90 protein-coding genes and 1 tRNA gene (2 of these 91 only partly in view) are annotated in these 115,343 nt (G+C 55.7%); 61 read left to right on the forward strand and 30 right to left on the reverse strand.

The window, feature by feature from the left end; genetic code table 11:
- The 3 genes from ASU33_RS01675 to rsmG form a co-directional block, all read left to right on the forward strand.
- Window positions 1-693: the 3' portion of a glycosyltransferase gene (locus ASU33_RS01675; RefSeq protein WP_059067495.1), read on the forward strand. The gene continues 447 nt to the left of window position 1, outside the view; the window shows 693 of its 1,140 coding nt (coding positions 448-1,140); its start codon lies beyond the left edge, outside the window; the stop codon is at window positions 691-693.
- Complete coding sequence (locus ASU33_RS01680) at window positions 684-1,307, forward strand: RNA polymerase sigma factor (protein WP_059067497.1); 624 nt, start codon at window positions 684-686, stop codon at window positions 1,305-1,307. Before ASU33_RS01675 ends, ASU33_RS01680 begins: the two co-directional genes overlap by 10 nt.
- Before the next feature lie 197 nt (window positions 1,308-1,504).
- Window positions 1,505-2,164, forward strand: a complete 660-nt coding sequence (gene rsmG, locus ASU33_RS01685) for a 16S rRNA (guanine(527)-N(7))-methyltransferase RsmG (protein WP_059067498.1) — start codon at window positions 1,505-1,507, stop codon at window positions 2,162-2,164.
- A 47-nt stretch (window positions 2,165-2,211) separates the two neighbouring features.
- Here rsmG and ASU33_RS01690 read toward each other — a convergent pair whose 3' ends face one another.
- Window positions 2,212-3,195, reverse strand: a complete 984-nt coding sequence (locus ASU33_RS01690) for a YheT family hydrolase (protein ID WP_059067501.1) — start codon at window positions 3,193-3,195, stop codon at window positions 2,212-2,214.
- 306 nt (window positions 3,196-3,501) lie between these two features.
- Here ASU33_RS01690 and ASU33_RS20910 point away from each other — a divergent pair, with 306 nt between their 5' ends.
- Window positions 3,502-4,242: a DUF4142 domain-containing protein gene (locus ASU33_RS20910; protein WP_160328111.1), complete on the forward strand. Its 741-nt coding sequence runs from the start codon at window positions 3,502-3,504 to the stop codon at window positions 4,240-4,242.
- Window positions 4,243-4,626: 384 nt separating this feature from the next.
- On the forward strand, window positions 4,627-4,884 hold the full coding sequence (gene rpsT, locus ASU33_RS01705; protein WP_059067507.1) for a 30S ribosomal protein S20: 258 nt from the start codon (window positions 4,627-4,629) through the stop codon (window positions 4,882-4,884).
- Window positions 4,885-5,076: 192 nt separating this feature from the next.
- On the opposite strand, the gene pyk is transcribed toward rpsT, so the two are convergent.
- A complete protein-coding gene (gene pyk, locus ASU33_RS01710) occupies window positions 5,077-6,522 on the reverse strand; it encodes a pyruvate kinase (RefSeq protein WP_059067509.1) in 1,446 nt (481 codons plus the stop codon).
- A gap of 230 nt (window positions 6,523-6,752) precedes the next feature.
- On the reverse strand, window positions 6,753-7,181 hold the full coding sequence (locus tag ASU33_RS01715; protein WP_059067511.1) for an IPExxxVDY family protein: 429 nt from the start codon (window positions 7,179-7,181) through the stop codon (window positions 6,753-6,755).
- A 150-nt stretch (window positions 7,182-7,331) separates the two neighbouring features.
- On the opposite strand from ASU33_RS01715, the gene ASU33_RS01720 reads away from it, so the two are divergent.
- The 6 genes from ASU33_RS01720 (at window position 7,332) to ASU33_RS01745 (ending at window position 14,046) form a co-directional block, all read left to right on the forward strand.
- A complete protein-coding gene (locus ASU33_RS01720; protein ID WP_059067513.1) occupies window positions 7,332-7,568 on the forward strand; it encodes an acyl carrier protein in 237 nt (78 codons plus the stop codon).
- Between the two features lie 95 nt (window positions 7,569-7,663).
- On the forward strand, window positions 7,664-8,917 hold the full coding sequence (fabF, locus tag ASU33_RS01725; protein WP_059067515.1) for a beta-ketoacyl-ACP synthase II: 1,254 nt from the start codon (window positions 7,664-7,666) through the stop codon (window positions 8,915-8,917).
- An 8-nt stretch (window positions 8,918-8,925) separates the two neighbouring features.
- Window positions 8,926-9,678: a ribonuclease III gene (gene rnc, locus ASU33_RS01730; RefSeq protein ID WP_059067517.1), complete on the forward strand. Its 753-nt coding sequence runs from the start codon at window positions 8,926-8,928 to the stop codon at window positions 9,676-9,678.
- 289 nt (window positions 9,679-9,967) lie between these two features.
- A complete protein-coding gene (gene nadE, locus ASU33_RS01735; protein WP_059067519.1) occupies window positions 9,968-11,947 on the forward strand; it encodes an NAD(+) synthase in 1,980 nt (659 codons plus the stop codon).
- A gap of 199 nt (window positions 11,948-12,146) precedes the next feature.
- The gene (gene lgt, locus ASU33_RS01740) at window positions 12,147-13,028 is read left to right on the forward strand and encodes a prolipoprotein diacylglyceryl transferase (RefSeq protein ID WP_078062782.1); all 882 of its coding nucleotides are present in this window, start codon (window positions 12,147-12,149) and stop codon (window positions 13,026-13,028) included.
- A 64-nt stretch (window positions 13,029-13,092) separates the two neighbouring features.
- A complete protein-coding gene (locus ASU33_RS01745) occupies window positions 13,093-14,046 on the forward strand; it encodes an alpha/beta hydrolase (RefSeq protein ID WP_059067521.1) in 954 nt (317 codons plus the stop codon).
- 36 nt (window positions 14,047-14,082) lie between these two features.
- On the opposite strand, the gene fbaA is transcribed toward ASU33_RS01745, so the two are convergent.
- The 3 genes from fbaA to yidD form a co-directional block, all read right to left on the reverse strand.
- Window positions 14,083-15,168 carry a class II fructose-bisphosphate aldolase gene (fbaA, locus tag ASU33_RS01750; RefSeq protein ID WP_059067523.1) on the reverse strand — a complete coding sequence of 362 codons (1,086 nt, stop codon included), beginning with the start codon at window positions 15,166-15,168 and terminating at the stop codon, window positions 14,083-14,085.
- Between the two features lie 150 nt (window positions 15,169-15,318).
- Window positions 15,319-16,224 carry an SdiA-regulated/phytase-like domain-containing protein gene (locus tag ASU33_RS01755; protein WP_149866990.1) on the reverse strand — a complete coding sequence of 302 codons (906 nt, stop codon included), beginning with the start codon at window positions 16,222-16,224 and terminating at the stop codon, window positions 15,319-15,321.
- A 119-nt stretch (window positions 16,225-16,343) separates the two neighbouring features.
- On the reverse strand, window positions 16,344-16,571 hold the full coding sequence (yidD, locus tag ASU33_RS01760) for a membrane protein insertion efficiency factor YidD (RefSeq protein ID WP_078062783.1): 228 nt from the start codon (window positions 16,569-16,571) through the stop codon (window positions 16,344-16,346).
- A 135-nt stretch (window positions 16,572-16,706) separates the two neighbouring features.
- Between yidD and ASU33_RS01765 the strand changes: the two genes are divergently transcribed.
- The 3 genes from ASU33_RS01765 to ASU33_RS01775 all read left to right on the forward strand — a co-directional run bounded on the left by ASU33_RS01765 (window position 16,707) and on the right by ASU33_RS01775 (window position 22,109).
- Complete coding sequence (locus ASU33_RS01765) at window positions 16,707-18,980, forward strand: S46 family peptidase (RefSeq protein ID WP_078062784.1); 2,274 nt, start codon at window positions 16,707-16,709, stop codon at window positions 18,978-18,980.
- 109 nt (window positions 18,981-19,089) lie between these two features.
- Window positions 19,090-19,962 carry a hypothetical protein gene (locus ASU33_RS01770; RefSeq protein ID WP_149866991.1) on the forward strand — a complete coding sequence of 291 codons (873 nt, stop codon included), beginning with the start codon at window positions 19,090-19,092 and terminating at the stop codon, window positions 19,960-19,962.
- Complete coding sequence (locus ASU33_RS01775) at window positions 19,959-22,109, forward strand: ComEA family DNA-binding protein (protein ID WP_059067530.1); 2,151 nt, start codon at window positions 19,959-19,961, stop codon at window positions 22,107-22,109. Before ASU33_RS01770 ends, ASU33_RS01775 begins: the two co-directional genes overlap by 4 nt.
- Window positions 22,110-22,199: 90 nt before the next feature.
- Here ASU33_RS01775 and ASU33_RS01780 read toward each other — a convergent pair whose 3' ends face one another.
- From ASU33_RS01780 to ASU33_RS01800, 5 genes are all read right to left on the reverse strand, one after another.
- Complete coding sequence (locus tag ASU33_RS01780; RefSeq protein WP_059067532.1) at window positions 22,200-25,511, reverse strand: reprolysin-like metallopeptidase; 3,312 nt, start codon at window positions 25,509-25,511, stop codon at window positions 22,200-22,202.
- A 272-nt stretch (window positions 25,512-25,783) separates the two neighbouring features.
- Window positions 25,784-27,736, reverse strand: a complete 1,953-nt coding sequence (locus tag ASU33_RS01785) for a DUF3857 domain-containing transglutaminase family protein (protein WP_059067534.1) — start codon at window positions 27,734-27,736, stop codon at window positions 25,784-25,786.
- Window positions 27,733-29,784 (reverse strand): DUF3858 domain-containing protein, encoded by a 2,052-nt coding sequence (locus ASU33_RS01790; RefSeq protein WP_059067536.1) that lies wholly within the window; start codon window positions 29,782-29,784, stop codon window positions 27,733-27,735. Before ASU33_RS01790 ends, ASU33_RS01785 begins: the two co-directional genes overlap by 4 nt.
- 85 nt (window positions 29,785-29,869) lie before the next feature.
- A complete protein-coding gene (locus ASU33_RS01795) occupies window positions 29,870-31,912 on the reverse strand; it encodes a DUF3858 domain-containing protein (protein WP_078062786.1) in 2,043 nt (680 codons plus the stop codon).
- A gap of 132 nt (window positions 31,913-32,044) precedes the next feature.
- Entirely contained in the window at window positions 32,045-33,226 is a 1,182-nt protein-coding gene (locus ASU33_RS01800) for an MFS transporter (protein ID WP_059068306.1), read from the reverse strand.
- Window positions 33,227-33,366: 140 nt separating this feature from the next.
- Between ASU33_RS01800 and ASU33_RS01805 the strand changes: the two genes are divergently transcribed.
- Both ASU33_RS01805 and ASU33_RS01810 read left to right on the forward strand, forming a co-directional pair.
- A complete protein-coding gene (locus tag ASU33_RS01805) occupies window positions 33,367-35,247 on the forward strand; it encodes an ABC transporter ATP-binding protein (RefSeq protein ID WP_059067540.1) in 1,881 nt (626 codons plus the stop codon).
- A gap of 120 nt (window positions 35,248-35,367) precedes the next feature.
- Complete coding sequence (locus ASU33_RS01810; RefSeq protein WP_059067542.1) at window positions 35,368-35,949, forward strand: hypothetical protein; 582 nt, start codon at window positions 35,368-35,370, stop codon at window positions 35,947-35,949.
- A 44-nt stretch (window positions 35,950-35,993) separates the two neighbouring features.
- Here the strand turns inward: ASU33_RS01810 and ASU33_RS01815 are convergent, their stop codons facing one another.
- The 3 genes from ASU33_RS01815 to ASU33_RS01825 form a co-directional block, all read right to left on the reverse strand.
- Complete coding sequence (locus ASU33_RS01815; protein ID WP_160328112.1) at window positions 35,994-37,001, reverse strand: XdhC family protein; 1,008 nt, start codon at window positions 36,999-37,001, stop codon at window positions 35,994-35,996.
- Window positions 37,002-37,040: 39 nt separating this feature from the next.
- The gene (locus ASU33_RS01820) at window positions 37,041-39,356 is read right to left on the reverse strand and encodes a xanthine dehydrogenase molybdopterin binding subunit (RefSeq protein WP_059067544.1); all 2,316 of its coding nucleotides are present in this window, start codon (window positions 39,354-39,356) and stop codon (window positions 37,041-37,043) included.
- Between the two features lie 220 nt (window positions 39,357-39,576).
- Window positions 39,577-41,040 carry an FAD binding domain-containing protein gene (locus ASU33_RS01825; protein WP_059067546.1) on the reverse strand — a complete coding sequence of 488 codons (1,464 nt, stop codon included), beginning with the start codon at window positions 41,038-41,040 and terminating at the stop codon, window positions 39,577-39,579.
- Window positions 41,041-41,199: 159 nt separating this feature from the next.
- On the opposite strand from ASU33_RS01825, the gene ASU33_RS01830 reads away from it, so the two are divergent.
- Window positions 41,200-41,802 carry a DUF4136 domain-containing protein gene (locus ASU33_RS01830; protein ID WP_059067547.1) on the forward strand — a complete coding sequence of 201 codons (603 nt, stop codon included), beginning with the start codon at window positions 41,200-41,202 and terminating at the stop codon, window positions 41,800-41,802.
- 16 nt (window positions 41,803-41,818) lie between these two features.
- Here ASU33_RS01830 and ASU33_RS01835 read toward each other — a convergent pair whose 3' ends face one another.
- The gene (locus tag ASU33_RS01835; protein ID WP_059067549.1) at window positions 41,819-42,739 is read right to left on the reverse strand and encodes a hypothetical protein; all 921 of its coding nucleotides are present in this window, start codon (window positions 42,737-42,739) and stop codon (window positions 41,819-41,821) included.
- 112 nt (window positions 42,740-42,851) lie between these two features.
- Here ASU33_RS01835 and ASU33_RS01840 point away from each other — a divergent pair, with 112 nt between their 5' ends.
- Window positions 42,852-44,567, forward strand: a complete 1,716-nt coding sequence (locus ASU33_RS01840) for an LIC_10190 family membrane protein (protein WP_149866992.1) — start codon at window positions 42,852-42,854, stop codon at window positions 44,565-44,567.
- Window positions 44,568-44,659: 92 nt separating this feature from the next.
- Window positions 44,660-46,633: a peptidylprolyl isomerase gene (locus ASU33_RS20915; RefSeq protein ID WP_078062788.1), complete on the forward strand. Its 1,974-nt coding sequence runs from the start codon at window positions 44,660-44,662 to the stop codon at window positions 46,631-46,633.
- Window positions 46,634-46,707: 74 nt separating this feature from the next.
- Here ASU33_RS20915 and ASU33_RS01850 read toward each other — a convergent pair whose 3' ends face one another.
- Both ASU33_RS01850 and ASU33_RS01855 read right to left on the reverse strand, forming a co-directional pair.
- Complete coding sequence (locus ASU33_RS01850; RefSeq protein ID WP_078062789.1) at window positions 46,708-49,644, reverse strand: T9SS type A sorting domain-containing protein; 2,937 nt, start codon at window positions 49,642-49,644, stop codon at window positions 46,708-46,710.
- Between the two features lie 232 nt (window positions 49,645-49,876).
- Window positions 49,877-50,215, reverse strand: a complete 339-nt coding sequence (locus ASU33_RS01855) for a cupin domain-containing protein (RefSeq protein WP_059067556.1) — start codon at window positions 50,213-50,215, stop codon at window positions 49,877-49,879.
- 178 nt (window positions 50,216-50,393) lie between these two features.
- On the opposite strand from ASU33_RS01855, the gene epsC reads away from it, so the two are divergent.
- Together epsC and cysK are read left to right on the forward strand one after the other, a co-directional pair.
- Window positions 50,394-51,227 (forward strand): serine O-acetyltransferase EpsC, encoded by an 834-nt coding sequence (gene epsC, locus ASU33_RS01860; protein ID WP_059067558.1) that lies wholly within the window; start codon window positions 50,394-50,396, stop codon window positions 51,225-51,227.
- 108 nt (window positions 51,228-51,335) lie between these two features.
- On the forward strand, window positions 51,336-52,259 hold the full coding sequence (gene cysK / locus ASU33_RS01865) for a cysteine synthase A (RefSeq protein ID WP_059068312.1): 924 nt from the start codon (window positions 51,336-51,338) through the stop codon (window positions 52,257-52,259).
- Window positions 52,260-52,468: 209 nt separating this feature from the next.
- On the opposite strand, the gene ASU33_RS01870 is transcribed toward cysK, so the two are convergent.
- The 4 genes from ASU33_RS01870 to ASU33_RS01885 form a co-directional block, all read right to left on the reverse strand.
- Window positions 52,469-52,542 (reverse strand) — tRNA-Ala (locus ASU33_RS01870).
- Window positions 52,543-52,701: 159 nt separating this feature from the next.
- Window positions 52,702-56,223, reverse strand: coding sequence for a TonB-dependent receptor (locus tag ASU33_RS01875; RefSeq protein WP_078062790.1), 3,522 nt, complete (start codon window positions 56,221-56,223; stop codon window positions 52,702-52,704).
- Between the two features lie 205 nt (window positions 56,224-56,428).
- Entirely contained in the window at window positions 56,429-59,596 is a 3,168-nt protein-coding gene (locus ASU33_RS01880; RefSeq protein WP_059067563.1) for a TonB-dependent receptor, read from the reverse strand.
- A gap of 296 nt (window positions 59,597-59,892) precedes the next feature.
- Window positions 59,893-60,348: a C40 family peptidase gene (locus ASU33_RS01885; protein ID WP_286130386.1), complete on the reverse strand. Its 456-nt coding sequence runs from the start codon at window positions 60,346-60,348 to the stop codon at window positions 59,893-59,895.
- A 252-nt stretch (window positions 60,349-60,600) separates the two neighbouring features.
- Here ASU33_RS01885 and ASU33_RS01890 point away from each other — a divergent pair, with 252 nt between their 5' ends.
- The gene (locus tag ASU33_RS01890; RefSeq protein ID WP_149866993.1) at window positions 60,601-62,031 is read left to right on the forward strand and encodes an FAD-binding oxidoreductase; all 1,431 of its coding nucleotides are present in this window, start codon (window positions 60,601-60,603) and stop codon (window positions 62,029-62,031) included.
- Between the two features lie 120 nt (window positions 62,032-62,151).
- Here the strand turns inward: ASU33_RS01890 and ASU33_RS01895 are convergent, their stop codons facing one another.
- Window positions 62,152-62,793 carry an acyl-CoA-binding protein gene (locus ASU33_RS01895; protein WP_059067567.1) on the reverse strand — a complete coding sequence of 214 codons (642 nt, stop codon included), beginning with the start codon at window positions 62,791-62,793 and terminating at the stop codon, window positions 62,152-62,154.
- Between the two features lie 32 nt (window positions 62,794-62,825).
- On the opposite strand from ASU33_RS01895, the gene asnB reads away from it, so the two are divergent.
- The 4 genes from asnB to ASU33_RS01915 are packed head-to-tail and all read left to right on the forward strand — an operon-like array spanning window position 62,826 to window position 67,536.
- Window positions 62,826-64,787: an asparagine synthase (glutamine-hydrolyzing) gene (asnB, locus tag ASU33_RS01900; RefSeq protein ID WP_059067570.1), complete on the forward strand. Its 1,962-nt coding sequence runs from the start codon at window positions 62,826-62,828 to the stop codon at window positions 64,785-64,787.
- Window positions 64,788-64,816: 29 nt separating this feature from the next.
- Window positions 64,817-66,169, forward strand: coding sequence for a UDP-glucose dehydrogenase family protein (locus ASU33_RS01905; RefSeq protein ID WP_059067572.1), 1,353 nt, complete (start codon window positions 64,817-64,819; stop codon window positions 66,167-66,169).
- A gap of 7 nt (window positions 66,170-66,176) precedes the next feature.
- On the forward strand, window positions 66,177-67,121 hold the full coding sequence (locus tag ASU33_RS01910; RefSeq protein WP_059067574.1) for a UDP-glucuronic acid decarboxylase family protein: 945 nt from the start codon (window positions 66,177-66,179) through the stop codon (window positions 67,119-67,121).
- A gap of 1 nt (window position 67,122) precedes the next feature.
- Complete coding sequence (locus tag ASU33_RS01915) at window positions 67,123-67,536, forward strand: sugar 3,4-ketoisomerase (RefSeq protein WP_160328113.1); 414 nt, start codon at window positions 67,123-67,125, stop codon at window positions 67,534-67,536.
- Between the two features lie 123 nt (window positions 67,537-67,659).
- On the opposite strand, the gene ASU33_RS01920 is transcribed toward ASU33_RS01915, so the two are convergent.
- Window positions 67,660-68,070 (reverse strand): hypothetical protein, encoded by a 411-nt coding sequence (locus ASU33_RS01920; protein WP_160328114.1) that lies wholly within the window; start codon window positions 68,068-68,070, stop codon window positions 67,660-67,662.
- A gap of 276 nt (window positions 68,071-68,346) precedes the next feature.
- On the opposite strand from ASU33_RS01920, the gene ASU33_RS01925 reads away from it, so the two are divergent.
- Entirely contained in the window at window positions 68,347-69,108 is a 762-nt protein-coding gene (locus tag ASU33_RS01925; protein ID WP_078062792.1) for an IS5 family transposase, read from the forward strand.
- A gap of 34 nt (window positions 69,109-69,142) precedes the next feature.
- On the opposite strand, the gene ASU33_RS01930 is transcribed toward ASU33_RS01925, so the two are convergent.
- Window positions 69,143-70,123 carry an acyltransferase gene (locus tag ASU33_RS01930; protein WP_059067582.1) on the reverse strand — a complete coding sequence of 327 codons (981 nt, stop codon included), beginning with the start codon at window positions 70,121-70,123 and terminating at the stop codon, window positions 69,143-69,145.
- Window positions 70,124-70,937: 814 nt separating this feature from the next.
- On the opposite strand from ASU33_RS01930, the gene ASU33_RS01935 reads away from it, so the two are divergent.
- The 18 genes from ASU33_RS01935 to ASU33_RS02020 all read left to right on the forward strand — a co-directional run bounded on the left by ASU33_RS01935 (window position 70,938) and on the right by ASU33_RS02020 (window position 93,501).
- Complete coding sequence (locus ASU33_RS01935) at window positions 70,938-71,897, forward strand: glycosyltransferase family 2 protein (RefSeq protein WP_059067585.1); 960 nt, start codon at window positions 70,938-70,940, stop codon at window positions 71,895-71,897.
- A gap of 89 nt (window positions 71,898-71,986) precedes the next feature.
- The gene (locus ASU33_RS01940; protein ID WP_059067587.1) at window positions 71,987-73,459 is read left to right on the forward strand and encodes a hypothetical protein; all 1,473 of its coding nucleotides are present in this window, start codon (window positions 71,987-71,989) and stop codon (window positions 73,457-73,459) included.
- Window positions 73,460-73,992: 533 nt separating this feature from the next.
- The gene (locus ASU33_RS01945) at window positions 73,993-74,793 is read left to right on the forward strand and encodes an ABC transporter permease (protein WP_286130402.1); all 801 of its coding nucleotides are present in this window, start codon (window positions 73,993-73,995) and stop codon (window positions 74,791-74,793) included.
- Between the two features lie 23 nt (window positions 74,794-74,816).
- Entirely contained in the window at window positions 74,817-76,100 is a 1,284-nt protein-coding gene (locus ASU33_RS01950; RefSeq protein WP_059067590.1) for an ABC transporter ATP-binding protein, read from the forward strand.
- Window positions 76,093-77,622 carry a glycosyltransferase family protein gene (locus tag ASU33_RS01955; protein ID WP_059067592.1) on the forward strand — a complete coding sequence of 510 codons (1,530 nt, stop codon included), beginning with the start codon at window positions 76,093-76,095 and terminating at the stop codon, window positions 77,620-77,622. The genes ASU33_RS01950 and ASU33_RS01955 overlap by 8 nt, the downstream gene beginning before the upstream one ends.
- A 47-nt stretch (window positions 77,623-77,669) precedes the next feature.
- Window positions 77,670-78,830 carry a glycosyltransferase family 4 protein gene (locus tag ASU33_RS01960; protein ID WP_078062794.1) on the forward strand — a complete coding sequence of 387 codons (1,161 nt, stop codon included), beginning with the start codon at window positions 77,670-77,672 and terminating at the stop codon, window positions 78,828-78,830.
- Window positions 78,831-78,840: 10 nt separating this feature from the next.
- Entirely contained in the window at window positions 78,841-79,719 is an 879-nt protein-coding gene (locus tag ASU33_RS01965; RefSeq protein ID WP_059067596.1) for a glycosyltransferase, read from the forward strand.
- Between the two features lie 126 nt (window positions 79,720-79,845).
- Complete coding sequence (locus ASU33_RS01970) at window positions 79,846-81,009, forward strand: glycosyltransferase family 4 protein (RefSeq protein ID WP_078062795.1); 1,164 nt, start codon at window positions 79,846-79,848, stop codon at window positions 81,007-81,009.
- A gap of 105 nt (window positions 81,010-81,114) precedes the next feature.
- Window positions 81,115-82,086, forward strand: coding sequence for an NAD-dependent epimerase/dehydratase family protein (locus ASU33_RS01975; protein ID WP_059067599.1), 972 nt, complete (start codon window positions 81,115-81,117; stop codon window positions 82,084-82,086).
- A 10-nt stretch (window positions 82,087-82,096) separates the two neighbouring features.
- Entirely contained in the window at window positions 82,097-83,311 is a 1,215-nt protein-coding gene (locus tag ASU33_RS20920) for a glycosyltransferase family 4 protein (protein WP_160328115.1), read from the forward strand.
- A gap of 166 nt (window positions 83,312-83,477) precedes the next feature.
- Window positions 83,478-84,581, forward strand: a complete 1,104-nt coding sequence (locus ASU33_RS01985; protein ID WP_059067603.1) for a DegT/DnrJ/EryC1/StrS family aminotransferase — start codon at window positions 83,478-83,480, stop codon at window positions 84,579-84,581.
- Between the two features lie 243 nt (window positions 84,582-84,824).
- On the forward strand, window positions 84,825-85,751 hold the full coding sequence (locus ASU33_RS01990; RefSeq protein WP_059067605.1) for a glycosyltransferase: 927 nt from the start codon (window positions 84,825-84,827) through the stop codon (window positions 85,749-85,751).
- Window positions 85,752-85,807: 56 nt separating this feature from the next.
- Complete coding sequence (locus tag ASU33_RS01995) at window positions 85,808-87,373, forward strand: lipopolysaccharide biosynthesis protein (protein ID WP_078062797.1); 1,566 nt, start codon at window positions 85,808-85,810, stop codon at window positions 87,371-87,373.
- Window positions 87,374-87,433: 60 nt separating this feature from the next.
- Window positions 87,434-88,435, forward strand: a complete 1,002-nt coding sequence (locus ASU33_RS02000) for a hypothetical protein (protein WP_059067610.1) — start codon at window positions 87,434-87,436, stop codon at window positions 88,433-88,435.
- 33 nt (window positions 88,436-88,468) lie between these two features.
- Window positions 88,469-89,608 carry a glycosyltransferase family 61 protein gene (locus ASU33_RS02005; RefSeq protein WP_078062798.1) on the forward strand — a complete coding sequence of 380 codons (1,140 nt, stop codon included), beginning with the start codon at window positions 88,469-88,471 and terminating at the stop codon, window positions 89,606-89,608.
- Window positions 89,609-89,776: 168 nt separating this feature from the next.
- Entirely contained in the window at window positions 89,777-91,015 is a 1,239-nt protein-coding gene (locus ASU33_RS02010) for a glycosyltransferase family 4 protein (RefSeq protein WP_059067615.1), read from the forward strand.
- Between the two features lie 78 nt (window positions 91,016-91,093).
- Entirely contained in the window at window positions 91,094-92,344 is a 1,251-nt protein-coding gene (locus tag ASU33_RS02015) for a glycosyltransferase (RefSeq protein ID WP_059067617.1), read from the forward strand.
- 83 nt (window positions 92,345-92,427) lie between these two features.
- Window positions 92,428-93,501 (forward strand): glycosyltransferase family 4 protein, encoded by a 1,074-nt coding sequence (locus ASU33_RS02020; RefSeq protein WP_059067619.1) that lies wholly within the window; start codon window positions 92,428-92,430, stop codon window positions 93,499-93,501.
- Here ASU33_RS02020 and rffA read toward each other — a convergent pair.
- On the reverse strand, window positions 93,468-94,625 hold the full coding sequence (gene rffA, locus ASU33_RS02025) for a dTDP-4-amino-4,6-dideoxygalactose transaminase (protein ID WP_059067621.1): 1,158 nt from the start codon (window positions 94,623-94,625) through the stop codon (window positions 93,468-93,470). The two genes, ASU33_RS02020 and rffA, sit on opposite strands and share 34 nt — an antisense overlap.
- Window positions 94,600-95,568 (reverse strand): glycosyltransferase family 2 protein, encoded by a 969-nt coding sequence (locus ASU33_RS02030; RefSeq protein WP_059067623.1) that lies wholly within the window; start codon window positions 95,566-95,568, stop codon window positions 94,600-94,602. Before ASU33_RS02030 ends, rffA begins: the two co-directional genes overlap by 26 nt.
- Before the next feature lie 217 nt (window positions 95,569-95,785).
- On the opposite strand from ASU33_RS02030, the gene ASU33_RS02035 reads away from it, so the two are divergent.
- Window positions 95,786-96,871 carry a glycosyltransferase family 4 protein gene (locus tag ASU33_RS02035; protein WP_059067625.1) on the forward strand — a complete coding sequence of 362 codons (1,086 nt, stop codon included), beginning with the start codon at window positions 95,786-95,788 and terminating at the stop codon, window positions 96,869-96,871.
- Here the strand turns inward: ASU33_RS02035 and ASU33_RS02040 are convergent.
- Together ASU33_RS02040 and ASU33_RS02045 are read right to left on the reverse strand one after the other, a co-directional pair.
- Complete coding sequence (locus tag ASU33_RS02040; protein ID WP_059067628.1) at window positions 96,823-98,199, reverse strand: hypothetical protein; 1,377 nt, start codon at window positions 98,197-98,199, stop codon at window positions 96,823-96,825. The genes ASU33_RS02035 and ASU33_RS02040 overlap by 49 nt on opposite strands.
- Window positions 98,200-98,226: 27 nt before the next feature.
- Complete coding sequence (locus ASU33_RS02045) at window positions 98,227-99,498, reverse strand: tol-pal system protein YbgF (protein ID WP_078062799.1); 1,272 nt, start codon at window positions 99,496-99,498, stop codon at window positions 98,227-98,229.
- A 111-nt stretch (window positions 99,499-99,609) separates the two neighbouring features.
- Here ASU33_RS02045 and ASU33_RS02050 point away from each other — a divergent pair, with 111 nt between their 5' ends.
- The 5 genes from ASU33_RS02050 (at window position 99,610) to obgE (ending at window position 105,565) form a co-directional block, all read left to right on the forward strand.
- Window positions 99,610-100,524 (forward strand): M20/M25/M40 family metallo-hydrolase, encoded by a 915-nt coding sequence (locus ASU33_RS02050; protein ID WP_059067631.1) that lies wholly within the window; start codon window positions 99,610-99,612, stop codon window positions 100,522-100,524.
- 110 nt (window positions 100,525-100,634) lie between these two features.
- Window positions 100,635-102,896: a sodium-translocating pyrophosphatase gene (locus ASU33_RS02055; protein WP_078062800.1), complete on the forward strand. Its 2,262-nt coding sequence runs from the start codon at window positions 100,635-100,637 to the stop codon at window positions 102,894-102,896.
- A 108-nt stretch (window positions 102,897-103,004) separates the two neighbouring features.
- Window positions 103,005-103,544 (forward strand): hypoxanthine phosphoribosyltransferase, encoded by a 540-nt coding sequence (gene hpt, locus ASU33_RS02060; protein WP_059068321.1) that lies wholly within the window; start codon window positions 103,005-103,007, stop codon window positions 103,542-103,544.
- A 78-nt stretch (window positions 103,545-103,622) separates the two neighbouring features.
- Window positions 103,623-104,246: an adenylate kinase gene (locus ASU33_RS02065; protein ID WP_059067632.1), complete on the forward strand. Its 624-nt coding sequence runs from the start codon at window positions 103,623-103,625 to the stop codon at window positions 104,244-104,246.
- A gap of 215 nt (window positions 104,247-104,461) precedes the next feature.
- Complete coding sequence (obgE, locus tag ASU33_RS02070; protein WP_078062801.1) at window positions 104,462-105,565, forward strand: GTPase ObgE; 1,104 nt, start codon at window positions 104,462-104,464, stop codon at window positions 105,563-105,565.
- Between the two features lie 14 nt (window positions 105,566-105,579).
- Here the strand turns inward: obgE and ASU33_RS02075 are convergent, their stop codons facing one another.
- Entirely contained in the window at window positions 105,580-106,068 is a 489-nt protein-coding gene (locus tag ASU33_RS02075) for a GAF domain-containing protein (RefSeq protein ID WP_149866994.1), read from the reverse strand.
- Between the two features lie 323 nt (window positions 106,069-106,391).
- On the opposite strand from ASU33_RS02075, the gene ASU33_RS02080 reads away from it, so the two are divergent.
- The 10 genes from ASU33_RS02080 (at window position 106,392) to ASU33_RS02125 (ending at window position 114,974) form a co-directional block, all read left to right on the forward strand.
- Window positions 106,392-106,976 carry a nucleotide exchange factor GrpE gene (locus ASU33_RS02080; protein ID WP_286130387.1) on the forward strand — a complete coding sequence of 195 codons (585 nt, stop codon included), beginning with the start codon at window positions 106,392-106,394 and terminating at the stop codon, window positions 106,974-106,976.
- Between the two features lie 30 nt (window positions 106,977-107,006).
- On the forward strand, window positions 107,007-108,149 hold the full coding sequence (gene dnaJ, locus ASU33_RS02085; protein WP_059067636.1) for a molecular chaperone DnaJ: 1,143 nt from the start codon (window positions 107,007-107,009) through the stop codon (window positions 108,147-108,149).
- Between the two features lie 160 nt (window positions 108,150-108,309).
- Complete coding sequence (locus ASU33_RS02090; protein ID WP_059067638.1) at window positions 108,310-108,810, forward strand: RNA polymerase sigma factor; 501 nt, start codon at window positions 108,310-108,312, stop codon at window positions 108,808-108,810.
- 2 nt (window positions 108,811-108,812) lie between these two features.
- Window positions 108,813-109,442: a hypothetical protein gene (locus ASU33_RS02095; protein WP_059067640.1), complete on the forward strand. Its 630-nt coding sequence runs from the start codon at window positions 108,813-108,815 to the stop codon at window positions 109,440-109,442.
- A gap of 144 nt (window positions 109,443-109,586) precedes the next feature.
- Entirely contained in the window at window positions 109,587-110,540 is a 954-nt protein-coding gene (locus ASU33_RS02100) for an ABC transporter ATP-binding protein (RefSeq protein ID WP_059067642.1), read from the forward strand.
- 128 nt (window positions 110,541-110,668) lie between these two features.
- Window positions 110,669-112,030 carry an ABC transporter permease gene (locus ASU33_RS02105; protein WP_059067644.1) on the forward strand — a complete coding sequence of 454 codons (1,362 nt, stop codon included), beginning with the start codon at window positions 110,669-110,671 and terminating at the stop codon, window positions 112,028-112,030.
- Window positions 112,031-112,128: 98 nt separating this feature from the next.
- A complete protein-coding gene (locus ASU33_RS02110) occupies window positions 112,129-112,599 on the forward strand; it encodes a hypothetical protein (protein ID WP_059067646.1) in 471 nt (156 codons plus the stop codon).
- A 30-nt stretch (window positions 112,600-112,629) separates the two neighbouring features.
- Window positions 112,630-113,526: a ChaN family lipoprotein gene (locus ASU33_RS02115; protein ID WP_078062802.1), complete on the forward strand. Its 897-nt coding sequence runs from the start codon at window positions 112,630-112,632 to the stop codon at window positions 113,524-113,526.
- Between the two features lie 66 nt (window positions 113,527-113,592).
- Window positions 113,593-114,237 (forward strand): hypothetical protein, encoded by a 645-nt coding sequence (locus tag ASU33_RS02120; RefSeq protein ID WP_059067651.1) that lies wholly within the window; start codon window positions 113,593-113,595, stop codon window positions 114,235-114,237.
- Window positions 114,234-114,974: a YqjF family protein gene (locus ASU33_RS02125; protein WP_286130388.1), complete on the forward strand. Its 741-nt coding sequence runs from the start codon at window positions 114,234-114,236 to the stop codon at window positions 114,972-114,974. Before ASU33_RS02120 ends, ASU33_RS02125 begins: the two co-directional genes overlap by 4 nt.
- Window positions 114,975-115,045: 71 nt before the next feature.
- Here ASU33_RS02125 and ASU33_RS02130 read toward each other — a convergent pair whose 3' ends face one another.
- Window positions 115,046-115,343, reverse strand: partial view of a HesB/IscA family protein gene (locus ASU33_RS02130; RefSeq protein ID WP_059067653.1) — the 3' portion only. Its footprint extends 59 nt past the window's final position; only the last 298 of its 357 coding nucleotides appear in the window; the start codon falls outside the window, past its right edge; it ends in the stop codon at window positions 115,046-115,048.

Raw genomic sequence — 115,343 nt, forward strand, 5'->3', positions numbered from 1 at the left:
CAGTGGTTGCGGCACATGGCGCGCGGCTTCGAAACGGGTGCCGATTTGGTGCTGGGCTACGGCCCTTACGCCGAAGCCCCTGGGCTACTAAACAAGCTCGTGCGCTTCGAAACGTTGCTTACGGGCCTGCAGTACCTCAGCTATGCCGAGCGTGGCCAGCCCTACATGGGCGTGGGCCGCAACCTTGCCTACACCAAGCAAACCTTTATGGCCACCAAAGGCTTCGCTTCGCACATCAGGCAGCTTAGCGGCGACGATGATTTGCTGGTGCAGGATGCCGTGCAACTTGGGCGGCAAGCGGCCGTCGTTACGGCAGCTGAGGCGCAAACCGTGAGCCTTGCTCCGACCACCTGGCGGGAGTGGTGGCACCAGAAGCGCCGCCACATGGCCGCCGGCAATCGGTACCGATTTGCCGACCGACTTCGGATTGGAACCTTTATCTTAGCCAACGGCTTATTTTATCTCGCAACTCTGGCGGCATTAGTAGTGCCTGATCCTGAATGGGTAGCGCTTGCAGGGGCTTGGGTAGTCCGAACCTCGACAGCACTTGCTACGTACGCGCAGGCCAGCCGCCGCCTCCACGACCGGCAACCGCTGTGGTTGCTTCCGGCGTTGGATGCGGGGTATTTTTTTGCCTACTTTCTCCTGACAGCCTCGTTAGTGCTCTACCGCAACCCCTCCCGATGGAAGTAAATAATCAGGACCTCCAGAAGCAGTTCTCGGCCAAAGCCAAGCACGACTTCAAGCTTATCCGCGCAGCCGTGGAGCAGGCCGACGAGAAGGCGTACGCCGAACTGATGCAGATTTATAAGAAGCCCGTGTATCACGTGGTGCTTAAAATGGTGCGCAACCCCGACGATGCCGAAGACCTCACCATCGAGGCTTTCGCCAAGGCGTTCCGCAACCTGCACAAGTTCAACCCGGAGTACGCTTTCAGTACCTGGCTTTTCCGCATCGCCACCAACAACTGCATCGACTTTATTCGCAAGAATAAAATCAAGACGATGTCGATTGATTCGGCCATCAAGATTGACAACGGCGACGAAATCACCATCGATTTCCGCGACAACAACTTGAACCCTGCCGAAACGGCCATCAAGAACCAGAAAATCGAAATCATGCAGCACGTGGTATCGCGGCTGCCCGATAAGTACCAGCGCCTCGTAACCCTGCGCTATTTCGACGAGCTGAGCTACGAAGAAATTGCCCAGGAGCTGAAAGCGCCCCTAGGTACCGTGAAGGCCCAACTGCACCGCGCCCGCGAGTTGCTCTATGACATGGTGAAGAACAAGAAGGAAATCATCTAGCGCCTTCTGCCTTTCACAAATTGAAGCCCCGCCACCTTGGCGGGGCTTCGTTGTTTGTAGGCGGGCTTCGGCCCGCGTTTGCGTGAGCAGCAAGCATAAGGGCAGTTCCGCGCGCAACCACTCGTTCTGGCAAATGCGCACTGAAGTCCGCGCTACAATCGCACCGCAGCCTAGTGGTGCCTTACCTTTGCCCTACAATGGATATCCTCTTCCGCTACTTCCCCGACCTCACGCCCCGCCAACGCGAGCAGTTTCAGCAGCTCGACCACGAATTCCGCGGTTGGAACGAGCGTGTCAACCTGATTGCTCGCACCGATGTGGAAAACTTGGCCGAACGCCACTTTCTACACTCCCTAGGTATTGCCAAGGTGGTTCAGTTTCCGGCAGGCAGCACGGTGCTCGATGTAGGCACGGGCGGCGGATTGCCGGGGTTGCCGTTGGCCATTATGTTTCCGGAGGTAGAGTTTCACCTCATCGACAGCATCGGCAAAAAGATTAAAGCCGTGCAGGATATGGCGCATGCACTAAAGCTGCACAACGTTACGGCCGAGCAGGTGCGGGCGGAGCAAGTGCGCTCGAAGTTCGATTTTGTGGTGAGCCGCGCCGTTACGCGCTTGGCCAACTTCCACCCCTGGATTGCCCAACGCTACACCGCTACCGCCAGCGCCGACGAATCGCACGGCCTGTACTACCTCAAAGGCGGCGACTTAACGGAGGAGCTTGAAGAGTCGGGTTTGGTGGCTTCGGTAACCAACCTGAGCGACTTCTTCGGCGAGGAGTTTTTCGAAACCAAAAAGGTGGTGTTTGTGCCGGCTAACAAAGCACTTGCAAAAGGCAAACGCACCAACAACGTATAGCCAACAGCGAAGCGGCGCGGGGTACCACCCCGCGCCGCTTCGCTATATTATGCTGGCACCTTGGCCGTAAGAAACTCAACGGCGCGGCGTTCCGAGTAATACTCGCCATCGGAGGGCAGGCCTTCCGAAAACCCCACGTGGCCACCCGACTCGGGTGTTTCGAGGAACACGTAGGGACTGCGTTCCGCTGCCTCACGCGGAAAGCAAGTAGGCGGCAGAAACGGGTCGTTTTGAGCGTTTACAATCAACGTTGGAATACGAATGCCATCGAGGTAGCGCCCCGAGCTGCTGTGCTCGTAGTACTCGTCGGCCGACTTGAAGCCGTGCATAGGCGCCGTGAAGCGGTTGTCGAACTGCGGAAAGTTGCTTAATTCTTCCAAGCCCTCCAGATCGAGCTGGCCGGGCATCAGCTCGGCTTTGGTGCGAATCTTCTGCCGCAGCGACTTCAAAAAGCGGTTGAGGTAAATGCGGTTTTCGAGCCGCGAAATGTGCTCCGAGCCGGCTTTGAGGTCGGTGGGTACCGAGAACACAGCTGCCCGCTTTATCTCCTGTGGAGTGCGGCCGGTGTTCTCGCCTAGGTATTTCAAGGTCATGTTGCCACCGGCCGAAAAGCCCGTCATGTACACGCGGCGGTACCGGCCGGTGGCCAGTGCCTGCTGCACCACAAAGTGCAGGTCGTCGGTGTCGCCTAGGTGGTAGGCGCGTAGCAAGCGGTTGGGCTCGCCGCTACAACTGCGGTAGTTCCAGGCCAAGGCGTCGATGCCCGCTTTGTTTAGCGCCCGCGCCATGCCACGCACGTAGGGCCGGCCGGCGTCGCCTTCGAGGCCGTGCGAGATAATGCCCAGTGCATCGGTAACGTGCTCCGTGCGTGCCCAGTCTAGGTCGAGAAAGTCGCCATCGGACGTTTCTACGCGTTCACGTTGGTACTGCACCTCAGGTACTTCGCGCAGCAGGCTCGGTACAATGGTTTGCAGGTGGCCGTTGAAAAGGTAAAAGGGCGGCCGGTAGCGGGAGTTAGCTATAATCGGCATCGCGGCAACAAATTGAAGTTAGAAGAAGGGGGTAATTTCGAAGGTACGCAAGTTTGAGGCATGCATACTATTTGCGTGGCGCATGCCTCAACCGTAAGCTTGTGTCTTGCTAGGGCAAACACGTGTTGCGGCAGCAAGGTTGCGCACGAATGGCTAGCAAGCTGCCGAGTTAAATAAGATAAGTAATTAGTTGAGAAGTATGTTTCAGATTAGGATGTAAGCATGAGTTGTTAGAATGAAAAAGTTAACAGTAAGATGGTGGAATCGTATAAGTGTCTGAAAATCTTAAAACTAACTATGAAAACAATGAAAGCCACTTCCTTTCTCCTGGTAGCGGTAGCTATGATGCTTGGCAGTGCATGTAGCAGCTCCACTACAACGACGGGTACCACCGGCTCGAGCACCGCGGGCAGCACCGTTACCGACGATGCGAGCAGCGGAATGACTTCGGGAGCATCAACTAGCCCGGGCAGCAGCAGCTCTACTTCGGATGTGAGCGGCACGGGTACGAACACCGTTGGAGCAGCTGGCTCTTCGGGTGCCGCCGGTAGCTCGGCCACTATGGGCGGCATCGGCGGCGCTGCTGACATGAATGCCTTCGTGGCCACCTTCGCCACCATGGATGACCCCACCTTCTTGATGACTGCTGCCAGCAGTAACATGCTCGAAATTCAGCTGGGCCAAATGGCTACACAGCAGTCGACGGACGCCGATGTGAAAAAATATGGGCAGATGATGAAGGACCACCACACCAAAGCAACACAGGAGCTGAAAACAGTTGCGGCCCCGCTGAATGTGACCCTACCCACCACCTTGATGCCCGTGCACCAAGCGCTGGCTGATAAAGTGATGGGCAAAACCGGCAAAGCCTTTGACGAAGCCTATATGGACGCCATGGAAACGGCCCACCGCATGGATATTGCCATGTTTGAAGCTAAAACCAAGCAAGCCAGCACGCCATCGGTAAAAGCTTTGGCAACCAAAACACTGCCTATGCTGAACTCGCACCAGAAGATGGCCGACGACATTGAAAAGAAAGTTGACTAAGCACTTTTGTGCGCATTGCACTGGTTGTTACCTAGGCCCTGGTTTGCTTCGGCAGGCTAGGGCTTTTTTATCGGCGTGTTTCATTTCCGGAGCTAGGAGGTAAGGTTCAAATGAAAAGTCTGGGCTGTTTTGTAACAGATTAGTTGTTCCAGTAACCCAGTGTCAGGGTTTGCGGCATAATGAGCCCAATCGCGTCTTGTGCGTTGTCTCAGCCGTAATAGCCATTAAGTCTAACACTGCCCAGCAGTTATTAAACCTTACTGCTGCAGTTTAAGCAGGCATTTATTCATCAGCTGTTTGACATTCTCAGTCTAGTTCTCTACCTTTGCCAACCCAATTGACTAGAACCTAGACAGAACATCTGTTTTTTTCGCTTTCCGCATCATGGCAAATCATAAGTCGGCTCTGAAGCGCATCCGCTCGAACGAAGCCAAGCGCGTGTTGAACCGTTACCAGCACAAATCGACCCGCACGGCCGTTAAGAAGCTGCGTGCTACCACCGATCTGACCGAAGCGCAGGAGCTGCTGAAGAAGGTATCGTCGATGCTCGACCGTCTGGCCAAGAAGAACATCATCCACAAGAACAAGGCCGCTAATAACAAGTCGAGCCTGACCAAGTACGTAAATACGCTGGCTGCCTAAGCTCTGCGTTACGTGTAGTTCTTGCCAAAGGCCCCGCGCTTTCGAGTGCGGGGCCTTTGCGCTTCCTGGCATTGCCAAGCTTGGGGTCGGGCACATGCCTAGGAGTTGCAGCTTGCATTAAAGCTTTGGAGCAACAAAAACGCCCGCGCTGCAGATGCAGCGCGGGCGTTTGCTAAGCAAGCAGAAGTATGGTTACACCACGCTCAGCTTAATCATGTTGGCCTTGCCCTTCTCGTTGATGGGCATTGATGCGGTGCTGATAAACACATCACCTTTGGCAATGTGACCCGTGGTCATCAGCACGTACTTGATGTCGGCAATGGTGGTATCGGTGCTTACGAACCGGTCGTAATAGAATCCGCGTACACCCCAGGCTAGGCTCAGCTGCGTGAGAATAGCGCGGTTATCCGTGAACACGAAGATGTTGGCCTGCGGGCGGTACTTCGAAAGCTGATAAGCAGTGTAGCCTTTGTGCGTCATGCCCACAATAGCTTGGGCACCGGTAACGCGCGCCAGGCTGCAGGCCCCTGCTAGTACACTGTTGGTGTAGTACGTATCGGGGGCAGCTAGCGCGTCGCCGGGGGCAAACTCGCGGTGGTAGAGGCCCGGGTGCTCCTCAGCGCTCCGGATAGTGCCTACCATCGAGCGAATTACTTCGGCAGGGTAGGCGCCCACAGCGGTTTCGGCCGACAGCATTACGGCATCGGCGCCGTCAAGCACGGCATTGGCCACGTCGTTGGTTTCGGCGCGGGTGGGGCGCGGGTTCACGATCATGCTCTCCATCATCTGCGTGGCCACAATCACGGGCTTACCGGCGCGGTTACACTTCTGGATGATCATTTTCTGTGCCATCGGCACTTCCTCGGCCTTAATCTCCACGCCTAGGTCGCCGCGCGCAACCATCACGGCATCGGTTAGGGCAATTATCTCGTCGATGTTGCGTAGGGCTTCCGGCGTCTCGATTTTGGCTACTACCCGGGCTTGCTTGCCGCTTTCAGCAATAATCTGCTTGATAAAGCGAATGTCTTCGGCGCGGCGGGCAAACGAAAGGGCAATCCAATCGACGTCGTTTTCGAGGCCGAACTTCAAGTCCTCGATGTCCTTCTCGGTCATCGACGGGGCCGATACGTTCGAGTCGGGCAGGTTGATGCCTTTACGCGGCTTTACGGTGCCACCGTAAACCACTTCGCACAGCACCTCCTTTTCGCGGTCGGTCGTGAGCACACGCAGCTCCAGCTTGCCGTCGTCGATCAGGATCATGTCGCCGGGCTTCACGTCGCGCGCCAGCCCTAGGTAAATGGTGCTGATGCGGCCGGGGCGGCTGATTTCCTTTTCGCCGCACACCAGCATGATTTGCTCACCCGCTTTAATTTCAAACGAGCCGCCCTCAACATCGCCTAGGCGAATTTTGGGGCCTTGCAAATCTTGTAGCAAGCCCACGTGCGTACGCAAATCCTTGTTGAGACGGCGCACCAGGTTGATTACCGCTAGGTGTTCTTCGTGAGCCCCGTGCGAAAAATTCAGGCGAAACACATCCACGCCTTCGCGGATGAGCATGGCCAGCTTGTCGTAGGTGTTGGAGGCCGGTCCGACGGTGGCCACGATTTTGGTCTTGTTAAAACCAGGACGATTTTCCATGTATCGTTGGGAGTTATGCGTCTGCGTTTGTTGCGTTAATTTTTTAATCTTCTGACCTAAGGCGCAATTAAAGGACCTTCCTCCCTCGGCGCGCGGCATCGTAACCCTAGGTGATTACGCAAAAACGCGCGGTAAGTAGTTGCTCCAGTGGAGCAACTACGGCGAGAGAAAGGTCCTTCGCTGAGTAGGCCAGCAAGGAGGCGGAGCGACGGTCTTGAGGCAACCGGCCCCTAAAAGAGCAAGTTTTCTTTGAACTTGAGGTTATTTGGATCGAAACGACACACGTACTGCACAGCTGGCAACGCCGCCAACCGCTCGAGTAGGGTATCGGGGTCGAGTGAGCCGGTTCCGTTTTGCACCTGTATCAGGTAATCGTACTCCTTGATGTCGGGCGCCAAAAAGTGCTTTTGCAGCGGCGATGGGTCAACGGAGCGGTTGCGCAACAGGCGCAGGGTGGCAGTTTCGGTAGCGTGCAGGTAATTGCTAATTACAAGCCGGCCGCGGGTGAGCAGATCCAAAATCAGGTCCTGCTGTTTAATCAGCCGCAGGCGCAGCGCCTGGTTCAACGTCCAAGCCAACTTATGGTCCCGGCTCGACGACACGATGCCGAAAAGGTCGAAGTCGCAGTCGTAATCGCAGTCGAGGGTAAGGGTTTTCATAGGCGGAAAAGCAGCCTGGCACGCGGCGCAAAACTACGGAGTTAGCGGGGCGAAACCAGCACGGGCACTTGGGCAATTCAACTCGTCCGGTTTGACAATGTTGCCGAAGATGGTGTTATTTGTGCCGAGTTTTCTTTAAACCCCACGGAAATGTCTGAAATCGCAGAAAAAGTAAAAAGCATTATCGTTGATAAGCTGGGCGTAGAGCCGTCGGAAGTTACCCCGGAGGCCAGCTTCACCAACGACCTCGGCGCTGACTCGCTGGATACGGTTGAGCTTATCATGGAATTCGAAAAAGAATTCAACGTAAGCATCCCCGACGATCAGGCTGAGAACATCGGCACCGTGGGCCAAGCTATTGCTTACCTCGAAGAACACGCCAAATAAGGCATCTTTACCTTAGCTAAAGCACCTACCGCTTTGCCGGCCGGCCCGCGCCGGCCGTTTTTCTTTCCCTACTTTTTCCCCTTCGCATCCATTTTATGGCGCTACGGAGAGTTGTTGTTACTGGTCTCGGAGCCATTACCCCCCTTGGCAATACAGTTGCCGCGTACTGGGACGGTTTGTCGCGCGGCGTTAGTGGGGCCGGCCCCATCACGCGCTTCGACGCCAGCAAGTTCAAAACCCGCTTTGCCTGCGAAGTGAAGGGCTACAACGCCGACGATTTCTTCGAACGCAAGGAAGGCCGCAAGCTGGATTTGTTTTCGCAGTTTGCCGTGGTAGCCGCCGATCAGGCCATTGCCGAAGCCGGCCTTACCGATGGCTCCGTGAACAAAGACCGCGTAGGCGTTATTTGGGGTTCGGGCATTGGTGGCCTGCGCACCTTCCAGGAGGAGTGCGTAGCCTTTGCCAAGGGCGACGGTACCCCGCGCTTCAACCCGTTCTTCATCCCGAAGATGATTGCCGACATCGCGTCGGGTCATATTTCGATGAAGCACGGCTTCCGCGGCCCCAACTTCGTTACGGTATCGGCTTGCGCGTCGTCGTCGAATTCCATCATCGATGCTTTCAACTACATCCGCCTCGGTTACGCCGATGTGATTGTAACGGGTGGCTCCGAAGCCGCCGTGACGGAAGCCGGCATTGGTGGTTTCAACGCCTTGAAGGCTTTGTCGGAGCGCAACGATGCTGCCGAAACGGCCTCGCGTCCTTACGACAAAGACCGCGACGGGTTCGTGCTCGGCGAAGGTGCCGGCGCACTGATTCTGGAGGATTTGGAGCACGCCAAGGCGCGCGGCGCAAAAATCTACGCCGAAGTACTTGGTGGCGGCATGTCGGCTGATGCGTACCACCTCACCGCGCCCGACCCCGAGGGCAACGGTGTGATGCTGGTGCTGAACATGGCCCTGCGCGACGCCGGAATTACGCCCTCGGATGTAGATTACATCAACACCCACGGCACCAGCACGCCCTTGGGCGACGGTGCCGAGGTAAAGGCCATTCAGAAAGTATTTGGCGACGCCATTTACGACCTGAACATCTCTTCGACGAAGAGCATGACGGGCCACTTGCTCGGTGGTGCCGGGGCTATTGAAGCTGTGGCCAGCATCTTGGCCATGGAGCATAGCCTCGTACCGCCTACTATCAACCACTTTACCGACGACCCGGAGCTTGATCCGCGCCTGAACTTCACCTTCAACCAAGCTCAACAGCGCGAGGTGAACATTGCCCTCAGCAATACGTTTGGGTTTGGTGGGCACAACACCTCGGTGGTGTTCGGTAAGCTCCGCGACTAATACTGCTTATGGTACAGCGCAGCGGCCGTACGCTCCCGCTGTTCGGTTTCTTTCGCCGTTTGCTCGGCCACGACCGTCAGTTCCGGCAAGCAATTGCTGCCGTAACGGGCCGTGCGCCGGGCAACGTGCGTTTGTACCGGCTGGCATTTACGCACGCTTCTATGGTTCGGCAGCAGCCGGGCCAAACGCGTCATCTTTCCAACGAGCGGCTAGAGTTCCTCGGCGATGCTGTGCTGGGCGCAGTGGTAGCCGAATTTCTATTCCGCAAATTCCCCTACGAGCCCGAAGGTTTCCTGACGGAGGTTCGCTCGCGCATTGTAAACCGCGAAAGCATGAACCAGCTGGCGCTCAAAATTGGCCTCGATCAGCTGGTGCAGCTCGATGCGGGACAGAGCCGAACGGCTCGTTCGCGCTCCGTTAACGGCAATGCGCTGGAGGCATTGGTAGGCGCCATCTACCTCGACCACGGCTACGAAGCCTCGCGGCAGTTTGTGCTGAAGCGGCTGATTCGGCCGTTTGTGGATGTAAAAGCCCTGGTGAGCACCACGGCCAACTTCAAGAGCAAGCTGATTGAGTGGGCGCAGCGCCACGGCAAAGCCGTGCGCTACGAGCTGAACGGCGAGCAGCGCACCGGCGGCGTAATGGAGTTTTCGGCCACGGTATTGATCGATGATGAGGCTGTGGCCACGGGCATGGGCCTCTCGAAAAAGCAAGCCGAACAGCAAGCCGCCGAGCGGGCGTTGGATGCCCTAGGTATGTAGCCGGTAATGAGCTGTAGTTGCGAGGACGAAGGACGAAGCAATTTCTCCTCTCACAACACGACTTTTCAGCTGGCACCAACCGAAAATGCTCAGCAACGAAACCCGCACCGCCCGAATCCTGCTCTCAGGATTCGGGCGGTGCGGGTTTCTAGCGGCTATGGGAATGCCCTGCCCAGGACCGGATGCTTCACTTGGCTTGTAATGACAGCGGAGGCGGCGCCGGCACAACCCGACTCGGCCATTTCGAGTTACTTGCAGGACGATTTACCAACCACCCTGCCCACACCCTATGCGTATCGCCGGCGCCGCTCTCAACCAAACTCCCATCGATTGGCAAAACAACCTGCGCAACATCCAAGAGGCCATTCAGGTGGCCAAAGACTCGGGTGTGGAACTGCTGTGCCTGCCCGAACTGTGCCTCACGGGCTACGGGTGCGAGGATTTGTTTCTGCACGACTGGCTGAGCGAAGCGGCCCTGGATTACTTGCAGCAAGTGCGCCAATGGTGTACCGACCCCAACATGGTAGTGTGCGTGGGGTTGCCCGTGCGCCTGAACGGGCAGACGTACAACACGGCCTGCGTAATCCGCGAGCAACAAATAGTTGGCTTTGCGGCTAAGCAGTTTCTGGCCAACGATGGCGTGCACTACGAGCCGCGGTTTTTTACCTCGTGGCGGCCGGGCACCACGGCTACGTTCAGCCACAACGGCGAGGAGTACACCATCGGCGATTTGGTGTTTGAGCACCTAGGCGTGCGGTTTGGCTTTGAGATATGCGAGGATGCGTGGCGCCCCGCTGCCGACCGGCCCGCTGGCCGCCTGAAACCTAGGGGCGTGCAGCTCATCGTGAACCCCTCGGCCTCGCACTTTGCCATGAGCAAGACGGATGTGCGCTACCAACTCGTGCTGAAAGGCTCGCGCGATTACCAAGTGACGTACCTCTACGCCAACCTGCTCGGTAACGAGGCCGGCCGCATCACCTACGATGGCGAAATCCTGATTGCTCGAAACGGGCAGCTCATCAAGCGCAACCAGCTCCTGAGCTTCAAGAACGTCGATCTGGAATACGCCGACGTTGATTTTGGCCAGGAGCCTGCCGTAACGCAGGAAATTACCCCGCTACCCACGCCCGACGAATACCGCGAGCTAAACCAGGCCCTCAGCCTGGCTTTGTATGACTACATGCGCAAAGCCCGCAGCAAAGGTTTTGTGCTAAGCCTGTCGGGCGGGGCCGACTCGTGCATGTGCGCCGTGGGCGTGGCTGAAATGGTGCGCCTAGGTGTGCAGGAGCTCGGGGTAGAGGAGTTCATGCGCAAAGCCGGCAACTTCTCCGACGACGACATCCGGTTTGCCATGGAGTACGGGCAGCTGCCCGGCGCAGCGCCCATTGAGGCCGTAGCCACTGCCGATGCTGGTACGCGCGTGCAGGCGGTGTCGCACCCGGCCCAGCAGGTTACCGGCAACGAACGCCTCACGCTTGACCAGCAACTCACGCGCCGCTTGCTTACCTGCGCTTACCAAGGCACCGTTAACTCTTCCGATGATACCTACCTGTCCGCTAAAGAGGTAGCCGACAACATAGGGGCGGTGTTTTTCAGCTGGGATATCGACCAAGAGGTGAAGGGCTACACCAGTAAGATCGAGCAGGCCCTAGGTCGGGAACTGACCTGGAAAACCGACGACCTGACGTTGCAGAACATTCAGGCCCGGGTGCGCGCCCCTAGCATCTGGATGCTGGCCAATGTGCAAAACTGCCTGCTGATAACCACCTCCAACCGCTCGGAAGCTGCCGTGGGCTATTGCACCATGGATGGCGACACGGCCGGCAGCATTTCGCCCATTGCCGGTGTTGATAAGGCGTTCGTGAAGCAGTGGTTGGTGTGGGCCGAAGCCGAACTAGGCTACGCTGGCCTGCACCGTGTGAATAACCTAGCGCCCACCGCCGAGCTGCGCCCACTCGAGGACAAGCAAACCGACGAACGCGACCTGATGCCCTACCCGCTGCTAAACCGCATCGAGCGGTTGGCTTTTTACGAGCGCCTCAGTCCGCAACAGGTGTTGGCTCGCCTAGGTGCAGAGGTCGACAACGTGGATGCGGAGCAACTTAAAACTTACGTGCGTCGCTTTTACCAACTCTGGAGCCGCAACCAGTGGAAGCGCGAACGGTTTGCGCCCTCGTTCCACCTCGACGATTACAATCTCGATCCGCGCTCGTGGCTGCGCTTTCCCATCTTGAGCGGCGGCTTTACCGACGAGCTCAAGGCCCTGTAGCACCGGTAGCCCCGGCTGCTCATTAGGCCCAGCTCACCTAGGGCAGTTGGTGCAGGCAAGCCACCTAGGCGGTTACATTTGTGCAGGCCCGAGCCCACAAACGGCTCGGGCCTGTGATTTTTCCTAGGATAATCGTTCTTTGTAGCCGGTGCGTGCAATGCACCCCTACTTTTGTCCGACACATCGCGCCAAAGTGCCTATGCTCGCTTATATCACCTGGGATGTTTCGCCCATTCTGGCTCAGTTAGGGCCACTCACGCTGCGCTGGTACGGCCTGCTGTTCGCGTTGGGCTTCATTATCGGCTCGTTTATCCTCACGCACATCTACAAATCGGAGCGAGTGTCGCCGCGTTGGGTCGATGTCATCACCATTTACATGCTCATCGGTACGGTGCTGGGTGCGCGCCTCGGGCACGTGTTCTTCTACGATGCCGATTACTACCTCGCCCACCCCGGCGAGATTCTGAAGATTTGGGAAGGCGGCTTGGCGAGCCACGGCGCTACCATCGGCATTTTGCTGGCCGTGTGGCTGTTTGCGCGCAACAACAAGTTCGACTACTTGTGGGTGCTCGACCGCATTGTGATTGTGGTGGCCACGGGCGGCATGTGCATTCGCCTAGGTAACTTAATGAACTCCGAAATCATCGGCCGCGAAACCGATGTGCCGTGGGCGTTCAAGTTTGCGCGCTACAACGAAATTCATCACCAAGCGGGCAACATTCCGAACGAGCTGCGCCACCCCACCCAGATTTACGAGGCCTTGTTTTGCCTATTTCTGTTTGGGTTGCTGTACTGGCTCTGGAACCGCTACAAAGAGCAAACGCCGCGTGGCTTGTTGTTTGGCTTGTTCGTAACGCTACTCTTCACCTTCCGCTTCCTGGTTGAGTTCCTGAAGGAAAACCAGGAAACCTTTGAAGACCGGCTACCCCTCAACATGGGCCAAATTCTGAGCATTCCATTGATTTTGGTGGGCTTGTGGGTGCTGCTGCGCGCCGGCAAGAACCACAACAATCGTTATGGCTTTGCCCCGCGCGACCTAGGCAGCGAGGAAGCCGTGCCGGCAAAAGTTCGGAAGGCATAGCGCCTATTGGTTTACCTTAAAACTGCCGCTCATACCCCATGAGCGGCAGTTTGTTTTTTGTGCCATGAAAAAACTGCTTGCCGCCGCATTGCTAAGCCTGCCCCTGATGAGCCAAGCCCAAACCGTGGTGCCGCTGTACGACAAAGCAGTACCCAACGCCCGCCCCTGCAACACCAAAGAGGTGCAACAGGAGCGCGGCCGCATAAGCGGCGTTACGGTGCCCACACTTACGGTATACCTGCCCGCCAAGCCCGATTCGGCCCAGGCGGCGGTGATTATTTGCCCCGGCGGCGGTTACGTGCGCCTCGCCACCGAGCACGAAGGGCACGAGGTAGCCAAGGCGTTCAACGAAGCAGGCGTAGCGGCTTTTGTGCTGAAGTACCGCCTGCCCGACGATGCCTGCATGACCAACAAAGAGCTCGTGCCCTTGCAGGATGCGCAGCAAGCCATTAAGCTAGTGCGCGACAACAGCCGCAAATGGAACATCAACCCCAGCCGGGTAGGCGTGTTGGGCTTTTCGGCCGGCGGGCACGTAGCATCTTCGGTGGGTACAAAGTTTGGGCAAGCGGTTATACCCAATGCCGCCAACACCAACCTGCGGCCCGATTTCCTGATCCTAGGTTATCCGGTTATCAGTTTCAGCGACAACCTCGCGCACCCCGGCTCGCGCGAACACCTGATTGGCAAAACGCCCGCTGCCGATAGGGTGGTGGCCTACTCCAACGACCGGCAAGTAACCGCCCAAACGCCACCCACTTTCCTAATGCACGCCGCCGACGACAAGAGCGTGCCCGTGGGCAATACGCTGGCGTTTTTCCAGGCTCTGCAACACCACCAAGTGCCCGCCGAAATGCACATCTACCAGCGCGGCGGCCACGGGTTTGGCCTGCACAACCCCACTAGCCCCGATAAGTGGTTCGAACGCGCCCTTAACTGGATGCGCAGTAACCGCCTTATTGCTGACAAGCCCGCAGCAGTGGCCGATGCACCAGCGCCTAAAACGAAAAAAGCCCGCTAAGCAGCGGGCTTTTTTGCTAGAGGAGGCAGTACCGACCTAGGGCCGGCGGTTCAGCGCGTTCAGGTCGTCGAAGGCTTGCTTCAGGCGCTCCACAAACGTCTTTTCGCCTTCGCGCAGCCACACGCGCGGGTCGTAGTATTTCTTGTTGGGAGCATCTTCGCCGGTGGGGTTGCCAATCTGACCTTGCAGGTAGGCTTCGTTCTTCTTGTAGAAGTTCTTGATGCCGTCCCAGAACGCCCACTGCAGGTCGGTGTCGATGTTCATCTTGATGGCACCGTAGCTGATGGCCTCGCGGATTTCTTCCTGCGACGAACCCGAGCCGCCGTGGAACACGAAGTTGATCGGCAGCGCCTCTTGCAGGCCAAACTTCTCGCGTACGTACTCCTGTGAGTTTTTTAGAATTACGGGCTGCAGCTTTACGTTGCCAGGCTTGTACACGCCGTGCACGTTGCCGAACGCCGCGGCAATGGTAAACCGCGGGCTCACCTTCAGCAGCTCCTCGTAGGCGTAGGCCACTTCCGAAGGCTGGGTGTACAGCTTGCTCGAATCAACGCCGGAGTTGTCAACGCCGTCTTCCTCGCCGCCGGTTACGCCTAGCTCGATTTCCAGCGTCATGCCCAGCTTATCCATGCGGGCCAAGTACTCCTTGCAGATTTCGATATTCTCCTCAATCGGCTCCTCCGACAGGTCGATCATGTGCGAGCTGAACAGCGGGCGGCCGTGCTGCGCGAAGTACTTTTCGCCAGCCTCGAGCATGCCGTCGATCCAGGGCAGCAGTTTCTTGGCGGCGTGGTCGGTGTGCAGAATTACCGGTACGCCGTAGAGCTCGGCCATTTGGTGCACGTGCATGGCGCCCGAAACGGCACCGGCAATGCTGGCCTGCTGCTTGTCGTTGGGCGCGCCCTTACCGGCGAAGAACTGCGCACCACCGTTCGAGAACTGAATGATAACCGGCGAGTTTACGGCCGCTGCGGTTTCGAGCACGGCGTTTACCGTGTCGGTACCCGTTACGTTTACGGCGGGCAGGGCAAAGCCGTGCTCCTTGGCGTACTCGAACAGCTGTTGAACCTCGTCGCCGTGCAAAACGCCGGCGCGCAGGGTGGTAACGGCAGTGTTACTCATAAGTGAGAAGTAGAAAAAGGGTAGGGCAGCCCAATGCGGCTGCGGTGCATTTTCAGGTTCAATGATAAGCAAAAAACGGCCGCCGGGCGTAGCCCAGGGCCGATTTGCCCGCCTAGGTACAACCAAGGCAGTTTAGTACAAGTGCCGGGGCTACTGCGGCAGGTTGTAGCGGTACAAAGCGCCCTGCTCGCTGCTGATGAGTACCGTGTTGTTGTCGATGAACACGACGCCCTCGGTTTGGCCGGCGCCTTTCATCTCCACGGCTTGCATTTTGGCCTCGCCAAAGTTGCTGCCGCTCACGGCGCCCACAAAGATTTGCTCGCGGCCCAGCAGCACCAAGCGCGAGCCATCGGGGCTGAGGGCGGCATCGGTTACTTGGCCGGGCAGCGTAAGCTCGCCCACGCGCTGCGCCGTTTGGCGAGCGGGGCCGTTGGCATCGAGGCTGTATATTTTGCTGGTGCGGTCGTTGGCGCGGTCGCGCGAAAACAGATAGATGCGGCCGTTGTGCCATAACGAGGCTTCCACATCGAAGTTGCGCTCCTCCTTGGCCGGCGGAAACTCCTTCTGATCGGGGTACGAAAACTGGATTTTGCTGACCGTGCCTAGGTTCTTCGGGTCGATGCGGTAAATGGTGAGGTCTTGGCGGTCGTTGCCGTTGTTGCCGCAATCGGCAATGTACAGGCGGCCCTGCGTATCCTGCGACACCGATTCCCAGTCTTGCTGCTGTACGCCTTGCAGCTCGATGCGCCGCACCAGCTGGCCGTTTTCGCGCACCAAGTAAATAGAGGGGCCGCCGCCGGGGCTGCGCGTGTCGCCGTGGGTGTAAAAAGTGCCCGCCTCGGGCCCACGCGACAGGCCCGAGCTTTCGGGTACTTCGCTGGGCATGGTGCCTACTTTCGTGAGGCCCGCCACCGGGTTCATGGCCTCGGTCTTGTCTTTCTTCTTACCGCCTTTTCCTTTTTTGCCCTTGCCTTCGGCTTGTTCGTTTTGTGCTTCGGAACAGGCAGTAGAGCCAATAAGAGCCATGCTGAGCAGGCCCGCCAGTAATCGGTTCATGTGCATTGCGGATAGTGCCAGTAAAACGCCCGGCCTGCGGGCGTACCTATCTGCTATACGCAAACGCACCACCTAGGGCCGAGAAGCAGCTATGGCAGCCAGCGCCAGGTGCCAACCAATTACTTCTCCGGAACGGGGTCGTGGCCGAAGCCGCCCCAGGGGTGGCAGCGCCCGATGCGGCGCAGCGCCAACCAGCCTCCGCGCCACGGGCCGTAGCGCCGAATGGCCTCGGTAGCGTAAGCCGAGCAAGTGGGCGTGTAGCGGCAGGTGGCGGGCTTTAGCGGCGAAATCAAGTGCCGATACACCCACACCAAAGCCAAGAAAAAGTATTTGAACAGGGCTGCCAAGGGCGGTGTTGCTGAAAGTGCCCGCCCAGCCGAACCGAACGGGTGTTAGGGTGTCAACGCCCGCCTTCGTAAGTTTGGTTCGGGGTTGCCCAGGGCAATTTCCACTCTTTTCACCACTTCCTACTTATCTCACCAATGCTCAAACGCTCTTGGCTGAAAGGCTTGCTGCTGGCGCTGTTGCTGCCCGCCGTAGCCCGCGCCGACGAAGGCATGTGGCTGCCGCTGCTGGTTAAGCGCCTCAACCACGCCGACATGCAGAAGAAGGGCCTCAAGCTTACGCCCGAGGAAATTTACGACGTGAACAACGCCTCCCTGAAGGACGCCATTGTACAGCTTGGCGGCTTCTGCACCGGCGAGTTCGTGTCGAAAGAAGGCTTACTGCTCACCAACCACCACTGCGGCTACGACGCCATCCAGAGCCACAGCACCACGCAGAACAACATTCTGCAGAACGGCTTTTACGCCCAAACCCGCGCCGACGAAAAAACCAACCCCGGTTTGTTCGTGGATATTTTGGTGCGCATGGAAGACGTAACCGGCAAGGTGCTCGAGGGCATTACGCCCCAAACCACCGAGGCCGAGCGTACTGCTACCATTCAGCAGCGCCAGCGCGAGCTAGCCAACGCTGCTAAGGAAAACGGCCAGTACGTAGCCTACGTGCGCGACATGTTTGCCGGCAACGAGTTCTACCTGTTCGTGTACCAGCGCTTTGGCGATGTGCGCCTCGTGGGTGCTCCGCCCGAAGCCGTAGGCAAGTTCGGTGGCGACACCGACAACTGGATGTGGCCCCGCCACACCGGCGACTTCTCGCTGTTCCGGGTGTACGCCTCCAAAGACAACAAGCCCACCGCCGGCTTTGCGGCCGACAACGTGCCCTACATCCCCAAGAAGCACTTGCCCGTGAGCCTGCAAGGCGTAAGCGAAGGCGACTTTTCGATGGTGTTTGGCTTCCCCGGTCGTACGCAGCGCTTTTTGCCCGCGGCTGGCCTGCAAATGACGCTCGACCAGAGCAACCCCGCCCGCATTAAGCTGCGCGACACCCGCCTGAAGCTATGGAAGGAAGATATGGACCGCGACCCGGCCCTGCGCCTGGCCTACGCGTCGAAGTACGCCAACATTGCCAACTATTGGAAATACTTCATCGGCCAGAACGAGGGCATGAAGCGCCTGAAAACGGTTGACCAGAAGAAAGGCGAGGAGGCTGCCTTGGCCCAATGGATTGCCGCCGACCCCGCGCGTCAGCAGCAGTACGGCACGGTGCTGCAGGACATCAACCAGGCCTACGAAGGCCTGCGCCAGTACAACCTGAGCGCGCAGTATGTGAACGAAGGCGCATTCGGTACCGAAATCCTGACACTGGCCTCGCGCATGATGCCGCTGTACCAAGCCCTAAAGGGCACCGACAAAGCGGCCGTGCAAAAAGCCGCCGAAGACCTGAAAGAGCCCGTAGCCGAGCACTTCAAAGACTACAGCGCTGCTACCGACAAAAAGGTGTTTGCCGCGCTCCTAGGTTTGTACATGCAGGATGTGGCCAAGGAGCAGCAGCCCGACGTGTTCCAGACGGTGCAGAAGCAGTACGGCGGCTCGATGCCGAAGTACGCCGACTACGTGTTCGGCAACTCGCTGCTGACTTCGAAAGCCAAGGTAGAGGCCTTCCTGGCCGCGCCTACGGCCGCTAAGCTGGAGGCCGATCCGGCGTTCAAAACCTTCCAGTCGGTGTACTCGAACTACCTGCAGAACATCCTGCCCAAAACGCAGGCCCTGCAAGCCAGCCTCGTGCGCGCCAACCGCCTGTACGTAGCTGCTCTGCGTCAGAAGAACGCCAACAAGGTGTACTCGCCCGATGCCAACTCCACGCTGCGCCTGAGCTACGGCACCGTGCGCGCTTACAAAGGCCGCGACGCCGTGCAGTACAACTACTACACTACCGGCCAGGGTATTCTGGAGAAGGAAGACAACACGAACCCCGAGTTTGTGGTGCCGGCCAAGCAAAGCCAGCTGCTGCAGGCCAAGGATTTCGGCCGCTTCGCCGATAAAAACGGCACCCTGCCCGTCGCGTTCATCACCGATAACGACATCACGGGCGGCAACTCCGGTTCGCCGGTTATCAACGGCCGCGGCGAGCTGATCGGTCTGGCCTTCGACGGCAACTGGGAGGCTATGACCGGCGACCTGGCCTACGACCCCGACCTGAAGCGCTGCATCAACGCCGACATCCGCTACGTGCTGTGGTGCATCGAGAAGCTGGGCGGCGCCAAACACATCGTCGATGAAATGACGATTGTAAACAACGGGCCTAACCCGAACACAGCAGTGGCAGCCAATACCCCGGCTGCCGACGCGAAATCGACCAAAGTGAAGGTGAAAACCAAAAAGAAAAAGGGCGAGGCGGCTTCGGCCGGCATGTAAGCCCTAGGTGGTTTTCTGCGTATGAAAGCCCCGGAGCCTGCAAAGGCTCCGGGGCTTTTTTGTTGCCAGTTCTTATTCAGAACTTTATGGCGTCGTAATGTGCGTGCTTATGCCAAAACTATACTTAGGGCTATTATTCATCTTCTTACCTCTTTTCGGCGCTGCGCAGGGCAACGGTCCCGGCGTACGCGGCGGGCGGGCCGCCGCTTTGGGCAATGCTTCCGTTACGCTAGCCGATGTGTGGGCAATAGGCAACAATGCAGCGGGCCTGGGTGCTCTCACGCGGCCCGAAGCCGGGGTATACGCCGACAACCGTTTTCTGATTCCGGAGTTTGGCAATGCTGCTTTGGCTGCGGCTTTACCCCTAAGTAAGCAGCCCGTGGGCAGTACTGCCACTGCGGCACCGCACGGCGTAGTAGGCGTGGAGCTGCAGCGTTTTGGCGGCAAGCTCTACAACGAGCAGCGCGCTGGCGTGGGCTATGGTTACCGCTTAGGGTTGTTCAGCGTAGGAGCGCGGGCCGATATGCTGCAGGTGCGTATCGAAGGCCTGGGGAGCCGGCGTGCGGTGGCGTTGTCGCTGGGCGGGCAGGCTGAAATAGTACCGCAGAAGCTGACCTTCGGGGCTTACCTCTACAACCTCAACCAAGCTCGGTTGGCCGAATACCAAAACGAGCGCGTACCTACTGTGCTAAAAGCCGGTTTGGGCTACCGCGCTACGCCCAAGGTGTTGTTGCTGATAGAAACCGAAAAGGACGTGGAGCAGGCCGCCGATTTGAAAGCGGGGCTCGAGTACCAAATAGTTGAGGCGTTTGCAATGCGGGCGGGAGTTGCTACGCTAACCGAACAGATGACTGGTGGCTTTGGGCTGCGCTTTGGCAGAGCCCGCGTTGATTATGGAGCCGCCTGGCACAATGCGCTCGGGCTGAGCCAACACCTGAGCGTGAGCCTGCGCTTTGAACCCAAAGCCTCTGCCGAGCTATGAGCCGCCTAGGTGATTGGCGGCGCAAACGCAGGGGAAGGGTGTGGCTCCTGCTGGCGGTACTCTATACCCTAGGTGCGCTGCGGGCGCAGGGCCAAGTGCAGGATTACCCGCGCCAGCGCCCCGACCTCGACCGGCTGATGCAGGAACTGTTTGCCGAGCCGCAAAGCGACCAAGTACCCTACGAAGACCTGTACGAGACGCTGCTGCAGTACCTGCAAACGCCGCTCAACCTGAACACCGCCACGCGCGAGGAGCTGACCAGCCTGCTGCTACTCTCGCAACCGCAGATTACGGCCCTGCTCGAGCACCGCGAGCGAAACGGCGCCTTGCTGAGCCTCTACGAGCTGCAAAGCATCGACGAGCTGGATTTGCGCACCATCTACCGGCTGGCTCCGTTTGCGACGGTGGGCGAGCCGAGCGGCAACGCCGTGCGCGGCCCCTTGTGGCAGCGCATTTTGCAAGAAGACAACAACGCGCTGTTTATCCGCTACGAGCGGGTGTTGCAAGAGCGCAAAGGCTATACTGCACCTACCATCAACAGCAACGGTAGCCAATCGAGCCGCTACCTAGGCTCGCCCGATAAGCTGCTGATACGATTCCGAACCAGCCATGCGCGCGATTTCAGCATTGGCTTTGCGGCCGAGAAAGACGCCGGCGAGCAGTTTACCTGGAGCCCCGGCACCCGCCGCTATGGCTTCGATTACTACTCGGCGCACCTAGGGCTGTTTGAGCGCGGGCGGCTTAAGGCGGTAATTGTAGGCGACTACCAGTTGCAGTTTGAGCAAGGGTTGTTGCTGTCGTCGGGGTTGCAGGTGGGCAAAGGGGCCGAAACCATTACCACGCTGCGCCGCTCCAACCTAGGCATTAGGCCCTACACCTCGGTGCTCGAAAGCTCGTTTTTCCGTGGAGCGGCGGCCACCGTGGCGCCTGCGCCGAGCTGGCGCCTCACGGGTTTTGCCTCGCTCAAGCGCGTAGATGCCTCGTTGCGCGCCACGTTAGCCGATTCGCTGGAGGAAGAAGCCACGGATTTTGCCTCGGGCTTGCTGCTGACAGGGTTTCACCGTACCAACGCCGAGCTGAACAACCGCCGCAGCTTGCGCGAGGGCATTGTGGGCGGCAACGTTACTTTTGCGCCCCTAGGTAGCCAGCTCAGTTTGGGGCTTACGGCCGTGGGCACCACCTTCGATAAACCCCTGCAGCGCCGCCCCGAGCCGTACAACCTGTACGAATTTGGCGGGAGACAAAACTTGGCCATATCGGCGCACTACAGCTACGGGTGGCGCAACCTTAGCCTGTTCGGCGAAACGGCCCGCAGCAGCAGTGGCGGCCTAGGTACGGTAAACGGCTTGCTTGCCAGCCTAGGCTCCGATGTGGATGCCGCCGTGCTTTACCGGCACTACGCGCGCAACTTTCATACGCTTTACGGCAACGCTTTCGGCGAAAACACCCGTAACATCAACGAAAGCGGCTTGTACCTAGGCCTGAAGCTGCGGCCCTTGGCGCGGTGGGAGCTATCGGCATACTACGATCAGTTTCGGTTTCCGTGGTTGCGTTACCAGGTAAGTGCCCCTTCGCGCGGGTACGATTGGCTGGTGCGCGTGGCGTTTTCGCCTACCAAAACCAGTCAGCTTTACGCGCAGGTGCGCACCCGCCAAAAGCCCAACGATGCCGACGCCTCGCGCCCCGTGCCTAACCCGGTGCCTGCACTACGCCGCTCGTTACTGCTGTTCTACGACACCAATCCTACCAGCATCCTTAGCCTGCGCACCCGCCTGCAGGGTACCCACTACCGCGAAGACCTAGGCCCCCGGCGCACGGGTTATTTGCTGGCCCAGGATGTAACCGTGCAGCCCTTGCGCGCCCTGCGCCTATCGGCCCGCTACGCGCTCTTCGATACCGACGATTACGACACCCGCCAGTACGCCTACGAGCAGGATGTGCTGTATGCTTTTTCGGTGCCGGCGCTGGCGGGCCGCGGCACCCGCATGTATGCTTTGGCCGAGTACAAGCTCGGCCGCCACATTACGCTTTGGGTGCGCTATGCCACCACTACGTACCGCGGACAAAAAACCGTAGGCTCGGGCCTCGAAGAAATCCAGGGCCCACAACGCTCCGAAGTAAAGGCCCAACTGCGGGTAGCGTTGTAGGTGCCTGGGCCAGCAATGGGCCACAAAGCAAGCGGCGGCTCCTGAAAGCAGGAACCGCCGCTTGTTGCATGATTACGTACCCGATTGCGCTTACAACTTCATCAGCTTTTGGGTGGCCGTGCCGCCGCCGGGCAGCTCCACCTGCAGGTGGTACACCCCTTGGCTTAGCTTGCCTAGGTCGAGGGTGTGGCGCAACTGGCCGGCACCTTTGGTGAGCTGCTCAGCCAGCACGGTGCGGCCCACGGCATCGGTTACGCGCACCTGCATAGTACCGCGTAAGCTGTTGTCCACATTCAGCTCGAAACGGCCGGTGCTGGGGTTGGGGTACACCGATACACCTTGCAACTGCTTGGGGCTGAGGCTGCTGGTTATGGCATCTTGCACGGTGCAAAGCTCTAGGGTCCAGTTGGTGAAGGAGCCGGCATTGCCCGGGGCTACATCCAGTACGTGCAGCGTCCATGGCCCATTGGCTGGGTTGCCTCTGAACGCGGCCAGTGCACTTTCGGGTCGGTAGGTGCCGCCGGTGTTAATGGGGCAGGTTATACCCGTTGGGGCCGCATCGTCGAAGCTGGCGTTGATGTTGGCTGTGCCCGGGCACGGCGACGAGCCCAGGCGCACGCGGATGTTGTTGGGCCCGCGTAGCTCCAGCACCAGCTCGCCTAGGTCGCGGTGCGTAATGCGAAGGTTGCGCACCCGCACCTGGGACACCACATCGGTGCTGTTTACCGTGATGGTGGAAGTAGCCGTGGCGTTGGTTGAGTTGGTAATAGCAGCTGGTAAATCGGTGGGGGTGTAGGTAGTGCAGGCAAGTTGGCCCACGTAAAACTGTTCGCCCGCCGACCAGTTGCCCACCCCGCACTCGGCCGTACCGCGCACGCGCCAGTAGTAGCGGCCGTTTTCTTGCAGCGTGGTAGCGGCTGTGTAGGAGTTTGTGGTAAGGCCCGTTTGGCTGATCACTAAGTTGCTGAAGCCCGCATCGGTGGCTACTTGCAGGTCGTAGGAGGTTGCGCCCTGTATGGCCGACCACGTAAACCTAGGCTGCGGCAATGCCCGCAGCGAGTTGGCAGCGGGCTGCTGCAGGGTGGGCGGCACGTTGGCCGAGTTGCGCACCACCAAACTAATTACCTGCGTTTCGGTGGTACTGCCGTTGGTGCCCGATACCGTGATGGGGTAGGTGCCCGAGGCGGTGGTGGCCGCCGAGCTGATAGTAACCGAAGTGGTGCTGCCGGCGGCTACCTGGGTGCTGCCGAAGTTTACGCTAACGCCTGCCGGTATACCCGTAGCCGACAAGGTTACTTGCCCCGTAAAGCCTAAAATCTGACCTACGCTGAGGCTGCAGCTTACCGAGCCGCCGGGGCAAAAAGACTGGGTGCTGTTGGCGCAGTCACTTGCCAGAAAGAAGCCCGGCCCGGTTGGCGTTTGCAGCGTAAAGTTTTGGTTGGAGATGTCGAAGAAGATGCCACCAGTGGCTTTTACCTTCAGCCGCACTTGCGTGGAGGGGGGCACGCCTGCCGGCACCGTTACTTGCTCGGCGCCATCGTTGGGCGTACCGGCCGCCAGGGTGTAGGGGTACGTCAGGCCACCGTCAACAGAAAGCAAAATATCTACCCGCGAGGCACTAACAGGGGCCGCCGTTGTATTGGCCACATCCCAAGTAACTTGTTGCGGCACGGTGGTGCGCCAAGTAACGTTGGTATTGGGTGCCGTAACGACGAAGGGCCCGGCGTTATCAGCTACGGGTACCGTAATGGCATCGTAGTTGGTAGCGCCGCCCCCTGTGCGGTTGTCGCGCACGGTTAGCCGGAAGTTGAGCGTGCGGCCGTACTGGGGCAGCACCTCCCCGATGGTCGGCAGGTTGTTCAGCAAAGCTCCAAGCCGCGGAAAAACACGGGTAGGATCGGTAGTGGGCGGAAACGAGCGGAAAATAGGCGCATCGCCCTGGGGTTGATCGGGGTTGCCGCCAGGCCCTAGGTCCAGCTCTTCCCAACAGTAAGTGAGGGCGTCGCCATCGGGGTCCGAAGCGGTACCTGTCAGCTCGAACGGCGTGCCCTTCGGGATTACGTAATTGGCGCCAGCTTCTACTACTGGTGGCCGGTTGCCCGTGTTGCTGATGCTGGCGCAAGCACCTAGGGTGGTTACGTGGTCGAGAATTTCGTCGTAGCTAGCCGTGTGAAAATAGGCATCGGAGTTGGCCTGCAGGTTGTAGGGCGCGCAAATGCCCGCGTAGGCCATGATGGTGGAGCCAGAGCCCGGCTCGTAAGCTGTGGAGCCGGAGCGGTTGCCCACCCGGCAGTTATTAGCATCGGTGGCGTTGAAGGTGTGATTGGCGCCAAACTGGTGCCCCATCTCGTGCGCCACAAAGTCAATATCGAAGGCGTCGCCCACCGGGTTCGGAAGGCCTGTGGTGGCCCGGGCTTTGTTGTTGCCTACGCACACCACACCTAGGCCCGCCAGGCCGCCACCATCGGTCGTAAACACGTGGCCAATGTCGTAGTTGGCCGGCCCGATGCGTTGGTCGGTAACCTGCTGATTTGTGTTGAGAGTCGTCTCTGAGCTTTCGTTGGTGTACGGGTCGGTAGCCGGATCCAGGAAGATCAGCTGATCGGTGTTGGCAACAAGCCGGAGCCGAATCGATAGTTCTTTCTCGTATACCCCACTCACGCGGTTCACCGAGGCCACAATGCCAGCCAGGGCGCCTTCGGTTGTTCCGCCTTTTTTGGCGGCGTACTCACCTGTGCAGGCCATGGCCAAACGGTAGGTACGCAGCTGGGTGCCGTTGCTGCGGGCGGCCGTGCCGTTTTGCAACGGGCTAAGCCGCTGGTTTAGCACCGAAGGCGTTTGGGTAAGGCACACGCGCCGGGCTAGAGCCGCATCGTTGATGTCGCGCTTGTAAAACACCAAGTGTTCTTGCCCTCCCGCGGCGGGGTCGACATACACCGTATTGCCCGCCGACAAAATCATGGCATGCAGGCCCGCCCCCGACACATCGAAGTAGGCAGTGGCGGTTGGGTCGTCGATACCTTGGGCGGAATACGTTTTGATGGCAGGGTAGCGCGCTGCCAATTCGGGCGCCATAACCTGGGTTTCGGTTACCCTGAACCGGCCCGAGCTGCCATCGGGGAGGGGTAGGGCCACTACCGTACCGGAGCGGCGGGCGTTGTTGCCATCGGGCGCCTGGGCTAGTGCAGCGCGCAAGTTGGCCATTTGCACCGTAACTACCCTATATCTGCCTAGGGCTTGCGTGGTGCGGCGGGCAGCAGCAGATAGCTGAGTGGTTTTGGCATCGGCCCATAACACCCGCTGCGCCGAGGCCGAAAAAGGCAAACCAACACCAGCTAGGAGTAGGCCACGCAGCACTGCGCCACGCAGCGCTGGCCAAGGCAGGGTAAAGGATGTGCGCATAGGCATCTAGTTTCGAATGCGGCTTCAACAGTTAGAAAATCAAGTTACAGCTTTTACCGCCATCCTACGGCCATCATCGGCACCCGCCTTGTAAGGCACAACGTAGCTACGCGCCCACAGTTGCGGGTGAGTAGAGGCTGCTTTAGGTGTAATGCCCAAGGCCCGAAGATTAGTTGCCAAACTGCTGCTGCAAAAGACGAAAAAACGTAACCGCAAAAAAGAACAGCCACTCCGGTGGAGTGGCTGTTTACGTTCATATAGTTGGGGTGCTATCAGGACTCTGGCCGCACCAATACCAGCTGCATGCGGTCGGCTTTGCTGATGCGCTGGCGAAATGCCTCATACGCTTCGTACTGAGCTGCCTCGAAGTGGCCATCAGGCATTTGCAACCGGCGAATGTACTGAATTGTGCCATCCTGAAGCACTTGTACCTGAGCCTCATAGCTGCCAAATGCAGTTCGTAGTTGCACCGGCGCGGGTACCGATTCGGGCTTGTAATCAGCCGGTACCTTAAATCGAACAGTGTCGGCATCGGTAAAGGGCAGGTGCAGCACCAGTGGAGTTTGCCGTGCACCCACACTAGGAGCAGGGGGGGGCAGGCGGTTGAGCAGGTTGGGTACCAAAAACAGACGCCGCCCCGTGAGCGAGGCGTAGCTTGGCAGTGCGAGCGTAAGGCGTTCGGTAACGGCTGGTAGTGCACCTTGGCGGTTGGGCTGCCAGCTGCTCTGCTCGATGGTAACGGTTGGCAAACCTAGGCGGGCATACGCACGCTTGCGTTGCTCATCAGCCGGCAGTGCGCTAATCATCTGCGCAAGGGCATCTTGCTGTAGGCCCGAAGAAAGCGTGCGCACGGTAGCGCGGCCATGGCCTTTGTCGTCGATTACCACCTCGGCATTGCGAAACTGGCCGTTTACAGCCGCGGCATAGCTGGGCGTGCGCACGAGCTTGCCTCCTTGGGGCGTGAGCAGCAGGGCATGGCGCCCGCCCGTAAACGAGCCTAGGTAACCAAACGCCTCGCTCTGCGAAGTGCACTCCAGCCACACCGTGTCCTTAGGCATGGGCACGCACAAAATCATGTGGTTGAACTGGTTGCTAGGGAACGAGGTGCGAATAGCCGCTCGCTGCTCGCCGGCACCAATCATGGCGCAGAAACTCTCCACCCCGGCGGCGCGCAGCAGCGCCATGCAGTAGTTGGAGAGGGCCTTGCAGTCGCCGTAGCCGGTGCTGGCTACCGTGCTGGCCGGAAACGCCTGCCATCCCCCAATACCCAACTGCACCGACACGTAGCGGGTAGAGTTTTGCAGGTATTCGTACACCTTGCGTACCCGTTGCCGTGGTTCGCTGATGTCCTTTACCAAAGCCGCTACTTTCGCCTTTATCTCGGGGCTCAATTCGGCGCGGTCCTGGTTCAGGTCGTACTCCCACTTACCTAGGCCTTGCCAGCTGGTCATGTCGCCGCGGTGGCCTTGTACTTCGAAGGCTGTTGGGGCGGTATACACCGTAGGCACCTGCTCGGCCAAAGGCGGGCTGTAAGGCTCGCGCTCCAGGGCCGGCAGGCTGGTAAGCTGCCAGGCATACACCAACTGGTTGCCTTGCTGACTTTTGGTTACGGCGCCGCCCTGCGGCAGTCGCTCCTCGAGGTAGCGCAGCGGCAGCTCGGGCGGGGTGGTTACGCGCAAGGTGGCGTGCTCCAGGCTTACGTGCTCTTCATCCTGCGGACTCCAGGCAGGGAAGTTCAGCGTGTTGTCGGAGCTGTATTCGTAAGTGAAGTCGGCAGTGTAGGGGTAACGCGGCTGGCGTAGGTCGCCCACACGCACGCGGTTGTCTTCGAAAAGGCTGGCGCCGCTTACGTTGCTGTAGTCCTTGATGTCGGCCGTACGCAGGGTGCGCACCACGCGGCCATCGGCATCGTACACGGTGCCGCGCAGGTAGCTAACCTGCGTCAGCTTATCGTAGGGCACCACAGCCACGCCCCAATTGTCGCCTTGTTCGTCGAGCACGGTTACCACGCGGTGCACCGTGTACACCATGCGGCCGGCGGCTTTCACTGTTAGGATATCATCCTGCTGCCGAATAACCGCGTGCGCATTTTGGCGTAGCGCGGCCGGAATGCTGCTCACCGGCCATTGCAGCGGCTGCCCCGCTTGCGCTAGCAGCGGCCCCAAGCACAGGGCCGCTGCTAGCGCAAAGCGCGAAGAAATAGAATGCTGACCTAGGAGGCTCATGACTTACGTTTCAGCACAAGCTTCTCGGTCTGTTTGGCCAGCATGCGCGTGTAGAACTCGCGCAGTGCAGGATACTCTTCGCTCAGGTACAGCGCGCGGCTCAGCACCATACGGCTGGTAATCTGCAGCTTGTTGCCCATGGGAGTAATGCTGAACAAGAACCGACCGCCGCCATCCGGCAACTCCAACGCGGTGCTCTTGGGCATTTCCTCGATAGAGTAGTTATCCGGGATGGTCAGCGTTACCATGTTGGTTTCCTCTAGCAGGGTACCGAAATCGACCGGAAAGCGGCGCTCAGTGAGCAAGAATGGGTTGCTGGCTTGGTTGAGGGTTTGCAGCACGTTGAGGTAAATGGTACCTAGGGGCTGCTCCGATTCGCCGGGCACGCGTACGTCCAAGTCGAGCGATAACGGCTTGGCTAAGGCATCCACGTTCTGGAAGGTGAACTTGTCGATCTTCCAGCCGCCGTTGTTCTTCAGCAGGCTCTCCACATATTTCTTCTCGCCCTGTTCGCGCAAGGTGTTGCGCTGCATTAAGCCTAGGTAGCCTGCTCCTTCGTCGCGCACTTTGCCGGTAAGGCTGCCGCGCTCGTCTAGCGTAAGCTGGGCCGAGCGAAAATGCACAAAACGGAACTTCGATTGGAGCGGGACCCAATCGCCTTCACTTGTGCTGGTAATCAGGCGGCCCTGCCCGTTGAGGCACGAAGCGGGCAGCATGCCAAACGGTGCCAACTCCTGGGTGGCATCGGCCAGCACCTGCTGGCTATCGGGCAGCTGCACATGCGCCACTACGTAGTTAAAACGCGAAAGCAGCGGGAAAATGGTGTTGACGTAGCCGTGCTCGCGCGTGCTCAAAATTACGGGGTTGGCTTTCAGGCCGGCGTCGCGCAGCAGCGTGATCAGCAACAAGTTGGCATCGGCCGCCGAGCCACGGTGCTGCTCCCAGGTTTTCCGGATGGAGCCCGTCGCGTACAGGCCCGTGCCGCTGGCCTTCACATTGCGTCGTACCAAATCGTGCACGGCCGCCGCGCGCTCAACTTCGTTGGGATGTTTTTGAACAATGGCGGCTATTTCGGACTTCAAAAAACCGCCTTTGCGCAGCTGGCCACCAAAGTTTTCGTGGTTGAGCAGCTCTTCCTGCATTTTGGGCCACGTGCTGCTCATGTTACGGTAAGGCTCGTCGGGCCACTTCAAGCCGGCCAGCTCAAAATCGAGGCGCGAAACGTAGTCGCGCGTGGTGGTCATGTAGGGCTCTTCGCGCATGGCCGGCACGTTTTCCATAGCCCAACGGTAATTCATAACCCTGGGCGTAACCGTGGCGCTACCGCCCGAGGTACGTCCGCCATCCAGGCCGGGCGTAATTTCCGAAGACCAGCGAATGGTGTACTGCCCCGTGCCTTCGTTGCGCTCTTGTACCTTCAGCGGCTCATAGCCCTGCCACAGCTGCTTGTAGTCGAAGTACTCCGGAATGGCAGCTCGATACTCGCTCCAGCGCACCGGAATGGTATGCTGAAATTGCCAGTCCTGAAAGTTGAACAGGAAGTCCGACGTAAGCGTGTATGTGTACTCAATAACAGAGCCCTCGCGCACGGCGGGCATGGTAAACTTGCGCAGTGTTATGTTCTCGGATGCCTTCTCGGTGAAGGCATTGCTCGTTTCCAGCTTCACCTTCTCAACCTGGCCGTTGGCGCCCATGTTGTAGGTGTAGCCGTGCACACCGCTGAGCTTTTCGTCGTCGGAGCCCTTGTGGTAGAGCGGCACTTGCACGTCGGCCCACTCGTAGCCGCCTTTCTTCAGAATTTTGATGCGGGTAACGCGCTCAAATACGTACTGAAAGTTGCCTTTAGGGCCTACGTTAAAGCGCGTGCGGCCAAAATCGCACAGGATGACGGCGTTGGCTGCACTGTCTGCTTTAAAGGCAGCAGCGTCGAACTCCTTCGGGTCGATTTTGCCAAATTTAATCGGATCGGCTTGGCCTAAGGCGGGCAGGAAAGCGGCGCTGCCTAGCGCACCAGCCAAGGTTAGCAACAGGGGTAAACAGTGCTTCATAAGTAAGAGGTTAAAGAAAAATCGGGGAGTGGTAAGCCTGCATAGCCAGCCCTAGGTAGCTCGGCGCAACCGCAGGAGCAGCAGGCTAATTGGTGCGGCGGAGCACCAGCGGTTCGGCGTGCTTGGCCACCGAGCGGGTAAACAGCTCGCGCAGGGCGGGGTACTCGTGGGGCAGGTACTGCGTTTTGCGCAGCTGCATGCGGCTGGTAAGGTGCAGCGTGCTACCCACTTGTTTTACTTCGTAGAGGTAGCGCCCGTGGCCGTTAGGCAGTTCTACCTGAGCGGATTTGGGCAGCTCCTCCACGGCAAAGTTGGTGGGCAGCGTCAGCTGCACGGAGGTTGTAAACTCCTGCAGCGTACCAAAATCGACGGGGAAAGTGCGTTCGGCGTGGGCGAATGGGTTTTGGGCAGCGGTAAACAGCTGCATCACCGGTAAATACAACTGCTGCGCTGCGTCTGTGGCCGAGCTGGGCACCGTAAGGTTGGTTTCAACGAGCAACGCTTGATCCAGCTTTTCGAGGTTCAGTACTTTGGTGCCGCTCAGCGCCCAGTCGGGGTGTTGCTGCGCCAAGGCTTTGAGGTAAGCCTGCTCGCCGCTGGCTGCTACCTTGTTGCGCTCGGCCAGCCCGGCGTATCCGTTGTACTCCTCGCGCATATTGCCGCGCATTGCGCCTTGCGCATCGAGGCTAAGCTGGGCAGTGGTAAAGTGGGCGTGGCGTTGCCGGGGAGCGAGCGGCACCCACTTGCCACCGTCAGACGTGATCAGCCGGCCTTGGCCGTTGAGGCAGCGCTCGGGCAGCGTACCGGGCAGTGCCAAGGGTTCGGTGGCATCGAGCAGTAGCTCGGGCTGGCCTGGCACAGCTACGCCCGCCACTACGTAGTTGAACTGGCTGAGCACCGGCACTTCGGTTTGAATGCGGCCGTGGCTGCGCGTGCTTAGCAGCACGGGATGCGCGTCCAAGCCGGCGTCGCGTAGGGTTTGCACCAGCAGCAGGTTCAGCTCGGCCGCGCTGGCCTGACCCTGCTCAACCACGCGGCGCAGCGGGGTGGTGGCGTACATACGCTCCTGGCCGTTGTAGCGCACCTTGCCTTGCACCAGAGCAACAACCGCAGCGGCCCGCGCACTGGCATCGGTGTGTTGGGCTTTTAGTACCTCAGCGGCGTTGTGGAGCGGCGAGCGGCCTTGCAAGCGTACGCCAAAGTCTTCTTCCTTCAGGAGCTCCGAGCCAATTTTCTCCCAAGTAGAGGTAACCTGCTGCGGACGGTCGGGGTCGAATACTATTTTATCCAGCTCGAAATCGATGCCTGCCAGGTAGTCGTTGCGCGTGGTCATGAACGGCTCTTCGCGGAAGGCGGGTACGTTCTGCATTGCCCACACGCTGCGCACCGCCTTGCCCGAAAGCAGCATTTGGTTGCCCGAGCCCGTGGCGGCGCTTAGAGTGCCATAGCTATCGGAGGCCGATTGGGTATAGCCTGTGGAGTAGCCCACAATGTCGCGCCCTTGCGTGGTGTAGGGGAGGTAGCCGTGCGGAATTTCCTTGTATTGAAAGAACCCCGGAATGATGGTCCGGTACTCGCTCCAGGCCACCGGAATGTCGCGCTGAAACTGCCAATCTTGCAGGTTGAACAGGAAGTCGGACTTGATGGTGTAGGCGTACTCGATGATGCTGCCCTCGCGCACGCTTGGCAGCGAAAACTTGCGTAGGCTGTGGCGGCCGTCCAGCTTCTCCTCAAACGTGGCTTTGGCGTCGAGCTTCTGCTTCTCAATTTTCTCGCCCACGAGGTTGTATGTGAAGCCGCGCAGGTTCAGCAGCTCTTCTTCTTTGCCCTCGTGGTGGTACAGCGGCACGGCAACGGTAGCCTGCTCGTAGCCAGCTTTGTTCAGCACAAGCACGCGCGTTACCCGCTCGAACACTGCTTTGAATCCGTCTTCGGCCCCCACAATGCGCGAGGTGCCAAAATCGCAGAGCACGATGGCCGGAGCTCCTTCCGCGCCTTTGTACTGCGAGGCCTTGAAAGCCGTAGCGTCAAGCTTACCGAACTTGATGGGCTCATCCTGAGCCGATACCGAGTGCGTAATGATGCCCAGCACTGCAGCCAGGCTAATTTGCCGTAAAAATGAAAGCATATAGCGCGATAAAACCACTCCAAATCTGGATGGCCGCCGCTAATTGCCGAGGATACACAGTTTTGGTAGCCTAAAAGTACACGGCAGTTATATATCTAAATGAAGGTTGTATGAATATTTTTAGCTGCTGGCTTACCCGCGAACAAGTTGCTGGGTGGGCTGCCGATACAAATACACTAACGCCGCCACCACGCACGCCACACTAAGCCCGTGCACCCACGGCAGGCGCGCCGGCTCGTTGCTGTAGAGCCAGCCGGCCAGCAGAGCACCTAGGCCAATGCCTACCTCCAGAAAAATGTACATGGTAGCTACCGCGCGGCCGCGGCGTTCCGGGTCGCTTAGGTCAACCGTCCAGGCGTATAGGGTGGGGGAGTTGAGGCCGGCTGCCAGCCCAAATAGCACCGCTGCCCCCAAGAACACCAGCTTGCTATGCGCCAGGGCTAGTACTACCAAGGCTACCAGCAGCATAATACTGGAAATGCGCAGCACTGGCACGCGGCCGTAGCGGTCGGAGGCGCGGCCGGCTACCAAGCGAATAAACAACGATGCCAGGGTGTAGCAGGTAAAGAACAGGCCCTTGTTGTCGATGCCCAGCGTGCGGCTTTGGTCGGGGATTACGGTGAGCATGACGCCGTACGGAAACAGGCACAAAAGCGTAACCACGGCGGGCGCAAGCACCTGCATATCGAGCACCTCGCTCCACTGCAGCTTCAGCAGCCCTAGGTGAAAACGCTGCCGTTGGGCTTTGGGGAGGGTTTCCGTCATGGTGCCTTGTACCAGTACCGAAAGCAGCGCCGCCCCCGACGAAATGTAAAACAGCGTGTTCAGCGGAAAATACGTGGTGAGGTAACCTCCCAAGGCCGGGCCGGCCGCCATACCTAGGGAGCCGGCTACTCCCAGCAAGCCCATGGCCTCGCCTCGCCGCTCCACCGGAATAATATCGGCAATAAACGCGGCCGTGCCCGTGGGCTTAAAGCCCGTGCTGAAACCGTGCAACAAACGCAGCAGCAAAAAACTGAAAACCGTGGTGGCCCACACGTAAAAGAACCCGCAGATAAAGCATACCAACGAGCCCACCACCATCACCGGAATACGCCCAACCGTATCGGCCAGCTTGCCGCTGAAGGGGCGCGAAAGCCCGGCCGTAAGCGTAAACAACGCAATAATGAATCCCTTGTAGTCGCCACCGCCCATGCGCGTGAGGTGGTCGGGCAGTTCCGGAATCAGCAGGTTAAAGGATAGAAAGAACAGAAACGAGCTTAGGCACATCAGCCAGAAACCGGCTGTGTAAACCCGGGCGGGGGCAGTAGGCATAGCTAGGTAGTACGCGGGTGGCGCGTCAAAGGTAAGCCGCTGCCACAGCGCATTGGCTTGATAGCGCACTAGGTTCGGTAGCTTTTTGGCCAAAGCGTGCAGCCGCCTGTTATGGCTTAGCGTATGCATGCGTACTACCTATGAGCTTCTGGACAACCCTCTTCAACCGCATATCGGCCAAACGACCTAGGCCCGATGGGAAACCTGCCCTTACCCTGCGCGAGCGGGTATCGGCCCTGCGCAACATCCCCGCGTTCATGCGGCTGGTGTGGCAAACCAGTCCTAGGATGTTTATGCTCAACGCTTTGCTGCGGTTGGTGCGGGCTGGGCTGCCGCTGGCGGTGCTCTACATCGGCCGGCTGATTATTGATGAAGTGGTGCGGCTCAACCAAGGTGCCGGCGGCGGACCGGTGCAGCTTACACCGGTGCTCACGCTGGTGGCTATCGAGTTTGGCTTGGCAGTGCTTTCCGATGCCCTAGGTCGAGCGGTGGCCTTGCTCGATTCGCTCCTAGGCGACTTGCTGGCCAACTACTCCTCCGTGAAGCTGATGGAGCACGCGGCCCAACTCGACCTCGACCAGTTCGAAGACGCTGCTTTTTACGACAAGCTCGAGCGTGCGCGGCGGCAAACCTTGTCGCGCACCATGCTCATGTCGCAGCTGCTGGGGCAGGCGCAGGATATTCTGAGCATGGGCTTTCTGGCGGCCGGTTTGGTGGTCTACAATCCCTGGCTGCTGCTTTTGCTGGGCGTGGCGGTGGTGCCGGCTTTTTTGGGCGAATCGCACTTTAATGAGCGCAGCTACTCCCTGGTACATAGCTGGACACCCGAGCGCCGCGAACTGGACTACCTGCGCCAAACCGGCGCCTCCGACGACACCGCCAAAGAGGTGAAAATCTTCGGCCTATCGGGTTTTCTGATTGATCGGTTTCGCACGCTCTCCACCGAGTTCTTCCTGAAAAACCGAACCCTGGCCGTGCGGCGGGCCAGCTGGGGCACTGTGTTTGCCGCCATCGGCACGCTGGGTTACTACGCCGCTTACCTGTACCTGATTGTGCAAGCCGTGAACGGGCGCATGACAGTAGGCCACCTCACGTTTTTGGCCGGGTCGTTTGCCCGCCTGCGCGGCTTGCTGGAGGGCGTGCTGAGCCGGTTTAGCTCCTTGGCCGAAGGCGCTCTGTACCTGCAGGATTTCTTTGATTTTTTTCAGATGCAGCCGCGCATCGTGCGCGACGCCAGCCAGCCTTACCTGCCGTTCCCGCGGCCCATTCAGCAGGGTTTTCGGTTTGAAGAGGTAGGCTTTAAGTACCGCAACGCCGAGAAGTGGGCCTTGCGCAACCTCAACTTCGAGTTGCGCGCGGGCGAGAAGCTGGCCTTGGTAGGCGAAAACGGCGCCGGCAAAACCACCTTGGTAAAGTTGCTGGCTCGCCTCTACGACCCCTCTGAGGGCCGCATTCTGCTCGACGGGCACGACTTGCGCGCCTACGATCCGGCCGAGCTGCGCCAGGAAATCGGCGTTATCTTCCAGGACTTTGTGCGCTTTCAGCTGCCGGCCGGCCAAAACATTGCCGTGGGCCGCATCGACGAGCGGCAAAACCAAGGACGTATTGAGGATGCCGCCAGCCGCAGCCTTGCCGATACCGTTATAGGCAAGCTGCCCGGCGGGTACGAGCAGATGATCGGGCGGCGCTTTGCCGGCGGCGTGGATTTGAGCGGCGGCGAGTGGCAGAAAATCGCCTTGGGCCGCGCCTACATGCGCGATGCGCAACTGCTGATCCTCGACGAGCCTACCGCCGCCCTCGACGCCCGCGCCGAGCACGAGGTGTTTTTGCGCTTTGCCGAGCTCACCAAAGGCAAAACGGCCGTGCTTATCTCGCACCGTTTCAGCACCGTGCGCATGGCCGACCGCATTTTGGTAATTGAGCACGGGCAGTTCGTCGAAATCGGTTCGCACCAAGAGTTGCTGGCCCGCGGCGGGCGCTACGCCGAACTGTTCAGGCTACAAGCCGCCGGCTACCAATAAGATTTTTATTTCATTGCAACTATTTTATGTTTTGTAGGATCATGTGTATAAATTGCCGACGCCAAGGCAATACATTCATCTTTAAATACAGTTTATTGAATACAATTACTTCTCTCCACCGTGAAACTGCCGCTACTTATCACACACCTGCTGGTGAGTGCACTTCTGTGCGTGTGCTGCCAGCGCAAACCGTCCTCCGCCGAGGCCGTTAACGCGGTTCTTGGCGACGTTAGCTACGTCCGCAAATTTGGCACCGAACCAACTCCTACCACCGACGAACACCTGCGCGTAACCGCCCATTTCCAGTACGTAGAAGCCGTTTTGCAGCGCAAGGGCACCCGTGCCCTCACCAACCGCCAACGCCGCAACCGCTACCATGCCCTTAAGCTGTTGCGCAATTACTGGATGGCAGGACAATACCCTGCCAACTATGACTTTCCGCACGAGCGGCGACCTTGCTTAATCGACCGCACCGGCCAACCCTGCGCCGTAGCTTACCTGATCGAGCAAACTGCCAGCCGCGAGTTGGCCGAGCAAATCAACGCCAAGCACCAATACGACCGCATCGAGGATATCCGCACGCCGGAGTTCCTGCGCTGGGTAAAATCATCGGGCTTTGCCATTGATGAGCTGGCCATGATTCAGCCGACGTATGGCCCAGCTACGGCCTCGGCGCAGCAAGCCCTGGCCGCAAAGCGTTAGGCAGCTTAGATTCAACAGCGCAACGCCCCGCTGGCGGCCGTGCCCTAGGTACGCGCCGCCAGCGGGGCGTTGCGCTGCTGAATAAGCTGGGCGGCTACGCTGATGGCAATTTCCTCGGGCGTGCGGCTGCTAATGGGTACGCCTACGGGTGCATGGACCCGGCTCAATTGGGCTTCGGAGTAGCCCTCTTGGCGTAGCTCGGCAAACAGCTGAGCAATTTTGGCTTCGCTGCCCATCAGCCCTAGGTAAGCCAGCGGATGGTTGATGAGCTGGCGCAAGGCAACGGCATCGGAGCGGTAGCCAAAGGTCATAATCACCACGTAATGGTGCGGGCCGGCGGGCACTGCGCTGGCCAGCTCGTGGTAGGGCAGGCAATGCTTCTGGTGGGCATAGGGGTTGTCGAGCAACGTGTTTAGCCCCGGCCGATCATCAATTACCGTGAGATGAAAATCCAGCGTGGCCACAATGCGCGACAACGCCAGCGCCACGTGCCCAGCCCCGATAATGGTAAGCTGGTCGCGGAAGCCTAGGTGCTCGATATAGCGCCAATCGTGGGCCCCTAGGGCAGTGCCGGCAGCGTAGCCCAGCGGCCTAGGTGCCGGGCCGGTGCCTACGTGCAAAGAGCCATCGGCACGCACTTCGAACCAGCCGTTGCCGGCTCGTTGTTGCACTTCCACAATCGCATCGAGCGCAGCTAAATGCTCGGGGCGCAGCGGCAGCAGCAGCAAGGTTTGCTCGCCCGAGCAAATCATGCCAGAGCGGTGGTGCGGCGCCTCGCTGCGGTGTATTTGCTGGCGGAGCAGCAGTTCGTGGTTGCCCGCGGCCATGCGGTTGCGGGCAACCTCCACAAACTTGTGCTCCATAATGCCGCCGCCCACCGAGCCTGCCATGCTGCCCGGCGAAACGGTCATCTTAAAACCCTGCCGACCGGGGCTCGAGCCGCTACTGCTTACCACCAGCAGCAGCGTAACGGGCGTGCCAGCGCGCAGGCACGCACAAGTGTGCTGCCACACCGGCAAATCGCGCGGAACGGAAGGGGAAGCGGTAAGCAAGCTCAAGGCAAAAGCAACTCCAAATAACTTAAGCCTGACCTAGGCGCTGGCGGCGTTTGGGGCTACCGCAGCCGTTGGCACCGTACTAGGTGCTGCCTCGGGCCTAGGTGCGCACAAGGCCATCAGCACCTTTTCGGGCGTGATGGGCGCCGAAAACGCCGGCGCAACATCGGGCCGGGCGGCCCGAATAGCGTTGCGCACGGCAAAGTAGCCGCCAATGCCGTACATCAGCGGCGGCTCGCCCACGGCTTTGGAGCGCAAAATGGCGCGCGGGTGGCCTTCGGTTTCCAGGAACTCGATCTGTACATCGGCGGGCACTGAGTACAAATCGGGCACTTTGTAGGTGCTGAGGGTATTGCTAAGCAGGCGACCTTGCTCGTCGTAGAGCAGTTCTTCCATGGTCATCCAGCCCAGGCCCTGCACCAAGCCGCCCTCCACTTGGCCGCGGTCGATACCCGGGGCCATGCTCTGGCCGAAATCGTGCACGAGGCGCACGGCATCGAGCACGTAGGTGCCGCGCAGCACATCCACGGTGGCTTGCACGGCGGCGGTGCCGTACACGTGGTAGGCAAAGGGGTAGCCGCTTTCGGTTTTCTGATCAAACCACACATCGGGCGTGGCGTAGTGCGCGTGCTCCGAGAGGTTGATGCGTTTCCAGTACGCCGCCGCCACCAATTTTTCCCAGTCCGACTCCACGGGGTGCCCGGCCGTGAGCACGCGCTCGTCGCAAATCTCCAGCCCTTCTTCGGCTATGCACAGCTCATCGGCGGCTAGCGCAAGCAGGCGCTTGCGCAACTGCTCGCAGGCCAGCTGTACGGCCTTGCCATTAAGGTCGGCGGTGGCCGAGGCGGCCGAGGGCGAGGTATTAGCTACGCGCGTGGTATTGGTGGTTTCGATGCGAATGCGGTTGCTGCGGATACCCAGGGTGCGCGCCGCCACTTCCACCATTTTGGTGTTCACGCCCTGGCCCATTTCCACGGCGCCGGTACTGATGCCTACTGAGCCATCGGTGTAAATGTGCACCAAGGCGCGGGCCTGGTTCATAGCCGTTTTGGTAAACGAAATGCCGAAGCAGATGGGCATGATGGCCAAGCCGCGCTTGTGCAGCGTGCTGCTTTGGTTAAAGGCATCCACCTCTTGTTGCCAGCTGCCTAGGTCGAAAGCCTGCTCGGCGCGTTGCCAGCAAGCGTGGGCGTTGCAAAGCTCGGCAGGTTGGCCAAACGGGAACGTGTCGCCCTCTTGCAACAAGTTGCGCCGCTGAATTTCAGAAGCCGAAACACCCAGTTTCTCGGCTGCTTTGGCAATGGCCGACTCAATCACGAACATGCCCTGTGGCCCACCAAACCCGCGGAATGCCGTGTTGGGTGGCAGGTTGGTGCGGCAGCTGTAGGCCGTGGCCTGCACATTCGGGATGAAGTAGGTATTGGTGCTGTGGAACAGCGTGCGCTCGAGCACCGCCGGCGACAAATCGGCCGCCGCACCGGCGTTTTGGTAGAAGGTAACTTCGTAGGCCAGCAGCTTCAGATCGGCCGAAAGCCCCAGCTTGTAATCGGAGGAGTAGGGGTGGCGCTTGCCCGTCATGCGCAGGTCGTCGTGGCGGGGCAGCACCAGCTTCACGGGCTTTCTCAGCAAGTAGGCACCTAGGGCTGCCAGCACAGCCCACGGCGTAGCCTGGTCTTCCTTGCCGCCGAAGCCGCCACCTAGGCGCACCACATCCACCTCGATGCGGTGCATGCCAATGCCCAGCACGCGCGCCCCGTGCCGTTGGGCCGCAGTAGGGCCTTGCGTAGAGGAATGCACGCGCACCCCGCCTTGCTCGGTAGGATACGCGTAGGCGCCCTGCGTTTCGATGTACAAGTGCTCCTGCCCGCCGCTTTCGGCCGTGCCCTCGATGATGTGCGCGCACTGGGCCCACGCCGCGGCTGGGGCGCCGAGGCGGAAGGTGCGGGGCGGCACAATCAGCTCGCCTTGCGCATGGGCCACCCGCGGATCGGTAATTACGGGCAGCGGCTCGATGTCGGCCTCAATCAGCTTGGCGGCGGCGCGGGCCTGCGGCTCCGTTTCGGCCAACACCAGCGCCACCGGCTGCCCCCTAAAATGCACGTGCCCCTCGGCCAGCAGCGGCTCGTCCGGTACAATGCCACCGATTTGGTTTTCGCCAGGGATGTCGGCCGCCGTGAGAATGCGCACCACGCCGGGCGCAGCTAGCGCGGCCTCCAGGCGCAAGCCGTTCAGCTTACCATGTGCCAGCGGCGAGGCGTACACGGCCGCGTGCAGCGTGCCGCGCTGCACCGGAATATCGTCGAGGTATTGCGATTCGCCGCGCACGTGGCCGGCAGCGTCGAGGTTGTGCATGGGGGGGAAGCGAAGCGAGAGGGAAAAGCTCCCCTCCTCAGATGAGGAGGGGACGCATCAGCTTGCTGATGCTGGGGTGGTTGACAATCGTTGCTGATGTTGTTGGCCTAGGGCGGATGTAGCGCTGAGTGGCACTCGGCGCGGGCGGCGAAGCCGACCATGCGTTACTGCGCGGTACCGCATCGGCGCGTGCTGCGCCAGCGCCGAGTGCCACTCAGCGCTACACCAGCGCCGCCAGGCTAACGTGCTGCGGAAAATGCTCCATGAAATGCGCGTACAGCAGCTGGCGCAGCAATAGGCGCTTGTATTCGGCCGCGCCGCGCGCATCGCTAATCGGGCTGATTTCTTGCTGCGCTACCTCGTTGAGGCCGCGTAGCGTGTCGGAGGTAAGTTCCTTACCGATCAGGTAAGCCGAAGCCTGCCCTAGGTATAGCGGAGTAGGTCCCACGCCGCCAGCCGAGAGGTGCGCCGCTTGCACCACGCCACTGGCCACGCGCAGCCGGGCGGCCGAGTTTACGCTGGCAATATCGAGGTGCGTGCGCTTGCTGACTTTCTCGAAGTTGAACACCTCGCCCGCAGCTGGCGGACTGAAACGGATTTCGGCAATCTGCTCGTCGGGGCGGCGGTCGAGTTGCTTGTAGCCGCGGTACAGCTGGCGCAGCGGCAAGGTGCGCTGCTGGCCGGCCGCATCCTGCAGCATGAGCTCGGTACCTAGGGCCAGGAAGAAGATGGTAAGGTCGCCGATGGGCGAGGCATTCACGAAGTTGCCCGCCACGGTGGCCATGTTGCGAATGGGCGTGCTCGATACCAGTTTGAGGTGCCGCGCCAGCTGCGGAAAGTGGCGCTGCATCAGCTCGGAGCGGCGCAGGTCTTCCACGGTGGTGGCGCCACCTAGGGCCACTTGCCCGTTGGGCAGCTCGCGTACGTAGCAGCGCGTAGCGTGGCCGTAAAGCAGGTTTACCTCGGCGGCCAGCACTTCGTCGGGGCGCTGCACCAGCAAATCGGTGCCGCCGCCCAGCAGCCAACTGGCCGGCAGCTCGGCCGCATCGGGGGTGCGGCCGCCGGTTTGGGCAGCCACGTCGGCGGCAGTAGCGGCGCGCAACTGGGCCAGCTTGGCGGGCATGTGGGCAAAGTATCCGGGCACAAATCCTTGTGCAATCAGCCACTCGAGGCGGGCCGGGGCCGCGTCGCGCTCCAGCAGTTGGGCCGCCAGCTTATCGGCCGCACGCTCCAACGACTTGTAGCCCGTGCAGCGGCAAATGTTGCCATCTATGGCTGCCCGCGTGGCCTCGGCGGAGGCTGCGCCACCTAGGCAGTGGCCCGTTAGCGACATCACGAAGCCCGGCGTGCAAAAGCCGCACTGCGTGCCGCCTTCGGCCACTATAGTTTGCTGCACCGGCGTGAGGTTGCGGGCTTCGGTGGGGCCAATGCCCTCTACGGTTACAATGTGGCGGCCGTGCGCATTGCCCAAGGGCGTAAGGCAGCTCGTCATGCTTTGGTAGCGCACGGTTTGCTCATCGGGCTGCAGCTCGCCCACCAGCACGGTGCAGGCGCCGCAGTCGCCCTCGCGGCAACCAATCTTGGTGCCGGTTAGGTGCTGCTGATACCGGATGAAATCGAGCAGGGTGCTGCCAGCGGGTTGGGTGGGGCGCACCAGCTGGTCGTTGAGGTAAAATTCGAGCATAAGCAAAGCCCTAAACAAGGCCGGAAAAGCAATATAGCAATTCTGCGAACCTTTGCTTGGTGGTTGAGCTTACAATTTGAGTATCAATGTATATGGTTTTTGCGTAGCGAGATTTTTGAGTACCTTCTGGATTCACCGATACAGTTCCGTTTTGAGCCTATGAAACCCACCGCTACCGCTTCCACCGCGTTGCTCAGCCTGTTACTCAGTGGCTGTTTCACAGCCCGCGAAAGCCGCATCGAGTCGGATTACAGCTATGCCGGTAATTTCCGCCACTACCGCACCTTTGCCTTTCTGCAGAGCATGCCCGCGCTGGAGGCCGACACTTCCGTCACCGTTGATAAAACCGTGCGCGAGGCCATCCAGTCGCACCTTCGCTCGCAGGGCTACCGCCTAAACCAGCGCCGGCCCGATTTACTGGTTTCGTTTAGGGTGTACGACGGGGCCATGCGCTTTACGGGCTACAACCAGCCCGACCTGATGCATTGGCTGAAGCAGGACGTGGTGGAAACCGAAGACATACCAGCCGACCAGCGCCAGGGCTACGACCGCGTGCGTTACCTGCTCAACGACGGTACCTTGCTCATCACTCTTATCGACCACAAAAACGGCCGGGCCGTGTGGCAGGGCTACGCTTCCAACGTAACGGCTCCCAACACGGCCCAAGCCTCCATGGTAATGCGGCGCGCGGTACGCTCTATCTTCGACCGCTACCGCGTGCTCTCGGAAGACTACATGCAGCAGAACCCCATGCAGCACTAGGTACCTAGGGCGGTGGTTAGCGCCCGCTGCCCGGTATCCGGATTTGCAGCCCCAACGACGGAATAAACGTGAAGCCCTTGAGCTTGGCCGTGCGGTTGTTGAGCAGCTGGTACGTGCCGTAGTTCTGGTAGTAAATAGCCAGGGCTGGCAGCACGTACACGTAGCGGTAGCCAAACTTGGCATTCACAAAACCACCTAGGGCACCGTAACTCTGGCTGGCCTTCAGCGACGGAATTCGCTCGCTCACTTGCCCGCTGCCCGGCCCCGTGTACAAGCGGCCGGGCTCGAAGCGGTACGTCAGGAAGGAGCGGCTGTAGGCCAGGCCGTAGGCTATGTGGCCGATTTCTTCCTCGGCACCTAGGGATTGGCTGAACACCAACGGCACCATAATATCGTAGCGGCGGGCGCGGAAGCCCAGCAGCTGCTCGGCATCGTCGAGAAAGGGGATGCTGGGCAGCTTAGCCCGCTGTGCCGATAGCTGCAGCCCGATGCTGGCGTAAGTGGCACCGGCCTGCCCGCCGGGGCGCTCGGGCGTACCCGTGGGCCCCAAAAACTGGTACATGGCATCGAGGCTGTGCGCCCCAAACGAAAACTTGTAGCCCACATCAACGCGGTTGGCTACGCCATAGCGCAGGTACAAATCAGGCGTCAGCTGCACCGGGTCGAGCACGTAGGCCAAGGCGGCGGCCTGCACCCGGTCGATGGCCGGGCGGTAGTTCACGGTATCCTGCTTGGCTGCCTGCTCGGCCAGGTCTTTCACGGCGCCCGTGGCTTGGCTGATGGCTTCGTTGCCAACGTTCATTACAAAGTCGCCGCCAATCTTGAATTCGCCCTTGGGCGTGACTTTGCCGGAGTGGATGATGGCCCGCGGCGCGCTGCAGGCAGCAGCACCTAGTAGCAATACAGGCAGCAGGCGAGTGGGGGAGAGGTGCAGCATCGGGCTTACGCTTTAGGGTAGCAAAAGTGCAGGTATTAACCGGCCGACGCCAAAAATCGGGCCGCGTTGTGGGTTGGTGCGCCAGGGGCTTTTGCCCACCTTTGCGCTCCGCATGCTTACGGTACTCTTAGTCTGGCTGATAACGGCCTTTGTTACGACCACACTTGGCGTAGCTGCTTTTCGGATAGCGCGGCGGTGCGGCATAGCCGGTGCCGACCACCTGCCCGCTCCCGAGTGGCTAAGCCTAGTGGGCTTGGCCCTGATTACGGCGCTGCTGCAAATTTGGTCGTTAGTAGCCGCCATTGATGGATGGGCCCAGACGGCAGTGGGCCTAGGGGCCGTGGCCTTGCTGGGGCTGCACTGGCGGCCGGTGCTAGCCTTGTGGCGGGCACAATGGCCTACCCGCTGGGATGTGCCCGCCAAAGCGGGCAGTTTTTTGCTCTTGCTGCTGCTGGGCTGGCTGCTCATGTTTGGTGCCCAGTTACCTATCAACTACGATGTAGGGCTGTACCAGCTGCAAACATTGCAGTGGACGGAGCGCTACCCCGCCGTGCCGGGGTTGGGTAATTTACACGGGCGGTTGGCTTTCAACTCGGGCCTGTATTTGCCCATGGCCCTGCTGCGCCTGCATACGCCCCACGGGCCGGCCTATGGGCTAAGCAGCTACCTCTACCCGCTGCTTGCCGTGGTAGTAGTGCGGGCACTGGTAACTGCCATGCGCAACCCCGAAGCCGACGCCCGCCGGGTTTGGGTACCCCTGTTGTTGTTTCTGCTGCTGATGTTCAACTTCCAGGTGTGGTTGTCATCCGTTACGGCCGATTGCACCACGGCCGCTTTGCTGGCGCTTACGCTGCTGTGGTACAGCCTGCACCCTCCGGCCAAAGCCACCGAGGCCCAACGGCTGCTGTTGCTGCTGCTTGCAGCCTTGGCCGTTTCCTTCAAGCTTTCGGCCTTGCCCATTTTGCTGCTGCCGCTGTATGCTACCTGGGTGCATCGGGCCGAGGACCGGTGGCCGCGTACCTGGCTGCTGCCCTTGGGGCTGGGTTTGCTTCTGGGCTTGCCTTGGCTGGCACGCAACGTCGTATTATCGGGCTACCTCATTTACCCACTGCCGTTCGTCGATGTGTTCGATGTCGATTGGAAGTTGCCCTACGAGTACGCCCGCATGGAGCACAGCATGGTGGTAAATCTGGCCCGCAACTCAGCCCAAAGCCCGTATGCTCTGCCGCGCCAAACGTTGTGGGAGTGGCTACCCAACTGGTGGGCTCCGCTGCGCGGATTTTGGGGCGTTATGGTAATTCTGGCCCTAGGTTCGCCGTTGGTAGCGGCCTGGCGGTGGCGCCACCCACGCACCCCCGACGAAGAAGGTTGGGCCGGGGCATGGCTGGTGGCGTGGCTTGGCTGTATTTTTTGGTTTGTGGCAGGGCCCGACTTTCGTTTTGGTGCGGGTTTCATCATTTCAGCCGCGGTTTGGCCTTGGGCCGGCCCGCGTTGGCTAGGGCCGGCCCAGCGCGGTGCAATAGCTTACTTACCCTGGGCGCTGTTTACCATATGGGTAATGCATAACCTGCGCGACCATCTGTATTTCGTGCGCACGCAGCCGATGCGCTTTGCGCAGCGCATTGTATTGCCAGAGCTGCCGCCGGTGCCCGCCACCGTACAATTACCCATTGCCCCTGGGCTGCAAGTGCGCGTACCCCGCACGGGGCACCAATGCTGGGGAGCTGAGTTGCCCTGCGTGCACTGCGTGGAAGAAGGGTTGGAGTTGCGCGGAGCTACCCTGGCCGAAGGTTTCAGGAGGCGCTACCCCGCACCAGCCGGCAAATAACCCCAAGTACCAAACGATGCATCCGAGCCTTGCCCAGGTACACCGCTGCTTAGCTTAGCCGAAGCGCCTAGGTTTTCCTATTTTCCGGCGCCATGATGCGCCCCTCTGCCTTTCTTCCGCTAGCCCTGCCGTTGCTGATGGCAGCGTGCACCACTGCCCGCCAGCCCCAAGGTGCGGCTGCCCTCAACCAGTTTGCTGCCGACAGCACCCTGCGCCGCATTGCCACAGCGCAAGACCAGCGCCAAACGGCAGCGTTGCGCCCATTCCTGCAAAGCCCGAAAGTGCGTTACCGGCAAGCGGCTGCCCTGGCTTTCGGCTCGGTGCAGGATAAAGCCGCGTTGCCCGACCTGCTAAGTGCCCTGTCCGACGCTTCGCCCGAGGTGCGCCACGCGGCGGCCTTTGCCCTGGGGCAAACGGCCGATAGTGCCGCGGCAGCTCCGTTGGCCAACCAAATCAACGCTGAGGCCGACGTGCGCGTGCGGCGGACTGCCCTAGAGGCCCTGGGTAAGTGCGTAGGGCGGGGTTCGGTATCGTTGCTGCTGCGGGTGCCTGCCAATCCCGGCTCCGATACGTTGGCTGCCATTGGGCAAGCGTGGGGCCTGTATCGGGCCGGGCTGCGCGGCATTACTTCCGAAACCACCGTGCGTCGTGTGGTGAGTTTACTGGCGCGGCAGCAGCCTTTGGAGGCCCGTTTGGCAGCCGCGCAAACCCTGGCCCGCACACCCCGCCTCGACCTCACCGCCTACGAAGCCCCCATCACCGCTGCCGCTACTTCCGACCCCGACTATGCCGTACGGGCCGGTGCTGCTGCCGCCCTAGGTAAGGTAAAAGCGCCCAGCCTGGCCACTACGCTGGCAGGCATACTGCGCCGCGACGCCGATTACCGCGTGCGCGTGGCTGCCTTGCGCGCCATGAACGCCAGCATGTACGTGCCTGTGAAAGAGGCCGCATGGGCTTCGCTCGATGATGCCAGCAGCCAAGTTGCCGTTACGGCGGCCGAGTTTTTCCTAAATCATGCTTCCGGCGAAACGGGCCAGCTTTTCAAGGACAAAGCCGAGCGCATGAGCTCTTGGCGGGCGCGCTCGGTACTGTTTGCAGCGGCGCTGAAGCACGCCGCTGCCGAGGAAAAAGAGCCAATCCGCAAAGCCATTCAGCTGCGCTATGCCAACAGCACGGCCAACCCGTACGAGCAGGCTTTTCTGCTGAAGGCATTGGCCGAAGACCCGGCCGCGTACGCTTTTATCGAACAGGCTACGTTTGCACCTAATCAGCCGGCAGTGGTAAGCACCTACGGTATCGAGGCGTTGGTGGCCTTGCGCAACAACCCCGCGTTTCCGGCCGGCCAGCAACCGTTGTTTATTCAAACGCTCGAAAAAGCCATCAGCAGCAACGATGTGGCCCTGATTGGCACTGCCGCCGGTGCCCTGCACGATGCGAAACTGAATCTGCGGAGCAGCTTCCGCAACCTCGAGTTGCTGCGGCAGGCGCAGCAGCGCATTGTGCTGCCCCGCGATGTAGAAGCCTGGCAAGCCTTGCAGCAAGCCCTCGACTACCTGCAAAACAAAACAACCCCAACACCTACGCCCAGCGCCGCGGCGCAGCACCCCATCGATTGGAAATTGGTGGCTACCGTGCCGGCCGCGCAGCGCGTGGTGGTGCACACCTCAAAAGGCGACGTGGTGCTGCGCCTCTTGGTGGAGGAAGCGCCGGGGTCGGTAGCCAGCTTTGTGCAGCTGGTGCAGCAGGGTTTCTACAACGGCAAAAACTTCCACCGCGTGGTGCCCAACTTTGTGGCGCAAGGTGGCTGCCCGCGCGGCGACGGGTGGGGCGGCACCGATTATACCCTGCGCTCTGAGTTTGCCGAGCGGCAGTACGCCGAAGGCGCCGTAGGTTTGGCCTCGGCGGGCAAAGACACCGAGAGCTGCCAGTGGTTTATTACGCACAGCCCCACCCCGCACCTCGATGGCCGCTACACCATTTTTGCCGTGGTGGAGCGCGGCATGGAGGTGGTGCACCGCATCGATATCGGCGACCAAATTCGCAGCGTGGAGCTGCAGAAGCCCTAGGTGCCTACGGCATCAAAGAGCCCGGCCCACCGAAGCAGCTGCTTCGGTGGGCCGGGCTCTTTGATGCCGTAGGGTTATTTTACTACCAATTGCTGGGCCGAATCGCCGAGGCCTTTGCCGCTCACGCGCACCAGGTACAAGCCCGGTTTCACGCGGTTCTCTAGGTCGAGCTGCAGGGTTTGGCCGTTGGCAGGCACCTCGGTGCTCCATACCGTACGGCCCGCTGCATCAACCACCTGCACTTTAACTGCACCGGTGGTTGGGTTAGGGAGCCGCACGTTCAGCTCGCGGGTGGCGGGGTTCGGGAACAAGGCGAGCTTACCTAGGGCAGCGGGCAAACGCACAGCTGCAATGGGCGAGTAGGTGGCTTTGCCGTCGGTATCGAGCTGTTTCAGGCGGTAATACACAATGTCCGTCAGGCCCGAAACATCCAGGAGGCTGTACTGCCGCGGTTGCGAGCTGTTGCCGGCTCCGCGCACAAAGCCCACGTACTGCCACTTTTCGCCGTTGCGGGCGCGCTCTACCTCAAAGCCACGGTTGTTTTTCTCTTGGGCGGTGCTCCAATACAGGCGCGCTTTGCCTTCGCCAGTGGCCTCAGCCCGGAAAGCCGTAAGCTCGACGGGCAGCGGGTTGAGCGGGCTCACCGACGCAAAGCTGAACACCCCAAAGCTGTTGACGTTGCTCGACGTGACCGAGCCGCTTGCTGCCGAGCCGGTGGTGCCGGTGTTGCCCTCGTTTACCCAAGCGGTATTGTTCAGGCGAGCCACGCGCAAATCGTTGAGGTTGGCAATGCCGCTACGGGCACCATCCTCCCAGAAAAGCTGCACGGCCACGTTGGAGTTGCCCGCTGTGCGCTCCAGTATCCAATGCTCCACGCGGCTGGCGTTGTTGAGGGGCGGTTGCACAGCCGTAACGCCCGTTCCCTCGTTCCGGTACTCGGCCGTAAACGCGCTGCTGGCAGTGTTGGGCGCCGAAATACCTAGGCGCGCCCACACGCCGTTGCGCCCTACCGCAAACACAAAGGCATCGTTGCCGAGCTTGCGTAGTGGGCCGGCCACGTAGCTGTTGGCGTTGCCCCCGGTGCTGGTGGCGTTGTCGGCCAAAATCAGCAAATCGGTGCTCGTGGTATTGATAAGGCCGTTGGTGAGCGTCAGGCTGTTGTTAAGGGTAAGCGGTGCCCGTAGCGTAAGCGCCTTGCCAGCGCCGTTCATAGTAATGTCGCGTACGCTCACGGGGGCGTCTTCCTGCGGCATAAACACATTTTTATCTACCACTACGCTCTCGTTGTAGGTGCCCGGTGCAGCGTCGATGGTGCCGCCATCGGTGAGCATCAGCACCGCTTCCTGCAAATTGCCTAGGGTGCCGGTGGCCGAAGGACTGCTGGCAGCCACGTTCAGGTAGCTGAAATTGGGTTGAAAACCCGGCGCGGGCGAGGTATCGGTACCGCTGTTGAGGTAGGGGCTGATATCGAGGCGCCCGGTGCTACCTGTTGAGTTTTGCACGGCAAAGCCGCCATCGAGCGAGCACACCAGGCCACCCGTGCCCGCGGCGCCCATCATGGCAATGGCATCGGTACCGCCCAACCAGTTAAGGCTGGCGTTTACCACATTGGTTAGGTTGATGCCCCGCAGCGCAAACACCCGGCAGCTGTCGATGCGGTTTTGGTTGATGCTGTCGCCAGCCGAGGTGATAAAGCCGTTACCGCCAGCACCGTAATAAGCGCCCATGGCACTGCTAGCGCCCGTGGGGCGGTCTTGTACCTGAATGCCGTACTCGCACTGCGAAATCACGTTGCGCAGCACCTTGTTGTTGGGCCCTTCGAGCACCATCCCGAAAGCATTGACCCCAAGCGGCGCGAGAAAGCCTGGCAGGTAGCCGCGCACCACGTTGCCTTCAATCCAGGCACCGCCGGTGGTAAGGTTGCCTGCGAAGCCACCGGTTGGGTTGTTTACAGTAGCGCTTCGGTCGCGGTCGATGAAGGCAATACCCGCGTTATCGAACTGCGGTTCGGCTGGCAGTGCCTGAATGGCGCGCAGAATGAAGTTGTTGCGGATTACAAAGCTGCCCGGCCCCGAGCTGCGCCCCGTGCCCGTGCACGATTTCACCTCCAGCCCGTTAGAAGCGTTGTTGCGAATGACGTTGTTCTCAACGAGCGCCGCAAAAGTGACATTAGGCCCGTTCTCCGTCAGTCGGCCCGTAGCACCCAGGATCGACATGGCCGCGCCGCCGTTCAGCCCAAACTGGCAGTTGCGGATAATAAGCCCGCTTACGCTGCCGTCGTTCACGTCGATGCCAGCGCGCCGGTTTTGCTCGAACACGCTGTTTTCGATCAGGAATGCGTGCTTATGCCCGCTCTGAATAAGTAAGCCACGCCCAGCGCCATTGTCGCCAGAGTTAGAAGGTAGTGCTGTGCCGGTGGCCCGTAAACGCCGAAATGTTATGCGCTCCGATCCAACGGGATTGTTGCCTACCGCATTCCAGAAAATGCCCTGCCGTCGGTTATTGGCTACCTCTACGTCCTCAATCAGGAAGTCGTGCTTGCCGTTGCCGTTTTCCGTCTGGATGCCAAAATAATAGTTGCGCACCGTTAGGTTGGCAATGGTAACCGGTGCTTCTGGCGTGCCTCCGCTTGTCGTAATCAAAATTCCTGTGGCCGTCGATTGTGCGCCAGGTGACAATTGCCCATCCAAAATGGTGGCCGAGGCAGTACCACCCGCCACGGTACCTGCCCCCCGCAACGATACATTACGACTGAGGATGACTTGCTCGGTGTATGTGCCGGCATCGATGCGCACGGTGCTGCCCTCGGGCAAATCTTGCAGCGCGCGGCCAATGGTGCGAAAGGGCGCAGCCGCAGCGCCGGTGCCCGTGGCATCGTTGCCGGGTGCGGTAGTATACACGTCGCCGATGGTGCTGGCGTCGTTTACATAAACTGTGGCTTGCGCCATTGCGGCTACGGAGGCCGTACTCACGAGCAATGTCGCCGAAAGCAAGCGTAATAATGTTTTCATAGCGCAGGTGGAAAGGTCTCAGAGTGGTGAAGAATGCAGCTAGGCAACGCAGCCCGGCAGCTATTGCTGCTTATAGGCTGCAAGCCCACCCGTGGCAGAGCAGGCGCAAGGAGGAGTATTGGGATAATTATAATGTGTTGGTATTATATAATGTATTTATAGTAATATAATTACTATTTAGCAGAGGCAATAAAAAAGCTGCCAGAACTTTCGTCCTGGCAGCGTGGGTAGGCTAAGCATCGCGGTTGTGGGCTTGTGCCGGTGGAGTAGTGGCCTCTACGGCCGTAAAGGGCTCCAGTATTCGGTAGGTGTGCTGGGCGCCTTTGGGCACTACCCACGAGTTGCCCGCCTCGAGCACCACCATCTGGCCTTCGAGGTGCAACTCGGCGCGGCCCTCAATCACAAAGCCCACGGTTTCGTAGTCGCGGCTCACGGGCTCCTTAGCATCGCCGGGTTGTTCGTTTTCCCACAAGCGCATCGAAACGTGTATGCCGGAGGCCAAGTACTTCTGCCCTTCGGGGCCTTTGGGCGAGTGCCGCGAATCGATTTTGGTGACAGTGGTATCCTGCATGACAGTGGTGTTTTGGAGTTGAACAGAATAGGTATAAGCTCACGTAACGCAGGCAGAAGCCCAGCGGTTGCCTAATATTAAAGCGCCAACCTTTGCACCTAGGTGCCGGTTATGCCCGCTCGCTGCTATTTTGAGGCAGAGGTCACCCGTACCCCATGCAACTGCTTTTTTCGCCCCTATGATAAGCGACACCTTTATTGCCGCGCTGGCCAATACCCACCGCTCCGCTCCGCCGCCGCTGCCCGGCCCGCAGCTGTGCCAAGTAGCCGATAACCTGCTGGCCCTGTTATTTCCGGAGCGAACCGAGCAGCGCCTTGCCAGCCCCGAGGCGGTAAGCAGCGTGCTTGCCGAGCTGCAGGCGCGGGTAGGGTATGTGCTCGAGTCGGTATCGGGGCTGCCAGTAGCACCTGAGGCTTTAGCTGCCGATTTATTTAGCCAGCTGCCGTTGTTACACGAATTGCTTCTGCTTGATGCGCGAGCCATCTTGGCCGCCGACCCCGCCGCGCAAGACTTAGCCGAGGTAATCAGTACCTATCCGGGATTTTATGCCTTGGCCTTGCACCGGCTGGCCCAGGCGCTCTACCAGCGCCGGGTACCGCTGTTGCCGCGCTTGCTGAGCGAGTACGCCCACCACAGCACCGGCATCGACATTCATCCCGGGGCCCGCATCGGCCGCTCGTGTAGCATCGACCACGGTACGGGCATCGTTATCGGCGAAACAGCCGTGCTTGGCGACAACGTGCGCCTGTTTCAAGGAGTAACCCTAGGTGCCCTGAGCGTAGCCAAAGACTTGGCCAATCAAAAGCGCCACCCCACCATCGAAGACAACGTGGTAATTTACGCCGGGGCTACCATCCTAGGTGGTAGCACCGTTGTGGGGCGGCACAGCATTATCGGTGGCAACGTATGGCTCACGGAAAGTGTGCCTTCGCATTCGCGCGTGTATCACCGGGCGCAACTCTACGTCACGCGCGTCGAGGACCCATCCGCCGACCTGACGTTCTCCATCTAACCAACGGCACCTAGGTTGTTTTGCCGGTCAGATTATGATTTATGACGCTTGCCTAACAATTTGCCGGCTTACCAGTTTCTGGATCTGCTTTACTCGCAACTGACCCCCATGAAAGCACAAACCATTCTCGATACCATCGGCAACACCCCGCTGTTGCGCATCAACCGCTTGTTCAAAGACATTCGCCCCGACGTGGAGGTGTGGATGAAGCTGGAGCGGGCCAACCCCGGCGGTAGCATCAAAGACCGCATTGCGTTGTCGATGATTGAGCAAGCCGAGAAAGACGGTATTCTTACGCCCGAAAGCCTCATTGTAGAGCCAACCTCTGGCAACACCGGCGTTGGCCTGGCCATGGTAGCTGCTGTAAAAGGCTACAGGCTCACGCTCGTAATGCCAGAATCGATGTCGATAGAGCGCCGCCGCCTAATGGCTGCCTACGGAGCTCAGCTCGAACTCACGCCCCGCGAAAAAGGCATGAAAGGAGCCATTGAGCGTGCGCACGAGATTGTACGCGACACGCCCGGTGCCTGGATACCCATGCAGTTCGACAACCCAGCTAACATTCAGGTACACGCCGACACCACCGCTCAGGAAATCCTTCGCGATGCTCCCGATGGTTTCGACTTCTACATCACAGGCGTAGGCACCGGCGGCCACATCACGGCCGTAGCCGAAGTATTGAAGCCTCAGTTTCCGCAGATGAAGGTATTTGCCGTTGAGCCCGAACTCTCGCCCGTGATCAGCGGTGGGCAGCCCGGGCCGCACCCCATCCAGGGCATTGGCGCAGGGTTTATCCCCAACAACTTGCACACCAATGTTCTTGATGGTACAGTGCAAATCAGCCAGGCCGAGGCTTTCGAAATGGCCCGCCGGGCCGCGCGCGAAGAAGGCTTGTTTATTGGTGTGTCGTCGGGGGCCTCGTTGGCGGCCGTAGCCAAAAAACTGTCCGAAGTACCGCAGGGAGGCCGTGTGCTCACCTTCTGCTACGATACGGGCGAGCGTTACCTCTCCGTAGATGGCTTGTTTGTATAAGTCCTAAGTTAAGCACCATCATTCACCGACAAGTGCCAAAGAGGCCCCGGCTAAAGCAGCCGGGGCCTCTTTGTTTATTTCGCTCTTAAACCTACCTAGGCCCTTCACCCAAACTGCTCAGTAAGTAAAACGGAGCAAGCAGAGTTGCTGAAAAACAAAAAACCCAGCTTTTAGGGCTGGGCTTCTTGGGGCTAAAATAAAAACAGGAGTGGAGAATATCGGAGTCGAACCGATGACCTCTTGCATGCCATGCAAGCGCTCTAGCCAGCTGAGCTAATCCCCCTCTTAGTGTTCCGCGGTCATCTACCGTGGAATTGTGGTGCAAAGGTATACCCTGTTTTGGTAAACGCAAGTGTCGGCTAAAACTTTTTTGTGTTTTTATAAAAGAAAAAACCCGGTCTGGAAAGCTCCAAACCGGGTTTTAAGCGTAATGTGCTGATTGTTAGTTGAAGATGTAGCGCAAGCCAATCTGCATCTGCCAGCGCGAACCGATACCGCCCGTGTCGTTGCGGAAGGTCGTGTTGAGCGCTTGTCCCGGCGTGATTGTTACGTCATTGCCCGAAACGGTGCGGGTGGGATTGGTAAGGTAACGGTACTCAAACACAGGCTGGCCTTGGGCGTTGTAGCCTACCCAGCTAAGCGGGGTGGTGCGGTTAGCCGTCTGGAACACGCCCCAATCCGAGTTGATCATGTTGCCGATGTTGAACACGTCAACGCTCAGCTGCAGGGTGTTCTTGCTTTCGCCAATGTTCGTGAACACGTCCTGGAGCAGGCGCAAGTCGAGGCGGTTCTGCCAAGGGCGAACAGCGCCGTTGCGCTCGGCATACTGGCCACGGCGGGTGCTCAGGTACTTATCTTGCTTGATGTAAGCATCCAAGTCGTTCCACTGCTGGTCGGCGGTGTACACCTGCTGTTGCGGCGTGCCTGAGAAGAAGGTGATGTTGCGCAATACAATCTCGTCGCGGCTGCGCGGCACGTACATCAGGTCGTTGTTGCCACCCGTACCGTCGCCGTTCATATCGCCAGCGTAGGTGTACGAGAAGCGGCCAGCCGGAGCGGCTTCGTAGAACAGCGAGATAGTGGTGCCTAGGTGGCCTAGGTACTCGCGGCGGTAAGAGGCCGAAGCCACCACGCGATGCTGCTGCAAGAAGTTCGAGTAAGCCAATACGTTAGCATTCGGGTCACCCGATACGGCACGGTCGCGCCAGATCGACTGGGCAATCGAGCCGCCGTCGTTCACCGACTTCGAATCGGAGTAGGTGTAAGCCGCGCTAGCGTAGAACCCGTTGCTGAAAGTTTTCTGCAACTGGCCGGTAACCGCGTACGAGTACCCCTTGTCGGTATTCTTCATCAGGATAGCATCCGTGATGTTGGGATTCGTCGGCGATACACCGCCTTGGCCGCCGTAGATGCGGTTGTTGGCCGTGGTAGTAACTACGCCGTTGTTTTCCGAACCGCTGAGGGTGTAGAAGATTGGACGGTTATCAGCCCCGTTGGCGTTGCGTACCGATTGCGGCAGGTTCACGTTCTGGTGATATACCCCGTTCAGGTCGCGGGTGTAAATGCCCTCTAGGGTACCAATGATGCCGCCGGGTAGTTCCTGATCGATAGCGGCGTTGGTGCGCCATACCTGCGGAAACTTGAAGTTGCGGTCCGTTACGGCCAGGTTGTACTGTGTATTGGCAGCAGCACCCACTGGGCGGTACTTGTTTACGTCGGCGTTGAAGTACGAGGGAGTACCACCCGTAGTCTGCCCAGCCGGGCGAGTAGTGGGGTTGATGGCGTTAGCCCCGCGCAAATCGTACGAGCCAAACTGCACGCCGTTGTTGCTGGCTTGGTTCGAAATCCACACGAACGGAACACGGCCGGTGAAGATACCCGTACCACCGCGCACTTGGGTCTTCTTGTTGTCGAACACATCCCAGTTGACACCTACGCGCGGCGAGAACAGCACACGGCTTTTGGGCAACTGGTCGGTTTCCAGCTTCACGCCGTCGCGGAAGGTCAGATTAGCCGCGTTGTTGTTGCGCGCAATGTCCGAGTAGATGATCGGTAAGTCGCCGCGTACTCCGTAGGTAACCTTCAGATTGTTGCGCACCGAGAATTCGTCCTGAATGTACAGGCCAAACTGGGCGGCTTTTGTTTCGGCGTAGGGGAAGGAGCCATCGGGCAAGGCCGAGTACTGCAGCTGGTAACGCTGTGCACCGCGCACCAGCGCCGGGTTGCTATTGATTTGCGGTACACCGTTGGCATCGCGCACGTATCCGTACGGAGCCTCCTGCGTCACTGCCGAAGCGTAGAAATCGTCGAGCGAGTTATACTGGTAAGAGCCGTAGTAGTTAGGAGCGAAACCGTTGCGGAAGCGGTAGGCCTCGTTGTAGGTACCTAGGGTTACGTTGTGCTTGCCTAGATAAGCAGTGAAGTTGTCGCCGGCCTGGAATACATCCGAATCAAGGATGTTGAACGCTGAGAAGGGTTCGTAACCAAACGTGGTCAGCGTGTTAGTTGCTGTTACGTTGTTAAGGTTTGCACCCGTGCTCAATCCCGTGGAGTTACCGATATCAACCAGCGGGAAGATGGTACCTGCCGGGCTTTCCCGGAAGTCACGGAAGCGCGAGTAGCCTGCCGTGAAGTTGTTAGAGAACCGGCTGCCGAAGGTGCTGTTCAACTCCGCAATCCACGAATCAAGGTTGTTGTTGATCGTGTAGTACGACGAGAAGAAAGGCAGGCCAAACTGCGTTTGCGAACGGCTATTGCCGATGGCGTTTGAGCTGCTCGGCGAAATGTCGGCGTACGATCGTAGGAAGTTGTATTTAACATTCAGGCGGTGCGCATCCGAAATGTTCCAGTCCAAGCGAGCCGTTGCTTTATCACTGTTCGAGCGCTGCTCAAAACCTTCGTAAGCACCCGGATTGTAACCGTATTTCTGCTGCAGAAAGTTGCTCAGCACATCAAGGTCCGATGCCAGCGCCCGCGAGGTTTGCGAGTTGCCACCCGGAGCCGGCGTTTGGCCGGGGCGGTTGGCCACAAAGTTACCCGATGGCGGGTCGTTGCGGCGTTCTGATTCGGCGTTTAGGAAGAAGAACAGTTTGTCCTTGATAACCGGACCACCTACTCGGAAACCGTAATTCTTAAGATTAAAGTTGGGGTAGTCTTGCTTCTCGTCCCCCACCTTGCTACCAACGAATTTCTGGTCGCGATAGAAACCGTACACCGACGCCTGAAATTTGTTGGTGCCCGAGCGGGTTACGGCGTTGATACCAGCGCCCGTAAAGGAGCCTTGCCGTACGTCGTACGGCGCAATGCTTACCTGAATCTGGTCGATAGCATCGAGCGAGATAGGCTGAGCACCGGCCTGACCGCCAACCGTCGGCGAAAGGCCGAACGAATTGTTGAAGATGGCGCCATCAATGGTGATGTTGTTGTACCCGCCGTTACGACCTGCAAAGCTTTGGCCGTTTGCCTGAGGCGTCAGGCGCGTCATGTCATTAAACGAACGGTTCAACGTAGGCAGACGCTCGATCTGCTCGCGCTGAATAGTGGTAGCTGCACCCGTACGACCTGCGTTGATTACCGGGTTTTGAGCACCAGTGATGGTAACGCCTGCTAGCTCGGTGGTAGCCTCGCTCAGGTTTACATCGAGGCGCTGCGTTTGACCTAGGGTCAGAAAAATGCCCTCCCGAGTGGTTTCCTGGTAACCCACAAAAGTCACCCGAATGGTATAAGGACCACCCACGCGCATGTTCTGCAAGTTGTAGCGCCCTTCCGAGTTTGTTGGGGCTACGTACTGCGTTCCGGTAGGAGTGTGCACGGCAATTACCGTGGCGCCCGGCAAACCTTGCCCCGATTTATCGGTGATTACCCCGCTCATAGCGGAGGTGGTTACGCCTTGCCCCCAACCTTGCGAAGCAGTAGCTACCAGCAGCGTGGGAGCCAATAGGTGGTGAACAAATCTGTGTTTCATAAGAGCTGTTGTGGAAACCGGCCACAAAATTAGCTCTCAGCTATCGGCGCAATTTTACCGAATTGTTAATTAACAGGACACGAAAGTAAAATCGGAGTCTTGGCTAAATATAATATATGATTATTACTATACGAAAACTGTTTGTTAAAAGAAAAAGGGCGGAGAATTTCTCCGCCCTTTTGGGTATTCTGAAAGCTTGATTCGCTTAGTTGAACGTGTAGCGTACGCCCAACTGACCTTGCCAACGCGAAGCGAAAGCCGAGAAGTCGTATGGACGGTAGCCGTTGTTCGCGAATGTTGCCGGGAACGAGAACTGCGGACGAACGTTCGGAGCACCGGTAGTTTCCGGACGCAGCAACTCAACAGCGTTGTTAGCCACGAAGTACTGACGACCCCATTCGTTGTTCAGTAGGTTGCCTACGTTCTGGATGTCGAAAGTAACCTGCAGGGTATTGCGCTTGCCACCAGCCATGAAGTTGAAGTCCTGAGCAACACGGATATCAACTTGGTGTGTCCAAGGCGTACGAGCGGCAAAGCGCTCAGCGTACTGACCACGGCGGCTACGCAGGTACGGATCTTTCTGGATGAACGTCTCCAACTGATTGCGGATTTCGTCAATCGAACGCGTATCAGATGTGCCGGATTTTACGATGTCAATTTCGTTTGCATCGCGAGCATCACGCGGGATGTAGATCAGGTCGTTCGAGAACGCGCCGTCGTTGTTCAGGTCGCGACCACCTTGGCCATATACGTAGGCGATGGGCGAGCCCGACAGACCTTCGTAGATAACCGAGAAGTTGGTAGCCAGTTTGTCGCCAGCGTAGCGCAAGGTGTAACCGCCAGTTGCCAATACGCGATGACGACGGTCGTTAGCCGAGAAGCCCAGCTCGGGGTTGTTCGGATCTGCCTGCACCTGGTTGAACTGCCAGTTCGAAAGAGCTGTGCTGCTTGCGCCGCTGTTCACTTCTTTCGACATGCCGTAGGTATAAGCTACGCTTGTGTTCAGGCCGTTTGTGAATGCTTTCTGCAACTGGGCAGTAGCATTATAACGGTAACCTTTGTTGGTGTTGTCGAGCTGCAGAACGTTGGTGTAGTTCGAGAAGCGCTGACGAGCCGAAGGATAAACCGGACGGTTGTCGGGACCAGCTAGGCGGCCGTTAGGCTCTACAAGGTTGATGTTCTTGTAGTAGATGTCATTCAGGGTTTTCGAGTAAATACCCTCAACGGTGGCTACGATGTCACCAGGCAGGCGGAAGTCAACGGCCAAGTTCGTGCGCCATACTTGCGGCAGCTTGAAATTCTTGTCAATAACGTTGATTTCGGATGTGCCAGTGGAAGCAAAAGTCGATGGGAACAGAGCCGGATCGGTAATCACAGCAGGGTACTGCGTGTTAGCACCGGTGCCGGTTGGGCGTCGGTCGATAGCGCCTTGGATCAAACCGCTATTGGTGAATCCGTTCGAAATCCACACGAACGGAACACGGCCGGTAAATACACCTGTACCACCGCGTACCTGCACTTTAGCATCGTTGTTTACGTCCCAGTTGAAGCCCAAACGCGGAGCCCACAGAAGCTGACCGTTGGGGGTATTCTGGGTGTTGATGTTGCTGCCGAAACGCTCGGTAACCGGTGCGTTGAAACCAGGCTTGTCGAAGAAGAACGGAACGTCAAGGCGCACACCCAACGTCAGGCGCAGGTTCTCAATCGGCGAGTATTCGTCCTGAGCGTAAACGCCGGCTTGCATAGCATTGAAAGTGGCTTCGCCGTTGTTAGCAGTAGCATAAGCAGCTTGCAAACGGTTTGGGCGCTCGTTCAAGAAATCAGCAAGCGAGTTAAACTGGTAGTAACCAACCCCGTTGTTGATAAACAGGTTACGGAACTTGAAGAACTCGTTGTGAGTACCCAAGGTGATGGTATGCTTACCAATTGCCCGGGTAACGTTATCGGTGAATTCGAAGATATCCTGATCTAGCTCGTTAAAGCCCGAGCTACGTTCAGTGCCAAAGGTGTAGCGACGACCTTCGTTATTAATCTCGAAGGTTGGGAACAGGCGCTCTGGAGTAGTACGGTTGTCGCGAATGCGCGTGTAGCTTACCAGCAGTTTGTTTGAGAAGTTACCCAAACGGCTATTTAGTTCAGCTACTGTGCTGTTAGTAGTGTTGTTGTTTTGGAAAACGTTGTTTCCAAAACGCAATTGCGTCGAGCTACGCGAGATATTATCATCGAACGCTTCAACAAAGTTGTGGCGCACCGTCAGCTGGTGGTTCTGCGACAGGTTGAAGTCAAGACGACCGAAAATACGGTTGCTTTCGGTACGGCGGTCTATGTTCAGGAAATCACCAACGTTGTAGCCATATTTCGTAGCGGCTGCGTTAGCAATCTGGTTAATCTCCTCCAACCGTATCTGAGAATCAGAATTACCAGGAACGAAGCCTAGGGGCTCTTTGCGGCGGCTGATTTCGCCGTTCAGGAAGAAGAACACTTTGTCCTTCACGATAGCGCCGCCTACACGGGCACCCGTTTGGTAGTTGTAGAACTCAGCCGCTTTGGTGCGAGGCTCTGTTACACTCTTGCCTACTACTTCTTGGTTGCGACCGAAACCGTAAATCGAAGCGGACAGATCGTTGGTGCCCGAACGCGTTACGGCGTTGATGCCACCACCGGTGAAGTTACCAAGGGTTACGTCGTAAGGAGCAACTACAATTTGGAGTTCTTGTACGGCGTCGAGCGAGATAGGCTGAGTGCCGGCGTTGCCACCGGGAGTACCGCTGCCCGACAGGCCGAACACGTCGTTGTTTACAGCACCGTCGATGGTGATGTTGTTGTAGCGGTTGTTAGCACCACCGATCGAGCTGCTGCCACCACCGTTAGCCTGCGGCGACACACGGATGAAGTCCTGCAGGTTACGGTTCAGGGTGGGCAGACGCTCAATTTGTTCGCGCTGAACAGCGGTAGAAGCACCCGTACGACCAGCATTGATAACCGGGTCGCGGCGGCCAGCAATTTCTACGCCTTGCAGCGTTTGCGTTTGCTCGCTCAGGTTTACGTCGAGGCGCTGGGTTTGGCCCAGCGTCAGGAAGATGCCTTCGCGCACGGCTTCCTGGTAGCCTACGAAAGTTACACGGATGGTGTAAGGACCACCTACGCGCATGTTCTGAATGTTGTAACGACCTTCAGAGTTGGTCGGTGCCACGTACTGGGTACCAGTAGGCGTGTGCACGGCAATTACCGTCGCGCCTGGTAGCCCTTCACCAGCTTTGTCGGTAATTGTACCACCCATCGCCGACGTTGTAGCGCCTTGTCCCCAGCTGGGAGCAGCGGCTACAACGATCAGAGTTGGAGCCAAGAGATGGTGAATAAATTTGTTTGTCATGTGTGCGTTTGAGAAACGGTGAGCTAAGCTATTGTTCGACGTTGCGGAGTGGCTAAATCGTGCTGAGCATACAGCCTTGGGTTGATCAAGTGAACAAGCCCTTACTGGTTCAGAAAGTGTTTAGGTGGCCGCAACAAGAGACATCAGAAGAAGCGCTGGCCAGATAGCCATGTACAAACGGGCGCACAGGTGCTGCATGCAGGCAGCAAAGTGTCTGTTAACTAGCAGGGTTGGTTTGTCTGTTAGACGAGACTTCATGCACGAGGCGAAATTCGCCGCAAAGCTACGATGGAATTTCACAACTTTGGTCTAACTGCTTTAATAAAGCGACTCAAATAATAATCGCTTTCTAAGGCATTCTCCACAACACCTAACGACGTGGAAGAGTGGATGAACTGAACGCCTTCTTCGCTGACTTCGGTAACGAGGCCAACGTGCGTAATGCTGTTGCTACCAGGCGAGCCTCCAAAAAATACCAAATCTCCTGCCTGTAAATCCTGCGGGCGAATCGGGTCGCCCCAGGCAGCTTGTTCGTTTGAGGAACGAGGAATCTGAATGCCAGCTGCCCCAAACGACACATTTAATAAGCCCGAGCAATCGAGCCCTAGGCGGGTAGTGCCACCAAATTTGTAGGGAGTGCCGCGGTAAGTGCGGGCCGTTTCGATAACGGTAGCCAGCTGCCGGTCGATGGAGGCCGGGCTGCTCGTGCTTTTGGGGCCACGGGTTACGATTTTACGGCCTCCGCTGCTCATACGAGAGCTAGTCTTGACTTTTGTCTTGCTAACCGAGCCGCCTACCGGGCGTCCGCGCCGCTCGGCGGCTTTGATGCGCGCAATTTCTTGGGCCGAATAATAGCGGCCGTTGCGGTAGTTTAACTTCTTGGTTCCTTGGCAACTAGCGAGGAGCAGAAGGATGGGTAGGAGCAGTAACGGCAACCGGTAGATGGGCCGGAGTGAATGCCGTACCTTTGGGAACGTTTTCCGCATCGAGACAAAGATACGCGAATGGCTCAGTTACTTGAAGAAATACAGTTTGGGCAGCTAACTCCAACTTTGCTTAGCGCCTTCGAAGAGATTGTTGGAACTAGCCACGTGCTCACTCCGGCGCGCCTCGAGGAGGACGAGTACGCCCGCTACGGCCGCGACCACACCGAGGACCTAGCGTTTCGACCCGATGTAGTGCTGCGGCCTGCAAACGCTGACGAGGTTAGCCGTATTATGCGCTTGTGCTACGAACACCGCATCCCGGTTACGCCCCGCGGAGCTGGTACCGGGCTGAGCGGCGGTGCATTGCCAACCTATCAAGGTGTGGTGCTGAGCACCGAGCGCCTCAACCAAATCCTGAACATTGATCAGCGTAACCTGCAGGCTACCGTGGAGCCTGGGGTTATCAATGAGGTTTTTCAGAATGCCGTAAAGGAAGTGGGCCTATTTTACCCTCCCGATCCGGCTAGTAAAGGGAGTTGCTCCCTAGGTGGCAACCTAGCACACAGCAGCGGGGGGCCTAAGGCCGTGAAATACGGTACTACCCGCGACTATGTCTTGAATTTGGAGGTTGTGCTGCCAACGGGCGAAATCATTTGGACTGCCGCCAACACCCTTAAGAACTCTACCGGCTATAACCTCACGCAGCTGATGATTGGCTCGGAAGGAACACTGGGCATCATCACCAAGGTGGTTTTCCGGTTGTTGCCTTACCCGCAGCAAAACATCCTCATGCTGGTACCTTTTAGGCAAGAGGAGCAAGCAGCTGAGGCGGTATCTGCGGTTTTTCGTGCGGGTATTATTCCATCGGGGATGGAGTTTATGGAGCGCGAAGCCATTGTGTGGTCGTCGGAGTACCTGCAGATACCTCTTTCGCTGCCCGACGACGTACGCGCCCACCTGCTGATAGAGCTGGATGGACAGGACTTGGATCAGCTCTACAAAGAAGCAGAGCAGGTGTATGCTGTGCTCGAGAACTACGACGTAGGCGAAATACTGCTGGCCGATACGGCCGCGCAGAAGGACGAGCTGTGGAAAATCCGGCGCAACATTGGCAACGCTGTACGCTACAACTCAGTTTATAAAGAGGAGGATACGGTAGTGCCACGCGCCGAGCTGCCCACCCTGCTGAAGGGAGTGAAAACCCTAGGTGAACAATATGGCTTCAAGAGCGTGTGCTACGGCCATGCCGGCGACGGCAACCTGCATGTAAACATTATCCGCGGCGAGTTACCGGATGAGATGTGGCACGAAGGACTCAAGCAACCCATCCGGGAGTTGTTTCAGCTGTGCGTGCGCCTAGGTGGTACCATCAGCGGGGAGCATGGTATCGGTCTGGTGCAGCGGCCCTACATTGGCATTGCCCTAGGTGATGTGCAACTAAACCTGATGCGGGGCATCAAACAAGTTTTCGATCCGCAGGGTATCATGAACCCGGGCAAAATTTTCTAAACCAACTCCGCAATCTGACTAAGCCCAGGTTATTAAAGCGAAAGACTGCACCCAAGCTGGGTACGGTCTTTCGCTTTATAAGCGGCTTTAAAGCTCTTGCCGAACAAAGCAGCGGTTAAGCTATTGTTGTGTTTTTAGGCGGTCTTCGCCGCCGTATGGGGCACCATCGTTGATGTCGCCCCGCAAGCCGCCGGCCGATGCACCGCCCTCGTTTTCGAAGGGGGCTTTGGCAGTGCCAGGGGCGCTGGCCTCGTTGGGGTTCGAGGCAGGGCGGCTGCCGGCTTCAAGCTGGGAGGTCGTGGCTGGTTGCCCAATGCCAGTAATAGCCGTGGTGGCTTCGCCCTCGGGGCCGGCAATTTCTTGCACGCGCTGAACGTACTGGCGTTTAGCGTCGTCCTCGCTCATGCCCTTAAACTTACTCCAGGCTTCCCATTGACCTTGCGACATGCCCGTGGGGCCATCGGGATTGTTGGGGGTATCATCGCCCACCACGTCTTTTTCCGTGTCGTGGTCGCCTTCGGTCGCTTGTTTGTACAAGCCGTATAACTCCGTCATGTGAGCCGCGGCTTGGTCGCCGGGCAAATTATTCACGCGGGAAACGGCAGCTTCAAATTGCTGCTGCAGATCCATTTGATTTTGCAGATTCATGGGTCGCGGTGTTTGGCAGTTGATGCGCCGCCTCGAAATCATGCGGCTTTGGATGTACTGCCGACGCTTGGCTTTGGTTGCGTCGGGCAGAGCAGGCGTAAAAGCAAGACCCAAATCCTGAAGCTTCGTACCTTTGGCAACTAGATATGTGTGGAATTACCGGACTTTTCGCCTTTACTGACTCCGGTCGGTCGTCGCTGGCTGGCCTGCAGGCAGCTACCGATGCCATCGTGAGCCGCGGCCCCGATTCGCAGGGCCACTACGTGTACGACGCTGTGGGGCTGGGTTTCCGCCGCCTCGCCATTCTCGACCTGTCGCCGTGTGGCAATCAGCCCATGACGGACGAGTCGGGTCGCTATACCATTGTCTTCAACGGGGAGATTTTCAACTTCCGCGAGCTGCGCGCCAAGTTGCAGCGCAAAGGCTACACCTTCAAATCGCACACCGATACGGAGGTTATCCTGAAGTTGTACATCACCGAAGGCCGTGGTTTCCTGAAGAAACTGAACGGGTTTTTTGGCCTGGCCATCTACGATAAGGAAGAAAACACCTTGTTCATTGCGCGCGACCGAATGGGGGTGAAGCCCCTGCTCGTGTACCGCGATGAGGACAAGCTGATGTTTGCTTCCGAAATGAAGTCGCTGCTGGCCCTAGGTGTACCGCGTAAGCTCGACTACGTGGCCCTGTCGCACTACCTGCAGCTAAACTACATTCCGGGTCCGGCCACCATCTTCAAAGGAGTGAAAAAGCTTCTGCCCGGCCACTACATGTTTATCCGCCCCGACGGTAAGGTAGTGCGTAAGCAGTGGTACAAAATTCCTTACGATGCCAAGAAGGTAGCCAAAAACCGCCTCAGCTACGAGCAGCAGCAAGCTAAACTCGTGGAGCTGATGGATGCGGCCGTGGCGCGCCGTTTGGTAGCCGATGTGCCCCTAGGTGCTTTCCTGAGCGGCGGCATCGACTCGTCGGTAGTAACAGCGCTGGCTGCCCAGCATACGCCCCACCTGAATACGTTCAGCATTGGCTTTGCCGACGAGCCGTTCTTCGACGAAACGAAGTACGCCAACTTGGTAGCGAAAATGCATAAGACCAATCACACGGTCTTTTCGCTTACCAACAACGATATGTACGAGCACCTCTACCACGTGCTCGATTACATAGACGAGCCCTTCGCCGACTCGTCGGCCCTAGCGGTGTCTATCCTGAGCCAGCGCACCCGCGAAAAGGTTACGGTTGCGCTTTCGGGCGACGGAGCCGACGAAATGTTCGCGGGCTACAACAAGCACATGGGGGAGTGGCAAGTGCGCAACCCCGACTGGAAAGCCGAAGCCGTAACGGGCCTCAACCTGCTGTGGGATGCCCTGCCCAAATCGCGTAGTTCGTACCTAGGCAACAAGGTGCGGCAGTTCCAGCGCTTCTCGCGCGGCATGTTGGCCGGCCCGAAAGACCGATACTGGGATTGGGCAACCTTCGTTAGCGAGAAAGACGCTCGCCAACTGCTGAGCCCTGCAGCGCGCCGCAAGGTGGGCAAAAAACTGGCCGATAAGCGCCGCAAGGACATCCTAGAGCACATCCATGCTGACGGCGACCTGAATGAAGTGCTGCTCACCGATATGAAATTGGTGCTGCCGTACGACATGAACACCAAGGTCGATCTGATGAGCATGGCCAACTCGTTGGAGGTGCGCAGCCCGTTCCTAGATTACAAGGTGGTCAACTTTGCCTTCTCCTTGCCCGTCGAAAGCAAAATCGACGCGAAGATGAAGAAGAAGATTGTGCAGGATGCCTTCCGGCCGATGCTCCCAGCAGAGTTGTACAAGCGTCCTAAGCACGGCTTTGAGGTTCCGCTGCTTAAGTGGTTCCGCAACGAACTTCGCCCATTGATCGAAGATGATTTGCTGAAAGATGAGTTTATCGAAGAGCAAGGGTTGTTTTCCGTTGATGCTGTGCGAGAACTGAAGCAGCAGCTATTTTCGCGCAACCCAGGCGATGTGCACGCTCGTATCTGGGCGCTCATCGTGTTTCAGCACTGGTGGAAGCGGTACATGGTGCCTGCAACAGCTACTGGCGTACGCGCTTCTCTGATATCTTCCGCTTCGCAATCCTAAGCTCTGAAAGCAGTTACTTCCGCCCCCTTATGAAAATCGCAGTAGTAGGCACAGGCTATGTGGGCCTGGTCACCGGCACTTGCTTTGCCGAGGTAGGGATTGATGTTACGTGCATCGATATTGATCAACGTAAAATCGATAACCTAAAGCAGGGGATTCTGCCCATCTACGAGCCGGGTCTCGAAGAAATGGTTACCCGCAACGTAGCGGCTGGTCGTCTGCATTTTTCAACTTCGCTGCCCGAGAGCATTCAGGATGCCGACGTGGCGTTCATTGCCGTGGGTACACCTCCGGGCGAGGATGGATCGGCCGATCTGAAATACGTACTGGCCGTGGCGCGTGGCATTGGCGAAAATCTCAACCGCCACTGCGTGGTGGTAACCAAGAGCACAGTGCCAGTGGGTACTGCCGCCAAAGTGCGAAAGGAAATTGAGCAAGCACTCGACACCCGTGGTGCCGACATCGAGTTTGATGTGGCTTCCAACCCGGAATTCCTAAAAGAAGGTGCGGCTATCGACGACTTCCTGAAGCCCGACCGCATCGTAATCGGGGTAGCTTCGGAGCGTGCCGAGGAGGTGATGCGCAAGCTGTATAAGCCCTTCCTGCTCAACGGCCACCCGATTATCTTCATGGATATTCCGTCGGCCGAGATGACGAAATACGCTGCCAACTCCATGCTGGCAACCAAGATTTCGTTTATGAACGACATTGCCAACCTGTGCGAAATCATGGGTGCCGATGTGAACAAGGTTCGCCTAGGTATTGGCTCCGATGCCCGCATCGGCAACAAGTTCATTTACCCCGGCATTGGTTACGGCGGCTCTTGCTTTCCGAAGGACGTGAAGGCCCTGATAAAGACGGCTGCCGAAAATGGCTACCAGATGCAGGTTCTTAAAGCTGTTGAAAGCGTAAACGAGGACCAGAAATCGGTGCTGTTCAATAAAGTGCAGCAGCACTTTGGCAGCAACCTAGCCGGTAAGCACCTTGCCGTGTGGGGCCTGTCGTTTAAGCCCAAAACCGACGACATGCGCGAGGCTCCTTCGTTGGTGATTATCGAAAAACTGCTCGAAGCTGGCTGCACCGTAACTGCCTACGACCCCGTAGCCATGAAGGAAGCCCAGCACACACTCGGGAACCGAATCAACTACGCCAAAGACCAACTTTCGGCTCTCATCGATGCCGATGCGTTGTTGGTAGTAACCGAATGGCCAGAGTTCCGCTCGCCCAACTTTGATGTGGTGGGCCGATTACTGAAACAGCGTGTGGTGTTCGACGGGCGCAACATCTACGATGCCGAAGAAATGGAGAAAGCAGGTTTTGCTTACCACTGCATTGGCATTCGTACGAAACATCGCGAACCTGCTGCTCACCAAACCGCATAAGCTCCAGATGGAAAAGAAACGCGTACTAATCACGGGTGGGGCAGGCTTCCTAGGTTCCCACCTCTGCGACAGGTTCTTGGCCGAAGGTTACCATGTTATTGCCATGGATAATCTCGTTACGGGCAACCTCGCCAACATCGAACACTTGTTTGGCAAGAAGGACTTTGAATTCTACCACCACGATGTGTCGAAGTTCGTGCACGTGCCGGGTGAGTTGGACTACATCCTGCATTTCGCCTCACCGGCTTCGCCCATCGATTACCTAAAGATTCCAATCCAGACGCTGAAGGTTGGATCATTGGGTACGCACAACCTCCTAGGTTTGGCTCGGGCTAAAAAAGCGCGGATCATTATTGCTAGCACCAGCGAGGTATACGGCGACCCCGACATCCACCCACAAGTGGAGGAGTACCACGGCAACGTAAACCCGGTAGGCCCACGTGGTTGCTACGACGAAGCCAAGCGCTTCCAGGAGGCTATTACCATGGCCTATCACAATGTGCACGGTGTTGAAACCCGCATCGTACGCATCTTCAACACCTACGGCCCGCGTATGCGCCTCGATGACGGCCGTGTACTACCAGCTTTCTTGAGCCAAGCACTGAAAGGAGAGCCCCTCACGGTATTTGGCGACGGTTCACAAACCCGCTCTTTCTGCTACGTTGATGACCTAGTAGACGGCATCTATCGTTTGCTCATGTCGGATTACCATTTACCGGTTAACATTGGTAACCCGGCCGAGATTACCATCAAGGAGTTCGGAGAGGAAATTGCTAAGCTGGCAGGGGTAGAGTTCCGCCCAACTTACCACCCGCTGCCGCAGAACGACCCCCTGAAGCGTCGCCCGGACATCACCAAGGCGAAGGAAATCCTGGGCTGGGAGCCTAAAGTAGACCGCGCCGAAGGACTGCGTCGTACGCTGGAGTACTTCCAAGAAGCTGTTACTGCCTAACGTGGAAAAACCGTACCTAATTACGTTTCCTAAACTGGGAGCTCCTGAAATTGGCTACATTTCTGTAACTGAACAGGAGAAGCACATTCCGTTTAAAGTCGAGCGTGTTTTCTGGACGTACTACACGCCCGAAAGCATTGTTCGCGGGCGGCATGCGCATCACGCTACGCAGCAAGTGCTCATAGCGGCTGCTGGGCGCATCATCGTTACAACGGAAATGCCCGATGGCACTGTGGACGTGTTTCGTTTGGAAGAACCTAACATAGGTTTGTATGTGCCACCTCATGCTTGGCACACCATGCAGTACTCACACAATGCTATGCAGTTAGTGTTTGCTTCAACGCATTACAGCGAAGCCGATTATATCCGCAGCTACGATGATTTTCATCGAGTATGGGGAAGTACCAATGCATAAGCATAAATACAATCGCTTTTAAAGGAAAAAGGCAAGCAGTACAACTGCTTGCCTTTTTCCTTTAAAAGCGCTCATGTGACTTAGAGCGTGTTGGGAATTTGAGACTAATACTTGGTCCTAACATCATTCCACGGTGTAAGATGTCAGCACAACTGGGTCACCCCATACTCTGGGCTGGTAAGTTTGATAAATAAGGCTGCAGCGTCCTGTCTGCTTGACGAGCTTCGAGATGTTCTCATCACGAATCAGGTTATAGAAGGGTATACCTATCTCTGTTAGAGGAGAGTAATAGTCGTCAAGCTGAGCTTTCTCATCTTGCCGCTGTCGCTTTCCAAAGTGGTCGATGGTGCCAAACGCTACCTCGCCGCCGTGCGTCAGCCAGCTAGCCCGGAGCTTGAGCAAGGAAATTGTCCTCCCGGCATATTCTAAGCCTAAAGCAAGGGAATCTGCGCTAAGCTTAGGGAGTAAAAAGGCATTCCCACTCACGGGTTGAAGATCTTGGCGACGCCCTCCTTGGCTGACAAAAAAGGTCATTCGGGTGGACCAAGGCACACTCTTGTTATTGCGGTAGTAGGATACGAGAACGTGCGGCGGCTCTAGATAGAAGGCCCTTCCCAAGCTATCCATTCGCTGTTGCTGCGCTTTTAGCCTGGCCTCTCTGTCAACACCATTGGGCGTCTGGCTGTAAAGTGGGCACGAGATGATTAACCCAAGTACAATGCCTACATAATATTTCACAGCTGCGATGTTTCTGTCAAGATGGATGTATGCGCAAAGAAAGGATTTATGAGGTAGTTAAGCTCTATCTGTATGGTTGACGGCTATCATCAGCTTACAGACTCGCAGTGGCAAGCGATGCACCCGTGGTTACCGGTACGCCGTAAGCGCCGGTTATGCTTACGTGCAGTTGTTAACGCCTTACTCTACGTGTGTCGCACCGGCTGTCAATGGCGCTGCTTGCCGAACGCTTTCCCGAAATGGACGGCAGTATATTACTACTATCGTCGCTGGCAACAAGACGGAACACTGCAGCGCCTGAACCGGGCACTGAACGAGGCCGACCGGCAAGCTCACGGTCAAGAAGCCACCCCGGACGTGCTGTGCTTGGACAGCCAAAGCGTCAAGCTAGCTCCACGAATTGCCGAACACCGCGGCACCGACGGTGGCAAGCGTGTCAATGGGCGCAAACGGCAGGTGCTGGTCGATAGGAATGGGCGTATCTGGGCCTGTCGCTCACACGCGGCTAACCAGCACGACAGTCGTGGGGCAGCACCCATACTACTGGAACGTCGACACTGGGGCCCGCGCGTGACAACCATCATCACCGACCACGCCTACCGCGGCCATTTCACCAAAGGACTACTTGCACGAGGCCTGCGGCACGAAATCGGTAGTCGGCCGCCATCAGCCAAGGGCTTTGTGCCAGCGGGCTGCCGCTGGGTGGTCGAACGCACCTTTGCGTGGCTCAACTTCTTCCGCCGCCTTGTGATGGACTACGAATACACGCCTGAAAGTCACGCCGCTTGGATTCTCTGGGCCAACGTCAGTCTCTGCCTCAACCGATTACTTTAATTCCCCAACAGGCTCTTAGATTAGTAACCCTAGGTTACAAGCCATTAAGTAATTTAAACACCTTGGGGCTAAGCTTCTCTATCAACATTAAGGTTCCTAAGCAAACGACAAAGGTGAGCAAAGGCGCAACTAGGTAGAGCCAGCCACCACCCCAAGCTGCTATGTCAATAAAGCTGAATATGGCCAGGATAAACAGCGGATGATATAGATAAATCAGTAAGGAGTATTTTCTTCCGATGCGGGCAAATATGTTATCTGTAGACAATTGGAGCTTTGTAGCAATCAGGATTAATCCTACAGCGAATAAAGCCGTTCCAAACAAAAATTCTTGATTATGAGGAGAAGCGCCAGTGTACTTGTAAAGCAAGACAATTTCGGCAGTCTGTAAAAAAAAGCCAAATAATGTTACTAGTACAGCTAGCCAAAGGGGCACTTTACTAGTTATATTATGCTTGTTTAACAAATACCCAATTGTTAGAAAGGAAATTGACACGAAAAAGCGAGATGCTTCTTTGGCTGGGGTTATATGCAATAAGCTTGTGTAAGCATCATTAGCTAGAACAAAAGCATAAGTGCTGATAGCTGCAACCAAGAGGAACCTATCATCTAGCTTGTTGAATAAATAATTCAGAACTACGTAGCCAAATATCATCGAGCCCATAAACCAAAGGTGGCCCGATAAACCGTTAGCAATAGTAGGAAATGATAACGGTGGTTCATCCAACAGCGGACTATCGACGAATATTCCCACAAGAAAATACATTAAGTCAGCTGCTAACAGAATAGAAAGCAGGTTGCGTAAGGTCAGAGAAAACTGCTTATCTCCTCGACTGGTTACATTATTGAAAAATAAGTAGCCGCTTATTAGAAAAAAGAAAGGAACGGCATAGCGCCCCAGCCCACGAATAGCTAGGACGGCCGGGTTATACAAGTCGCCGTATTTGACGTGAAGCGTTACGACGGAAAAAGCTCCTAATAGCCTGAAAACGTCGATTGAGTAGTTGCGATGTTGCATGTATGATGCATGAAAAAGATCAGCAAGATATGATAGATACTACTTTGCTGCTAAGTGTTCGTGCCTACGAAGTGAAGATGCCCAGCCTTTTTGCAGTAGCATCTCTATATAGCATAGCACGCGCGCCTTCTTGTGCTGCCTTGAGCAGATGCGCTACTCTGCCTTCGGCCACATACTGCCGACTGGTACAAGCTCCTATTTTAAATTTGCTACGATGGCAGCCGAGGTAACTCCTTCTTTATAGTATCAAGCTGGTTAACAAAATGTTACTTAAAAATAAAAATCAGATATAGCAATAGTATGTTCACTTGAAGTCTACTGACTTTTATTGGTTTGCTTTGATCCTTAATGCATTATGCGTGAGTGACAAGATCATTTCTTGATACGCTGAAGCTACTCTTGATTTATTGCTTTTGGGCTAGCAACCTAGGGGCAAAAAGAGGAGGAAGCTGCTTAGGAGAACGGCATATAAGAGGAGAATTGCCGTGTGTTGAGTTTGTCTCTGACCAATGCATTCAGGCGACCATACCTACGAGTACAAATTGCCTCTAACTTATTCGAGTAGGTAAGAGGCGTATGAAGAAGAGGACCATCCCGAGGGTATTATGCGCTAGGGTGTTAGGTGTGGATTACAGCGTTCAGTCAATGGTGCTAAAAGAGTCATATTTCAAGCATAGAGCCACAGCTTAACGAGGCATAACATGGCTTCACCTCCATAGCTATACTGATGAGTTGTCAAGCCACACGAATAATTCTGCATCTTTGATTTCCAGATTTGTCGTGAAGGCACTGCGCTTCTTTCTTCTGCTTTTGTATGCCTAAGCTGTCTATCATCGTACCCTGCTACTACAATGAAGCAAACATTCCGATAACCGGACCAGAGCTGATTCAGAACGAAGCTAATTTTCCGGCTGACGTAAGTTTTGAATACGTGCTGGTTGACGACGGTTCGAAAGATGCCACTTGGGCTGCCTTGCAGTCATTCCGGCGCCAGCACCCTGATAAGGTGACCTTGGTCAAACTGGCCGGCAACGTAGGGTCTTACAATGCCATTGTAGCAGGAATGGCCGCTGCCACAGGCGACTGCATGGCCGTAATCACTGCCGACCTGCAAGACCCGCCCGAACTGCTAGCGCAAATGTATGCCCATTGGCAGCAGGGGTTTAAGCTGGTTCTGGCCAATAGGGCCGACCGTGACGAAGCCCTGCCACAACGGGCCATATCCAACACGTTTCACTGGTTGATGCGACGTATAGCATTGCCTGGTGTGCCCGCTGGGGGGTTCGATATGGTATTCTTTGATCGGCAACTCTGCGACGAGGTAGTGCGCATGCAGGAGCGCAACGGTAATGTATTCTACCTGTTGGTGTGGCTCGGGTATCCCTACGTGAGCATTCCCTATCGCCGACGTCGGCGCGAAATAGGCAAATCGCGCTGGACGGTAAGCAAGAAGATTAAGCTCTTTGTCGATTCGCTGCTGGCTTTTTCCTTCTTTCCAGTGCGTGCCATTTCGGTGTTGGGTTTGCTGCTAGGTGGCGCCGCTGCCCTCTACGGTCTGTTTCTAATGGTGCTGCGGCTTACGGGCGCTCCTGAGCCCGAAGGTTGGACCACCTTGATGTTGGTATTGCTGCTTGTATCCGCCTTCCAGATGATTGCTCTGGGCATTATTGGAGAGTATGTATGGCGCGGGCTCGATGCAGCTCGCCAACGTCCCATGTATGTGGTAGAAAAGTTAGAAAAAGCCGACACCTTGTCTTCGCTGAAGGTCCGCTAGTTCAGTTCAAAATCGTTCTAAGTCAGTCCGCACATCTTTCAATGCTTCACTATCTCTATCGTAATCCACGCATTTTCTTTCTGGTATTCATGGTGTCTGTCACCATTTATTACTGGGTATTTCCAGATATCATGCCTTACAACGGAGGGTTTGGATTCGAAGGATTTACTATTTATAAGCCACTTGCAAAAGATGTAAATCAGTATTTGTTCATTGAAAAGATGAACAGTTATAGCATTCAAAGAATATTTCCTTATGTATTACTCTATGGGTTTTTTAAACTATTTAATATTGAATTTTCTGACTTTAATATGCTTTTGTTTTTTCAAATATTTCAATTTGTGCTAGCTATAATTATTATCGAAATATGGAACAAACTTGCTAATCGTCTCAAGCTAGGTCTGTCGGGTCAGTGGGTAGGTTATTTGGGTATGCTCATCAACTTTGCTACTCTCAAGCATGATTTCTATATACCCTTTACCTATGATAGGCTAGCTTTAACATCAGGATTGCTTAGTCTGTATTTCTATTTTACTGAAAAAAAACTATTTTTATTTTTTAATTCTATTATCGCGTTAGTTATTTGGCCTACTACTCTGCTATTTAATTTAGTTATGCTATTTATACCTTCCAAGATACAGAAACCTAAGACGGATAACCCGGTGCTAAGTGCATTATGGGGAGTGGGTATTGCCAGTGCGGTATGCGGCTTGTTTATATTAGTTATTTATATTAAGCAAATTCCCGAATTGCAAAGATTAGCACCTGCCGTACGTCCGTTGCTTCCTGTGTCGTTGATGCTAGTTGCTGCTTATCTGGGCTACACTCAATTTAAATTAGCTCAAAGATTACTTCCCGGTTGGAGCGAAATAATTCCGAAACTAAATGAAATACTCACTGCTGATTTCCGCTGGCTATATATTATTCTGCTGCTAACCTCCTATTTCCTATTGACTCGAGTTTTAGGAGATCCAACCAATCCTTATCTGACTCCTCAGCAATTTGCTATCAACCTGACTTATGGTGCACTTCAGCGGCCAGGTCAGTCACTTATTTGTCATGCTGTTTACTATGGTTTGCCAATAATTCTGCTACTACTATTTTGGAACAAAGTGTTAGATGCAGTGGGAGAGCTAGGCCTTGGAGCAGGTATTATGTTAATGGCAGTGTTCATTCAAGCTGTCAATAATGAGACTCGTCAAATGGCTAATGTGTTGCCTTTGCTTACATTATTCGCAGCTATTGCTGCCGATAAAGTAATGGCTACCCCGAAAATTATTTGGTCTACATTGGTGTTGACGTTATTTATTTCAAAAGGATGGCTGCCTCTAAATTATTTCAATCCATACTTCGGAACTCCTGGTGATATTTATCCTATGACAAATTTTGAGAAGAGTGCTTTTCTTCTATGGCCGCAACAAGCTTACTTTATGAACTTTGGGCCTTGGTCTGCTACACCGTATCTTATTATTCAAGGTTTGATATTAATATTGGTAAGTTACACTTTATACAGGATATGGATGATCGGAACTTACAAGAATATAGAAAAAATCAATAATTAAACTGAATATTTAAATACCAAGCTACAGAGTAAGCTCATTAAAAATTGAATTATGATGGTTTATGATATGTAATATTACGTTGTTGTAAATTTTTGACTTAATAATGCGGGCAACTTTATTACTTGAGTGATTAGTGTTGTATAATATTCAAGGGAATGAAGAGCATAGGTCGATAAGTGCTGGTTACTAGGTAAAACTGAGTGTCGCAAAAGAGAAGATTAATAGATTTTTACAATTCTAGTAATTAATTTAAGTGTAATTGTCAATCTTTAATTGTAACACATCAACCTATTGCTGCCTTGACTGCAACGGGCATGAAATCGAGCTACTAAAGATGTTTGGCTACCTTTGCCTGGCATTGGGACCTGCTTTAGCCCCAGATTGCTAGGGCTGCCATCCCGGGCGAAATACTAACGAGACCATTTGTGCAGACAACAGAAGTCCCCACGGCGCCAGCAAGCCGGGCAGCGAGTTCCTCGTCCGATGACAATCAGTGGAGTGAGATAATCCAGCCCCGTACCCGTCTGCTCGATCTGGGATTACGGGAAGTATGGCGTTACCGCGACCTAGTTATGTTGTTTGTGCGGCGTGATTTTGTCTCCACGTATAAGCAGACCATACTAGGCCCGATCTGGTTCTTTGTCCAGCCGTTGCTCACTACCATCACCTACGTGGTCGTGTTCAGTGGTATTGCAAACCTCGACACTGGAGGCGTACCTCCACTAGCATTCTACCTGGCAGGAGTCACCATCTGGAACTATTTCGCGCAGGCACTTACGGCTACTTCCAGCGTATTCACTGCCAATGCGGCTATTTTCGGTAAGGTATACTTCCCGCGCCTAACCATGCCTTTGTCTATTGTGCTATCCAATCTGGTACGCTTTGGCATTCAGCTTGGGCTGTTTCTGGTAGTGTGGGCATATTTTACGCTTACCACAGAAGCTATTCACCCAAACAGTGCTCTGCTACTCACGCCACTATTGGTAGTGCTTATGGGAGGGTTAGCATTAGGTCTAGGCATGATTTTCAGTGCCCTCACTACCAAATACCGCGATTTGGCCATGCTGCTGACGTTTGGGGTGCAATTGCTAATGTATGCTACCCCAGTGATTCTGCCGCTCAGTAAGCTCTTAAGCTTGCCTAATCCTTACAGGTGGTTCATTTTGGCCAACCCGCTCAATCCTATCGTTGAAACGTTCCGTTACGGTTTTCTCGGAACTGGCTCGTTCAGTTGGGCCTACCTAGGCTATAGCTTGGTGGCCACTGTAGTCATTTTGCTCCTAGGTACTGTTGTTTTCAATAAAGTAGAGAAGAGCTTTACCGACACGGTGTAGGCTATCTGCTGACACATACTACTATGAGCAATATTGCCATTCAAGTAGAAAACCTGAGCAAGCTGTACCGCTTGGGCGAAATTGGTACGGGCACCCTCAGCCACGATTTGAACCGGGTATGGGCTCGGCTGCGCGGCAAAGAAGACCCTTATGCCAAAATTGGTGAAACGAACGATCGTACCAGCAAGGGCAGTAGCGACTTCGTGTGGTCATTGAAGGACGTTAATTTTGAGGTGCAGCAAGGCGAAGTACTGGGGATTATCGGGCGTAACGGGGCCGGCAAATCCACTTTGCTCAAAGTTCTCTCGAAAGTTACAGCTCCTACCACTGGCAGAGTAAAAGTGCGTGGGCGTATTGCTTCATTATTGGAGGTAGGTACTGGCTTTCATCCGGAACTGACTGGCCGCGAGAATATCTTTCTCAACGGGGCTATTCTGGGCATGACCAAAGCCGAAATACGCAGCAAGTTCGATGAGATAGTAGACTTTTCGGGCGTGGAGCGGTATGTGGACACACCCGTGAAGCGTTACAGCAGCGGCATGTACGTGCGTTTGGCATTTGCAGTAGCTGCTTTTCTGGAACCCGAAATTTTGATCGTGGATGAGGTACTGGCCGTTGGTGATGCGGAGTTCCAGAAAAAGTGCCTAGGTCGTATGAAGGACGTAAGCACCAATGATGGCCGTACTGTGCTATTTGTAAGTCACAACATGGCCGCCGTTAAGCAACTCTGCAACCGCGGGCTGGTAATGCGCTATGGAACGCCGGTGTTTGAGGGTGGAGCTCTTGAGGCCGTAAACTTTTACCAGAATTCCAGCGATACCAACTCCTACTTCGAGCATCATGGCCCGCTGGAAACTGCTCCTGGCAATGACAACATTCGTATCCTAAAGTTTCAGGTTACACCCCTGCAAGGCGAGCAGATTTCCATCTCCTCGGGGCTGGAGTTTGAGCTGACCTTTTTCAACCAACGACCAGGCATAAACCTCGATGCCACGTTTGAGCTGCGCAACATGGATGAGGTAGCTGTTTTTCACCACGGCGCCCTCATTACAACTCAACAAGATGCCCGGCGCGGTATTTACACCGTATCGGCTCAATTGCCGCCCCACCTGCTCAATACAGGCACGTATCAGTTCAAGCTGATTTTCGGCGAAAACCAAAGATACCTGCTCTTTTCAACCGACGATATCCTGCAGTTCGAAGTTTTGAATGAGAGCCTAGGTAGCAACAACAGTGTATTGCCAGGCGTCATTCGGCCCGACTTGCAGTATACTGTTCGTTTCACCGAAGCGGGCTTGCATGGATAAAATAGTCCGGGGAATACGTGCCAACCGTGCCTTTTATCATTGGCTGGTAGATTGCGCCGAGGCTCTTACCAGGCAAGGTGAGTGGGAAGCAGCCTTGCAGTTCTGCAACAAAGCAGCATGGCATGCCACCTTTTGCTTCAGCGGTTTTTACGCTGAAGCCCGCTTGGAGCGCTTACTAGCGCGACTGCGCGCTGTAACCGGGATTACGCCCATAGCAAGAATAGCAAGCACAAAGCCCCGTAGGGTGTTGCACTATGCCACAGCTCTATTTGAAGTTGGGGGGCACACTCGATTATTGGAGAATTGGATTCGCCATGATCCTGATAGTTGCCACGACGTGCTGCTTACGCGCCAGACAGAGCCTGTGCCTGCGTTTATAACAGCCGCTGCAGCGTCAACTCACGGTAAGGTAATATTACTTGACGAGGTCAGTGATTTCGAGAAAGCTCGGCAACTAGCTGGAATTGCTGCACAGTACGATGTTATCGTATTGCATCACCATCCCGATGATGTAGTGCCTGTATTGGCGCTGGCCGATGCCGGGCGGCAGGTGCCGGTTTGCGTACTCAATCACGGCGACCATCGGTACTGGCCTGGGGTTAGTGTGTGCGATGTTCTGCTAGAAATTCGCGACAATTTAGTGCCTGTAGATGCAGAGCGCCGGGGCATAAGGAACTTTGGCTTGTTACCCATCCCGGTTGTTCCCCAAGTGGTGCCTGCAGGTGCCTACGAGGAAGCTCGTGCGGCTTTAGGTATCCGTCAGGAGCAAGTAATGCTGCTATCTATTGGGGCTGCTTACAAATATGAGCCTTTGGATGAGCGCGATTTCTTCGCAGATGCGCTGACAATGTTGAAGCAGTGCCCAGAGGCTACATTGGTAGTAGTAGGTGTCGCGCCCGAATCAGAGTTGGGTACTCGTTACTCTCATCCGCGTCTACGGCTGGTGCCACCTACTCCAGAGTTAGCTGTATACCATTATGCGTGCGACATTTATCTGGAGGGGTACCCATTTTCCTCGTTTACAGCTTACTTGGAGGTAGCGGCATTGGGCAAGCCAGTGTGCCGTATGTACGATCCGCCCTTGCTGAACACGTACTTGATCAGCCACTATCCCGAGCCAGTACATTACCCCGCTTCGCGTTTCGAATGGCTGAATCAGATCAGAAATTTGGTGCAAGATGCAGAAGCGCGGGCAACGGCCGGGCAGAATGAGCAGCGCAACAGTCGGGTTCATGCACCGGAAGCTGTTCGGCAGTATATTAAAAGAATTTACGAACAAGCAGTTGCGGCTGCCGGTAACGCAAGCCAAAACACTATTCCTGCTACCTGCTTTACCGGAGCCAACGATTCTTACTTGTACCGTATGCAGTACCGCCCCACAGAGAAGGCTGTTTTGCATCCCCTAACTCGTCTTTCAAGCTTCTTGAAGGTGTGGCTAGTAAGCCGAAACTTGCCTCTGTTATTGGCCCAACCGCATTTGGGCGTCCGCGACCTATTATGGTTTGTATTCAAATCAAAGTAAACCTACCTGACTAGCAACAGCCTACTTGCTTTCGTAAAATCTGACTAATGGCGCACCTGCTTTTTGTACTGCACGAAGCTTCTCGTACTGGAGCCCCTTTTACCCAGTTGCATTTAATGCGTTGGATAAAACAAAATACCAATCATACTGTGAGCTTAGTATTGATGTGGGGCGGAGACTTAGAACCTGAGTTTGAGAAGTTAGGACCGGTGTACGTACTTGATCATGGAATACCTGCTGTAACTATTAAGGAGCGAGTAATAGCTAAATGGGATAGAATGACTTCGCAACGCAAGAAGTCAATCTTCAAAGCAATCCAAAAAGAAGACCCACAAGTAATATTTGCTAATTCTGCTGTTTCCTTGGATATAGCTGTTCAGTTGAAATTAATATTAAACAAAAAATTAATAATTAATGTTCATGAGCTTGTTTATACTTTCTTTTATTATTCGAAAGAAAATTTTGCAATTAATTCAAAGCATGTTGATTATTTTGTTCCTGGATCTTATGCTGTTAAAACTTACCTTCAATCTTTTTGCAGTATTCCTGAAGACAAAATAAAAGTAGTTTATGATTTTATAGATGGTCATGCCTTAAGCGGAATTCCTGCAAATGAGGTAAAGAAAAAGCATGGAATACCACATGCTGCTCAAGTAGTAGGAGCTATTGCGTCCCTTACACCCAGAAAAGGGCCTGATGTTTTTTTATCTGTTGCCTATAAAGTCATTAAAAATATCCCTGATGCTTATTTCCTTTGGGTAGGTGGTAAACCAGAAGCTGCATATTTTAAGGAGCTACAACACGATATACAGAACATGGGCTTAGAAAACCGGGTTTTGTTTGTGGGTGAACAGAAAGACTTAAAGGGGTACTATGACATGTTTGATGTGTTTTTGCTAACTTCTAGAGAGGATCCTTTTCCGTTGGTATGCTTAGAAGCGGCCTTGGCCGGTAAGCCGATTGTGTGTTTTGAAAATTCGGGCGGTATGCCAGAGTTTGTGCAAGATGATGCTGGCTTTGTTGTGCCTTATCTTGATACTGATGCCATGGCAGATAAAACGCTTTTGTTGCTTAAGGATTCTGCCTTGGCTCAAGCAAAAGGGCAAGTGGCACAACAGCGTGTAGAAGATCATCACACTATTCGTACAATAGGGCCGGCCATGTATGAAATAATTTCTCAACTAATGCCCAATAAAAAACAGGCTTAAAAACACGAATATGTTGTCTCTAATTATTTGCTCACGCGACCCAGAAGCACTGCGGCAAGTTTCGAATAATGTTGCTGTTACTATTGGTGTCGCCTATGAGATAATTGCTATCGACAACAGTGCTGGCCAATATGGTATTTGTGAGGCGTATAACCTTGGTGCCAAACAAGCTCAATATGAGCTGCTGTGTTTTATGCATGAGGATATTCGATTCCACACTTCTAATTGGGGCCTTATAGTTGCGCGACTTCTTAAAGATGAGTCAATTGGTGTTCTTGGGGTTACGGGTGGCCAGCATCAGGTAGCTGCACCTGCGCCTTGGTGGGGCTGTGGGCTGGAGCTGTGCCGAGAAAACGTGCTTAATGTGTTCGAGGATGGTACTCGCGTTATGGAGCTTCGTAATCCGGAGCAGGTGCCTTTAACCGATGTCGCAGTAGTAGATGGCATGTGGATGTGCTGCCGGCGTTCGTTGTGGGAGCAATTTCCTTTTGATTCCAAGACATTCGTTGATTTTCATTTTTACGATATTGACTTTTGTACCGAAATATTTCATCAAGGAAAACGAATTTGCGTTACTTACGAAATAACGCTTGAGCACCACTCGCGTGGATCAATCAATGCATCATGGGTACATAACGCATTATTGTATCAAGAGAAAAGAAACAATCAGCTGCCATTTGGTGTGATTAGTCTAAAAAAAGTTCAAAGCGTCAATATCGAACTGAAGGCGTATCAAGCGTTTGTTAGTTTGCTTATGAGGGAAAAATTTTCAAATGCAATTATTTATAAATATTTGAAAATGTGCTGGTCGAAATATTATTTGCATCGAGATACATTATGGTTAACCAAAGAATGGCTAAAAAATAACATGTTGTCTTTTGTGAGTTAATTTAATGTATTGTACATAATAATCACTGTATTTTATCTATTGACTTTGTGTATTTAATTATTGGCGTTGATGTTGAATAGTACAATATAAACGACTATTCATAAATTTGAGTAAGGAACTTGTCAAATGAGAATTGCCTTTGTTTCCCTGATGTACGATGCCCCATGGGGGGGGAGCGAGGTGCTCTGGTCAGACGTAGCTGCTGAAGCATTGGCTCAGGGGCACGAAGTCTTGATTTGCACTCATGCGTGGCCCGAATTAGCAGCTCCTTTGAAAGCTTTACAGCGCGACGGGGCACAATTCTATTTGCGGCCTAGATATGATGACAGCCTGGCTTTTCGTGTTAAAAGCAGGTTCAAGCGGGTGCTGAACGGGGGGGAATTGGATGAGATACGCGTTCTAAAAAAATTTGCACCAGATGTAGTGCTGGTAAGCCAAGGTGGATGGAACGATCTTTTCTACCATGCGCAGGTAAGGGCTTGGTTGCGACAGAAGCCGTATTCACTCATTTGCCATAACTACCAAGATCCGGTACGTTTAAATGAGTTTCAGCGCGAACAGTTCACTACAATGTTTGCTGAAGCGCAGGAAGTTTTAATGATATCTGCTAATCAGTTAAAAACAATTAGGCGGCAATTAGCTACTGAGTTACCCAATGCACGGGTGGTGCAAAATCCGCTTAACTTGCCAACGAGCTACCCTATTGCTTACCCGGAAGCAGATACATCCGAGCTTACAACGCAATTAGCCGTTGTAGCCAGCTTTGACGTTGATAGGAAAGGCCAGGATGTGCTGCTAGAAGCTTTTAGCGCTGAGCAATGGCACCGGCGTAATTGGCACCTTAATTTGTATGGGCACGGGCCAGATAGAACATATCTAGAGCGACTGATTCGGTATTATGGTTTAGAAGAAAGAGTAACGCTGCACGGCCACGTGTCTGATAGCAGCCGTATTTGGGCGAAGAATCACTTACTTGTGCTTCCGTCGCGAATCGAATCCGGACCAATGGTGCTGCAAGAATCATTACTCTGCGGGCGGGCAGTTGTTGCAGCAGATGTTGGTTTGGTACGTATGTGGCTCGATGAAGGAGAAACCGGATTCATAGCCGACGCCTCAACCGCTGCTTCTCTCAATGCTGCTTTGGAGCGTGCTTGGGCTTGCAGGGATAAATGGCAATCAATGGGGCACGAAGGGTATGAGCGAACGTATCAACGTTTAGAAAATAAGCCAGCTGCAGCGTTACTTAATCAGTTAATTGAGGTTGCTTCAAGGCATTCAATAGCTAAATAGTAACGTGTCGTCATATGTAGCACCCAAGAAAGCAAACGTACATCAATCAGGTTTTCGCACTTAATTTGGTTCTTTACGAATCAATCATTGTCCTTTTCTATGCCTATGCTCCTCCCTACTGATCTAACTCGCACAACTTGTGTTATCGGAGGCGCCGGGTTTATTGGTCGGGCAGTTGTAACAGAACTACTAAACCTAGGACGGCAAGTAGTAGTTATTGGGCGGAATGCCAAACCTGTTGAGATGCCCGAGGAAGTATACTACGTGGCAAACCCAGGCGGGGCAAGTACCCCTATAATCAAGCAGGTACTTGAAGCAGTTTCAGAAGTTATTGATTTGGCTTACGCCACTAGCCCTCAAACCAGCTTTCAGGATCCTGTAAACGATATTCTCGTAAACCTTCCGGAAGCCGTTCAAATATTTGAGCTGGCTGCCACTATGCCGCACATACGTAAATTTGTGTGGATATCTTCGGGCGGAACCGTGTACGGGCGCACTACTGCTTCTGTGATCAACGAGCAGCATTCAACAATGCCAATTTCCCCGTATGGCATTACAAAGTTGGCCATCGAAAAGTATGCCCGCATGTATTTCGAAACCAAGCAGTTGCCAATTGTATGCGTAAGGCCTGCCAACGCTTATGGTGAATGGCAGCGCCCATATGTTGGGCAGGGGTTTGTGGCTACAGCAATAGCTTCTATCCTGGATGGACGCGAACTCACGCTTTTTGGCGAACATGGGACCATTCGCGACTATGTCCATGTATCGGATGTAGCGTCTGGTATCGTAGGAGCCTTGCTTAAAGGCGCTCCTGGTGAGGTGTACAATCTAGGCAGCGGCACAGGCTTAACCAACCGCGAAGTCATTGAGTGGTTAACTCCGTTAGCCAACGAAGCCGGATTTGAGTTGCATCTGCGAGTGCAGCCTCCGCGTGCGTTCGATGTACCAGCTAATGTGCTCGACTGGCAAAAACTTCACCTAGATACTGGCTGGCAACCCCAAGTGTCGTTTGCTGAAGGAATTGCCCGAACTTGGGAATGGTTTGTAGCTCGCCATGCTACGGCCATCTCTTATTAGCCAACTCCCAATGCTTAGCTTACCTGAACTACGGATTGGTTTTCTGACCAGCACTGACCCGCTTGACCGACGTTCTTGGTCGGGTGTTCATTATTCCATGTTTCGTGCTTTAGAGCGAACGTTTGGAGATGTAACAGCCCTAGGTCCGGTACCGATGGTGTGGCCCCTACGCATCGGTGATAATATTAATCGTCGTGTAATAAAGCCGCTGACAGGTAAGCGTTATCATTATTCTTGGGGAATAATTCTTTCTCATCTGTACAAACGTAAGTTTGAACAACGATTAAAGCATGAGCAGTTTGATTTACTTGTTGCTCCCGCTGCATTTACAGAAATCGCCTATCTCGATACTAGTACTCCTATTGTATACTGTGAAGATTCCACTCTTTCGCAGCTAATTGATTTTTATCCAGGGCTATCAGGATTGCTTGATATATCTAAAAAGGAACTTAACTATATCGAAAAGCGCGCCTTGAATAAGGCCGCTCTGGTTTGCTACTCATCAGCGTGGGCAGCTCGTTCTGCTTATGAGGACTACGGCATTGATACAAGCAAAATCGCAGTTATCCCTTTCGGTTCCAACTATCCCAATCCGCCAGCGGCGGGTACAGATGTAAAGGAGGATACACCGACAGAAACCTGCCGGCTTTTCTTCTTGGGTGGGGAGTGGGAGCGAAAAGGCGGTAAAATAGCTTACGACGCCATGGTTTCTCTTAATGCCATGGGGTTGAAAACTACCCTAACGGTAGTGGGCTGCCGCCCCCCAGCCGAAGAAGCGCACTTGTACCAGCATCCTGGTTTTGCCACGCTGCCGTATCTAAATATGGATAGCCCTGCGGACTTACAGCGGTTAGACGACTTATTCCGCTCCGCTCATTTCTTTTTGCTGCCTTCACGAGCTGAATGCGCTGCAATCGCCTTTGCAGATGCAAATGCCTTTGGCTTGCCCGTGGTCACAACTGATGTTGGGGGCATCAGCAGTTTCGTGGTGGAGGGTGAAAGCGGCGTAATGCTGCCTTTGTCAGCAACTGGGAGCGATTTTGCCACTGCCATATTTGAAATATTCAACGACAAGCAGCGCTATGCCCGTATGCGCATAGGCGCTAGGTCGCGCTACGAAACTACCTTAAACTGGGATAAATGGGCGCAAGGACTGCTAGCCCAACTTGTGCAGCGCAGTATTATTGAACAATCCGAGCAGTTTTGTGCATCGACTAGCGCATAGCTACGCGCGGCGGATAGAATGGTGGTAAATGCATATGTAAGGTTGCGACACCATCGAAGGCCCGATGCTTGGGATAGCGGTGAGTGGCGAAGCACCTGCCCTATATTTTGTCCGTTAACTCGCTCGTAGGATTCTGCGTATCTTTGCGCTCCATTCAGAAACCCGTATGCAAGTTCCATTTCTCTCCTTCGCACCGCAACATCAGCCAATTCGGGAAGAAGTAATTTCGGCCATGAGCCGCGTGTACGATGGTCAGTGGTATGTATTAGGGCAGGCCGTAGCGGATTTCGAAACTGCTTACGCTGCATTCAACAACACGAAGCATTGTGTGGGAGTAGCCAATGGTTTGGACGCTCTGCATCTTGCCCTTCGAGCATTGAACATTGGGGAAGGGGACGAGGTAATCGTACCTTCCAACACGTATATAGCCAGCTGGTTGTCGGTTTCGTTTGTAGGAGCAGTTCCGGTTCCAGTCGAGCCGAGCCCTGTTACGTACAACTTGGATCCGGCCAAAATTGAGGCTGCAATTACCTCCCGCACCCGGGCAATTATGCCGGTTCACCTCTACGGACAAGCGTGCGAAATGTCAGCTATAATGGACATTGCTCGCCGCCATAACTTGGCTGTAGTTGAGGACAATGCACAGTCGCAGGGCGCCATGGCCGATGGCAAACTGGTTGGTAGCTTTGGTGATGCTAACGCAACAAGCTTTTACCCTGGCAAAAACCTAGGCGCCCTAGGTGACGCCGGCGGTATTACTACCAATAGCGAGGAGTTGGATCATAAGTTGCGCACGCTGCGTAACTACGGTTCGCAGAAAAAGTACTACAACGAGGTCATTGGCTATAACTCGCGTCTTGATGAAATGCAAGCGGCGGTATTGTCAGTGAAGTTGAAGTATCTCACCGAATGGACGCAACAGCGCCAGCGTGCTGCTGAGCTGTATAACCAGCATCTAGCTGGTATTGGTGATGTTGTACTGCCTGCCATTGCTGAGGGTAGCACACACGTATACCACCTGTACGTTGTACGGACGAATGAACGCGATGCGCTGCAGAAGCATCTTTCTGATGCTGGTATCGGAACCTTAATTCACTACCCGGTTCCGCCGCACCTGCAGCAGGCATACGCGCATCTGGACATGAAACCGGGCCAGTTCCCCATTGCCGAAGAGCTAGCCAAAACTTCCCTCAGCTTACCTATGTGGCCTGGCATGGGAGAGCAAGAGGTAAGCCTAGTAGCTAAAGCCATACGTAATTATTTCGCCTAGACAGGAATGATTTAACGGTAGGCGTTGGTTTGACGGCAAACCAACGCCTACTCGTATGCCGCTCCACAATTCGTCATCTTTTCAAGCTGCTGTCAGAGTAATTTAGCTTTGAGAGGTAGATGCGCAAATGGTAACGCATACTTAGATCAAAATACGTTTGGCTTGATCTTGAGGCAACGCTTGTTCATTTCCTCAGATTTTAATGGCTCCTATTCAAGAGCGCAAGCCTTGATACCCTGACCTATGAATGCACCTTTGGTGAGTATTGGCATTGGCTCTTACAACAATGCTGCATACATAGAGCAGCTGCTTGAAAGCGTCCGGACTCAAACTTATCCTGCCATCGAGCTAATCGTGGTGGACGACTGCTCCACCGATAACTCGGCCGAGGTTATAACTTCTTGGATAGCTAAGACGGGCTTCCCTACCATTTTCGTTCAGCACGAGCGCAACCAGGGAGTAGTACGCACCTTTAGTGATTGTCGTAAACTTGCGACAGGTGAATATTTATCGTTGGTAGGATCCGACGACATTCTGGCTCCATCGTTGATCGAAGAGACGGTAGCAGAATTCGATCGACAGGGCCCAACCTGTGGTGCCGTTTACACTGATTGCAAGGTAATTGACAGCGTAGGTACTGAGATAAGCTCTAGCTTCATTCATTACTTTAACCCTTCTTTTGCTAATAACCCGCCGCAAGGAAACATTATAGTTCCGTTATTGGAAGGGTTCTATGTGCCAACAGTAACTGCAACAACGCGGCGCGCTGCTTTGGATGAGATTGGGGAGCCTGACGAGTCCTTATTCTCGGAGGACCTAGATATTTGGCTAAGGCTGTCGCGTAGCTTTCGTTTTGTTTACTTGCCGCTGAACTTAGGGGCCTACAGAGTACACGACAAATCAGCTGTACACAGCCACAAGCTCTCCCTCAACGAAACGTATTTCCGGATCTATCGAAAGGCCTATTTCCGAGGAGACGCTGAGTGGGTAGCGGCCAAGAAACGATTGGCCGAACATGCTGAGCACTATTATGCGGGCAACGGGCCTGAGGCGGCACGCATGCTGTGGTTTGCACTCCTCGAGACGAAGCAGCCAAAGCTGTTCGTGTTCCTTTGCATGGCCGTTCTGGGTGTGAAATACCCTTCTGTTAAAAGGATGTTGAAGCGCTAACGTTTCAATTGCTTCAACTGAGTTGTTGGAGAAGCTTTGGGTTGGAAGTAAAATAGATGAGCAGCATTTCACGTTCTCGTTCCGCATTCTGGGGTACCATTTCCTCACAAGTATTCACCATAATCACCATGTTGGTTGCTATCATTAGCACTCCGCTAATGGTGCGCTTTCTGGACAAGGAGGCTTATGGTTTATCGATTATATTTTTTCAGATAATAAATTATCTGTCTCTTTTTGATTTTGGTTTGTCCACAGCGGTTAACCGGAGTCTCGCTCTGCATAGGGGCGATGATGAGTACAACCGGGGAATGGTTAATCGTATCGTGTCCACTGGGGTATTTACGGGCGCATTCTTTGGTCTGCTGGTAACCATTAGTGGAAGTATTTTTGCTCCGTTTGTTCCTGAATTATTTAATCTGCGTCCTGATTTAGCGGCGCCAACGGTTCCGATTGTAATTACTTTAAGCTTGTTGGTGGGAGGGCAGCTTGCGCAACGTGGCTTCGCAGGAATATTTTATGCTCATCATCGGCAGCCGCTGGTTGGTACTCCATATTTTATTATTGGAAACGTAGGCACCGGACTAACCATTCTTTTGTTGTCTAGGGGCGTGGGGCTGTGGGCTTTTGCTTATGTAAATGCTTTTCAATTCTTGGCCAATTTGTTGGTGCAAGTATGGTTGCTGCGTCGTTACTATCCTGATTTACGAGTTAAGCTAAGCTTATACGACCAAGTATTGATGAAATCAATGATGTCATATGGAATATTTATGTTTCTGCATGGCATAGCAACTCAAATAATATTGTTTACCGATCGGTTAGTTATTGGTAAAGTGTTGTCTTTGAGTTTAGTGACAATTTTTTCCATTACAGTACGAATTCCAGAAGTTGGAATGACTTTGTTGTCAAGCATTACAGGCAATGCCTTGCCAGCTGTTGCTGAAATTGTAGTGCATGAAGGCCCAGAAAGTGCTAAAAAGCATTTCAAAAGAATGATGATCTTGATGGTTAGCTTAAGTATGATGGCTTTCTGGTTAATGTTAAGCTTAGATCAGTGGTTTATTAATTTGTGGGTAGGCGATGATTTCTTTGCCGGTAACTATATTCTGCTGTTAGCACTGGTTATTATGGTTCAGCAGACCATAACGCGCACAGGTAGCTTTTTCTTGGATGCTAAGGGTGTGGTAAGTGGATCAAGTGTCGTAGCGTTAGTTGAAGCCGGGCTAAATTTGGCTATATCCATTACGTTAGGAAAAATATTCGGAATGAGTGGAATTCTCTGGGGTACCATAATTGCAGCGTTGCTAACCTCCTTTTGGTACACCCCTTTTCTACTACAAAAGCACCTAGGGATACCAATTCAGGAGTTTGTTTTCGAATCCCTCCTGAAGCCTGTAGTAGGAATCAGCGTATTAGGTGCTGCAGTATATTGGTTAGTCAATTGGCTGCATCGTCCTGCGTTAAGCGGGTGGATACCATTTCTGCTCGTCGCTGCTTGTGCTGGTTCGCTAATGGCGGCGGTTGTCTGGATAGTGTATCTCAGACACTCAATGGGTCAATACGTTCCGGCTCGGTTGCGGAGATATTTGTTGTTGCCACCCATTTCGGCGCCCATTGTTGGCTAGTGCTTTACTTCCTAGAGTCGTAGTGTTTTAAAGTTTTCTTTTGCGCTTGTTTTCTACAGAATGGACGTCCTGATCAAATCTTGTAACCGACCTTATTACTTGGAACGCTGCATTAAAAGCGTTTACAAGTACGTATCAGGTGTAAGTAAGATTAAAGTGATGGACGATGGCACGCCTCCAGAATACCTGCGGAAAATTGCCTCCTTGTTTCCGGAAGTGGAGATACTATACTCTCCCAACTATCAGGAGAAAGTAGAAGCGTTGCAGCTGCACTTAGCAGGTAAAGAAGTATATAAAAAGTTCCAGATACCATCTGGCTTTTGGTATAAAACGGTTGAGGATAGCAGTGATATTTTTCTGCTTATCGAAGATGATATCTGGATTACTCAGCCTGTTGACTTAGCGGAGATTACTAACATTATGACTGAGCAGCGCATGGTGATGCTGCGTTTAGCATGGCAAGGAAATGCGGCATTAGTTGCCGGGCGTAAAGTAATTATTTCTAAGAATATTGAAGAAATTACACCTCAGATAAGTAGCTGGACTAAATTTGTATTTATGAATAAGTATAAATTTAGATCTGTATCATATCGATTGGGTTTCTTTCAATCGATAATGAAATATCAATTACCATTCTATGTGCTGTATGCTGTTGCTTCTGCATGTTTTGATAAAAAATACTGGTTGTATTTGTGGAAGGACGCACGAAATATAGTGCTTGAGGAAGATCAATTAAAAAAAGCATCTGCGTGGTATGACCAAACGCATAGTCGGTATGGTAAGCTCGTAAAGGAGAGCACGCAGACTTCCTACATCACGTCCACTACGAATGGGTTTAAGGAAATCGATTTTGATATGGTTCGGTTTAATCATATTATGAATCAAGCATGGATAGCAGGCAACCTTGATGCGATGCATAATTTCCCCAAGGATTTCGCTCCTGAGTATTTACGGCAATTTATTGACACAAGCCAAGATGCAGATGCTTTATTTGCGCAATGGCTAAAATGGATTGAGCGATTCAAGCACCAGTATCGTGCTGTTGGTTGTGAAGTAGAATAAGTAAAAAGTTTAAGGAAAACTGGTCATAATTTTATGCCAAACGCAAATCAACTTGTTCGCTCTTTTTTGTGGCACAGTGGCTTGGGCCGGAAGGTTGCTGCAAAGTATTGGCAGAATAAGGAAGAGGGTACAGGCTTTAACTATATTCATCGGCAAAAAATTGACGTATTCAGTGGTATTCCCGTACGCTTTGAAGATGAGTTGTACAGCAAGTTCATCAAAGCGGACAGTGAAAGATGGCGGTTTCAGGAAGAGTACGTTCTTGAAATCGATGATGTGCTTCTCGAGCCCGAGCGTTTATTAGGTACACGGCCTAACCGCGAATTAGTTGAGCAAACAGTGGTTTATAAGGGTGATCGGCAATATCCTTATATCCTGAACCATTTGATGCGGCCTAAGCAGCCAACGGAGTTGCCAGTAGCTATTTGGTACGATGGCTCGGCTACTCGTAATTATTACCACCACTTCGTAGATGCATTAAGCAGCCTCCAACAGTTGGAGCGGAGTAATTTGCCGAAAAGCACGCCCTTGCTCATCACGCGCAAAATGTATGAGCAATCGTTCTTTCAGTATCTATATAAGCGCAGTGCTTTTTTGCAGGGACTGAATTGGTACGTGGTTGAAAACGAAGAATGGGTGCACGTCGGCAAACTGTACAAACTGCAGTCGGCGCACTTCAGTCCGGATACTTGGCGGGCCATGCGTACGATGTACGAACTGCCAGATACCAAACCGTGGCGTAAAGTTTTTTTGAGCCGGGATAAGCAGAAGTACGGTCGCTACCTGGCCAATGAAGTTGAAGCAATTGCTGTTATGCAAAAGCACGGTTTTGAGGTGGTTTATGCCGAACACCTCACTATGGAAGAGCAGGTACAGCTATTCCAAGAAACGGAGTACCTGGTTGCTTTGCACGGGGCCGGCCTGATCCAGCAATTCTTTATGAATTATGATCATGGACACATCATCGAGATAATGCCCAGCAATTACCTGCAGCCGCTTTATTATTGGCAAGCATATGCTGCAGGTATGCGGTATTACGATGTGGTTGTAGGAGGTGACATGCGTGAGGGCAAGGAGTACTGGGTTGATGTACCAAGGCTTGAGGCGGCCGTAGTGCGCATGCTCCAGAACACGCATACCGGACGAGTATACGGCCTGACCCAACTCAATTAGCGCGATAATCTGCTGAAGGCCTTTTTTGCTCGGCAGGAGGGTTGCGCATTATGATGCCAAACCGCTGTTGGAGCCTACTTACGGGATGATGGGCATTGTCGATCAAGCGACCGAGAATTGGCGCCTAAATTAGCCGAAAAATAAGGCTGTTGGCCTCAAAGTGTAATTATGAATGTATTGGTTGCCGTAGAAGAGCTACGAGCAGGAGGGGCCCAGACTTTTGCATTGCGTTTTGCGCAAGCTTTACAACAAGCCGGGCATTCGGTATGGCTGTACACCTTTTACTGGCAGTACGCCCAGGACTCCCTGCTTCGTAAGTTGGCGCCGGATGTCAAGCTCATTCATTATCAGCCGGGTTTCACGGGGGCTGATCTTGTGCTGCAGCGGGCCGAAGGCTGGTTTGAGCGGCATGGCTACGACTTGCGCCTTAGGTCTGGCATCCTGAAAAAGCACCTGAAACAAACGATTGAGCAGTACAACATTGATGTGGTAAGCAGCAATACTTTCCGGTGCGATGAACTCATCAGCCAAGTGTTGCGCGACATGCCTTCGGTGCCGCTTGTAATTACCATGCACGGGGATTATGAGCAGTTCATGGAATTTTACCAGAAAGGTCAGGAGCACGTCATTCCTAATTACCCGCAACGCGTTAGCGATACTCTTCGGGGTGTGCAGGGCGTAGCCTACCTCGCTGAATCGAATTTAGAGGTACTCCGACCTGAAGTGACACCGCAAGATGCCACTGCTCATTTAGTGGTAAGGCGCATCTACAATGGTCTGGACGCCCACCTGTCGGAGCCAGCGGCAAGCCGCACCCGTTCATCTTTGGGTATTGAAGCGGATGCGTTGGTATTCGGTATGGTGGCGAGGGGAGTAGCCGGAAAAGGATGGGAGCCGCTGGTGCAGGCCTACCGCCGGTTGCGGAGCGAGAGCATTAGGCCCTTAGCACTGGTGTTGGTAGGGGATGGGCCAGCGCTAACTCAACTGCAAGCAGAATGCGCGACGGAAAAGGATATCCATTTCACGGGCTTCGACGACAACCCTGTTGACTTTGTAACGGTGTTTGACGTAGGAGTTTTGGCTTCATCGTTGCGCGAATGCCTGCCTAACTCCATTGCCGAATACTTGTTTTGCGGCAAAGCCTGCATCTCGACTGATGTGGGAGAGGTGAGAAACATGCTACAGACGAGCACCGGCGAACAGGCTGGCCTGCTAATTCCATTTCCAGAAAGTGGTCTTGCTTCGGCTGATGAGTTGTATCAGGCCATGCGGCGTTATGCGTTGGAGCCAGCGTTATTGCAAAAACATCAGCAACTGGCTTCGGATGCATTCCAGAAATTTGACATGCGACGTTGCGTAGCGGCCTACGAACAACTATACAACGATTGCCTAGCAAAGCGGCAGTAGTGCACGTATAGTTGTTGCCTGGTTAATCGAAAATTTGCCTGTATTGGGTAGCTGCCTAGGTAGCATTTACTTCTGCTTATGACGCCACGTACAGCTAAGCGCGTACTGCTGCTGATACCGAACCTAGGGCTTGGAGGAGCCCAGCGAGTGTTTCACGACCATAGCGTGGAACTGGCCAAACACTACAACGTAACCGAAGCAGTATTCAACCTTGAGGGAGGCAATCTGTTTCCGAGCAACAATCCGGTAGAAAGCTTAGAAGTAGCTGGCGGCGGCTCGGCCTTCGATAAGGTCCGGAATTTTGCGGCCCGCATTACCCGGCTGCGCGGCCTAAAGCAGCGGCTGCGCGCGGACGTTTGCATCAGCCACTTGGAAGGAGCGGATTATGTGAACCTGCTAAGCAAAGGTTCGGAGAAGGTTATCCTGTGTATACACGGCTCTAAGCTGCACGACCAAAACATTAGGGGAGCCGTGGGCTGGTTGCGCAAGAAGGTGTTAATGCCTAGCCTGTACAATCGCGCCGACAAGATTGTGACGGTTAGCCGCGACATCAACCCGGAACTCATCAGCGGTTTCGGCGTGAAGCCCGAGAAAATACAGACGATCAATAACTTCTTCGAAGTAGATCGGATTACGGCGAAAGCGCAGGAGCCGCTTAGCGCCGAGGAGCAGGCAGTGTATGATTCGGCGCCGGTACTGGTGACTTCGGGCCGGCTTACCATTCAGAAAAACCAGGCGCCGTTGCTGGATAGTTTTGCCGCGCTGTTGCGACAGCAGACGGCCAAGCTCGTGTTTGTCGGCGACGGTGAACTGCGTGACGACTTAACCGCCCGCGCCCGGGCCCTAGGTCTGCGGGTATACGAGGCTTGGAACAACCACCAGCTCACGCCCAATTACGACGTGTATTTCGTAGGGCTGCAGCAAAATCCCTTTAAATACATCCGTCCGGCGGCATTGTTTGTATTCCCTTCGGCTTGGGAAGGTTTTCCCATGGCCTTGGGAGAAGCTATGATTTGCGGGGTACCGGCAGTAACTACCGATTGCCCCACCGGACCGCGTGAAATTCTGGCACCCGCATCGACCGCCCCCGCTCAGCCCATTCGCCAAGCCGAAAGGGCCGAATTCGGAATGTTAATGCCCATGTTGAATCAAGCGGCAACGCTGGCTGCCGATCAGCGGGTATGGACTGAGACCATTGCCGCCTTACTGAACGATGAAGCAGAACGGCAGCGCCTTGGCAAGCTCGCTAGCCAACGGATGCAAGACTTCACCCGCGAAAAGATTTTTGGGCAATGGGTGCAAGCCATCAACGAGGTGCTAGGCGCATGAGCGAACAGTTCGTCAACCGACCAGTGCGCCCGGTCATCCTCATTGCGGATAACTCCACCGCAGTGACTGGAGCCCTAAATGCTATGCGGGGTGCTACAGATCGGTTGCAGCATCAGTTCGAGTTTGTGTACGTGCTGCCCAGCGGCAGCAAGGGCGTAGCTGTGCTCGAAGCCGCCGGCTACAAAGTGTACCAAGTGCCGTTTGTTGAGATAAGCAAGCGGGTGCGCAACCTGGTGTTGTATCCGTTTATGCTGCTGCTGAATGGCTGGCGATTGGCACGTATTACCCGCCGCGAAAAGGCCAGCGCGCTGCACATGAACGATTTTTACAACCTAACAGGAGTTGTTGCCCGAGCTTTTACGGCGCTGCCTTTGATTACGCACGTGCGCTTTCTGCCGCAAACGCAGGTGCAGCCCCTGGCGCGAACTTGGCGTTGGCTAGCCGAGCATGTGGCGCAGCGCGTGGTGTGTGTATCGCAGGCTGTATACCGGTATTTTAGTCCGCTGCCGCGCGTGCGGGTAATTGCCGATCCAATTCCGGGTCAGGAAAAATACCCGCCCACCAGCGTAGCCGCCCGGGCCGACGGGACTGTGCGAATGCTCTACTTGAGCAATTATATACCTGGTAAAGGCCAGAACTTTGCTCTTGAAGCCTTCGGGCGTGCTTATGCCCAAGACACTCGGCTGCGGCTGCGCTTTATGGGCGGCGATATGGGGCTGGAGAAAAACCGCGAATTCAAAGCTCAACTGGTAGCCGCAGTGGCTGATGCTGGGCTAAGCGAAGTAGTAACGTTTGGCGGCTTTGAGGCCGATGTAGAAGCTGTTATTAAGCAGGCCGACATTGTGCTGAATTTTTCGGAGTCGGAATCGTTCTCGCTCACTTGCTTAGACGCGCTCTTTTTTGGCACACCGCTGATTGCCTCCGATTGTGGCGGACCGGCGGAATTGTTTGAACACGGGCGCTCTGGGCTATTAGTGCCTAACCGCGATGTGCCTGCAATGGCTGAGGCCATGTTGCGTCTCGCCGCCGATCTGCCTTTGCGCCAACAGTTTGCCGAAGCTGGTCGGGCCTTTGTGCGGCATAAGTTCAGCCCCGAAGCCACTTACCTGCAATTGGGTGCGCTTTACGAGGAGGTTTTGCGCAAACGAGCGAAGTAGCTTAGCACTGCCTCAATTACCCGCAACTGATCGTCTTCAGAAAGCTCGAAATACAGCGGCAGGCGCACCAAGCAATCGGCAAACCGTTGGGCGTTAGGCAAAGGCCGGCCGTCGTGCAGGGCTTGGTAATACGGGCTGTCGTGGAGCGTTTGGTAGTGAAAAACCGCCAGAATATTCTGCTCGGCTAGGTGCTGAATCAGCCGTTGCCGTTCGGGCAGGTTGCGGCACACCAAGTAGAATATGTGCCAATTGGGCTGCGCGTACGCTGGTATAACGGGTAGCTCGGCTAGTCCTTCGGTAGCAACTTCCCGAAAGGCATGGTGGTAGCGGTGCCACTGCTGGCGCCGTTGCTCAAGTATTCTAGCCTTTGCCTCCAGTTGTGCCCAGAGGTATGCGGCGTTCAGCTCCGACGGTAAAAACGACGAGCCTATATCAACCCACTGGTACTTGGCGGCCTCGCCCCGAAAAAAAGCGGCCCGGTTGGTGCCCTTTTCCCACATAATTTCGGCCCTAGGTGCTAGCTCGGGCGAGTTGATGGCCAGCAGCCCGCCTTCGCCGGCAATCAGGTTTTTGGTTTCGTGAAAGGAAAATGCGGCTAGCTGACCAAAGCTTCCTAACGGTTTTCCTAGGTGATAACTCTCGACGGCCTGCGCGGCATCCTCAATCACAGCCAGGTTAAAACGTTCAGCCAGGCTCATGATTGCAGCCATATTGCAGGAAACGCCGGCGTAGTGAACAGGTACAATAGCCCGGGTGCGCGGCGTAATTAGTGATTCGAGCTGCGAAACGTCGATGTTGGGGTGCTCGGCCGAACTATCGGCAAACACTATGCGCGCACCCCGGAGTACAAAAGCATTGGCGGTTGAGGTAAACGTAAACGACGGCACTACAACCTCGTCGCCGGGGTGTAAGCTCAGCAGCAGAGCTGCCATTTCGAGAGCCGCCGTGCCGCTGGTAGTCAACAGCGCTTTGTGGATGTGGTACTGTTGCTCGAAGTACGTTTGGCACTGCTTGGTAAACTGCCCATTACCCGATAATTGCCCTGCCTTAATTGCTTCCTGGATGTACAGCAACTCGCGGCCCGACTGGTAAGGTTTATTAAAGGGTATGTGCGTCGGCTTCATGTGAGTTACGCGGGGTGGTAGCAGCAACTACGTACAGGGGCCGGTTGCGCACACCTTCAAATGTTTTACCAACATAAAGCCCCACAATCCCAAGCACCAGAATAACCAGCCCGGAGAAAAAGCTCATGAAAATGAACAAGCTGGCGTAGCCAGGTACCGTAATTTGGCCTAGGGCAAAACGAATCAGCGTAATCAACCCGAGCAGGAAGGCTACTACCGAGATCAGCAAGCCGGTGTAAACCGTCAGGCGCAGGGGTTTATCGGAATAGGCCAGCATGATGTCGGTAGCTAAGCGGAGCCTCCTACCTAGGTTGTAGGTAGTAGGGCGTTTGCTCTCTAAGTGCTGAACGGGTATGCTGCATTGCCGAAACCCAGCCCACCGCACCATGGTGGGGAAGTAGCGAATGCTCTCGCGCAATTGCCGTACAGTGTCAATCACACGTTGATGGTAGAGGCCGAAGTTGGCAACTGCTGGGTTTTGTTTTACGCCCGTGAGGTACGACAGCGCCCGATAGAACAAGCTCGAGCTGGCGCGTTTCATCCAGCTGTCTTGGCGATGCTGGCGGGCCGCCAAGACTACATCGTAACCTTGTTGTGCTTGCTGGTACAACGCCGAAATCTCCTCCGGCCGGTCCTGCAAGTCGCAGTCCATCACCACAATCCAGGTGCCTTGCGCTATGTCCAAGCCGGCAGTTATAGCGTGGTGCTGACCAAAGTTTCTGCTTAGGCGCAACCCACGTATACGTGGGTTCCGAGTTGCTAACTCCTCGATGCAAGTCCAACTTGTATCGGTGCTGCCATCATCCACAAGAATGATTTCGTAATTACCTGAGATATGCGGCAGTTCTGCTACAAGTCGTTCCGCCAACTCGGGCAGCACAGCGGCAGCTTGGTATACCGGGCTGACAACCGAGATGAAAGGATGTTCTGGTGGAGTTGGCATTGCTTGCAGGCAGGGAAGCACCTAGGAGTGTTCAAAGATAGAGGAGCGGGCTACTTGCCACCCAATACAACTGCCAAGCACACCGGCGCTGCCGTTGTTGCCATTGGCTGAAAGCGCTACCTAGGGCAGATCAAAACCCGGGAGGTAAGCAACAATCTTGGGCCTTGCCGTACCTTTGCAAGCTGTAGTGTAGCCGCAAGGGCGGTTGGTTCAAGTTATGCGCATCTTGTTTATAGTGCCGTATCCCATCGGCAAAGCCCCCTCTCAGCGTTTTCGGTTTGAGCAATACTTGGATTTCCTGACGGCTCAAGGGCACACTTGGCACCTAGAATCCTTTGTTTCGGACAGCACGTGGGCCATTTTATACAAGCCCGGCCATGCCGTGGCGAAAGTGTTGGGCGTTTTGGGCGGGTTTTGGAGGCGCATTGTTGCGCTTTTCACGCAAGTGCCTAAAGCCGACTTTGTCTTCATTCACCGCGAGGCTTCGCCGATAGGGCCGCCGGTATTCGAATGGCTGATTGCCAAAGTGCTGGGCAAGCGCGTTATCTACGATTTCGACGATGCAATTTGGATTCCGAATACCTCTGAGGCCAACAAGATTGTAGCCGGCATAAAGTGGCATCACAAGGTGGATAGCATCTGCCGATGGGCTTATAAGGTGAGCTGTGGCAATGCTTACCTCCGCGATTATGCCCGGCAATTCAATGGTAACGCTGTTGTTAATCCAACTACCATCGATACCGAAAACCTGCACAACCAGATTAAGGTGCAAGGCGAGCGTACCACTGAGGGGCGCGTAGTGATTGGCTGGACAGGCACGCACTCTACGCTGAAGTACCTCGACCAAGTGGTGCCCGTGCTGCAGCGGTTGGAGCAGCGGCCCGAGCTAAACTTTGAATTCCGGGTGATTTCCAATCAGCCGCCTCAGTTGCCCTTGCGCAGCTTGGTTTTTCAGCCTTGGCGCAAGGAAACGGAAATTGCCGACTTGCTCGGCTTTCATCTGGGGCTTATGCCCCTAGAAGACGATTTGTGGGCCAAGGGCAAGTGCGCATTCAAGGCACTGCAGTACATGGCCCTAGGTATGCCAGCGCTGGTTTCGCCGGTGGGCATGAACACCGAGGTGGTGCAGGACGACGAAAACGGTTACGTGTGCACCACCCCGCAGGAGTGGGAAGCTGCACTGCTACAGGTGCTGCAAGATGACAGCCTGCGAACCAACCTAGGCAAAAACGCCCGCCGTACTATTGAAGAGCGTTATTCGGTAGTGGCCAACCGTCCTAACTTTTTAGGCCTGTTTAGCTGAGCACTCCGAGAAGTGCCACGCTTTGCGCCAGCCTTAACCACCTGCATGTGCTGCATGATATACAGGGCGCTTAGATAGAAAGGCATTAGCGGAATCTTGTAGCGGACCAACGTACCGAAGTTACCGCTGTTGATGCCTACACCTATAGCAAATACGATGGCAAACAGGAAGCTGAACGACAGTATGGGCGTACCGATGATTGTGCTCATGCCTTTGACAAAGCCAGCCCGGTAAAACAGCGACAGCGTGAGCCAAATGAACATGGTGGCTTCGATGGCGGAAAGCAACATTACCGGGTTGCGTACCTCGAACAGGAAGGGGCGAAAAATAGAGACCACAACGGCCTGAGGCGCTACTTTCAGCGTGGAGCCCAAGGAGCCATCGAATTCGCCTATGTCGTAAACCGAGCCGCTGGCTACGTAGGTGCTTAGGTAAGTATGGGTAATGCGGGCTCGTTCGCCGAGCTTGTCAACGTCGTATTTCTCGTCGCCGGCAGTGAGATTGGTTGCGCCAATGTATCCTGCAACCACACCTAAGCCTAGGAAAACTGGCTTAAGAAGGGTGCGCAAGGCTGCAGATTTAATACGCCGGTTGTTTTCGGTAAATACCCAAATGAGGGCTGCTGGCATGAACGACAGCAGAATGTACACCTTAACGGATATGAGGATATACGCGCCCAAGCCACCCAGCAGGGCAGCAGTGGTTAGGTTCTTCTTGGCAATGAAGAAGTGGTAGAAGCCGTAAAACGTCCAGCCAAGGGCCCCCATACACAAAGAGTCTTTCATGAGGCCAGAGCCCCAGAAAAATACGGAGGGTAGAAAGAATACGGCAATTGCCAACTTCTTATAAGCCAGCGGGTATATCCTCAGGAACGTAACGTACATCGCCCACATTCCGCAGAAACTGAGGAAGGCAAAGCACAGCCCAATTACCGCATAGCTGTTAAAGCACAACAGCGAAAAAACACTGGCAACTTGTACGATGAAGTATTCCGTAGGGGACTCGTACCAGTACATGCGTACCGTGTAACGCAGCATGTCGCCATCGGGCGGTGTTTGGGCCATCAGCAACTTAAGTCCGGTACCGAACGAGTTGCCGAATGCTTCGTGCACGATTTTGACGTGGGAGAAGTAATTGAATGTATCTCCGCCCCCGTAATAGAATTGATAAATCAGCCCTAGCCCAATAGCCCCAATAAACTTAACCGTTAGGGCAGGAATAAAGTATTTGCGGGTAATGGCATTGGTGTACCGCTTGCGCAGCGCGAAAGCAATGCCATAGAAAATGCCTAGGTACAGAGGCGTCAAAAAAAGATCTTTCAGCTCCATGGCTCCCAGGTAAGCAACAAAAGGGGATTAGCCCTTCTTGTTCTTCTTCAGATAGGCTTTCGCCTCGCGGTATTGCTCGCTTTTGTGGTCGGCTTTGGTACGCACTACATCGTAATAGCGTGCGGCCGTTTTTACGTCTTTGGCCTTATCGGCGATGCGGGCAAGGTTTAGGTTGGAGTAGAGGTAAAACCCCCCGCTGGTTTCGTTGGTGCTTTCGGCAAACACAATGCAGCGCTGGTAATACTCTTTGGCCTTGTTAATGTCTTTGTACTTGTTCTGCATCAGCCAACCTAGGAAATAGGTGGCATAACGGCCGCTGATGCCCTCGTATCCCGGAAAGCCCCGGTTGATCTTGTCAAGAATGTCGCGGCTTACCCGCTCACACTCGCGAAACTCCCCTTCGTTGAAACACAGCAACGCGTAGAAGCGCTGAAAGTAGCCATTGTCGGGGTAATTAACGGCCAAGTTGCGAGCAATGGGCATGGCCGCCGTTGGGTTGTTCTCCTCGTTGTTGAGGATGCGCATCAGGAACACCTTTGCTTCGGGGCCTACATACACGCCGTTGTCGGCTACGTTGCGGAGCTGCTGCAAGCCAAGCTGCTTGTTGCCTTTTGGGAAGAGCAGGAGCACAGGCTTGAGCAGGGGATAGTTCTCGGGTATCCAAACGGCGTAGTAGTTGAACAGCGCCTGCCCAAAGAGAAACTCGGGACTTAAGCCGTTAGCCTCTTTGCTAAGCTCAAGGTACTTCAGGGAGCGTTTGCTTGAAACGGTGGCCTTACGCCAATTGGCCCGCTCGGCATTCAGGCGGGCGTCGAACCCATACGAAGCGGCCAAGAAAAAGCAGGCTTCGTAGTTGCGGTTGTCCTGTTCGTATAGCTTTTCGGCTTTCACGATGGCCGTATCCATGTAAGCAAAGAAGGGCCGATCGTAGAGCGTAGTTTGGATGTTGGTGGGCATGATCTTCCACCATTGGCTAAGGCCTAGGAGGAAGTAAGGCATAGGGTGATTAGGGTAGCGGCGGCGCAGCGAGCGGAATTGCTTTTCGGCCTTGTCGTACTTAAAGTTATAAAGGTTGCGCACGGCACCATCCAGCTCCAGCTGAATATCCTTATCGAGCAGCAACCAACCTTTCGTGTCCACTGCTCCGGGCGCCACATCAACGTTCTCCAGCTGAATATTGCGGATGGGCGCGTTGCGCTTGGTCGTGTCGGTCTGCTGAGCGGCTGCCGAACCAGGCAAGGCTAGCAACAAGCCGATTACCAAGTGCACCGACAGGATAAAACGCAGATGGAAAGTCATGGAATAAGCTAAAGGAAACGGAAGGCAACAGGATAGCTTGGTGCTCCGCTACCAAACGGAACAGCTAAAATACGCTATTTAGGTTAGAATTTGGACGAAACACCCTTTCCTATGGAGTTACTGCACACTCTTTGCCGCACTCCGGCACCCTCCGGGCACGAAGCCCCGCTCACTGAATTCGTGCTCCGCTACATTATGGAGCAGGCGCCCAGCTGGCGAGTTCAGCCAACAGTACTGGCTGGCGGAGAGTTTCAGGATTGTATTATTCTGGTGTTTGGTAATCCTAAAACAGCAGTTTTTGCGCATCTCGATTCCATTGGGTTCACGGTTCGGTACGGCAAACAATTGGTGCGCATAGGTGGGCCGGATGCCGAAACGGGTTACCGGTTAGTAGGGCAGGACGGGCAGGGCGAAATTGATTGTACGCTAATAGTAGACGAGCAAACGGGAGCATTGGGTTATGAGTTCAACCGGGAGATTGAGCGGGGCACCGAACTTACCTTCCATTGCGACTTCCGCGAGACCGAGGAAAGCGTACAAAGCTGCTACCTCGACAACCGCCTAGGTGTCTGGACGGCATTGCGGCTGTGCGAGACGCTGGAGCATGGCATTGTGGCGTTTAGCTGCTGGGAGGAGCACGGCGGCGGCTCGGTAGCTTACCTGGCCGATTACATCTACAAACACTACGGCGTGCGCCAAGCATTGGTGTGCGACATAACTTGGGTGACCGAAGGGGTACATGCTGGCCAAGGCTGCGTCATCTCCTTGCGCGACTCGCTTATTCCGCGACGCTCCTATGTGGAGCGCATTCGCCAGATAGCCAAGGCATCGGGCATACCGCACCAGCTGGAAGTAGAGGGCAGCGGCGGCTCCGATGGCAAGGAGTTGCAGCACGGTGCGCAGCCCTGGGACTGGTGCTTTGTGGGGGCTCCCGAAGACAACGTGCACACCCCAAACGAGATTGTGCATAAAGCCGACATTGACAGCATGTTGCGCTTGTATCAGGTGCTGATGCGGGAGTTGTAAGCTGGACGTTGGAAGGAAATAGTTGGGCTTGTGCTTAAAACCTCTATTTTTCAAGCGCCAAGCTGCGCTATTCTCTCCTTTCACTTCCTTTTCAACCCTAACACCGCCTTATGATTATCCTCTACCTCGCGCCCGTACTCGGGGTGCTAGCGCTGCTTTACACGGCGCTGCGCTCGGGTTGGGTTGCCCGGCAAGATGCCGGCGACGAACGCATGCGCTCTATTGCTGGCTACATCGCCGACGGCGCCATTGCTTTTCTGAGAGCTGAATACCGCGTATTGGCCCTGTTCGCGCTTATTGCTTGCGCCTTTCTCGGCTTCTTGAGCTTTGGCAACGAACGCTCGCACCCACTCATCATCGGTGCGTTTTTGCTGGGCGCCGTTTTCTCGGCTACTGCAGGCTACATCGGAATGAAGATTGCCACTAAGGCAAACGTGCGCACTGCCCAGGCCGCGCGCACAAGTTTGTCGCAAGCGCTGAATGTATCGTTTGCGGGCGGCTCCGTAATGGGCATGGGCGTGGCCGGGTTGGCCGTGCTTGGCTTAGGTGGCTTGTTTATCGCCTTCTACTACCTGTTTGTGGGCAATGCTAGTGCCAACGGCCCCGAAATGGAACGAGCCCTTGAGGTACTCACGGGCTTTTCCTTAGGTGCCGAAAGCATTGCGCTGTTTGCCCGCGTAGGAGGGGGCATCTATACCAAAGCTGCCGACGTAGGCGCCGACCTAGTGGGTAAGGTGGAGGCCGGCATTCCGGAAGATGACCCCCGCAACCCCGCTACCATCGCCGACAACGTAGGCGACAACGTAGGCGACGTAGCCGGCATGGGTGCCGACTTGTTCGGTTCGTACGTAGCAACCATTCTGGCTACCATGGTGCTGGGCCGCGAGGTAGTGGCTGCCGGCGACAATTTCAACGGCCTCTCGCCGATACTGCTGCCGATGGTCATAGCGGGCCTAGGCATTGTTTTCTCGCTTATCGGTATCCTGTTTGTGCGGGTGAAGGAAGGCGGCAACGTGCAAGGCGCCCTGAACATGGGCAACTGGATTTCCATCTTGTTAACCGGCGTTGCCTCTTGGTTTGTGATTCATTACATCCTGCCCAGCGGCACCCTAGGTATGAACCGCCTGGGCTCGGCGCCCTTCACGGCTACGGATGTATTCTGGGCCGTAGCCGTGGGCCTGGTGGTAGGGGCCCTGATGAGCATGATTACCGAGTACTACACGGCCATGGGCAAGCGCCCCGTGCTCAGCATTGTGCGCCAGAGCAGTACCGGCCACGCCACCACCGTAATTGGTGGCTTGGCAGTGGGGATGGAGTCGACGGTGCTGCCCATTATTGTGCTGGCAGCGGGCATTGTGCTGTCGTACGAATTTGCCGGGCTCTACGGCGTGGCTATTGCCGCGGCAGGCATGATGGCTACCACCGCTATGCAGTTGGCCATCGATGCCTTCGGACCAATTGCCGATAACGCCGGTGGTATTGCCGAGATGAGCGAACTGCCCAAGGAAGTACGCGAGCGTACCGATATTCTCGACGCAGTAGGCAACACCACGGCCGCTACGGGCAAGGGCTTTGCCATTGCTTCGGCTGCGCTTACCTCGTTGGCGCTGTTTGCCGCCTTCATGGGCACGGCCAACATCAACGCCATCGATATCAGCAATGCCCGCGTGTTGGCGGGGCTGTTCATCGGGGCGATGATACCGTTCATCTTCTCAGCACTTGCTATTGCTGCTGTGGGCCGCGCAGCAATGGCCATGGTGCAGGAGGTGCGGCGTCAGTTCCGCGAAATTCCGGGCATCATGGAGGGCACGGGCCGCCCCGAGTACGAAAAGTGCGTGGCTATTTCAACCCAAGCCGCCATCCGCGAAATGCTGCTGCCTGGTGCCATCGCCCTGATTTCGCCCATCATCATCGGCTATGCATTTGGTCCCGAAGTATTGGGCGGCACGCTGGCTGGCGTTACCGTTTCGGGTGTGCTGATGGCCATGTTCCAGAGCAACGCCGGCGGTGCCTGGGACAATGCCAAAAAGTCGTTTGAAAAGGGCGTGATGGTAAATGGCAAAATGGAGTACAAAGGCTCCGATGCGCACAAGGCCTCTGTAACCGGCGACACCGTGGGCGACCCGTTCAAAGACACCTCAGGTCCCTCGATGAACATCCTCATCAAGCTCATGAGCATCGTGTCGCTGGTGATTGCACCGCACATTGCTAAGGAAGGCGAAGTGCCGCCTGAGCGCGGGGTGGCACCGGCACCACTGCGCCCGGCTACCGAGCAGGTGCTGCCGGCTGCCAAGCCCCAAGTGCGCTACGCCGACCTAGGCACCGAGGCCAAGCGCATCGTGCTGACCTCGTTGCTGAACCAGGCCGAATAAGGCGTCGATGCCCTGCGATTAGGGAGCAGCCTTCCTGCCAACCGGGAGGGCTGCTCTTTTTTGTCGTACCTTCGCGGCACTTTCGCCCCGGACCAACCCGCCCCTGGCATGCCTCAGGCTACTATCTCGCTGCATAACAAAGAGTTTGCTCCTTACCTCTCCGAAGATCAGCTGGCAGCCGCCGTGCGCGCCGTAGCCGAACAAATCAACCGCGACTACGCCGGCCAAAAACCCTTGCTGCTGGCAGTACTCAACGGATCGTTCATGTTCGCTTCGGATCTGATGAAGGAACTGACCATCGACTGCGAAATTAGCTTTATTCGGGTGGCCTCATACCAGGGCACCAGCAGTACCGGCGAGGTAAAGGAAATCCTAGGTCTGCAGGAAGCCGTAGAAGGCCGACACCTGGTGGTTCTGGAAGACATTGTCGATACGGGCCACACCATGAAGGCGCTGCTCGAGCAATTGCAGGCCAAGCAACCGGCATCGGTTGAGGTAGCAACGTTGCTCATCAAGCCCGAATGCCTGCAGCACCAACTCAACATCAAGTACCAAGGCTTGGCCATTCCGAACGACTTTGTAGTGGGCTACGGCCTCGACTACGACGGCCTCGGCCGTAACTACCGCGACCTGTACCGCGCTGTCTAGCGCGCTCAGACTTGGCTAATCTTTCTTATATTACACTCGCCCCCGTTTTTCTCACAATCCCTCCCGCTTCCTCGCGTCATGCTTAATATTGTGTTGTTTGGCCCTCCCGGGGCTGGTAAAGGAACGCAGAGCCAAAACCTCATCCAACGTTATGGCCTGGTACACCTCTCCACCGGCGACTTGCTCCGCTCGCAAATTGCTCAAGGCACCGAGCTTGGCCTTACGGCCAAAAAACTCATGGATGCCGGCGAGCTGGTGCCCGATGCGGTGGTGATTGGCATGATCGAGTCGCAGCTGGCCAGCAACCGCAACGCCGGTGGTTTCATCTTCGATGGTTTCCCGCGTACAATCCCGCAGGCCGTAGCCCTCGACGAGTTGATGCAGCGCTACGACACGGGTATTTCTTGCATGATTGCCCTGGAAGTAACCGAAGACGAGCTGGTGAAGCGCCTGCTCGAGCGTGGCAAAACCTCGGGCCGCCCCGACGACCAGAACGAAGACCTGATTCGTCGGCGCGTGGTGGAGTACAACACCAAAACCGCTCAGGTAGCTTCGTACTACGCCGAGCAAGACAAGTTTCACGCCGTGAACGGCATTGGCTCCATCGACGGCATCTTCCAGCAGCTCTGCAACCTGATTGATTCGCATCAGCCCGCCACGGTAATCGATGGCGACCAAGCTGCCGACGAGGTAAAAGCGTAGCTTTGCGGCGTTGGGGTGTTCCGGCACCGCAACTGCTGACACCAACTGTCATCCTGAGCAAAGCAAAGGACCTTATCACGACGGAACGTTGTTTACCCAACTCGTTCTAGCCTGAGAAGGTCCTTTGCTTTGCTCAGGATGACGACTTTTTTCTGAAGACGCCCAACGCGTTCCAATTCAGAATTCCACATCTACAATTCAGAATTTCAAACGAGGTGGCTTCAAACAACTTCATCGACTACGTAAAAATCTGCTGCCGCTCGGGTAGGGGCGGGGCGGGTTCGCGCCATATGTTCCGTGCCAAGGGCAAGCCCCTAGGTGGCCCCGACGGGGGCGACGGCGGCCGCGGTGGTCATATTATCCTCAAAGGCAACAAACAACTCTGGACGCTGCTGCACCTGCAGTACAAAAAGCACGTAATTGCCGGCCACGGCGAAGGCGGCGGCGAAAACCTGCGCACCGGTGCGCAAGGCGAGGACATTATTCTGGAAGTGCCCCTAGGTACGATTGCGCGCGACGCCGAAACGGGCGAAATACGAGCGGAAATTACCGAAGACGGGCAGCAGATAATCCTGACGCCGGGCGGCCGCGGCGGCCTCGGCAACGACCATTTTAAGTCGGCTACCAACCAGGCGCCAACTTATGCGCAGCCGGGCGAGCCGGGCCAGGAGGTCTGGAATATTCTGGAGCTGAAGCTGCTGGCCGATGTGGGTTTGGTGGGCTTCCCAAACGCTGGCAAAAGCACATTGCTATCGGTGGTATCGGCCGCTACGCCCAAAATTGCCGACTACGCTTTCACTACCCTGGTGCCCAACCTAGGCGTGGTGGGCTACCGCGACTACCAGTCGTTTGTGATGGCCGATATTCCGGGTATTATTGAGGGCGCGGCTGAGGGCAAAGGCCTGGGGCTACGTTTTTTGCGGCACATCGAACGCAACGCCACGCTGCTGTTCATGATTGCCGCCGACTCGCCGGATATTGCCGCCGAGTACCAGGTGTTGCTCAACGAGCTGGATCAGTTTAACCCCGACTTGCTGGAAAAGCGCCGTGTGCTGGCCATCACAAAGGCCGACATGCTGGATGAGGAGTTGGAAGCTGAAATTGAGGCGACTCTGCCTGCTGACGTGCCGCACGTGTTCATCTCCAGCATCACGCAGAAGAACATCCAAAAGCTGAAAGACCTGCTCTGGCAACAAATTCAGGAGGCCCGCCGAGAAGATCCGAAGCCGCTACGGCATAGCATTTGGGTGCAGAAAGGCAACGACGAGGAAGAATTTGAGGACGACGATGCCGAGTTGTCGGAAGACCAGTTCGACTAGTGCTGCTAACTAACCTAGGAAGCCGCTGGCCTTAGCTGTGCATAAAACAGCTGGGCAGCGGCTTCGAGCAGTGGCAAATCGGTGCTACGCTCCTGGCAGCGCTGCATATCGTAGTGGCACAGTGTACCAAAGGGTTGGCCCTGCCCATCGCGAATCAGCACCCCGCAGTACGACACAACGGGCGTATCGATGATGCCTTTTACGCGCACGTCGGTGGAGGCATCATTTATTTCCAGGGGCTGTTGCTGCCGGCCTACCAACGAGCAGTAAGTTGCTTCCATGGGGGCATCGGCACCTTTCTCCTGCGAGGGGTTATACCGGTCGAACAAGGCCTCGTTGCGGAGCATGGTGCCATCGAAGCGGAAAATGCCCGTGTAGCGGTGGGGTGTGCGGTTGTTGAGATATTTAAGAGCAGCGTGTGTGCCGTGCTGGTGCAGCTCTCTGCTGAACTCGCTTACCTCAAGCTGCATAGTCGAATCTTGTGATTGAGCGGTGCTTGACATGATGAGCTTGTAGGCTAAGTGCGCGTGGGAGGTAGCTGCCTTTGCAGGCGGATGCTGGCGCCGCAAAGATACCAACTAACCAATGGGCCTATAAACATTTTTAGGACGAAATGGACCGAAAGGGCAGGCAAAAGTATCAGCTGTGGCTGAGTACGCCATTTGGCCGGCCAAGTGTGGCAAGCTGCGTTACTTTGTCTGAACTAAACCACCTAGGGCTGAGGTTTCTGTGCCACTATGTCACCGTGAAGGCCTTTGGCAGGCTCCTTGTGCCTGTAGGAGTTCTGAATAGGAACACCCATCCCCTGAAATAGAAGTTGTAAGGAATGGCTGACGCACAATACCCGCACGCCGAAGAGTCGCAGCAAACCAATGGTGCGACCAACAATGCCGACCACGTAGCCGGCGAAATGTTTGACGAGCAACCCACTCAAGAAGCTACCGATAACGGTGCGCCTGCGGCCGATGCTTCGCGTGCCGATCAAGAAATAGCTGATTTGAAAGACAAATACCTGCGTCTGGCGGCCGAGTTCGAGAACTACAAGCGCCGCACCACCAAGGAGCGCGCCGACCTGTTCAAGACGGCCAACCAGGAGCTGATGATGGTGCTGCTGCCTGTGCTCGATGACTTTGAGCGCGCCCGCCAGCATACGCAGAATACCGAAGATGCCAGCATGGTGCGCGAGAGCATCGACATCATTTACGGCAAACTCACCAAAGCCCTGCAGCAAAAAGGCCTGCAGACGATGGAGACGAAAGGCGGGGACTTCGACCCCGAATTGCACGAGGCCATTACCCAGATTCCGGCCCCGTCGGAAGATTTGAAGGGCAAAGTGGTCGACGAAGTAGAAAAAGGCTACTACCTCGGCGATAAGGTAATCCGCCACGCCAAGGTGGTGCTAGGTCAATAACAACACAACAAGTAACGCGAGGCGCGTACCATGGCGACGAAGCGAGATTATTACGAAGTACTGGGCGTAGCCAAAAACGCGTCGGCTGATGAAATCAAGAAGGCTTACCGCAAGGTGGCCATCAAGTTTCACCCCGACAAGAACCCCGACGACCCCACGGCCGAAGACAAGTTCAAGGAAGCCGCGGAGGCCTACGAGGTATTGTCCGACGAGCAGAAGCGTGCCCGTTACGACCGGTTCGGCCACCAAGGCGTGGGCGGTGCCAGCAACGGCCACGGCCCAAGCATGGAAGATATTTTCTCGCAGTTCGGCGACATCTTCGGTGGCGGCGGCTTCGAGGGCTTCTTCGGCGGCGGTGCGCGCAGCCAAGGCCGGCGCATACGCAAAGGCACCAACCTGCGCATCAAGCTGAAACTCGACCTGGAGGAAGTGGCCAACGGCGTTGAGAAGAAGATTAAGGTGAAGCGCTACACAGCCTGCAACACTTGCTCGGGCACGGGTGCCAAAAACGGCACCGAGCTGCAGGATTGCGGCACCTGCCACGGCCAAGGCCAGGTAAAGCGCGTGGTGCAAACCATGCTCGGCCAAATGGTGAGCAGCAGCACCTGCCCCACCTGCCACGGCGAAGGCAAGGTGGTAACGAGCAAGTGCGACGTGTGCCACGGCGAAGGCCGCCAGCTGCAGGAGGAAATCATTCCGATCAACATTCCGGCGGGCGTGGCCGAGGGCATGCAGCTGAGCATGAGCGGCAAGGGCAACTACCCCGAGCGCGGCGGCGTGCCCGGCGACTTGCTCATTCAAATTGAGGAGGAGCCGCACGAGCTGTTGAAGCGCGACGGCAACAACGTGGTGCTCGATCAGTACATTTCCATCATCGATGCGGCCCTAGGTGCCAGCGTTGAGGTGCCCACCATTGAGGGCAAGGTGAAGGTGAAGATTGACCCGGGCACGCAAGCGGGCAAAATCCTGCGCCTACGCGGCAAGGGTATTCCCGATCTGAACGGCTACGGCAAAGGCGACCAGCTTATTCATATTAATGTCTGGACGCCCAAGAGCGTAACCAACGACGAGCGGGCCCTGCTAGAGAAGCTGCGTTCGTCGCCGAACTTTACGCCTAGCCCCGGCAAAAACGAGAAAGGCTTCTTCGAGAAAGTGAAGGAGTACTTTCAATAAGTAGCAGGAGGCCTACAGGCCCTGCAAAAGCCCGATCTGTTTGTCAGGTCGGGCTTTTTTGTTGTTGAATGGGAGTAAAGGTATTGACGATCAAAAAATATTTGACCCAGGCTGTAATGTGGCGGCGAGTAGTGCGATTAATTCACCGACTTAGCTGCTCATGAGCCCTGCCGCACCCTCATCTGCCGATTTCACTGCTCGCATCACCGAGTATCAGCCCCTGCTGTGGCGTGTGTGCCGCATGTACTGCCCTGATGCCAACGACCGCCAGGATTTGTACCAGGAAATTGTGCTGCAGCTCTGGCAAGCTTGGCCTCGCTATCAGCCCGGCGCGGCCAAGCTTAGCACCTGGCTTTACCGCGTGGCCCTGAACGTGGCAATATCTGACTTGCGCCGCCGCACGCGCCAGCCCAATATCTCCGCACTCGAGCCCGATGCTCCTTACGCCGCGCCGCCACCCGACGACCTAGGCGACGACCTGGCTCAGCTGTACCGCGCCATCGAACGGTTATCGGAGGTAGAGAAGGCCTTTGTGCTGCTGTACCTCGAGGAGCGCAGCTACGAGGAAATGGCCGACATCCTGGGTATCACCCAAAACAATGTGCGCGTGAAAATGCACCGCGTGCAAGAGAAACTCCGCACCCTGTTTGCTCACGCTTAGCCATGGAACTCGACGAGATGCGCCAGCGCTGGCGCCAACAACCAACCGAACCGACTGCTCGCTTAACACCTGAAGCCATGCAAGCCATCCTTAATCAACCGTCTAGTAGCCCGCTCCAACGCATCCGTCGCAACGCCCAGTGGGAAGTAGGCTTAACGCTACTGACCTTGCCCGTGGCGGCCAGCATTATGTTATTCGGCCAGCAGCCCTACACGCGCACCATGGCTGGCTGGCTGCTGCTCGTGGCCGTCGGTTTTCTGTTTTATATCTACCAGAAATTTCGGGTATTAAACGACGGATTGGCGCCCGGCGTAGGCGACCTGCGGCAGCAGCTGGAACAGCAGAGCCGCAGCCTGCGCCGCTTGGTGCAGATTTATTACCGCGCCACCATGCTCACGTTATTCGGCTCGTTTGGCATAGGCTTCGTGATGCAGGTGCTGCGATTTGCCCATACCGCGGAAGGCCTGAAGCTGGCGCTGATGGTAGGCACATTGGTAATAGGCTACTTGATTATCGGCTGGCTTGCTTACCTGGCCTTGCAAAAGTTTACGCGCTGGTACCTGCAGCGGCTTTACGGGCAACACCTCGATCGGCTCGAAGGGTACCTGCACGATCTACAAGCTACCAACTAAAGCTTGGGCAGGCATGGCAATTCGGGGCGAATATTTAACGGTTCGGGGCAATGAAACGACCGTTGGTTTAAGATTCGCCCTGGGTATGAACCGCCGTGCGCCCGAAGTTTCTACCTTGTTGTCCACAACCATTTCTCAACGGCCGTGAAACCAATTTTACAGGCAATCGACGTACGCAAGCAGTACGCCAACCACACCGCCCTCGATGGCGTGAGTCTCGAGGTGCCTGAAGGCTCCATTTTTGGCCTGCTCGGCCCCAACGGTGCGGGCAAAACCTCGCTGATCCGCATCATCACCCAAATTACCGGGCCTGATGGTGGCGAAATCCGTTTTCGGGGCGAGCGGCTCAACCCTGCGCACATCGGCCAGATTGGCTACTTGCCCGAAGAACGCGGCCTCTACAAAAAAATGAAAGTAGGGGAGCAGCTGATGTACCTGGCCCAACTCAAAGGTTTATCAAAAGCCGAAGCCCACCAGAAAATCAAGTACTGGCTCGACCGGTTCGATATTAAAACCTGGGCCAGCAAAAACGTAGAGGACCTCTCGAAAGGCATGCAGCAAAAGGTACAGTTTGTGGCCACCGTGGTGCACGATCCTGCCTTGCTTATTCTGGATGAGCCGTTCTCGGGTTTCGACCCCATCAACGCCAACCTACTGAAAGATGAAATCCTGGCCTTGCGCGAGCAGGGTACCACCATCATCTTCTCCACGCACCGCATGGAGTCGGTTGAGGAACTGTGCGACCACATTGCCCTGATTAACCGTTCGCAAAAAGTACTCGATGGGCAAGTGCGCGACGTGCGCAACGCCTACCGTACCCAAACCTACGAGGTGGAGGGCCGCGGCCAACTGATGGTGGTGCACCCCGACTTTGAAGTTATTGAGCAGAAGAAGCGCGAAAACGACCACTTCTACGCCCGCATTCGCATTTTGCACGACCTCACGCCCAACGATTTGCTGCGCTACCTCATCGGTGCCGGCGGGGTAGAGGTGCACGCTTTCCGCGAGCGTATCCCGAGCATCAACGAAATCTTTATCCGGCGCGTGCGCGAAACGCAGCCCGACTACGTGCCCGAAACCGACTCGGTAACGGCATAAAGCAGGCAGCCTTTTGCAGCGGTGCCCTAGGTGCCATAAGGAATTAGGACACCCAGGGCGCACCCAAGTGCTTGTGCCTGCGGCCTTGCACGGTAGGCACAATTCTTCTCTCAAAACATCTCACGATCATGTCTAAAATTTGGCTTATCGCGCAGCGCGAGTACCTCACCCGCGTGCGCAAAAAAAGCTTCATCATCATGTCGCTTATCGGCCCGTTGCTCACGGTGGCTTTGTTTGCCGTGCCGTTGCTGATTGCGAAAATGTCGGACAGTGGCAAGGTGGTGGCCATTGCCGATGCCGCCGGCCTGTTTGCCGAAAAGCTGCCCGAAAGCAAAGACGATATCAGCTTCACGCGCGTTTCGGCCGATCTGGCTACGGCCAAGCAGGAGTTTCAGAAGGCGAAATACGACGCGCTGCTGTACGTGCCCAAAATGGACATCGGCAACCCCAACGGGTTTCAGGTGTTTTCGCGCAAGGGCTTAAGCTTGTCGCTCGAAAGCGACATTCGGCGTGCGGCCAATAAGGCCATTGAGAACCGCCGCCTGCAGCAAGCCGGCATCGACCGCTCGGTGCTCGATAACCTGAAGGCCGACGTTGACTTGCAGACCGTAAGCCTAAGCGAGGAAGGAGAAAAAAGCTCCAGCACAGGCATTAGCACTGGTGTGGCGTATTTCTTCGGCTTCCTGATCTACATTTTCATCTTCCTCTACGGAGTGCAGATCATGCGCGGCGTGATGGAGGAGAAAACCAACCGCATTGTGGAGGTGGTAATTTCCTCCGTGAAGCCTTTTCAGTTGATGATGGGCAAGGTGCTGGGCATTGCCGGCGTGGGCTTTACGCAGCTGGCGTTATGGGTGCTGCTCTCCATGGGTATCAGCTCAGTAGCCTCCACTTTCGTCAGCCCCGATAAGGCCATGGCTAGCCAAACTGCCAGCGTTTCGGCTACTACCGCCGATGTTGGCGCTTCAGCCATTGCCCGCAAGGATACTCCTGCCGACGAGGCCGCCAAGAAGGAGAACTTCACCGCAAAGGCCTTTCAGGCCCTGGATAACGCCGACCTGAATATGCCCTTGCTGCTGGGCTGCTTCTTGTTCTATTTCCTGGGCGGCTACCTGTTCTACGGCGCCTTGTTCGGGGCCATTGGCTCGGCCGTGGATAGCGAAACCGATACGCAGCAATTTATGATGCCCGTGACGATGCCGCTGGTACTCACGTTCGTGGTGTCGCAGGCTATTCTGACGACTAACCCCAACGGTTCGGTGGCGTTCTGGATGTCGATGATTCCGTTTACCTCGCCCATTGCCATGATGATGCGTTTGCCCTTCGGCGGTGTGCCGGCCTGGCAAATTGCCATGTCGATGGCGCTGCTAATTGCGGGCTTTATGGGCACGATTTGGCTGGCCGGCCGCATCTACCGCGTGGGTATTCTGATGTACGGCAAAAAAGTGACCTACGGGGAGCTGTCGAAGTGGCTGTTTTACAAAGGCTAACTGCGCACTTACTCCCTTTTACAACCGAAGCCTTTCCTGACCTAGGAAAGGCTTCGGTGCTTTACTGCCGAGGTAGTTTCTAATCATTACTTTGGGGCATGAAACAACTGCTACGCGTGCCCTTGCTGGTGTTGATGTTGCTGGCTTTGCTGGCGAGCTGCGACGATGAGCCGCTGAAAGACAAGCTGAAATACACCGTAGCACTGCGGGTTACGGGCGAAAACCTCGCCAGCCTGGGCGCCGAGATGCATTATACCTCGGTGCGTAACACCGCTACCAACCCGCAGCCCGGCCCGAATGGCCATTACACCTACGCTGTACGAGCCGATAGTACCTATAACCTAGGTGAGTTTGGCTGGTACGACCACCTGGAGGCCGCAATTGCTCTGCGCAACGTAAGTTGCAGCAGCCCGATACAGCCTGCTTCCAACAGCTGGCTAAAACTGGAAATGCTGGTAGACGGCCGCGTGGTTGATCGAGTGGAGTTGAACAGTGCTTCGCGCAATACGGTTACTTGTGCACCCTATTGGCTTATTGGCATGGGTGCCGAAGGCGACGATTGGGACTAACCCACAAGCAGCGTCAGGCTGCTCGCTACTATGATTCGAGTTTTGCTTGCTGCTCTGTTGATGTTCGCTTCGGCAACGGCTTACGGAACCGGCTCTGGCCCCAACAATGACGACCGGCCGGCCTACCGGCTCTTCACCGCCGATGGCAAGCCGGTATCGTTCGGCAAAATGACCAAGGAGTTGGCCGGCGCCGACGTGGTGCTCTTCGGCGAGCAGCACAACGACCCTATGGCGCATTGGCTGGAGCTGCAAGTGGCCAAAGAGCTGGCGCAGCGCAAGGCGGGGCAGGTGGTTCTAGGTCTGGAAATGTTCGAGCGCGACGTGCAGCCCCTGGTAGAGCAGTACAACGTAGGCGAGCTGGACGATAAAGCGTTTGAGGAGCAAAGCCGCCCTTGGCCCAATTACTCTACCGACTACAAACCGCTCCTGCAGCTAGCCAAGCAGCAGAAGCTGCGCGTAGTAGGCACCAACGTACCGCGCCGCTTCGCGCAGCAAGTGGCCAAAGGCAGCTTAGCCGCTCTCGATGCCCTAGGTACCGACGAAAAGCAGTGGCTGGCTCCCTTGCCTATCAAAGTCGACTACAACCTGCCCGGTTACCAGAACATGTTCAAGATGTTCGGCGGCGATGCAGCCCATGCCGCGGGCGTGCAAAACATTGTGCAAGCGCAGGCCCTCAAAGACGCCACCATGGCGCACTTCATTCGCCAAAGCCGCCAACCGGGCCAGCTGCTACTGCACGTAAACGGCTCGTACCACTCCGATAATCACGATGGAATTGTGTGGTACCTGCGCCAAGCCGAGCCACAATTGCGCATCCTCACAATCAGCACGGTTACGCAGGAGCAACTTGGCAAACTAGATAAGGAGAACCTAAGGAAAGCCGATTACTTGCTCGTGGTACCGGCCGATATGACGAAGACGTACTAATCAACCATCAGTAATAGTAATGCGGCGTATGCGGTATGCCCAGGTAAGCACTAAACTCCCCGACTCATGATATCAACCCGCAACTACGCCACCCTGCCCGATGCCCCAACCCTGCAACGCATTTGCAAAGCGTTGGCGGTGCTCGATGCTATTAATTCGCAAGAGTGGGAGTACCGCTACCACACCTACGACCCAACCTGGGGCATGGGAGAGGAGCTTTTCGAGATGAACGACGGCGAGGGCGACCAGATGTTGGTGCTGTTCCGGAAGGAGGGCTGCTGCATCAACGGCTACCTCGAGGGTTACGACCAACCCGATAAAGCCGAACTGACCCGCGACCTGCCCGAAGCATTTAAGGAGTTCATGCTCGGCGAGCCAGTCAGCTCCATTGGTACCACGTTTTGCCTGTGGTATACGCCCGAGGCTGGTTGGCAAACCTGCCTGCCGGGCCACGGTGAAGATGGCTCGGAGGAACTGCTGTACATCTTCGATAACAAGCCCGAAACCTATACCGAATGGGCCAACGAGTACTTTATCGAAGAAACCGACCGCAACCCCATTGCCCTAGGTGCCGTGGCGCACATCTATCGCGGGGAGGTACTCACCAAGGAGGTAGTACGCGGCATTATTGATGAGCTGGAGGATTGGCCGCAACTGGAAGCCGATCTGCAGGAAATAGGCTACCCCTACGATTTCGGCTCGGAGCGTTGAAAACGAGTACTGCCCGCCCCACTACTTTCCTCACCGCCGAGTGGCACAACCTGCTCATGGCCAACTACGCCGTTGAGCCGAGCATCCTGCAACCCTACGTGCCCTACGGCACCGAGCTCGACGAGTGGAACGGCACCTACTACGCGAGCATGGTAGGCTTCATGTTTATGCACACGCGCGTACGGGGCTTCAGCGTGCCTTGGCATAAGCACTTCGAGGAGGTAAACCTGCGCTTCTACGTGCGGCACCGCGACCCGCAACACGGCTGGCGGCGCGGAGTGGTGTTCGTGAAGGAGATTGTACCTAGGCCCATGATTGTGGCCGTGGCCAATACGTTTTACGGGGAGAAGTACGCGGCAATGCCTATGCGCCACCATTGGCGCCCAACGGCTGATGGAGCCTTGGAAGTGGAATACGGCTGGAAGGTGGGCGAGGAGTGGAATTACCTGCGTGCCCACACCAGCCAGCAGGCTACGCCCATAGCAGCTGGCTCCGAGGCCGAGTTCATTACGGAGCACTATTGGGGCTACACCCGCTTGGGTGAGCGGCGCACCGGGCAGTACGAGGTGGTGCACCCTCGTTGGAACGCGCACGAGGTACACAGTTTCGAGATGAACTGCAGCATTGCCCGGCTCTACGGAGAAGCGTTTGTCGAGCCTCTTAGCCAAGCGCCTAAGTCGGTATTTATGGCCGATGGCTCGGCAGTGAAAGTAATGGGCGGCGAAAAGATCGGCTAAAACAACAAGCCCCGGCAACTGCAGAGTTGCCGGGGCTTGTTGTTGATGAACGGTAGGATGACCTAGGGAACTTACGCCGAGAACGACGAGCCACAACCGCAGGTACTTTTGGCCTGGGGGTTGCTGAACGTAAAGCCGCGAGCATTCAGGCCGTCCTGGAAGTCAACTTCCATGCCCAGCACGTACATCGCGTGCTTCTTGTCCATAATCAGCTTTACGCCATCGACATCGAAGGTCTCATCCTGCTCTTTGGCTTTGTCGAAGCCGAGCAGGTAGCTCAGGCCCGAGCAGCCGCCGCCCTGCACGCCTACGCGCAGGCCGTACTCAGCCGGGACGTTCTTCTCGCGGAGAATGTTTTTCACCTCTTCC

It is taken from the genome of Solirubrum puertoriconensis (assembly GCF_001483135.1).
GTDB lineage: Bacteria > Bacteroidota > Bacteroidia > Cytophagales > Hymenobacteraceae > Solirubrum > Solirubrum puertoriconensis.

Excerpts from the sequence above, each read along its gene's own strand:
- ASU33_RS01960 (WP_078062794.1), top strand. The coding sequence starts at position 77,670 with ATGGCGCACCTGCTTTTTGTACTGCACGAAGCTTCTCGTACTGGAGCC.
- ASU33_RS01965 (WP_059067596.1), top strand. The coding sequence starts at position 78,841 with ATGTTGTCTCTAATTATTTGCTCACGCGACCCAGAAGCACTGCGGCAA.
- ASU33_RS01765 (WP_078062784.1), top strand. The coding sequence starts at position 16,707 with ATGCTCAAACGCTCTTGGCTGAAAGGCTTGCTGCTGGCGCTGTTGCTG.
- ASU33_RS02120 (WP_059067651.1), top strand. The coding sequence starts at position 113,593 with ATGATATCAACCCGCAACTACGCCACCCTGCCCGATGCCCCAACCCTG.
- ASU33_RS01975 (WP_059067599.1), top strand. The coding sequence starts at position 81,115 with ATGCTCCTCCCTACTGATCTAACTCGCACAACTTGTGTTATCGGAGGC.
- ASU33_RS01985 (WP_059067603.1), top strand. The coding sequence starts at position 83,478 with ATGCAAGTTCCATTTCTCTCCTTCGCACCGCAACATCAGCCAATTCGG.
- ASU33_RS02005 (WP_078062798.1), top strand. The coding sequence starts at position 88,469 with ATGCCAAACGCAAATCAACTTGTTCGCTCTTTTTTGTGGCACAGTGGC.
- ASU33_RS01755 (WP_149866990.1), bottom strand. The coding sequence starts at position 16,224 with ATGAACCGATTACTGGCGGGCCTGCTCAGCATGGCTCTTATTGGCTCT.
- ASU33_RS02095 (WP_059067640.1), top strand. The coding sequence starts at position 108,813 with ATGGAACTCGACGAGATGCGCCAGCGCTGGCGCCAACAACCAACCGAA.
- cysK (WP_059068312.1), top strand. The coding sequence starts at position 51,336 with ATGAAAGCACAAACCATTCTCGATACCATCGGCAACACCCCGCTGTTG.
- ASU33_RS01820 (WP_059067544.1), bottom strand. The coding sequence starts at position 39,356 with ATGCACAACCTCGACGCTGCCGGCCACGTGCGCGGCGAATCGCAATAC.
- ASU33_RS02035 (WP_059067625.1), top strand. The coding sequence starts at position 95,786 with ATGCGCATCTTGTTTATAGTGCCGTATCCCATCGGCAAAGCCCCCTCT.
- ASU33_RS01775 (WP_059067530.1), top strand. The coding sequence starts at position 19,959 with ATGAGCCGCCTAGGTGATTGGCGGCGCAAACGCAGGGGAAGGGTGTGG.
- ASU33_RS01790 (WP_059067536.1), bottom strand. The coding sequence starts at position 29,784 with ATGAAGCACTGTTTACCCCTGTTGCTAACCTTGGCTGGTGCGCTAGGC.
- ASU33_RS01970 (WP_078062795.1), top strand. The coding sequence starts at position 79,846 with ATGAGAATTGCCTTTGTTTCCCTGATGTACGATGCCCCATGGGGGGGG.
- ASU33_RS02055 (WP_078062800.1), top strand. The coding sequence starts at position 100,635 with ATGATTATCCTCTACCTCGCGCCCGTACTCGGGGTGCTAGCGCTGCTT.
- ASU33_RS02020 (WP_059067619.1), top strand. The coding sequence starts at position 92,428 with ATGCGGGGTGCTACAGATCGGTTGCAGCATCAGTTCGAGTTTGTGTAC.
- ASU33_RS02065 (WP_059067632.1), top strand. The coding sequence starts at position 103,623 with ATGCTTAATATTGTGTTGTTTGGCCCTCCCGGGGCTGGTAAAGGAACG.
- epsC (WP_059067558.1), top strand. The coding sequence starts at position 50,394 with ATGATAAGCGACACCTTTATTGCCGCGCTGGCCAATACCCACCGCTCC.
- nadE (WP_059067519.1), top strand. The coding sequence starts at position 9,968 with ATGCGTATCGCCGGCGCCGCTCTCAACCAAACTCCCATCGATTGGCAA.
- ASU33_RS01835 (WP_059067549.1), bottom strand. The coding sequence starts at position 42,739 with ATGCTGCACCTCTCCCCCACTCGCCTGCTGCCTGTATTGCTACTAGGT.
- ASU33_RS01995 (WP_078062797.1), top strand. The coding sequence starts at position 85,808 with ATGAGCAGCATTTCACGTTCTCGTTCCGCATTCTGGGGTACCATTTCC.
- ASU33_RS01715 (WP_059067511.1), bottom strand. The coding sequence starts at position 7,181 with ATGAAAACCCTTACCCTCGACTGCGATTACGACTGCGACTTCGACCTT.
- ASU33_RS20915 (WP_078062788.1), top strand. The coding sequence starts at position 44,660 with ATGATGCGCCCCTCTGCCTTTCTTCCGCTAGCCCTGCCGTTGCTGATG.
- ASU33_RS02040 (WP_059067628.1), bottom strand. The coding sequence starts at position 98,199 with ATGGAGCTGAAAGATCTTTTTTTGACGCCTCTGTACCTAGGCATTTTC.
- rffA (WP_059067621.1), bottom strand. The coding sequence starts at position 94,625 with ATGAAGCCGACGCACATACCCTTTAATAAACCTTACCAGTCGGGCCGC.
- ASU33_RS01795 (WP_078062786.1), bottom strand. The coding sequence starts at position 31,912 with ATGCTTTCATTTTTACGGCAAATTAGCCTGGCTGCAGTGCTGGGCATC.
- ASU33_RS01690 (WP_059067501.1), bottom strand. The coding sequence starts at position 3,195 with ATGCCGATTATAGCTAACTCCCGCTACCGGCCGCCCTTTTACCTTTTC.
- ASU33_RS02075 (WP_149866994.1), bottom strand. The coding sequence starts at position 106,068 with ATGTCAAGCACCGCTCAATCACAAGATTCGACTATGCAGCTTGAGGTA.
- ASU33_RS01930 (WP_059067582.1), bottom strand. The coding sequence starts at position 70,123 with ATGCAACATCGCAACTACTCAATCGACGTTTTCAGGCTATTAGGAGCT.
- ASU33_RS01940 (WP_059067587.1), top strand. The coding sequence starts at position 71,987 with ATGGTGTCTGTCACCATTTATTACTGGGTATTTCCAGATATCATGCCT.
- ASU33_RS01825 (WP_059067546.1), bottom strand. The coding sequence starts at position 41,040 with ATGCTCGAATTTTACCTCAACGACCAGCTGGTGCGCCCCACCCAACCC.
- ASU33_RS01850 (WP_078062789.1), bottom strand. The coding sequence starts at position 49,644 with ATGAAAACATTATTACGCTTGCTTTCGGCGACATTGCTCGTGAGTACG.
- hpt (WP_059068321.1), top strand. The coding sequence starts at position 103,005 with ATGCCTCAGGCTACTATCTCGCTGCATAACAAAGAGTTTGCTCCTTAC.
- ASU33_RS01935 (WP_059067585.1), top strand. The coding sequence starts at position 70,938 with ATGCCTAAGCTGTCTATCATCGTACCCTGCTACTACAATGAAGCAAAC.
- ASU33_RS01890 (WP_149866993.1), top strand. The coding sequence starts at position 60,601 with ATGGCTCAGTTACTTGAAGAAATACAGTTTGGGCAGCTAACTCCAACT.
- ASU33_RS01955 (WP_059067592.1), top strand. The coding sequence starts at position 76,093 with ATGGATAAAATAGTCCGGGGAATACGTGCCAACCGTGCCTTTTATCAT.
- ASU33_RS02045 (WP_078062799.1), bottom strand. The coding sequence starts at position 99,498 with ATGACTTTCCATCTGCGTTTTATCCTGTCGGTGCACTTGGTAATCGGC.
- rnc (WP_059067517.1), top strand. The coding sequence starts at position 8,926 with ATGGTACAGCGCAGCGGCCGTACGCTCCCGCTGTTCGGTTTCTTTCGC.
- ASU33_RS01925 (WP_078062792.1), top strand. The coding sequence starts at position 68,347 with ATGGTTGACGGCTATCATCAGCTTACAGACTCGCAGTGGCAAGCGATG.
- ASU33_RS01910 (WP_059067574.1), top strand. The coding sequence starts at position 66,177 with ATGGAAAAGAAACGCGTACTAATCACGGGTGGGGCAGGCTTCCTAGGT.
- fbaA (WP_059067523.1), bottom strand. The coding sequence starts at position 15,168 with ATGAGTAACACTGCCGTTACCACCCTGCGCGCCGGCGTTTTGCACGGC.
- ASU33_RS01770 (WP_149866991.1), top strand. The coding sequence starts at position 19,090 with ATGCCAAAACTATACTTAGGGCTATTATTCATCTTCTTACCTCTTTTC.
- ASU33_RS02080 (WP_286130387.1), top strand. The coding sequence starts at position 106,392 with ATGGCTGACGCACAATACCCGCACGCCGAAGAGTCGCAGCAAACCAAT.
- ASU33_RS20920 (WP_160328115.1), top strand. The coding sequence starts at position 82,097 with ATGCTTAGCTTACCTGAACTACGGATTGGTTTTCTGACCAGCACTGAC.
- ASU33_RS01875 (WP_078062790.1), bottom strand. The coding sequence starts at position 56,223 with ATGAAACACAGATTTGTTCACCACCTATTGGCTCCCACGCTGCTGGTA.
- ASU33_RS02000 (WP_059067610.1), top strand. The coding sequence starts at position 87,434 with ATGGACGTCCTGATCAAATCTTGTAACCGACCTTATTACTTGGAACGC.
- ASU33_RS01880 (WP_059067563.1), bottom strand. The coding sequence starts at position 59,596 with ATGACAAACAAATTTATTCACCATCTCTTGGCTCCAACTCTGATCGTT.
- rsmG (WP_059067498.1), top strand. The coding sequence starts at position 1,505 with ATGGATATCCTCTTCCGCTACTTCCCCGACCTCACGCCCCGCCAACGC.
- ASU33_RS02010 (WP_059067615.1), top strand. The coding sequence starts at position 89,777 with ATGAATGTATTGGTTGCCGTAGAAGAGCTACGAGCAGGAGGGGCCCAG.
- ASU33_RS01785 (WP_059067534.1), bottom strand. The coding sequence starts at position 27,736 with ATGAGCCTCCTAGGTCAGCATTCTATTTCTTCGCGCTTTGCGCTAGCA.
- ASU33_RS01905 (WP_059067572.1), top strand. The coding sequence starts at position 64,817 with ATGAAAATCGCAGTAGTAGGCACAGGCTATGTGGGCCTGGTCACCGGC.
- ASU33_RS01885 (WP_286130386.1), bottom strand. The coding sequence starts at position 60,348 with ATGAGCAGCGGAGGCCGTAAAATCGTAACCCGTGGCCCCAAAAGCACG.
- ASU33_RS01680 (WP_059067497.1), top strand. The coding sequence starts at position 684 with ATGGAAGTAAATAATCAGGACCTCCAGAAGCAGTTCTCGGCCAAAGCC.
- ASU33_RS02030 (WP_059067623.1), bottom strand. The coding sequence starts at position 95,568 with ATGCCAACTCCACCAGAACATCCTTTCATCTCGGTTGTCAGCCCGGTA.
- ASU33_RS01800 (WP_059068306.1), bottom strand. The coding sequence starts at position 33,226 with ATGCCTACTGCCCCCGCCCGGGTTTACACAGCCGGTTTCTGGCTGATG.
- ASU33_RS01855 (WP_059067556.1), bottom strand. The coding sequence starts at position 50,215 with ATGCAGGATACCACTGTCACCAAAATCGATTCGCGGCACTCGCCCAAA.
- ASU33_RS01920 (WP_160328114.1), bottom strand. The coding sequence starts at position 68,070 with ATGACCTTTTTTGTCAGCCAAGGAGGGCGTCGCCAAGATCTTCAACCC.
- ASU33_RS02090 (WP_059067638.1), top strand. The coding sequence starts at position 108,310 with ATGAGCCCTGCCGCACCCTCATCTGCCGATTTCACTGCTCGCATCACC.
- ASU33_RS01805 (WP_059067540.1), top strand. The coding sequence starts at position 33,367 with ATGAGCTTCTGGACAACCCTCTTCAACCGCATATCGGCCAAACGACCT.
- ASU33_RS01840 (WP_149866992.1), top strand. The coding sequence starts at position 42,852 with ATGCTTACGGTACTCTTAGTCTGGCTGATAACGGCCTTTGTTACGACC.
- asnB (WP_059067570.1), top strand. The coding sequence starts at position 62,826 with ATGTGTGGAATTACCGGACTTTTCGCCTTTACTGACTCCGGTCGGTCG.
- dnaJ (WP_059067636.1), top strand. The coding sequence starts at position 107,007 with ATGGCGACGAAGCGAGATTATTACGAAGTACTGGGCGTAGCCAAAAAC.
- ASU33_RS02115 (WP_078062802.1), top strand. The coding sequence starts at position 112,630 with ATGATTCGAGTTTTGCTTGCTGCTCTGTTGATGTTCGCTTCGGCAACG.
- lgt (WP_078062782.1), top strand. The coding sequence starts at position 12,147 with ATGCTCGCTTATATCACCTGGGATGTTTCGCCCATTCTGGCTCAGTTA.
- ASU33_RS02105 (WP_059067644.1), top strand. The coding sequence starts at position 110,669 with ATGTCTAAAATTTGGCTTATCGCGCAGCGCGAGTACCTCACCCGCGTG.
- ASU33_RS01720 (WP_059067513.1), top strand. The coding sequence starts at position 7,332 with ATGTCTGAAATCGCAGAAAAAGTAAAAAGCATTATCGTTGATAAGCTG.
- ASU33_RS01780 (WP_059067532.1), bottom strand. The coding sequence starts at position 25,511 with ATGCGCACATCCTTTACCCTGCCTTGGCCAGCGCTGCGTGGCGCAGTG.
- ASU33_RS01950 (WP_059067590.1), top strand. The coding sequence starts at position 74,817 with ATGAGCAATATTGCCATTCAAGTAGAAAACCTGAGCAAGCTGTACCGC.
- fabF (WP_059067515.1), top strand. The coding sequence starts at position 7,664 with ATGGCGCTACGGAGAGTTGTTGTTACTGGTCTCGGAGCCATTACCCCC.
- ASU33_RS02110 (WP_059067646.1), top strand. The coding sequence starts at position 112,129 with ATGAAACAACTGCTACGCGTGCCCTTGCTGGTGTTGATGTTGCTGGCT.
- ASU33_RS20910 (WP_160328111.1), top strand. The coding sequence starts at position 3,502 with ATGAAAGCCACTTCCTTTCTCCTGGTAGCGGTAGCTATGATGCTTGGC.
- ASU33_RS01990 (WP_059067605.1), top strand. The coding sequence starts at position 84,825 with ATGAATGCACCTTTGGTGAGTATTGGCATTGGCTCTTACAACAATGCT.
- ASU33_RS02050 (WP_059067631.1), top strand. The coding sequence starts at position 99,610 with ATGGAGTTACTGCACACTCTTTGCCGCACTCCGGCACCCTCCGGGCAC.
- ASU33_RS01830 (WP_059067547.1), top strand. The coding sequence starts at position 41,200 with ATGAAACCCACCGCTACCGCTTCCACCGCGTTGCTCAGCCTGTTACTC.
- ASU33_RS01745 (WP_059067521.1), top strand. The coding sequence starts at position 13,093 with ATGAAAAAACTGCTTGCCGCCGCATTGCTAAGCCTGCCCCTGATGAGC.
- ASU33_RS02015 (WP_059067617.1), top strand. The coding sequence starts at position 91,094 with ATGACGCCACGTACAGCTAAGCGCGTACTGCTGCTGATACCGAACCTA.
- pyk (WP_059067509.1), bottom strand. The coding sequence starts at position 6,522 with ATGGAAAATCGTCCTGGTTTTAACAAGACCAAAATCGTGGCCACCGTC.
- rpsT (WP_059067507.1), top strand. The coding sequence starts at position 4,627 with ATGGCAAATCATAAGTCGGCTCTGAAGCGCATCCGCTCGAACGAAGCC.